Source organism: Dyadobacter frigoris, assembly GCF_005280585.1.
Lineage (GTDB): Bacteria > Bacteroidota > Bacteroidia > Cytophagales > Spirosomataceae > Dyadobacter > Dyadobacter frigoris.
In genome coordinates this window covers 1-115,343 of the sequence record NZ_SZVO01000018.1, presented here as the reverse complement: position 1 = coordinate 115,343, position 115,343 = coordinate 1, and the positions used below count along the sequence as shown (strand labels likewise).

The 115,343-nt window shown below is 43.2% G+C and carries 83 protein-coding genes and 6 pseudogenes; 35 read left to right on the top strand and 54 right to left on the bottom strand.

The genetic code is table 11. From position 1 onward, the window contains the following. The first annotated feature begins 635 nt into the window (after positions 1-635). Together FDK13_RS29015 and FDK13_RS29010 are read left to right on the top strand one after the other, a co-directional pair. Positions 636-1,028: a hypothetical protein gene (locus FDK13_RS29015; RefSeq protein ID WP_137343517.1), complete on the top strand. Its 393-nt coding sequence runs from the start codon at positions 636-638 to the stop codon at positions 1,026-1,028. 248 nt (positions 1,029-1,276) lie between these two features. Further along, the gene (locus FDK13_RS29010; RefSeq protein ID WP_137343516.1) at positions 1,277-1,711 is read left to right on the top strand and encodes a response regulator; all 435 of its coding nucleotides are present in this window, start codon (positions 1,277-1,279) and stop codon (positions 1,709-1,711) included. Between the two features lie 469 nt (positions 1,712-2,180). Here the strand turns inward: FDK13_RS29010 and FDK13_RS29005 are convergent, their stop codons facing one another. Genes FDK13_RS29005 through FDK13_RS28990 form a run of 4 tightly spaced genes read right to left on the bottom strand, consistent with a single transcriptional unit; the run spans position 2,181 to position 9,301 of the window. Further along, positions 2,181-3,725, bottom strand: a complete 1,545-nt coding sequence (locus tag FDK13_RS29005; protein ID WP_137343515.1) for an alkaline phosphatase family protein — start codon at positions 3,723-3,725, stop codon at positions 2,181-2,183. A 37-nt stretch (positions 3,726-3,762) separates the two neighbouring features. Continuing rightward, on the bottom strand, positions 3,763-4,626 hold the full coding sequence (locus FDK13_RS29000; RefSeq protein WP_170982944.1) for a glycerophosphodiester phosphodiesterase: 864 nt from the start codon (positions 4,624-4,626) through the stop codon (positions 3,763-3,765). 28 nt (positions 4,627-4,654) lie between these two features. Further along, positions 4,655-6,133, bottom strand: coding sequence for a SusD/RagB family nutrient-binding outer membrane lipoprotein (locus FDK13_RS28995; RefSeq protein ID WP_137343513.1), 1,479 nt, complete (start codon positions 6,131-6,133; stop codon positions 4,655-4,657). Positions 6,134-6,145: 12 nt separating this feature from the next. After that, positions 6,146-9,301, bottom strand: coding sequence for a SusC/RagA family TonB-linked outer membrane protein (locus FDK13_RS28990; protein WP_137343512.1), 3,156 nt, complete (start codon positions 9,299-9,301; stop codon positions 6,146-6,148). Between the two features lie 552 nt (positions 9,302-9,853). Between FDK13_RS28990 and FDK13_RS28985 the strand changes: the two genes are divergently transcribed. Beyond that, complete coding sequence (locus FDK13_RS28985; RefSeq protein ID WP_137343511.1) at positions 9,854-12,547, top strand: SdrD B-like domain-containing protein; 2,694 nt, start codon at positions 9,854-9,856, stop codon at positions 12,545-12,547. Positions 12,548-12,897: 350 nt separating this feature from the next. Here the strand turns inward: FDK13_RS28985 and FDK13_RS36515 are convergent, their stop codons facing one another. Both FDK13_RS36515 and FDK13_RS28975 read right to left on the bottom strand, forming a co-directional pair. After that, positions 12,898-13,737, bottom strand: a complete 840-nt coding sequence (locus FDK13_RS36515; RefSeq protein ID WP_137343510.1) for an exosporium glycoprotein BclB-related protein — start codon at positions 13,735-13,737, stop codon at positions 12,898-12,900. A 20-nt stretch (positions 13,738-13,757) separates the two neighbouring features. Beyond that, positions 13,758-14,735: a T9SS type A sorting domain-containing protein gene (locus FDK13_RS28975; RefSeq protein ID WP_137343509.1), complete on the bottom strand. Its 978-nt coding sequence runs from the start codon at positions 14,733-14,735 to the stop codon at positions 13,758-13,760. Positions 14,736-15,175: 440 nt separating this feature from the next. On the opposite strand from FDK13_RS28975, the gene FDK13_RS28970 reads away from it, so the two are divergent. The 9 genes and pseudogenes from FDK13_RS28970 (at position 15,176) to FDK13_RS36260 (ending at position 22,732) form a co-directional block, all read left to right on the top strand. After that, the gene (locus tag FDK13_RS28970) at positions 15,176-15,991 is read left to right on the top strand and encodes a helix-turn-helix domain-containing protein (RefSeq protein ID WP_137343508.1); all 816 of its coding nucleotides are present in this window, start codon (positions 15,176-15,178) and stop codon (positions 15,989-15,991) included. Between the two features lie 96 nt (positions 15,992-16,087). Beyond that, positions 16,088-18,547 carry a TonB-dependent receptor domain-containing protein gene (locus FDK13_RS28965; RefSeq protein WP_137343507.1) on the top strand — a complete coding sequence of 820 codons (2,460 nt, stop codon included), beginning with the start codon at positions 16,088-16,090 and terminating at the stop codon, positions 18,545-18,547. A 26-nt stretch (positions 18,548-18,573) separates the two neighbouring features. Further along, a pseudogene (locus tag FDK13_RS36770) lies at positions 18,574-18,654 on the top strand (hypothetical protein); the annotation flags it as partial. A gap of 32 nt (positions 18,655-18,686) precedes the next feature. After that, positions 18,687-18,851: a hypothetical protein gene (locus FDK13_RS35920; protein ID WP_220417453.1), complete on the top strand. Its 165-nt coding sequence runs from the start codon at positions 18,687-18,689 to the stop codon at positions 18,849-18,851. 30 nt (positions 18,852-18,881) lie between these two features. Beyond that, positions 18,882-19,319, top strand: coding sequence for a rhodanese-like domain-containing protein (locus FDK13_RS28955; protein ID WP_137343506.1), 438 nt, complete (start codon positions 18,882-18,884; stop codon positions 19,317-19,319). A gap of 36 nt (positions 19,320-19,355) precedes the next feature. After that, positions 19,356-19,991: a class I SAM-dependent methyltransferase gene (locus FDK13_RS28950; RefSeq protein ID WP_229216262.1), complete on the top strand. Its 636-nt coding sequence runs from the start codon at positions 19,356-19,358 to the stop codon at positions 19,989-19,991. A gap of 98 nt (positions 19,992-20,089) precedes the next feature. Continuing rightward, complete coding sequence (gene mnmH / locus FDK13_RS28945) at positions 20,090-21,127, top strand: tRNA 2-selenouridine(34) synthase MnmH (RefSeq protein WP_137343505.1); 1,038 nt, start codon at positions 20,090-20,092, stop codon at positions 21,125-21,127. Between the two features lie 2 nt (positions 21,128-21,129). Beyond that, positions 21,130-22,170 carry a selenide, water dikinase SelD gene (selD, locus tag FDK13_RS28940; RefSeq protein ID WP_137343504.1) on the top strand — a complete coding sequence of 347 codons (1,041 nt, stop codon included), beginning with the start codon at positions 21,130-21,132 and terminating at the stop codon, positions 22,168-22,170. 352 nt (positions 22,171-22,522) lie between these two features. Continuing rightward, positions 22,523-22,732, top strand: coding sequence for a GDCCVxC domain-containing (seleno)protein (locus tag FDK13_RS36260; protein WP_137343503.1), 210 nt, complete (start codon positions 22,523-22,525; stop codon positions 22,730-22,732). A 272-nt stretch (positions 22,733-23,004) separates the two neighbouring features. On the opposite strand, the gene FDK13_RS28930 is transcribed toward FDK13_RS36260, so the two are convergent. Then, positions 23,005-24,096 carry a sialidase/neuraminidase family protein gene (locus FDK13_RS28930; protein ID WP_137343502.1) on the bottom strand — a complete coding sequence of 364 codons (1,092 nt, stop codon included), beginning with the start codon at positions 24,094-24,096 and terminating at the stop codon, positions 23,005-23,007. A gap of 180 nt (positions 24,097-24,276) precedes the next feature. Between FDK13_RS28930 and FDK13_RS28925 the strand changes: the two genes are divergently transcribed. From FDK13_RS28925 to FDK13_RS28915, 3 genes are all read left to right on the top strand, one after another. Continuing rightward, on the top strand, positions 24,277-24,651 hold the full coding sequence (locus FDK13_RS28925; protein WP_137343501.1) for a hypothetical protein: 375 nt from the start codon (positions 24,277-24,279) through the stop codon (positions 24,649-24,651). A gap of 87 nt (positions 24,652-24,738) precedes the next feature. Next, on the top strand, positions 24,739-25,593 hold the full coding sequence (locus FDK13_RS28920; RefSeq protein ID WP_137343500.1) for a DUF3347 domain-containing protein: 855 nt from the start codon (positions 24,739-24,741) through the stop codon (positions 25,591-25,593). A 92-nt stretch (positions 25,594-25,685) separates the two neighbouring features. Continuing rightward, positions 25,686-27,986: a multicopper oxidase domain-containing protein gene (locus tag FDK13_RS28915; RefSeq protein WP_137343499.1), complete on the top strand. Its 2,301-nt coding sequence runs from the start codon at positions 25,686-25,688 to the stop codon at positions 27,984-27,986. A 741-nt stretch (positions 27,987-28,727) separates the two neighbouring features. Here FDK13_RS28915 and FDK13_RS28910 read toward each other — a convergent pair. The 11 genes from FDK13_RS28910 to FDK13_RS28860 form a co-directional block, all read right to left on the bottom strand. Continuing rightward, the gene (locus tag FDK13_RS28910) at positions 28,728-29,423 is read right to left on the bottom strand and encodes a hypothetical protein (protein ID WP_137343498.1); all 696 of its coding nucleotides are present in this window, start codon (positions 29,421-29,423) and stop codon (positions 28,728-28,730) included. Positions 29,424-29,824: 401 nt separating this feature from the next. Further along, positions 29,825-31,348, bottom strand: a complete 1,524-nt coding sequence (locus FDK13_RS28905; protein WP_137343497.1) for a glycoside hydrolase family 32 protein — start codon at positions 31,346-31,348, stop codon at positions 29,825-29,827. A gap of 70 nt (positions 31,349-31,418) precedes the next feature. Further along, on the bottom strand, positions 31,419-33,128 hold the full coding sequence (locus FDK13_RS28900; protein WP_137343496.1) for a RagB/SusD family nutrient uptake outer membrane protein: 1,710 nt from the start codon (positions 33,126-33,128) through the stop codon (positions 31,419-31,421). Between the two features lie 13 nt (positions 33,129-33,141). Next, positions 33,142-36,300, bottom strand: a complete 3,159-nt coding sequence (locus FDK13_RS28895; RefSeq protein ID WP_137343495.1) for a SusC/RagA family TonB-linked outer membrane protein — start codon at positions 36,298-36,300, stop codon at positions 33,142-33,144. 20 nt (positions 36,301-36,320) lie between these two features. Continuing rightward, on the bottom strand, positions 36,321-37,202 hold the full coding sequence (locus FDK13_RS28890; RefSeq protein WP_137343494.1) for a carbohydrate kinase family protein: 882 nt from the start codon (positions 37,200-37,202) through the stop codon (positions 36,321-36,323). Between the two features lie 14 nt (positions 37,203-37,216). After that, on the bottom strand, positions 37,217-38,539 hold the full coding sequence (locus tag FDK13_RS28885; RefSeq protein WP_137343493.1) for a sugar porter family MFS transporter: 1,323 nt from the start codon (positions 38,537-38,539) through the stop codon (positions 37,217-37,219). A 256-nt stretch (positions 38,540-38,795) separates the two neighbouring features. After that, complete coding sequence (locus tag FDK13_RS28880) at positions 38,796-41,540, bottom strand: substrate-binding domain-containing protein (RefSeq protein ID WP_137343492.1); 2,745 nt, start codon at positions 41,538-41,540, stop codon at positions 38,796-38,798. A 138-nt stretch (positions 41,541-41,678) separates the two neighbouring features. Further along, on the bottom strand, positions 41,679-41,885 hold the full coding sequence (locus FDK13_RS28875; protein WP_137343491.1) for a hypothetical protein: 207 nt from the start codon (positions 41,883-41,885) through the stop codon (positions 41,679-41,681). Between the two features lie 16 nt (positions 41,886-41,901). Further along, the gene (locus tag FDK13_RS28870; protein WP_220417452.1) at positions 41,902-43,002 is read right to left on the bottom strand and encodes a Gfo/Idh/MocA family protein; all 1,101 of its coding nucleotides are present in this window, start codon (positions 43,000-43,002) and stop codon (positions 41,902-41,904) included. A 37-nt stretch (positions 43,003-43,039) separates the two neighbouring features. Then, positions 43,040-43,498 carry a nuclear transport factor 2 family protein gene (locus FDK13_RS28865; protein ID WP_170982942.1) on the bottom strand — a complete coding sequence of 153 codons (459 nt, stop codon included), beginning with the start codon at positions 43,496-43,498 and terminating at the stop codon, positions 43,040-43,042. Between the two features lie 16 nt (positions 43,499-43,514). Then, positions 43,515-44,474, bottom strand: a complete 960-nt coding sequence (locus FDK13_RS28860) for an NADP-dependent oxidoreductase (protein WP_137343489.1) — start codon at positions 44,472-44,474, stop codon at positions 43,515-43,517. A 116-nt stretch (positions 44,475-44,590) separates the two neighbouring features. On the opposite strand from FDK13_RS28860, the gene FDK13_RS28855 reads away from it, so the two are divergent. From FDK13_RS28855 to FDK13_RS36250, 3 genes are all read left to right on the top strand, one after another. After that, the gene (locus FDK13_RS28855) at positions 44,591-44,956 is read left to right on the top strand and encodes a winged helix-turn-helix transcriptional regulator (protein WP_137343488.1); all 366 of its coding nucleotides are present in this window, start codon (positions 44,591-44,593) and stop codon (positions 44,954-44,956) included. Positions 44,957-45,300: 344 nt separating this feature from the next. After that, positions 45,301-45,756, top strand: a complete 456-nt coding sequence (locus FDK13_RS36255) for an SDR family NAD(P)-dependent oxidoreductase (protein WP_229216261.1) — start codon at positions 45,301-45,303, stop codon at positions 45,754-45,756. Continuing rightward, on the top strand, positions 45,753-45,920 hold the full coding sequence (locus FDK13_RS36250) for a hypothetical protein (protein WP_229216260.1): 168 nt from the start codon (positions 45,753-45,755) through the stop codon (positions 45,918-45,920). The genes FDK13_RS36255 and FDK13_RS36250 overlap by 4 nt, the downstream gene beginning before the upstream one ends. A gap of 370 nt (positions 45,921-46,290) precedes the next feature. Here FDK13_RS36250 and FDK13_RS28845 read toward each other — a convergent pair whose 3' ends face one another. From FDK13_RS28845 to FDK13_RS28820, 6 genes are all read right to left on the bottom strand, one after another. After that, positions 46,291-46,572 carry a serine hydrolase gene (locus FDK13_RS28845; protein ID WP_137343487.1) on the bottom strand — a complete coding sequence of 94 codons (282 nt, stop codon included), beginning with the start codon at positions 46,570-46,572 and terminating at the stop codon, positions 46,291-46,293. Then, on the bottom strand, positions 46,573-46,800 hold the full coding sequence (locus tag FDK13_RS28840; RefSeq protein WP_137343486.1) for a hypothetical protein: 228 nt from the start codon (positions 46,798-46,800) through the stop codon (positions 46,573-46,575). A 150-nt stretch (positions 46,801-46,950) separates the two neighbouring features. Continuing rightward, the gene (locus FDK13_RS28835) at positions 46,951-49,632 is read right to left on the bottom strand and encodes an FtsX-like permease family protein (protein ID WP_137343485.1); all 2,682 of its coding nucleotides are present in this window, start codon (positions 49,630-49,632) and stop codon (positions 46,951-46,953) included. Beyond that, positions 49,629-49,967, bottom strand: a complete 339-nt coding sequence (locus tag FDK13_RS28830; RefSeq protein WP_137343484.1) for a PadR family transcriptional regulator — start codon at positions 49,965-49,967, stop codon at positions 49,629-49,631. The genes FDK13_RS28835 and FDK13_RS28830 overlap by 4 nt, the downstream gene beginning before the upstream one ends. Before the next feature lie 788 nt (positions 49,968-50,755). After that, entirely contained in the window at positions 50,756-51,433 is a 678-nt protein-coding gene (locus tag FDK13_RS28825; protein WP_137343483.1) for a response regulator transcription factor, read from the bottom strand. 3 nt (positions 51,434-51,436) lie between these two features. Then, positions 51,437-52,912: a sensor histidine kinase gene (locus tag FDK13_RS28820; protein ID WP_137343482.1), complete on the bottom strand. Its 1,476-nt coding sequence runs from the start codon at positions 52,910-52,912 to the stop codon at positions 51,437-51,439. 136 nt (positions 52,913-53,048) lie between these two features. Here FDK13_RS28820 and FDK13_RS28815 point away from each other — a divergent pair, with 136 nt between their 5' ends. Together FDK13_RS28815 and FDK13_RS28810 are read left to right on the top strand one after the other, a co-directional pair. Further along, positions 53,049-53,834 (top strand): GLPGLI family protein, encoded by a 786-nt coding sequence (locus FDK13_RS28815; RefSeq protein WP_137343481.1) that lies wholly within the window; start codon positions 53,049-53,051, stop codon positions 53,832-53,834. Positions 53,835-53,885: 51 nt separating this feature from the next. Next, positions 53,886-56,651, top strand: coding sequence for a TonB-dependent receptor (locus FDK13_RS28810; RefSeq protein ID WP_137343480.1), 2,766 nt, complete (start codon positions 53,886-53,888; stop codon positions 56,649-56,651). A gap of 85 nt (positions 56,652-56,736) precedes the next feature. On the opposite strand, the gene FDK13_RS28805 is transcribed toward FDK13_RS28810, so the two are convergent. Further along, positions 56,737-56,961, bottom strand: a complete 225-nt coding sequence (locus tag FDK13_RS28805; protein ID WP_137343479.1) for a hypothetical protein — start codon at positions 56,959-56,961, stop codon at positions 56,737-56,739. A gap of 1,054 nt (positions 56,962-58,015) precedes the next feature. Between FDK13_RS28805 and FDK13_RS36905 the strand changes: the two are divergent. Both FDK13_RS36905 and FDK13_RS28800 read left to right on the top strand, forming a co-directional pair. Beyond that, a pseudogene (locus FDK13_RS36905) lies at positions 58,016-58,300 on the top strand (IS982 family transposase); the annotation flags it as partial. A 527-nt stretch (positions 58,301-58,827) separates the two neighbouring features. Further along, positions 58,828-60,303, top strand: a complete 1,476-nt coding sequence (locus FDK13_RS28800) for a Fic family protein (RefSeq protein WP_229216259.1) — start codon at positions 58,828-58,830, stop codon at positions 60,301-60,303. Positions 60,304-60,397: 94 nt separating this feature from the next. On the opposite strand, the gene FDK13_RS28795 is transcribed toward FDK13_RS28800, so the two are convergent. The 7 genes from FDK13_RS28795 to FDK13_RS28765 form a co-directional block, all read right to left on the bottom strand. Continuing rightward, on the bottom strand, positions 60,398-61,606 hold the full coding sequence (locus FDK13_RS28795; RefSeq protein WP_137343477.1) for an ROK family transcriptional regulator: 1,209 nt from the start codon (positions 61,604-61,606) through the stop codon (positions 60,398-60,400). Positions 61,607-61,772: 166 nt separating this feature from the next. Next, positions 61,773-63,485 (bottom strand): FAD-dependent oxidoreductase, encoded by a 1,713-nt coding sequence (locus FDK13_RS28790; protein WP_137343476.1) that lies wholly within the window; start codon positions 63,483-63,485, stop codon positions 61,773-61,775. A gap of 150 nt (positions 63,486-63,635) precedes the next feature. Further along, complete coding sequence (locus tag FDK13_RS28785; protein WP_137343475.1) at positions 63,636-65,330, bottom strand: RagB/SusD family nutrient uptake outer membrane protein; 1,695 nt, start codon at positions 65,328-65,330, stop codon at positions 63,636-63,638. Between the two features lie 4 nt (positions 65,331-65,334). Continuing rightward, positions 65,335-68,415: a SusC/RagA family TonB-linked outer membrane protein gene (locus tag FDK13_RS28780; protein ID WP_137343474.1), complete on the bottom strand. Its 3,081-nt coding sequence runs from the start codon at positions 68,413-68,415 to the stop codon at positions 65,335-65,337. 119 nt (positions 68,416-68,534) lie between these two features. Continuing rightward, the gene (locus FDK13_RS28775) at positions 68,535-70,139 is read right to left on the bottom strand and encodes a DUF4127 family protein (RefSeq protein ID WP_137343473.1); all 1,605 of its coding nucleotides are present in this window, start codon (positions 70,137-70,139) and stop codon (positions 68,535-68,537) included. Further along, a complete protein-coding gene (locus tag FDK13_RS28770; protein WP_137343472.1) occupies positions 70,136-71,386 on the bottom strand; it encodes a sugar MFS transporter in 1,251 nt (416 codons plus the stop codon). Before FDK13_RS28770 ends, FDK13_RS28775 begins: the two co-directional genes overlap by 4 nt. A 1-nt stretch (position 71,387) precedes the next feature. Further along, positions 71,388-72,578 (bottom strand): n-acyl-d-glucosamine 2-epimerase, encoded by a 1,191-nt coding sequence (locus FDK13_RS28765; protein ID WP_137343572.1) that lies wholly within the window; start codon positions 72,576-72,578, stop codon positions 71,388-71,390. 719 nt (positions 72,579-73,297) lie between these two features. Between FDK13_RS28765 and FDK13_RS28760 the strand changes: the two genes are divergently transcribed. Next, entirely contained in the window at positions 73,298-76,054 is a 2,757-nt protein-coding gene (locus FDK13_RS28760) for a PQQ-dependent sugar dehydrogenase (protein ID WP_229216258.1), read from the top strand. A 279-nt stretch (positions 76,055-76,333) separates the two neighbouring features. On the opposite strand, the pseudogene FDK13_RS36765 reads toward FDK13_RS28760, so the two are convergent. From FDK13_RS36765 to FDK13_RS28745, 5 genes and pseudogenes are all read right to left on the bottom strand, one after another. Beyond that, positions 76,334-76,459 (bottom strand): annotated as a pseudogene (locus FDK13_RS36765) (IS630 family transposase); the annotation flags it as partial. Positions 76,460-76,486: 27 nt separating this feature from the next. Next, positions 76,487-76,846, bottom strand: a complete 360-nt coding sequence (locus FDK13_RS36900; RefSeq protein ID WP_137343471.1) for a hypothetical protein — start codon at positions 76,844-76,846, stop codon at positions 76,487-76,489. Positions 76,847-76,853: 7 nt separating this feature from the next. Then, positions 76,854-76,994 (bottom strand): annotated as a pseudogene (locus FDK13_RS36755) (hypothetical protein); the annotation flags it as partial. 85 nt (positions 76,995-77,079) lie between these two features. Continuing rightward, positions 77,080-79,755 carry an FtsX-like permease family protein gene (locus tag FDK13_RS28750; RefSeq protein WP_137343470.1) on the bottom strand — a complete coding sequence of 892 codons (2,676 nt, stop codon included), beginning with the start codon at positions 79,753-79,755 and terminating at the stop codon, positions 77,080-77,082. A gap of 22 nt (positions 79,756-79,777) precedes the next feature. After that, positions 79,778-80,113 carry a PadR family transcriptional regulator gene (locus tag FDK13_RS28745; RefSeq protein ID WP_137343469.1) on the bottom strand — a complete coding sequence of 112 codons (336 nt, stop codon included), beginning with the start codon at positions 80,111-80,113 and terminating at the stop codon, positions 79,778-79,780. A gap of 903 nt (positions 80,114-81,016) precedes the next feature. On the opposite strand from FDK13_RS28745, the gene FDK13_RS28735 reads away from it, so the two are divergent. The 3 genes from FDK13_RS28735 to FDK13_RS28725 all read left to right on the top strand — a co-directional run bounded on the left by FDK13_RS28735 (position 81,017) and on the right by FDK13_RS28725 (position 83,539). Further along, positions 81,017-82,063 carry an NADP-dependent oxidoreductase gene (locus FDK13_RS28735; RefSeq protein WP_220417451.1) on the top strand — a complete coding sequence of 349 codons (1,047 nt, stop codon included), beginning with the start codon at positions 81,017-81,019 and terminating at the stop codon, positions 82,061-82,063. Between the two features lie 237 nt (positions 82,064-82,300). Next, positions 82,301-82,591: a nuclear transport factor 2 family protein gene (locus tag FDK13_RS35910; RefSeq protein WP_220417450.1), complete on the top strand. Its 291-nt coding sequence runs from the start codon at positions 82,301-82,303 to the stop codon at positions 82,589-82,591. Between the two features lie 33 nt (positions 82,592-82,624). After that, entirely contained in the window at positions 82,625-83,539 is a 915-nt protein-coding gene (locus FDK13_RS28725) for a helix-turn-helix domain-containing protein (protein WP_137343468.1), read from the top strand. A gap of 14 nt (positions 83,540-83,553) precedes the next feature. Here the strand turns inward: FDK13_RS28725 and FDK13_RS28720 are convergent, their stop codons facing one another. Continuing rightward, positions 83,554-83,937 carry a winged helix-turn-helix transcriptional regulator gene (locus FDK13_RS28720; RefSeq protein ID WP_137343467.1) on the bottom strand — a complete coding sequence of 128 codons (384 nt, stop codon included), beginning with the start codon at positions 83,935-83,937 and terminating at the stop codon, positions 83,554-83,556. Positions 83,938-84,153: 216 nt separating this feature from the next. Between FDK13_RS28720 and FDK13_RS28715 the strand changes: the two genes are divergently transcribed. After that, positions 84,154-84,756 carry an FMN-dependent NADH-azoreductase gene (locus tag FDK13_RS28715; RefSeq protein WP_137343466.1) on the top strand — a complete coding sequence of 201 codons (603 nt, stop codon included), beginning with the start codon at positions 84,154-84,156 and terminating at the stop codon, positions 84,754-84,756. Between the two features lie 500 nt (positions 84,757-85,256). Here FDK13_RS28715 and FDK13_RS36245 read toward each other — a convergent pair whose 3' ends face one another. The 10 genes and pseudogenes from FDK13_RS36245 to FDK13_RS28670 all read right to left on the bottom strand — a co-directional run bounded on the left by FDK13_RS36245 (position 85,257) and on the right by FDK13_RS28670 (position 100,708). Next, positions 85,257-85,418 carry a hypothetical protein gene (locus FDK13_RS36245; protein ID WP_229216257.1) on the bottom strand — a complete coding sequence of 54 codons (162 nt, stop codon included), beginning with the start codon at positions 85,416-85,418 and terminating at the stop codon, positions 85,257-85,259. 23 nt (positions 85,419-85,441) lie between these two features. Continuing rightward, positions 85,442-87,850 (bottom strand): ABC transporter permease, encoded by a 2,409-nt coding sequence (locus FDK13_RS28710; RefSeq protein ID WP_229216256.1) that lies wholly within the window; start codon positions 87,848-87,850, stop codon positions 85,442-85,444. After that, a complete protein-coding gene (locus FDK13_RS28705; protein WP_137343465.1) occupies positions 87,847-88,173 on the bottom strand; it encodes a PadR family transcriptional regulator in 327 nt (108 codons plus the stop codon). The genes FDK13_RS28710 and FDK13_RS28705 overlap by 4 nt, the downstream gene beginning before the upstream one ends. A gap of 474 nt (positions 88,174-88,647) precedes the next feature. Beyond that, positions 88,648-88,872 (bottom strand): annotated as a pseudogene (locus tag FDK13_RS36750) (transposase); the annotation flags it as partial. Between the two features lie 195 nt (positions 88,873-89,067). Beyond that, on the bottom strand, positions 89,068-90,453 hold the full coding sequence (locus tag FDK13_RS28695) for a serine hydrolase domain-containing protein (protein ID WP_137343464.1): 1,386 nt from the start codon (positions 90,451-90,453) through the stop codon (positions 89,068-89,070). An 814-nt stretch (positions 90,454-91,267) separates the two neighbouring features. Further along, positions 91,268-91,660, bottom strand: a complete 393-nt coding sequence (locus FDK13_RS28690) for an NUDIX hydrolase (protein WP_229216255.1) — start codon at positions 91,658-91,660, stop codon at positions 91,268-91,270. A gap of 744 nt (positions 91,661-92,404) precedes the next feature. Beyond that, on the bottom strand, positions 92,405-95,038 hold the full coding sequence (locus FDK13_RS28685; RefSeq protein WP_220417449.1) for an ABC transporter permease: 2,634 nt from the start codon (positions 95,036-95,038) through the stop codon (positions 92,405-92,407). 4 nt (positions 95,039-95,042) lie between these two features. Beyond that, positions 95,043-97,706: an ABC transporter permease gene (locus FDK13_RS28680; RefSeq protein ID WP_137343462.1), complete on the bottom strand. Its 2,664-nt coding sequence runs from the start codon at positions 97,704-97,706 to the stop codon at positions 95,043-95,045. A gap of 5 nt (positions 97,707-97,711) precedes the next feature. Beyond that, entirely contained in the window at positions 97,712-100,357 is a 2,646-nt protein-coding gene (locus tag FDK13_RS28675) for an ABC transporter permease (protein ID WP_170982940.1), read from the bottom strand. A gap of 15 nt (positions 100,358-100,372) precedes the next feature. Further along, positions 100,373-100,708 carry a PadR family transcriptional regulator gene (locus FDK13_RS28670; RefSeq protein ID WP_137343461.1) on the bottom strand — a complete coding sequence of 112 codons (336 nt, stop codon included), beginning with the start codon at positions 100,706-100,708 and terminating at the stop codon, positions 100,373-100,375. Positions 100,709-101,586: 878 nt separating this feature from the next. Between FDK13_RS28670 and FDK13_RS28665 the strand changes: the two genes are divergently transcribed. The 3 genes and pseudogenes from FDK13_RS28665 (at position 101,587) to FDK13_RS28655 (ending at position 104,158) form a co-directional block, all read left to right on the top strand. Further along, positions 101,587-102,099, top strand: coding sequence for a lipocalin-like domain-containing protein (locus FDK13_RS28665; RefSeq protein ID WP_137343460.1), 513 nt, complete (start codon positions 101,587-101,589; stop codon positions 102,097-102,099). Positions 102,100-102,155: 56 nt separating this feature from the next. Next, positions 102,156-103,351 (top strand): annotated as a pseudogene (locus FDK13_RS28660) (IS630 family transposase). Between the two features lie 195 nt (positions 103,352-103,546). Beyond that, positions 103,547-104,158 (top strand): YdeI/OmpD-associated family protein, encoded by a 612-nt coding sequence (locus tag FDK13_RS28655; protein WP_137343459.1) that lies wholly within the window; start codon positions 103,547-103,549, stop codon positions 104,156-104,158. Positions 104,159-104,368: 210 nt separating this feature from the next. On the opposite strand, the gene FDK13_RS36745 is transcribed toward FDK13_RS28655, so the two are convergent. From FDK13_RS36745 to FDK13_RS28625, 6 genes are all read right to left on the bottom strand, one after another. After that, on the bottom strand, positions 104,369-104,632 hold the full coding sequence (locus FDK13_RS36745; protein ID WP_374756118.1) for an ATP-binding cassette domain-containing protein: 264 nt from the start codon (positions 104,630-104,632) through the stop codon (positions 104,369-104,371). A gap of 574 nt (positions 104,633-105,206) precedes the next feature. Continuing rightward, complete coding sequence (locus tag FDK13_RS28645; RefSeq protein WP_137343458.1) at positions 105,207-107,624, bottom strand: ABC transporter permease; 2,418 nt, start codon at positions 107,622-107,624, stop codon at positions 105,207-105,209. 733 nt (positions 107,625-108,357) lie between these two features. Then, complete coding sequence (locus FDK13_RS28640; protein ID WP_137343457.1) at positions 108,358-108,588, bottom strand: hypothetical protein; 231 nt, start codon at positions 108,586-108,588, stop codon at positions 108,358-108,360. Positions 108,589-108,694: 106 nt separating this feature from the next. Continuing rightward, a complete protein-coding gene (locus tag FDK13_RS36740; RefSeq protein ID WP_137343456.1) occupies positions 108,695-108,862 on the bottom strand; it encodes an HAD-IA family hydrolase in 168 nt (55 codons plus the stop codon). 164 nt (positions 108,863-109,026) lie between these two features. Beyond that, entirely contained in the window at positions 109,027-109,719 is a 693-nt protein-coding gene (locus FDK13_RS28630; protein ID WP_229216254.1) for a prohibitin family protein, read from the bottom strand. Positions 109,720-110,030: 311 nt separating this feature from the next. Beyond that, positions 110,031-111,401 (bottom strand): transposase, encoded by a 1,371-nt coding sequence (locus FDK13_RS28625; RefSeq protein WP_137343455.1) that lies wholly within the window; start codon positions 111,399-111,401, stop codon positions 110,031-110,033. A gap of 730 nt (positions 111,402-112,131) precedes the next feature. On the opposite strand from FDK13_RS28625, the gene FDK13_RS28620 reads away from it, so the two are divergent. The 5 genes from FDK13_RS28620 to FDK13_RS28605 all read left to right on the top strand — a co-directional run. Then, positions 112,132-113,469: a sigma-54-dependent transcriptional regulator gene (locus FDK13_RS28620; RefSeq protein ID WP_220417448.1), complete on the top strand. Its 1,338-nt coding sequence runs from the start codon at positions 112,132-112,134 to the stop codon at positions 113,467-113,469. Positions 113,470-113,649: 180 nt separating this feature from the next. After that, complete coding sequence (locus tag FDK13_RS28615) at positions 113,650-113,928, top strand: DUF7674 family protein (RefSeq protein WP_137343453.1); 279 nt, start codon at positions 113,650-113,652, stop codon at positions 113,926-113,928. Positions 113,929-114,034: 106 nt separating this feature from the next. Beyond that, on the top strand, positions 114,035-114,112 hold the full coding sequence (locus FDK13_RS36735) for a potassium-transporting ATPase subunit F (protein ID WP_137340128.1): 78 nt from the start codon (positions 114,035-114,037) through the stop codon (positions 114,110-114,112). A gap of 10 nt (positions 114,113-114,122) precedes the next feature. Then, entirely contained in the window at positions 114,123-114,254 is a 132-nt protein-coding gene (locus FDK13_RS36455) for a hypothetical protein (protein WP_262711817.1), read from the top strand. 7 nt (positions 114,255-114,261) lie between these two features. Next, positions 114,262-115,343, top strand: a 1,082-nt coding sequence (locus FDK13_RS28605; protein WP_137343452.1) for a potassium-transporting ATPase subunit KdpA, incomplete at its 3' end; no start/stop codon positions are given.

The following is a 115,343-nucleotide window of genomic DNA, read 5'->3' as shown; positions in this document are numbered from 1 at the left end:
AATAGTATGCTTGTTTCAGCAGCTGTCGGCCACCTTTTTCTCTAATTTTAACTGTTTCTTTAATTCGTAAATTAGTTTGCTCAAAGTCTGCATATCCGTTAACGCTTCTTTGAGAGAACTACCCGGAGGTTAACCGAAGAAAATATTGTTATATAATCAATTTCCATTGAATATTTAAGCGTTTTTCGAAAGAGATATTTTGGTCCGTTTTATCTTTTGATATAATTTAATCGCGACATTTTCTGATTCGGACATTAGTTATTTCATGCGGCAACGCTGGCAAAAGATTTATTTTGCTGGCCGGCACCTTTGGCAAACGGTCGACTTTCCCTTCCATCTTTGAATGGGCTCGTTTTTTTTAATCCCGAAAAGCTCATCAGTGAACTGCCTGGCTGTACACTGTTTATTGATCAAATCCAGGCCGACAATGTAAGCGTTGCTGTGGGCGACGAGATCACTATAAAACCTAATTTCAGTGCTGTACATTATCATTATCAACGCCCAATTATGGCCCGTCTCAAAATATACATTTGCAATATTGTATTGTCAATAAAGATGTCATGCCAAAATGGGATCTTGTCGGGAACGATGGCATTATTCATTTCCAAAATTTGGGGTCCGGAGATTTCAAAATAATGATTAGAAAACAGAATGGTTTTGGAAGAAACAATTTCACGCATAGAGAGATCCGACTGAATGTTCTTTATGCTTTCTATGAAACCTGGTGGTTCAGACTGGTAGCAATACTGACGATTTGTGTGTCACTGTTTCTTATTGTTAAATACAGAATTAACAGCTTACAAAAACAAAACAGGTTGCAGGAAGTCGAAATTGCCCAACGTACGCAAACACTGCAAATAACGCTGGAAGTTTCGCAGGACAAACTCATGGGGCAAATGTTTATGCTTGAACGGCTGCTGGGAACCATAAGCCATGATATAAAAACACCCTTGCTTTTTTTGGCAAGATCAAATAAACGCCTGGTTAAAATAAATGTTAGAAGACTGACTTGCTGCGCTGTGTTTTGAGAGGCTGTTATCTAAAGGCTAATCCAGCCGTAAGCGTTATCGAACGTTTACGGCCAGTGGAGCGAAGATTATTCACCGGCATGTGGTGTACTACTCAGCACAATTAACGTATATTATATATAGTTAGCAATGAATAGTTATGAATTCTCATGCAGCATTTTAGTTTTTCGCAGCCTGATTCCCGGTTATGCTGAACCATTTTGTTTTGATAAAATCAGTTTAATTAATTTACCTTATTTTGAAAATACATGATCAACATTGTTGTAATTGATGAACATGCTGTCTTTCGACGCGGTATTCATGAGGTTTTAAAAAATAGCCTTCTAAGTTTTGATATGACAGGCTTTGCTAATCAAAAAGAGTTTATGGATGTTTTGGGAGGACCTATACCAAATCTTTTCATTGCCAATTTTAATGGCAGTCTTAATACCGCAGATATGGTGTTCTTAAAACAAATAAAAAAGGATTACAAAGCTAATTGTATTGTCATATTTAGTAATGAAACTCAATATTCCCGGATGAGCCTTTGTTCTAACGCCGGGTTTCATAGGTTTCTAACCAAAATGAGATCTCTTGAAAAGATAGCCGAATGTATTGGAGTAGTGATGGATAGAAAAAAAATTATATATGAGCAGGTATATGAATTTGTTATAAACAAACGGCTATCTGGTTATTCGTTCTAATCCCTAAGATTTGCTGTGAGCGCACTTTTTTTCTTTCTTTCCGGGAATCGCGGCATTACAGTAGTCTTTACTTTTTTTTGGCCTTTAATTTACTATGAATACTGGTATTCAACAGCAAACATCCAGGACTTAAAAGTACCATTTTCAGTATAACACTTTGTTAATACAGGTAAGGTGCTGATTCAAAAATTAGGAGCATAGCGCAGTGCAGCAGGCCTACCTTTTTGATTCCAGGCAGTCAGATCAGAAAAAGCATTAACATGCTAAGGCGCATTTTCCGTCAGCCAATGGATTACGGTTTGCTCCAATTTAAATTTTCCCCTTAGCGGCCTGGCTCATACTGCATCCCGTACTCCCTGGTCTGCTTGCCCGTCCAAAACTCAACATAATTAGCATAAACAAATACCCCCGTATATCCTTGAAATGCAAAAAGGGAAGCTGCCCCACTTTTAAAGCGTTATTTAAGGCTCTAGTTAAATATTCTCTCTGTTTTGCTATAATCAAAATAGCGGTATTTGTCCAGCACTGACATTTCCAAAGAAAGTTTGTAGACTCCCCAGGGATACTTAACCTGGGTCTCCAGCGTCTGCTTTTTAAATTTAGGGCTAGTCTTTTCTGTCTTTTTCAGGAATTCTTGCATTACCCTTCCATCCATTTGCACTGGCACCGGCAAGCCGTAAATACCAAGAACCGTTGGTGTGATATCGATATTGGAAGTCGGCAGCTCTCCCTGAAAACCCTTTTTAAAATCCGGCCCATCAGCCATCAAGGCGATATGTACCTCATACGGACTCGATCCTCCGTGACCGGCTACTCCGCCCGAAAAATCAGTACCGGCATACCCTTTATCATTTTTGTTATCATTCCAATTCGGAGCAATAAGAATATCTCCGGAGCGCTCATGGTTGTAATGCACTGCATCAAAAGAAAATGTTCCCTCAACCCAGCCATTGATCTCGCCCCTTTTTTTTGATCTGGTAAAAACAGCGCCAACCCACGGCTGTTTATGAAGTGCGGCTACAATTTTCTGCACCACATCAGCATTATGGTCTTTAACATAAATAGCGCCTTCGGCTATAACCATATCGTCAGATTCCTTATCTTTTTTAAAACCCTCCTGAATCAAAAAACCAACCAGGTTTTGCTGTCCGGTATGCGTGACAAAACCGTGGTCGGTTGAAATGATGATATTGTAGTGATCAGAAATTCCCTTTGTTTTCATCTCCTGCAATATTCTTCCAAACTGCGCATCCACATATTGAATCGCCGAAACTGCTTGCGTAGAGCCGATCCCGTATTTATGAGCAGCGCCATCCGGATCAGAAAACCAAATGGCGCTTACCAATGGTCCCTGCTTGTCAAAACCATATTTTAATAATGCATCGGTAATCCAGCGGTGACGGTCATTGCCTTCCGGGCCGCTAAGGGCAACCGTTCCGATTTCTGCCAGTACCTGAGATTTAGAAGATTCCGGCAAGATCAGATCCGGATTAATCACAGCACCCCTTCCCACTTTATGATTTTGCAAATAAGCCTGCCCTGTCGTACCTGAGCTAAATACCATCATGCGCTCACCGGCCGATTCCAATACTTCGCCCAAAGAAACCGCCGTAAGCAGCGGACCAGAGATGGCACCTTCAATTTTAGTCAGATCCTCATAGGTGGTACCCAGCGCCCTGGTTTTATTGGCCTGTGGAAAATAAACCGCGTTGCCCAGCAGACCATGCGTGCCCGGGTAAGAGCCCGTTGCATAGGAAGCAGAATTAACGCGGGTCACCGTTGGAAATACGCTGTGATGCGCTTTGCCATAAGATGCCTTTTCTTTAAAGCCGAACAGATTAGGCATCTGCTCCGGGGTAATATAATCAGGCCTTAACCCATCAAAAAACACAATCAGCGTTTTGTTTTTAGCAGGCTGGTCTTTGATCTGTGCGAATAAATCAGGGATTAAAAACACTGTAAAAACAATAACGGCAAGGCCTGTCAATTTTACTTTTGCCAAAATATTTTTCATTTTTCTTTAATTCAAAAATTTAATGGATTGTCTGAATTTAATTTTTCGGCTGCCAGGCGGCAATCCCAATTTTCTTTGCTTCATCAAGAAAACCGGAAAGATTATTAACCAGTACAAAGTCTACGCCCTGATCAAACAATCCGGCTAATTCGTCTGGTGATTTAGCATAAAAATAATTGATTTTCACATGATTATTTTTCAAATCACTCATTTGTACTGTTCTATCTTCTCCTGCTACCGGACGTAATAGCTGGATGAAACCGGCTTTCATTTTAATGGTTTGCTGCACATATTTAGGTGTGTCGCTGCGGTAAGTATTCTCACCGTTACAAATCAAAATACCCGGAACCTGCTGCCGGGCTGCTGCTGAAGCTTTTTCAGAACAGGTAAGAAATGCCTGATGCAGCCTTCCCGATTTCAAAAGCAAAGCCGCAGCTGCTTTTCCTACTTCTTGATCACCTTTCAAATGGCAGTTAAGCCAAACGTTTTGGGGCATCATTGCCAGGGTCTGTTCAAAAGTCGGAATAGGTGTATTTGTAAATTTTGGCGATTTTTTTATTCCGGCATCCAGTTTGAGGATTTGTGCAAAGCTCAGATCCGAAATTTTACCGCTTCCGTTGGTTGTACGGTCAACGGTATCATCATGCATGAGCACCATCACATTATCCTTGGTAAGCTGAATGTCAAACTCGATCATATGCGCACCCAGCCGGATGGCTTCCTCAAAAGCAGGCAAAGTATTTTCCGGATGCGTGTCCATGCAGCCTCTATGTGCGCAAAGTCCTCTTTGGGGCATGACAACTTTTCTATTTTGAGCATAAGCTGTAAAGGCAACTAATCCGGTCAGCAGCAATACATTTATAAACAAAATTCTCAACTTATTATTATCTAAAATTCTCATATTAAAACCATTAAATATTCGCATCTGATTATTTATCCCACCAAACCCTGATATCACTATTATCGCCGCCCATGGAAGCCACCGCACCTGCGAGTGCCTGCGGATTCAGCGATTGCAGATAAGTCGGATACGGCACACGGTAGGGGAATTTATTCTCAGCCGGAATACCCGCCCCGCGTGGCAACACCGGAAAACCGGTTCTGCGTTTTTCGAACCAGGACTGATAATCCACGAAAAAATAGGCGTAATATTTTTGTAAAATGATCTGTTCCAGCTGCTTGTCAGCAGCCGAATTTACATCAAAAACAACACCCGCCTGTTTTAAAAATCCGGCAGGCATTGTCACGCCCCACTGAATCATCGAGGCGGTTATGCCGGATTCATAATGTTTTTCCGAAGTTGAGCCGGTCGTATATCCTTTCAAAGCAAGTTCTGCTTTGATGAATTCAACCTCGGCAAGCGTCATCATCACCCCGAGCTGCGGCAATGTTTTTAAAGCATCTGCATAACTTGAATTGCTGCCTACGGCATATTCCAAAGTGGAGGCGTAACCGCTTTCGATTCCTTTGTAGATATTTTCCGTACCTGATTTTACCTGCGTTGCCCAAGCGGCCCTGCGCGGATCATTAATCAGATTCATTTTATCAATATAGAATTTGGTATAATAATTACCATCTCGCCAGTCTACTTGCCTGGCGTTATAAAAAGGATTATAGAAAGGAAAGGTGCCCGGATATCTGAAAATCGCTTCGTCGGTATTGGCGGTAAAAACAGGATTTTTCGCAGGATCGGCTAAAATAGCGGTGATCTGATCTTTCACGTTAATCTCGCCCTCTTTTTTGGAAAGTCTCAAAAGCAATCTCAATCTAAGGGAATTGCAGAATTTCTTCCATTTTAATATCCCCGGATTTTTGCCTGATGAGACAGCATTGGCATTATAGAGCATATCGCCTGCATAGGTTAACGCTTTTGTTTCATCAAATAAGTTGTTGGCCGTTTCCAGATCTTTTAAAATCTGGATATAGATATCCTTTTGCTTGTCAAAAGAAGGTTTAAAATTTCCTTCCAATGCCTTCGTAGCCTCAAAATAGGGTACATCACCGTATAAGTCTGTCAAAATCGAATAACTCCAGCTCTTGTAGACCAGTGCAATGGCTTTGTAATTATTCTCGCCGAGCTTTTCTGAAATGGTATAAATATCCTGTATGTCATTAAGATAAGTATAAAAATTACTCCACACACCAGCGCCCGGATTGACCAGATAACGGTGAAGTCCGCCACCGCCGGCACTGGCTCGCGGGGCATCCACCTGCATCAGCTCATGGGTAAAATTACGGCTGGCATTGATAGTGCTATTAACGATCTGGTATTGCAGCTGGCCCAGCATGACACCCGGCGTGATTTCTGTCGGGCGGTTAGGATCGGTATTTAGCTTTTCAAAACCATCCGTACAGGATAGCAAAAAAGCGAAAAATATCAAAAAAGGAATATATATTTTCTTAAACATAAGCTGTGTTTGTTAGAATTTCAAAGTAAGGTTCATGCCCATCGTGCGGGTAGAAGGGAACTGTGCCAGCTCGACGCCCGGTGTCAGTGTTCCGTTATTCAAGTTGCCGCCTTCGGGATCAAATCCGGGGAATTTGGTAAAATTGAAAAGATCCCTTCCATACACAGCAAGACTGCTGTGAGCTACACCGATTTTACCCAAAAGTGCTTTCGGAAGGTTAAATTCCACACGCATCTCTCTGATTTTAAGAAAAGAAGCATCAAAAATATTGGTTTCCGCATTGGTGATCTGGTAGTAATTGTCATAGTAAGAACTGGCAGGAACTTTAACCGTGTTCGGTGTAAATGTCCCGTCCGGCTGTTTGACAACACCCTGGCCCACAATACCATCTTCACGGCCTGGCAATGTAACCTTGGTTTTTCCCAGCGTGTTGTTTTTATGGTTGGTCTGAGAGAACATACTACCCCCTTTTTGGCCGTCCAGTAAAATACTAACCCGGACATTTTTGATGGTAAATTCATTGGATAAACTCCCTTTCCAGTCAGCAAATGCATTTCCCCATTTTTTGGTTGCAGGATCAAGCGCCGCAGGAAGTCCCACAGAAGAATAAATAATCTGTCCATCCGGTGAACGCTGGAAACCACGGCCGTACATGTCTCCCATTAATCCACCTACTCTGGCTTCAATTGTTACATTGGTATTATGGGCATAGATCACCTGGTTGGTAATGCCCGAGGCAAGCTCACGTACGAAGCTGCGATTCCGCGACCACAGCAATGTCGTATTCCAGCTGAAATTCTTTTTGGTAACGGGCTTTGCGCTTAGTTTCAATTCCATACCACGGCTATTGATCAGCCCGGCATTGATAACCGCATTGGCATAACCTGAAACCGGATCAAGCGGGATGGCAAGAATCTGGTTTCGGCTTTTATTATTATAATAAGCAAAATCAACACCGATCAGATTTTTGAATAAACGCACATCCAAGCCAAACTCGTAACTGGCTGTTATCTCCGGTTTTAAATCCGCATTGAAAAGCGTGGAAGAATTCGTAAAGCTGTTACCGTAAATCCTGTCGTAATAGCGGGCCGTCTGGTAAGGTCTTGTATCATTTCCAACCTGCGCCCACGAGGCCCGCACTTTTGCAAAAGAGACCGCTTTGGGAAGATTAAAAATCTCGTTTATCAAAAAGCTGGAACTTACAGACGGATAAAAAAACGAGTTGTTCCCATAAGGAAGCGTGCTGGACCAGTCATTGCGGCCGGTGACGTCTAAAAATATTTTCTCATCATAAGAAAACTGCGTGGCAGCATACATACTATTGATCGCCTTTTTGGTTTTAAGCGGATCCGCTACTGCCTGGTCCAGACTGTTGGAAATCTGATAAATTCCCGGCTGTGCAAGCTGATCTGCATAAATACCGGCAAAATCGTAAGACTGACGCATGGCGTTGGCGCCAACCGAAGCGGTAACGTCAATAATTCCGCTGATCTTGTCTTTATAATTTAACAGAAAATCCGTGTTAGACTCATAACTAAATACATTTTGCTCGCGGTACATACCCCTCGGGTAACGTGTCATACTGAAAGGGCGCTGCTGCGAACGAAACTCGTAAGCCATATCAAGACCAGTACGCACCTGAAAATCCAGTTTGTCCGAAAGCCGATAAGATGCAGAAATATTGCCGATCACGCCGTGTTTGTTCATTTTATTGAGCATCTCATACATGCCCAGATAAGGGTTATCCGGTGTAGGATTGAAAGGATTTCTTTGCTTTATATTTTCAAGTCCCGGCTCCCAGTAAGGCTTAAACCATTCGGGTTTTAAATTGGGCGTAGTTCCCAAAATCAGAAAATACATCAGCGACTGGTTGTTGTAGCCCGCCATCGGCAGGTTGTCACTTTTCTTGTTGGAATAATTAACCTTGCCGTTGATTTTCAGTCTATCGGATACTTTCTGGCTCACCGAAAGTGCGACGTTCAACCGCTCAAAACCTGTATTGGGAATGATCCATTTATTTTTAAGATGCGTAACCGACAAACGCGCTGAACTATTTTCCGTACCGCCTTCCAAAGAAACGCTGTTGGAAAATGTAGTTCCGCGCTGAAAGAAACCTGAGATATAATCTTTCTGCGCTACCCAGGGCGTCCGTTCTGTTGGCTTCCCATCGGGTGAGCCAGGGTTATATTGGAAATAAGACTGTCCGTTAAATTTTGGTCCCCAGGCCCGTCCGGCTGCCACTGTTGTACCGGTGTTGGGGCCGTCGGCACTATCCAGATACGAATAATAATTACTGGTTCTGCCCTCTCCGTATTCCAGCTGATAATCCGGGTAACGGTTGATCTGGTCTACGCTGAAATTGGAATTGACTGTAACACCGATGCCCCTATCCTTACGAACGCCGGATTTGGTGGTGATAATAATGGCTCCGCCCGCAGCGCGGCTACCATATAATGCCGTAGCACCGGGGCCTTTTAAAACGGTCACTTTTTCAATATCGTCCGGATTGATATCCGACAGACTTGAACCGTAATCTACCGGACTGTCCGCTGAAAGATGCGAGGAAAAACCTGTGCCCGTAATTCTGCTGCTTACCGGCACACCATCCACAACAATTAAAGCCTGGTTATTATCCAGATTCAGTGAAGACTCACCGCGCAGGGTTATACGTGCAGAACCCATCGGCCCCGCGCCAGCGCCCTGGATATTCAGCCCGGCAACCTTACCTGAAAGTGCATTGACCCAGTTGTTGGACTTGGCATCTTTAACCGCGTTTTCATTAATCGTCTGAGCGGCAAATCCCAGGGATTTTTCTTCCCTTTTAATACCCAAAGCGGTTACCACAACTTCATTCAGAATTTTGGTATCTTCCAATAATACCACGTCAATACGACTCTTTTTTCCGGCAGCTTGCTCCTGAGAAACAAATCCAATGGCAGAAAAAACCAGTGTTGAATTTAAAGAAGGAAGGCTAATGCTGTAAGCCCCTTTGGCATCGGTGGTAGTACCCAAGCTGCTGCCTTTAATCAGCACGCTTACGCCAGCGAGCAGATCGCCCGTTGCTGCGGTTACGTTACCGTTTATGATGATGTTTTGGGCGGTTAGCTTCAAGGAAAAGCACGCCGTAAAAAGCAAGGCAAAAGCTGCCGCCAGTAGTCGTTTTTTCATACCTTTTGTTAGTGAGTAGTAGCCGCAATAGCAACAGGCAAGCCTGCTGCTATTGTCATTTAAAGGCAAAGGTATTAAACTGATAAAAAGCGGGGATTAACCTTGCGTTACGGTTTTGTTATCTAATAAACAGCTACTTAATAAATGATTGCGTACCAAAGCAGGATCACCTGGCGGGTAGGATCAGAAAATTGGTTATTGAACCTTTTTGCGCCAATTAAACAATTAACATTATGTTTTTCATCAGGGAGAAATGCCTTTCAACCAATTTTTTAGCAAGGCTCAGCAAGTGCATTTCTATCAATATCTGGTAAAAACCTAGTAAATGCCCTGATTAAATCCAGTGATCATATAGAAGTTACTAAACCTGCCCGTCAAGTAACTTCTTCACACTTAACTGCAATATTTTAAGAGATTAATTCGATATTGCGTGAAAAATTTAACATTTTTCGACAAGACAGGTCCATATTAAAAAGCATCCGTCTGCAATGGAACGGCCAAGTTTACCGGATGGATCAAAATTAATTTAGTAACAAATTACCTACCTTTACCTTGAAGAATTTTTACCGTTTATCACTTCAAACACTCACCCTGCTGTTTGTCACGCAGCTTTGCTTCGCACAAATTTCCGGCCTAACCTGGCAGGATTATAATGCCAACAGTATTAAAGAATCGTCTGAAAAACCTCAGGCTCAGATTCGTGTCAAAGCCTTTGACCGGTCGGGCAACATGATCAGTTCGGCAGTAACCGACGCTTCAGGCAGCTATAAACTGGATATTGCGGGCAGCCAGCATGTCAGAGTGGAATTCAGTGACATTCCCGAAGGATATGTCACGGCACTGGCTAAGGCAACAACCCAGTTTGTTACCTCGCCCGCTGAAATTTCCTTAGGCATATACCATCCTGCCACTTTCAGCGGAGACCATCCATTTGCTGTTCAGACCGTTTTTGCCTCGGGAGATCTGTCGACAAAAACGCCGGAACCCATTTCTTCATTGGTGAAATATTCCGCTTTTCCATATAGCGGCATGATATATTCCGCAATAACGCATGTGAAAAATACCGGTTCCGTCTGGGGGTTAGCATACGATCGCCAAAGAAGAATTCTGTTCTCCTCGTCCCTTGCAAAGCGTCACAGCGCCTTGGGAAGCCAGGGACCAGGCGGTATATATGCGACTTTTTTAGATAATAACCAGACAAGACCTTTTGTGAATTTAGATGCACTGGGCTTCAAAACTGTTCCTTTCCCCCTTGACCGCCAGTTGAGTACTGAACTTGCTGGTGCAGATCATGACTCGCTGATGTTTTCTCAGGTTGGAAAAATAGGGCTGGGAGGAATTGACATCTCAGATGACAGCCGATATTTATTCACGGTTAATTTATATGACCGTCATTTATACCGAATAAAATTAAGTGTAGATGCCAGCCCACCCAAGGTGGATGATGTAATCCGCTTCCCACTTCCCCTTACCGGTTTTACCGGAGGTGAGCCCAGACCTTTTGCTGTGAAATATTATAATGGAAAAGTCTATGTGGGTATGGTTTGTGATGCGCAGATTTCACAAAAAGCAACGGACCTCATGGCTTACGTTTATGAAATTCAGGCCGATGAGATTGGTTCAGGAGCGGCAAATTTCAAAGAAGTAACCAGGTTTTCACTGGACTATCCGCGCGGCTATATTGATTATAATGTAAAGGGATGGTTTCCGTGGACAGACAATTACCAACAAACCGTGCCGCCATACCATACGACATGGATGATTTATCCGCAACCAATGCTTGCAGATATCGAGTTTGATTCGGATGGGTCTTTAATTATCAGTCTGATGGACCGGTTAGGACACCAAACAGGGAACGGATCACCTTATCGTAACAAAGAAGGTTATTTCTCTTCTGCCACCGGAATTTCCGGAGGTGATGTACTTCGTCTTAACAAGGATGTGGCCGGTTATCACATGGAGCAAAATGGTAAGTCGGGAGCTAACGTTTCTCTTGGTAAAGATAACGGGCAAGGGCCCGCAGGCGGAGAATTTTACTACCAGGACAACTTTGTTTCAGGTAACATCGAGTGGCACCAGGAAAGTGCAACCGGCGGACTTGCCATTTTACCTGCCAGTAAAAGTGTTATGGTTTCTATCCGTGAGCCTGATTCCTATACCACCGGTGGAGCAAGATGGTTCAATAATGAAACAGGTGCTTCTATGGATGCTTTTGCAGTTTTTCCCACAAGCATGCGTGCTAATTATTTTTGGAAGCCAAACAATGTAGGAGACATCGAGCTTATAACGCCGCTGCCGCCCATTGAAATTGGCGACCGTGTCTGGGCCGACAATAATGGAAATGGTCTTCAGGACGCAGATGAAGCAGCGTCGCCTGGAATTCTTTTACAATTATACCGTAACGGCCAATACCTGGGCAGTACCGTATCGGGCAATGATGGCCGCTATGCATTCAATGCCGGAAATGTAGGAGAGTCTATCAAATCAAGAACAAATTATCAGGTACGGATCCCCTTAAATCAGGCGGGCCGTACTTTGTCTCCTACCCAGGTATCAGCTGGTGATTCCCGCGAGCTTGACAGTGACGCAGCAATAACATCTGCTGATTACGCCTCCATTTCAGTATTGACTAAAAATCCGGGAGAGAACATTCTTGATCTTGATATTGGCTTTCAATGCATTGACAAACCTCAGGTTACTGCTAAATTTGACTGCCAAAATAACGTCGTAAAACTAAGCCTGTCTGGCTATAACCAAAACCAGCATTTTGATCTTACACCTGGTGCGACTTATCTTGGAACAGCGCTTTATACTTCTGCCAGTGCAATGCCAAATTCAGGCTTAATTTTAGAGCAAGCGTTACAGGTGGACAAACCTTTTATAGCAACTGCAAGAATATTTGCAGAGTCAGGCTGTTTTCAGGACCTATTTTTAACAACAGAAGGACGGTCTGGCTGTGCTTATATCCCCGAAAGTCTATTCACCTCAGAACCTTATACGTTGATTATTTATCCAAATCCTTCTTCAGGCCCGGTAAATATTGCTTACAAAGGGGCAACAACTAACGCAAAAGTAAGGATACAGCTAACTGATAATCGGGGGAATATATTAAAAAGCACGGAGGTTTCTTCACAGGACGGTTATTATCTTAATGGTTTCGACTTGTCAAACCTAACTGTCGGACTATACATAATAAGCGTTACAGATCAGAATAAAATGGTTACAAAAACATTTGCCAAGTTCTGAGACCCTTAGTTGAATAAAATTGTCCTGCAACGGCATATTTGGTTGGATTGACCACGTTGGGAGTAATTTTCAAGTTACTCCCAGTGGTTTAAAATAGATCAAATGGATAACAATGCAACGATTATTTTGACGATATAGAAACACTGGATCCCAGCGTTTCTATATAACTTCTCACCATCTAAAAAACTTATGTTTTTTAGTGTCTAATCGTTGCAGGTGAATGAAAACTCACCACTGGATGCTAACCCTTTCCTCGCTACCGGGCATAATTTTATCGCTACACCGGACAGTACAAGATTTAATAATGTGTGTTTTAAACGATGTGAACAGAGCTAATGGGTACTTGCCAACTATTTAATAGATAAACCAGCACTTGCATAGCCCGCCACCACGTTAATAAGTGAGAGTCCCGCCGAAGTTGCTGAGAAAACAAGTAACAGCCGGTCCTGAGCGTTTACGGGTATATTAAGCCCTGTCGTTAGCCCATTTGAAATAGATCCCAAAGATATAATTCCGGTTAATGCAGGTGCAAGCGTAACCGTAGCTCCTGGTATAGCCGTAAAAGTATTGTTTGGAACCGAAGATTTGTAAAGCTGAGCTGTAACCGTCACTGAGGAACCTACCAAAGCCAGAGCAGCCGTCGTACTGAAATAAGCAGCCAAAGAAGTAATCGTACCCGAGCGGGGCGCAGAGAAAGCCTGGTTTAGAAGAAGGCCGGCAGCACCCGTCAAATCAATGTTACCCCCTACAACACTTACGCCTGTGGCCGAAGAGCCGAACCCAACCAGTGAGGTGGTTCCGACTAATCCACCGGCTATTGTGGTCAATACGACCGGAAGGCCAGATGAGAATGGGATTATGGCAGAGCCGGCATCGGAAATAAACGGTATCCAGGCTGTGCCGTTATAGTAGTAAAAACCAGGGGTATTATCAGTCTGATATATTAATAAGCTCGTTGCCGGAGAAGCGATCAAATTCCTGTCCGACAGGCTCATGCGCGGCACCAGGACACCCTTGGAGGTCGATGTCACATCAAGCTGCGCGCTTCCGTCAGGTGTGATGGTCCCGATTCCGACCTGGGCCCTTGCTGTTATGGAAAACAGGATCATCAGGCAAAGTGAATAGAAAATTTCTCTGATAAAAGGCGCTCTAAGTGAGTGCTCTTTACCACTTTTGTATATGGTTTTCATAGATACAATGAATTAAAGTTTTATTGTTTGATCACTTTGATGACATGGGTAGTTCCGTCTGTTTTCTTTAATTGTACCAGATAAAGACCAGCAGGAAGGCGCTTCATATCGATTTCCCGGGAAAGAACTTTTCCCTTTGATTCAAAAAAAGAAATACCCTGACTGTTTAAAAGCTGTAAGCTCGAGATTTCGCTCCAGTTGTCAACCTGAATATTTATCTTCTCAACGACAGGATTCGGATAGAGTGCCATGTTCAAATCCCTGGTAAAAACAAGCTCCTGAACCCTGCTGTAAGCAAAGGATTGGTCCTTATCCACCATTTTTAACCGGTAGAAATTTGATCCGCCGCCAGGGTTGCTTTGTGTATATCCGTAACTTTTAAGGGTGCTGCTCTCAGAAGCAGCCGCAACCTTTGAGAGTAATGACCAGCTTTTGGCATCATTACTATGCTGTACTTCAAAATAATCACTGTTGGATTCAGCCGATGTAGACCAGTTTAAATTGGCCACCGCCCCCTCCTTTTTAGCGGTAAAACTAACCAGAGTGACCGGCAAAGCGCCTGGCTGGGCAGCCGTTGCTGTACTGAAGGTGATCGGCGAAGCCAGATCGTTATAGATATAATGCGTCGTTGTGTTCACAACACTGCCTGTGGTAATTATCGTGGCTACGTCCTTGTGCACAACTTGCAGTGAAGTCTCTGTGTTGCCATTTAACTCAGAAGCCAGATAAAAAAGTCCGAGTCTGCCCACAAAACCAAAGGGTGCATCAAAATTGAATACCCGTGTTATACTGGGAGGAGTTCCCGCCAAGGCTACCGACGAAATCGTCAAAGTCTTGTTGGTTATTGAAAACGCAGTCGTAGGCCTAAAGGTCAGGCCATAAATGTAGACATCCGTTCCCGGCGAGGTGAACAGCCCGTTACTACCGGTAGTAAACTGAGCGTGGGCATTAAAAGAGTACAGCAGCGCGAGCTGACAGAAGAGTAAATAACGTTTCATACTTCCAATGTTTGGTAAAATTATACTACAAAAATTATAGGAATAAAACTAAATTAATACTAGAAATAAATCTACATATTATTTTTAATAATTCAATATTTTATATAGTTATTTTTATTTAAAAATATATTTATATTGATTTAACCAGAATGTATTTCACTTTCACAAAGAATTCTGGTTAACACAATACAACTTTTTCATAGGATCATCCGGAAGGTTACCCAAATTAATTCTATAAATTTTATATCAAAATTAAATAGACGCTACCGGCCAGCGTAAAGCAGTTTAAAACAAATAATATCGCCAGAATGGAGAATTGGAATGTCTTCATATGGTTTTGCTGCAAAGAAAAACAGTGCAGTACTGCCCATGGTCAAGAAAAAAATATAGAAATTTACAACATCGATACAGATGGCGCCACGAACTTATTATTTCCCAAGATGCAAATTCCGATCAAAAACAAACTTGACCAAAACGAATTATTCAGAATCAAACGGATGAAGGAGCTCATTAAAAGCACCAATCCCCACGGACATAAAGAATATCTGGAAATTATTTACCTTCAAGAGGGTGCAGGAATACATCAGATTGATCATCACAGATATGAGGTAAACCCATTTAACCTCTATCTGATCGCACCTGGACAGATACATAGCTGGGACTTAACCCAAATTCCAAAAGGCTATGTAATGATGTTACAAAAGGACTTTCTTTTGGCTCATCCTCTTTACAAGCAGTTGTTTCAAACCTTTCCTGCCTCCTACGCAGGTAACTATGATTTAGCACAAATACACCAAACGGTTGCAGGCATTTTTAACAGTATTGAAACCGAATATATCCTTCGTCAGAGCAACTACCAAATAGTCATACTCACTTATCTTCAGCTGCTCTTTAATTTATTGGACCGGCAAAGCGGACAGACTCTGTCGACGCCTTACCCGGCAACGTTATCGAATTTCTTTTCGCTATTAGAAAGCCAGTTCAAGACAAATCGTGACGTGAGCAGCTACGCCGGGCAGCTAAATATTACTTCAAAAACACTGAATATATCTTGTCAGAAATACTTAAACAAAACAGCTGGCATCATCATTAACGAGAAGATCACGACCGAATCAAAAAAACTGCTGCTGTATTCAGATCTTAATTTAACAGAATTGGCTTACGAACTTGGTTTTTCAGATCCATCTCATTTTAACAAGTTTTTTAAAAGGCAAACCGGGGTTCTGCCAGGCATTTATCGAAAGGGAATTTCCTGAATATACCAGTTTTCGGAAACAATGTACAAAGTCTAGCGACCATATAGGATTATTTTTGCTTGTCTAAATTAACCGAACAAGCATTTTTATATCCAGATGAAATTATTTTGCTTTCTTGCGATAGCTCTTCTATCCATTTTCTCAGCTGTCGCACAAAATAAGATAACGATCACCGGCAGTGTGGCAGACAAAGAAACCAGGACAGGATTACCTTACTGTTCGGTTGCCATTTTTAAGAGCAGTGATTCGAGTCTTGTCAATGGTGTGCTGGCCAGCGAACAAGGAAATTTCAAATTTGATAATATCACCTTGGGTCAATATTATATTGAAGCTCAATATATCGGATACAGCAAGCTTTTTTATAATCTGTCAACGCTAAAATCTGATCAGTCTGTAATTAGCCTGCCAGCGATACTGCTTGAAGCTGATCCAAGAACCCTGAAAGAACTAAACGTAAAAGCTGAGCGGCAAACGGTCGAAAATAAAATAGACAGGCAGGTCTACCGCGCCGATAAATTTCTCAATAGCCTGGGAGGCACCGCCATTGATGTTCTGAAAAATACACCTTCAGTAACCGTAAACAGTGAAGGTGATATTACCATGCGGGGCTCCTCAGGTTTTTTGGTGCTCATCAACGGAAAGCCTGTGCAGACCGACCCGACCCTGGTCTTAAATCAAATCCCGGCCAATAGCATTGAAAATATTGAGGTAATAACCTCTCCCTCAGCGCGTTTTGACCCGGATGGAAAAGCGGGCATCATCAATATCACGACAAAAGCTACGCAGCCTGGCAGCAAATCCCTTTCTGTGAATTTGCAAGGTGGTCTTCCCGCCATTCACAAATATAATAATCTGCATAATCCCTTACGCTTTGGAAGTGATGCTACACTTAGTCTGCAAGCCAATAAATGGGATGCGAGCCTAAGCGCAAGTTATCTTCGAAGCGACATTACAGGCAGAAGGACGGGAAATGTAAATACTACAATTGATAACATCTTTACGCAGTTCCCATCAGACGGAGAGCGAAGCTTTATCAGAAAAAATTATACAGTCCGCTCCTCTGTTTCTTTCAAACCGGATCAATACAATACCTTTTCAGCAGGAATTTATAAAGGTTACCGCTCCCAGTCACGCCGCGCAGACATTGTCTATAATAATACCAAAACAAATCTTTCCAATGGTAACGTGATTGGCAGAATTACCTACTTTAATTCAAATGTAGCCAGTAAATCGACCGATATTACTCTGGGGAATTTAGATTACCTGCACAGCTTTACAAATAAGTCTTTTATATCGCTATCAGCATTAGTGGAAAAAGCAGATTTGGATGGATTAACCACCAACATCAATCTGGACCAACCCAATCGCCAGGTAGTTTTGCAGAGTACCAGAAACCCGAGCGCAAATCCGTTGAAAGCTTTTCGTTTGAAAGCTGACTATACGGTTACTATTGGCAAAGGAAAGCTCCAAACCGGTTATCAATATCGTAATCAGATCCAAAAGGGAAATTTCCAATACATGGATTTAGATCTTGCCAGCGGTTTGTTCATTATTGTCCCCGAATTTAGTAGTAATACCAAAGTAATAAACCGCATTCACTCGCTGTATAGTCAATTTTCAGCCAGTCAGGGCAAACTCGAATATGTAGCCGGGCTTCGTTATGAATATTCAACCCGAGCGTTTACAGCAGCAAACCAGCCGGTACGGAACCTGGATTTATCAAATTTTTTCCCCTCAGCGAATTTACAATACCGGGTAAGTAAGTCGCTGCTTGCAAAAGCAGGATACAGTAAAAGAATTCAACGTTCCACAAATAGTGAGCTCAACCCGTTTCCGGAGCGAGAACATTCCGAGACACTCGAATCAGGAGATGCTGACATATTACCGGAGTTTATCGACCTGACTGAACTTGGTGTTGTTAAAGATTTTCAGAGAGGGAGCGTTTTTGCAACACTTTATAATCAGCGCATTAAAAATGTTGTAAACCGGGTCAATAGCGTTTACAATGACACTATATTAAACCGTATCTATACCAATGCAGGCCTGGCAACTTCCTGGGGACTGGAAATTGGCACATCGCTGAATGTTACCAAACGGTGGCAGTGGTATGCCGGGGCCAACATGTATCAATACCAGATCAAAGGGGCCCTGTTTGACAAAAATGTAAATGTAAATACGTCCAGCCTGGTCTACTCCCTGAATGCAAACACCACATTTAAAATCTGGTCATCTTTCCAACTTCAATGGACATTGAACTATCTTTCAAAAAGAGTTACAGCTCAGGGTGAAGATTCGCGTTTCATTGTCCCGGCTATGTCGGCGAAAAAAACATTCTTAAAAGGGCGAATGGCAGCATCGCTCCAATGGCAAAATATGGATTTAGGACTTCTGGGGTCCAACCGTCAGCGGATCACCACTTTGGGTAAAGATTTTTTTACGACAACAAACTACATTCAGGAAACCGATGTCTTCTTACTGAATATCAGCTACAATCTCAACCAGCTTTCGCAAAAGGCCAAACTTCCGGCCAGTGAATTTGGGGAAAAGGAATTCTGAAAGCCATTGAATAATAATACATACATTTGGAACAGGCTACCAGAAATGCGGTTATATTGCCGGACATACGGCCCTTTGATGAGTATGAAATGGGCCATATCACCGGCGCAATCCCACATCTGCATCCGAAACTCAACGAATGGAGTCTCTTGGCAAAGAAAAACAGATCATTGTGTATTTCCGGGGGTGGTTTTGCGTTTATGCAGACGAAGTTGTGCAGCATTTAATTGGTATGGGCTTTTCGGCCGTCCGTCTTGAAGATGGATTTCCGGATTGGGTACTTCAACAAAATTCAGCAGCATAAAAAATTAAACGACGCTTTTACATTCTCATCATGAAAAACAGGAAAACAATTTTATTTAGCGCTGCGCTTTCAGCCGTGCTGTTTGTCAGTTTCATCATTTCCAGCCAGGAACCTTGGAATCCATTTCAGCTTATGGAACCCAGGAATTTGGCTGAAATACTATCAGACCCGGGTCAGCCACAGCCTTTGATCATCAGTATCGGCCCGTCAGGTTTGATTAAAGGTGCTGTTGCAGCCAATCCCGCCAAAGAAAAAGAAAACCTTGAAAAGCTACGCGCAATGCTTGTAAAAGAGCCCAAAGACAGGAACCTGGTAATCTACTGCGGCTGTTGCCCCTTTAAAGATTGTCCCAATATCCGTCCTGCATTTACCTTACTTAACCAGATGGGATTTAAGAATCATAAGTTATTGAACCTTTCTCAAAACCTGAAAGTAAACTGGATTGATAAAGGCTACCCCATGAACTGAGCCGAAAACAGGCTTGCAGACTAAAGGACTACCAAAATGATGGATTCACAAAAAAAAGATCACTGGGATCATGTCTATCAGACAAAACGAGCGGATCAGGTTAGCTGGACGCAGCAGAAACCACAATCCCTGATTGATTTTATCGCCGATTTCAAGCTCCCGATTTCCGCTAAAATCATTGACATCGGAGGGGGTGATAGCGGACTTACCGATTTTATGCTTGAAGCAGGATTCACCGATATAACTGTTTTGGATATATCACAGCGGGCACTTGATAAGGCAAAAAACAGGCTCGGCGATAAAGCGGAGAAAATAAAATGGATTGTTTCCGACATTACAGAATTCTCTCCTACCGAATCCTATGATCTATGGTATGATCGGGCTACCTTTCATTTTCTGACCCATGACGACCAAATCAATAAGTATAAAACTATTTGTAAAAACGCCGTTAAAGGTTTCATGCTGATGGGTACTTTCTCTCAAAACGGCCCATCACAATGCAGTGGCCTTGATATTAAACAATATAGTGACACCACATTACCGCAGCTGTTTGGCTCCGATTTTCAGCGGATTAAATGTATTAGTGAAAACCATCTGACTCCCTTTAATACCACGCAGGAATTCATCTTTTGCAGCTTTAAAAAGTTAAAGCAAACTACCACCAATTTCTAAATCCTGTCTTTGATCACCCATTATATAGTTACCTTACCAGCAAAACAGGTCTTTTCAGATTCTGATAAGCAAAAAGCGATTTGGCCTTCGGCACCAGCATGATTAAAAATATAACAATCCGTGATTTTTTCAAGTTAGCTATTGTACTTGCCGATGTAAGGACACCCGCTGAATTTGCGCACGGACACATACCAGGGGCATTTAATTTACCCCTTTTCAGTAATGAAGAAAGAGTCCTTGTCGGCACAACCTACAAACAAATTGGAAGGGAACAAGCCATCCTGCTGGGTTTTGATCTGACCGGGCCTAAGTGGTCGGGTTTTATTAAGGATGCCTTATTGATGGCTCCAGATAAAAAAATAGCCGTTCACTGCTGGCGCGGTGGAATGCGCAGCGGGGCCATGGCCTGGGCACTTGATCTATACGGGTTCGAAGTCTACCTGATAGAAGGTGGTTACAAACGTTACCGGAGATGGGTGCTCGATCAGTTTGAACAGTCCTATCAGCTGGTCATTTTAGGTGGTATGACCGGTTCAGGCAAAACAAGGATCTTACAGCAACTGCAAAATCTGGATCAACAGATGATCGATCTCGAAGAGCTTGCCCAGCATCAGGGATCCAGCTTTGGCACCATGAATAAAATGGTGCAGCCTACCCAGGAGCAGTTTGAAAATAATTTGGCCTATAAATTAAAAGACCTGGATATTTCAAGCAAAATATGGCTGGAAGATGAAAGTCATAACATCGGGAAGCTTTCCATCCCCAACCCTCTTTGGAAGCAAATGACCCAGGCCATTTTAATTGATCTGATTGTTGACCTGAATCAAAGGGTTGCAAATCTGGTAAAGGAATACGGGCAACTCGATAAGGAGTTTCTGATCAGCTGTACCGAAAGAATTCACAAGCGTCTCGGGCCCGTGCAAACCAAAAATGCGATCGCAGCCATCAAAGAAAACCGAATGGAAGAGTTCATCAGGTTTGTTTTGGTCTATTATGATAAAACATATCGTACCAGTCTTTCCAAAAGACAAACTGACCATGTTCTTTTATTGGATATTGCCAGGCTGGACCCGGCCGCTAATGCCAGTCAAATTCTGAATTTTTCAAACACGATACCTCCCACTCCAGTGCAATAATTATGGATACGAAAGATATAAAACTGACGCAATACTCACACGGAGCGGGTTGCGGCTGCAAAATAAGTCCCGCCATTCTGGACAAGATATTGCATAGCTCCGTGGCGCATCAGACTGACCCTAGACTTTTGGTCGGCAATGACAAGCGTGATGATGCCGCAGTACTTGACCTTGGAAATGGAACAGCGCTTATTTCAACGACGGATTTCTTCATGCCGATCGTTGATGATGCATACGATTTTGGAAGAATTGCCTCTGCCAACGCCATTAGTGATGTGTATGCAATGGGTGGAAAACCTGTACTGGCTATCGCCATTTTGGGCTGGCCCATTGATAAACTGTCTGCGGAAGTTGCACAAAAAGTGCTCGAAGGCTCGCGGGCAGTATGCGCGCAGGCAGGTATTACCCTGGCAGGCGGTCATAGCATCGATTGTCCCGAGCCCGTTTTTGGGCTGGCCGTTAGCGGAATGGTCAATATATCTGAGCTCAAACAGAATTCCACCGCCACAGCAGGTTGCCGGTTGTATCTGACAAAAGCCCTTGGCGTAGGTATCCTTTCCACCGCTCAGAAAAAAGGGCTGCTGTTACCCGATGACGCAGCCATTGCCCTTGAAAGTATGACTACGTTAAATAAACTGGGAGAAGTATTCGGACAGATGCAGGGCGTCAGGGCGATGACCGATGTAACTGGCTTCGGCCTACTTGGTCATCTTTGCGAAATGTGCGAAGGTAGCGGACTGCGTGCAGAAATAGAATTTGACAAAATACCCGTCATTGCCAGTTTGCCGTATTATTTGAACCAAAAATGCTTCCCAGGCGGAACCCAGCGTAACTGGAACAGTTATGGTCCTAAAATTTCAGTGTTGACCGATCAGCAGAAATATATTCTTGCCGATCCGCAGACCAGCGGTGGCCTGCTCGTTGCTGTCAGTGAAGATTTCACTTTAGAATTTGAGCAAAAACTCGCGGAACTAGGCTATAATCTGATTTCTTTTGGACAGTTAAAAATTCAGGAATCCGGGCCAGTAATTGAAGTAGTATAGTGTCTCTGAAATTTCAGGCATCGGGCGTGCTATCTGGTGCAATAAACAACGGCTTATAATTGTAAGTAGGCTAACCAGACAAGGAGAAATTGTAGCAACACAAGAAAAGCAGCTCAGACCATATATTATTCGATCGTACCTGACCAGACAGAAGTCATAAACAAACTGTTTGCAGATCTTTCCAGTCAAAAAAGTTTGGTACTATGAAAAATAATAAATTCCCCGCTAATGTCGGAATTAAAGTTATGACCTTTGAGGGTTGTGAACATCATGTTAAACAGGAAGTACAAAAGTTAAAAGGCATACATCAGATCGAAGTATCTTACAAAGTTGTTGAAACAAATTAATAATTATGAATGTGATACTGGACTCTGTTATTACCTGCCCTCATTGCAGTGCGAAACATGCAGAAAAAATGCCGGTTGATGCCTGCATGTACTTTTACGAATGCACCGATTGCAAGAAACTATTGAAACCGATCCCAGGAGACTGCTGCGTGTTTTGCAGTTATGGTTCTGAAAAATGCCCGCCCATTCAAATGAACAGGTCGTGTTGCACATGAATCCAGCGGTAAATCGATTAGCTTCTATATAACAAACTAGGCTTGATTGTTCCCTGTCACCACGACGGATTTGCAAAAGTAACACGCAACGAAATTGAAATCCACCTTCGGGTAGCATCGTCAAACAATATGACCAGAACCTTTTTGGCGTCACTTGAAGTACGAGACCGGCATTTTAAAAATCGTATCGATATATTAGTCAAAGCGTGGTGAGTTCTCAGACAAACTGCACCACTCTGTTTATTTGGATTCACAAAGTTCAAAAGCAAATCCTACAACGCGACCGATTTAACAATGATGTTACCCTCTCTTTCAAACACACAAACAGCCCGTTTCTCTTTTTTGATTAAGGCCAGTTTTGGATATTGACCATTACCCAATGAAGATAATTTCGCACCATCAGCACTGCGAAATTGAATTGTGCGATCCTGCTCCCAGGCAATGGCAACACCTTCTGATGTCTGAAGTGTCACGGGCGTGCGTCCGGCGCCCAATTTAAGTTCCGGACTTCCAGGCGTGGCAACATATACATCCATTTGCCGCCGCCATACGGTGGTCACCTTTCCAGCAGCATCCACCGTCAAATCACCGCCATCCATCGGACACGCATTGATCATATAATCCCCTGTCCCCAGCTTCTGCGCCTGCCCGAAATGTTCCCCTTTATCTTTTGAAGTGATCAAATACATGTTACGGGCGCCATTGAGCTTATTTCGGAACATGACGTTTATCTTCCCATTCTGATCAAAAAAAACCGACGGCTTACAGCAATCGCAAATACCTTGCTGCTCCCCTTTATAAATTAGCCGATTTTTGCCCCAGGTTAATCCGCCATCAGCAGAAAATGCTCCATACAAATTGTTGTTTCCAAGGCGGGTATCAAGCCAGGCTGTATAAACATCATGGTTTTTGCCCGCACCTAGTCCTGATAACGCCTCCTTGGCCGTGGTATCGGCATCGTTCACTTTGATTGGAGCCGACCATTGATTGGTAGCGTTTGAAAGATTTATGGCAAACAGATCCCCATGATGATCGCCAATTGTAACAACAGTGTAATCTTTTGAACCGGCAATTTGTGGCCCCCTGCCCATCCCTAAGCCCATTTGAGCAAAATTACCCAGCATAAACGGCTTGGAATAAGACTTTCCGCCATCGCTGGATGATACATAATATAAATCTCTTTCTTTCCCGTTTTTAACCCCGTAAACGATACGGATAATACCTTGGGGGTCAATGACAATTTCAGGCTGACTTCCCACGCCCAAATTTTGCTCTGTCTCAATAGCATCAACTGGTCTGAGATCTTTTTGAAAGATCAGCATTATTGAAATAACCATGATCATTCCTATTTTAGATAGCAGCATAATTCTCAAATTTCAATTTAAAAAAAGTAAAAGCCCGACTAAGCTAAAAAGCAACAATGTTAACTTTTTACCTTCCCGGGTTGGGTAATTCCATAATTATGCAAGAGATTACCACAATTGTGTAAAAATTAAGTCAAACGAACTGCGATATTTGTATCGTTAAAAACCGTATATTTCTGTATGAAAGGTTTTGTTTTTATGATGCTGTTGATTTCGTGCTTTCTGGTTCTGCCGGTAAGTTATGGTTACTCATGCAGTAGTAAGCATACAGCTTCCAAAAAGGAAATAAAGCAGATTTCTAAGAAAAAAGCCGTTTGCAGTGCATCTGATCATCAAAAATCCGGCAGTAAAAAGAAAATGTGCGGCCACAGTTGTGATGGATCCGGATGCAGCTGCGTGCATGGGTCTTGGATATTTGCACTAAAAACACAGCATACCACCCTGATCAACAAAACTGTTTTTGTTTTTACCCAGCCTAATTCCTGGTTCTTCAAAGAATCTACTCCCAAACCGGTATACCTGTCACTTTGGATGCCTCCAAACATAAGCTGTTAAGCTGCCCGACGCCATAAGTGCGTCTTTTCGAAAGCATCTTTTGCTTTTGAATGATCAATTTATTACCAACAGTTTAAGTTTAATCAGATGAAATCAATAAAAATATTGATGGCAGTCGTGTTATTGCTATCTGCCCTTCTGTCGAAAGCAGAAATTAAAAATGTATCTACCGAAAATGTAAAAATTTCAGGATCCTGTGCTCTTTGCAAAGAAGGCATCGAAACAGCCGCATTTGATAAAAACATATCAAAAGCCAGCTGGGACAGGGATACTAAAATGGCCCTGGTCACCTACGACAATAAGAAAACTTCGATTGATGCGGTTCTTAAAAAAGTTGCGTTGGCCGGTTATGACAATGATAGCTATCTGGCCCCTGATGATGCTTACGCAAAACTTGCGGATTGCTGTAAGTATGACAGGGCTGTCAAAAAAGAAGTTATGGCAGAGAAAAAAATGCCTGAGCATCAGCATGAAGCTATGGCAAGTGCTGAAAAAACTACACCGGCCGATGCCGATCCCTTAAAGCCCGTTTTGGATGCCTATTATGCGGTTAAAGATGCATTGGTTAGTTCTGACGGAAATACGGCCTCAGCAAAGGCAACCAGTCTTGTAAAAGCAATTAAGGCGGTTAAAATGGATCAACTTGCTTCTGAGCAGCACATGGTCTGGATGAAAGTAATGAAAGATCTTGATTTTGATGCAGACCATATCGCTGAAACCAAAGAAGTGAGCCACCAGAGAGACCATTTTTCTTCACTTTCAGATAATATGTACAAACTCATAAAATCTGCAAAGCCATCTGAGCCGGTTTATTACCAGCATTGCCCAATGGCCAAAGAGGGCAAGGGTGCAAACTGGCTAAGCCAGATACCGGCTATCAAGAACCCGTACTACGGGGCGCAGATGTTAAACTGTGGCAAAACCACCGAAACCATTAAATAACAAAAGCAGGCCTTTGATGCCATGCTTTGATTCTGCCCTTACAACTGATTGTCAGGACAGAATATTCTTTATTATTTAACGCAAAACACCTTATGGATTTCAGTAAAATTCCTGGCGTAAATGCTATTTCCACCATTATTATTTTCCTTTTGTTTTCTGATACCCTATATGCACAGAAAATAGTCCGCTATGACCTGTACGTAAAAGACACGACAGTAAATTTTACAGGCAAATTAAAAAGAGCGATCGCGGTAAATGGCCAAATCCCCATGCCCACACTGACATTCACCGAAGGTGATACTGCTGAGATTTATGTACATAATGAGCTCAATGAGGAAACTTCATTGCACTGGCATGGCCTGTTCCTGCCAAACAAATATGATGGGGTTCCTAATCTGACCCAAATGCCGATCAAGCCGCATACTACTCATTTGTACCGGTTTGCCATTATTCAAAACGGGACACACTGGTACCATAGCCATACCGGATTGCAGGAGCAGATCGGCATGTATGGGTCGATGATTCTCAACAAGAAAAAAGAACCGGTTATTCCGACAGTTCCCATCGTTTTGAGTGAATGGACGGATATAAATCCTAAAAACGTACACCGGATGCTGCACAATGCCAGTGATTGGTTTGCTATCAAAAAGGGCACCACTCAAAGCTACGCGGAAGCGATTAAACAAGGCTATTTTAAAACCAAAGTAGCCAACGAGTGGAAGCGGATGACGGCCATGGATGTGAGCGATGTATACTACAACAAATTTTTAATAAACGGAAAAAACGAAAGCCAGCTTTCACTGTTCAAGCCCGGTGAGAAAGTACGTTTGAGAATTTCAAACGCAGGCGCATCCACTTACTTCTGGCTTACTTACGCCGGAGGAAAAATGACTGTGGTGGCTAGTGACGGCAATGACATTGAGCCCATAAAAGTGGACAGACTTATTATTGCCGTTTCGGAAACCTATGATGTGATTCTTACAATCCCACAGGTAAAGCCGGGAGCCAAACCCACGGCATACGAGTTTTTGGTCACTTCGGAAGACCGTACCAGGTCTGCATCCCTGTATGTGGGTGAAGGAATCAAACAGCTTGCATCGCCACTGCCTAAACTCAAATATTTTGAGGGGATGAAAATGATGAATGGCATGATGAAAATGAACGGAGATCTGGATGATATGGGCATGAACATGAGCCTGAATCAAATGGATATGAACCTGGTCATGTATCCTGAAATCACAGGCCCGCTGAAAGGTAAGAAAATTAAAGAAATGGGTATACCCGCTGAGATGGACGGCATGAAAATGGACGATAAAAAGAAGCCGATGGAAAGCGGGCATACCGACCATAATATGTATAACAGCAACGTCTTGTCATCGATAACGACGCTGAATTATGCCATGCTCAAATCAGCTGTCAATACGTCGCTTCCCAAAGATGCACCTGTAAAAGAGCTGCGGTTTGTGCTGACGGGAAACATGAACCGCTACGTGTGGAGTATCGACAATAAGGTAGTTTCCGAAAGTGATAAGATCCTGATTAAAAGAGGAGAAAATGTCCGTATGGTCATTTACAACAATTCCATGATGCGCCATCCGATGCACCTGCATGGCCATGATTTCAGGGTTTTGAACGGGCAGGGTGAAAATGCACCCTTGAAAAACATTATCGATATCATGCCCATGGAAACCGATACGCTCGAATTTGCAGCGACCGAAAGCGGAGACTGGTTTTTTCATTGTCATATTCTTTATCACATGATGAGTGGAATGGGAAGGGTTTTCTCCTACGAGAATTCACCTGCAAACCCTGAAATACCCAATCCCAAACTGGCACAGCGTAAACTTTTTGCCGACGACAGAGCGTTTCATTTCATGGCTGAAAACGATATTGCCACAAACGGAAACGACGGAGAAGCTATGCTGCAAAATACACGGTGGAGCATTGGGACCGAATGGCGTCTGGGTTATAACGAGCATCATGGATACGAGGTAGAAACGCATATTGGGCGCTACATTGGTAAAATGCAGTGGCTTATGCCCTTTATCGGATTTGACTGGCGGTATAGAAAAATGGGTATGGATGAAGTGGAGACCAATCTCTTTGGCCAGCGCAATACAAAAGACAAACGGTCCATCCTGAGTGCTGGTGTAAATTATACGCTCCCTATGCTTGTTTCCGCCCAGGCCGAGATTTTCACGGATGGAATTGTCAGGTTTCAATTGGAAAGGATGGATATACCCGTTTCTAAAAGACTAAGAATGAACCTGATGATCAACACCGATAAAGAGTACATGGCAGCAATCAAATATATTTTCACAAGGAATGCGGGCGTTACCGCGCATTATGATAGTGATATGGGATTTGGCGTAGGATTAACTTTGAATTACTGATCAATAAAGGGCATACCCCTTTTCCACATAAACCAGTTAAAAATGAAAAATCACCAAGGTCATCATCCATAAATTTAAAAATAAAAATGGCTTTTTAGGATGCGATACCAATGCTTTACAGGTCTTTATTTGATAACGGCATTGATTATAGGCTTTCTGATCTATTTTTCAATATGGATTATTCCTAAGGAGCATAACAAGTTGACCGGTCTTACAAATGATCAAGTCGAAGATCTGATAAGGTATATGGATCCAACAGACTCTTTGGCAACCCAGATACTGAAAGCGCCGGTTGTCAGACAAAAGCACCGTTTCCTTTTTACAGCTGGACCAACCATTTTCAATTATCATTACTTTTATATAATGCGAAGAAACCATATAAAGACATTAAAAATCAGCTAGTTGACATTTATTTACTTCACATAATATTTTGTTTATCGAAACTAATATCACCTTCAGATCGGACTTTGTACGGGTAATATTAGCTTGACATTGTAAATGCAGACAATTTAACCAAAGAAAAAAAAGGAAGTATTTCCGAAACAAGAGCAGCAAAAAAAAACAGGTTTTAAATTTTAAGACATTAATCTTTGTTATTGCTGTTAATCTTTATGTTTGCTTTTTAGCCAGTATGATGAAATTTAAAATGCCGGAGTGTTGCCAAGGCAAGGCTCCGGCATACGTAGCTATTACGAAAAATAGAGAACTGAGTCTGGGGATAAGAAAAGTACCTTTTTCACTTTACTTTTGTTCAAAGTGATCTACGATGATATAATCTACTTTTTTATCTTTGAAATATATACGAACTTCCTCTGTGGCAGCTTGCGATTCTGTGCGATATATAAATGTCCATGGCAGACTAGCTTTTTCAGGATCATATAAAGCGTATGTATACCGGTCTAAGAGTACAATACGCTCGAATTTTTTTGAAAATTCTGTCTGTTTGCTCAATACCAAAAGTTTGTTATAAAGTACATCGGATTGATCTCCAATTTGAACTGCTTCCTTGCTATTTACTGTTTCCGGCCATTGGCTGAGTTCCTTACGGTTATTCAGTGTTATGCTTTTCACCTTTCCGGATTCAAGTTGAAGTTGTACGCCTGAGTCAGTGTCAAATTTTTCATCAAGAACAAGCCATTCGAAAAGATGTATCCGGTTTTCTATATCTGTAATATCAGAAAAAAAATTGTTAACACCTCCCAGATAGGTAATCATATTCTTCGCACGATAATCTTCCAGTATTGTGAAAGCATCGTCAGATGAACTATTGATTGAAATACCACGGTAGTTTCCTTCTGAAATACTATCTCGTCCTAAGAACTTGATGAAAGGAATAGGCTCTGGACCAGTAATTTCTGGACCAGGATTGTCTGTGCTACACCCAACTGCCAGTAGTGACAGAAGAATACATATTACAAAAATAAAGTCTTTTTTCATACCAGATTTAGGATTGATTCTTACTGATGATGTTATTAGCTTCAAATTGGTTGTAACCAGTGGTGTTTTTTTTAGAAATACTTATAAATCATTATACACATTATGAAATAGTGCAAATTTTATTTAGTCCATTTGCATTCGGTAATGTATAACAAAACCTGAAACCGGGTCTGAAATTTTCCATAACTACCATTCTATATTAACCAATCAAACACAGAACAAGGGGGCAGCTGCCGTTTTGTAAAAAGTTCTTCGGAAAGTATAAACACAGTCCACTTCTCCCATCTCGTTCCGGAGCAGCAGCTGCACTACCCATAGGGATCTTTCTTTTCCTTTGCTTCTAGCTTAGTGTTTGTTGAAAACAGTACTTTTAAGGACCTAATGGCACTATGTGATATTCATTATTTTTTCTTGACAACCGTCCGAATAATAAGTTTTTTGAAAACAACTGAACCACCCTCGGAAAACAGCTCAATTCCTCCCTCGTGTTTGGTTGGAAAAACAACATCAGTCATCACCTGCTCGCCACCGTTTGCAAAGATTTCGACAATCGATTTATCCACAAGCAATTGCAATGTAATTTTGCCATTTTGCGGTTTTACGACAACAGATTCCACACTTGGGAAGCGGTCACTGAAACTTATATTACCAGACTTTGTTCTGTCAAAACTCAGTCTCTTTTGGGCAGCGTCATATATGAGGACACTTTCTTCACCCTCGCTTTTCAATAATTTTATACCAAACGTTTTTGCGGCTCCAATCTCTATTTCTGCCTTTAATTCGTAGGATTCACCTTTATATTTCAGTGGTAGATTTTCTTTCACTTTAATATTCGTCAGGTCAATACCCTTTTCGTCTATAAAAGACAGCTCAATGGGTGCTTGTATAAGCCGGTAGCCCGCGTCTGTTTTTTTTAGTGATAGCTCGCGCGGCACCGACATGGCGCCTTTGAATTTCTCGGTCGGTATTTTATTAGCATACTCCCAATCATTAATCCAGCCGATCATCACCGGCTTTTTAGATTGAAGATTACCAAAAGGAATTCCGGCATAAAAATCTTTTCCTTCATCGATATACAACACTTCATCCTGTTTTTGAGGTATAAAGTTTTTTCCGTCAAAGTCGCCCACGAAATATTGCATGGCCAGATAATCCTTCTGACGATGACCGCTGGAAAGCATCAGCATCCATTTTTTCTGATTCTGACCTTGAACCGGAACCTGCAACAACGAACTGCATTCCCAGATTTTAGAAACATCACCCTGCCTGCCGAATTCGCTCAAAAGTTTCCAGTCTTTCAGATTGGGCGATTCATAAAATTGGACAGTATATTCGAGTGCTTTAACGACGGACATAATCCACTTTTTACCGGGTGCATACCAAAATACAAATGGATCCCGGAAATCAGTAAGACCAATGTCGAGCACCGGGTTTTTGTCATAATGTTTCCAGCTGCGGCCCTTATCTGAGCTGTACGCAAGATTTTGATACTGGGCCAAGCCTTTCAGATTGGCATGTTTGTGAGCAGTGTAAATAGCAACCATACCATCCTTTTTCCCTTTTTCAAAAAAGCCGGAAGTATTGGCGCTGTCCACAACGGCACCACCCGAAAATATCATGGTCTGAGTGGAATCGTCAGCATTTTTGTATTCTTCTAACGCAACAGGCAGGTGCTGCCAGTGCAGCAGATCTTTGCTCACCGCATGTCCCCAGCTCATATGTCCCCAAACATTTCCAAAAGGATTATGCTGGTAGAAAATATGATATTCCCCCTCCAGATAAACCAGTCCGTTGGGATCGTTTATCCAGTTCTGCGGAGCGGTGAAATGATAAGCCGGTCGATACTGTTCTTTCGGAGAAGTTTGAGCGTAAAGTGCGCACGATGTTACCAGTGCTATGGCGGCAATCCCTATGGATTTAATCATGAGTTAGGATTTAAGATTTGTAGGTCAGATTATGACAGGACTGCGCCTGGTTCAGGTGCAGTCCCGTTTTTTAAAATCCCGGATTCTGTTTGTAAAGACCCTTTGTAAAACTGATCTCACGTTGTGGAATCGGAAGATATTCGTCTCTGCCGGCAGTGAATTTCGCTGTGGACAAAAACTGTCTTCTGGTTTTTTCCTTATCGATGTAAGCATTCAGCGTTTTTTCGGCAATTCCCCAGCGGACTAGATCAAAGAACCGTGGGCTTTCTGTGGCAAATTCCAGTCTTCTTTCCCATTGCAATGCTTTTCTTGCAAAATCCTGTGTCCAGCCCGATGCATATTCTTTGATATTGTATTTTGATGGCAAGGTTCCGTCTGTTTTTTTCAACCGTCCGGTACTTGCCGCTGCCCGTCTTCTGATCTGGTTGATCAATGGAAGTGCAAGTGCCTGCTGCCCCAGTTCAATATAAGCTTCGGCCTGCATCAGGATTACATCGTCGTAGCGGATGATATCAATGTTTTTAGATGAGCCAATAAATGGGCCTTCTTTGTGATAAGAGGAGCTGGTCGCAAGCTGCTGCTCTTTCATCGTGTGGAAAAAACCATAAACGCCTGGATCACGGATCCAGCTGTTGCTGAATGGTTTAGTCGCATCATATTTGTATGGATGGCCATCGATACCAATGGTGTGATCCACACGCGGATCGACTGTTTCCGTATTGAAATCTACATTTTTATCATTGAATGTATCAAATAAGGGCAAGCCATTAGCATCGGTTTTATAAGCATTTGCCAGATTCTGACTGGGCTGGTGAAAACCGCAGCATCCGTATTGAGGCGCTCCATGCGGATAATTCAGCCCGGTCACGTAACTCAATCTGCCAGCCGCTGTGCCATCATTGATCGAATACTGGATAGCAAAAATCGATTCCGGGCCGTTTTCAGTTTCAGCAATAAAGTTTTCTGCAAAATCCGGCTGCAAACTGTACTGCCCCGAGGCAATTACCTGCTGTGTGAGCGTAACAACTTCCTGCAATCTGGTTTTATTGATGCCTGTTACTTTGTGGGTATAATCCTGCTCGTAAGCCTGGTATAGTCTTAGTTTTGCAAGATATGAAGCTGCCGATAGTTTATTAGCTCTGCCGACCTGACTTTGTTTCTGAGGCAGATTATCAACGGCAAACTGAAAATCTTCTCCGATTTTATTCCATAATTCGTCGTTTTTATATCTGACGTTCGACTCTTTCAAAATATCCTCAGTGCCCATTGTTTCGGTGATGTAAGGGATATTTTTGAACAACATTTTCAGCATAAAATGTGAATGTCCGCGCAAAAAACGCATTTCAGCCTCACGTGTATTTTTTAAAGGAAATTCAGCTTCGGTCACAGCATTTAAACTGGTCAGTGCCGCATTGGCTCTGGAAATGGCTTTGTAAAAATTTTCCCAGGTATATGGATGCATAAAGGTCATATCCGGCCTTGTCAGATTATAATGCTCGTAAAAGTCCACCTCTGCAACATCTGAAACACCACCACCACCTTTGTAAGCATCATCCGAACGGACACTGCCATATACCCACATGCTGGTCATCGGGCCGATCATTTCATCATTTCCAATGCCTGCATAAGCGGCCGTCACCAGCGATTCAGCGGCGGATGCAGACTTAACATTGTCAGAGGAAAGCAGTCCCTGCGGCTCATAGTCAAGATAATCCTTGCAGGATGAGGTGATCATCAAACTGGCTGCCAGTACTAAGGAATATATAAGTTTATTTTTCATTGTTCGAAAGAGGTTAGAATGAAACATTTAGCCCAACAGTAAGCGTGCGGGGAATCGGAATAGCGTTGATATCGGTGCGTTCAGGATCAGGTCCAAGGAAACTTTTTGATTTGACAAGGAACAGGTTTTCAGCCATCAGATAAACCCGGATGCGTTGCAGCTTGATTTTTTCTACAAAAGCTGAATTGATCGCGTATCCCAGCTGGATATTTCTCAGCTTGAAGTAGGATGTATTAACGTTGAAGTAATCCGATGTTCGTGTTTCATTGTTGGAATCAGACAGGGAAAGCGCCGGGATTTTTGAACCCGTATTGGTCGTTGACCACGCATCAAATACACCCGGCCCCACGTTGTCACGGCCTCTTATAAAATTGTTGTAAAAAGTATAGGAATCAAACCCTTTTCTGCCGGCGATACCTGAACCAAAAACAGACAGATCAAAGTTTTTATAAAACACTTCCACTTTCAGATTGTATTCGAATGCAGGCAAGGTAGTACCAAAGAAAACGCGGTCCAGATCATCAATTCTTCCATCTCCATTGGTATCCACGTAGCGGATACGGCCAGGGCCAGCACCCACCTGTGTTGGTGCAGCATCAACCTCCTGCTGATTTTGGAAAAGGCCACTCGTTTTATAGCCGAAAAGATCAAACTGCGAATGCCCAAGGATCGTGTTGGTTACATTTCCTGCATAGGCAGCTCTAACTTCTTCGGGCAGTTCGGTGATTTTGTCGCGGAAGCGGCTAATACCGGTCATGATATTGTAGGTGAAATCCCCTTTTGGTTTGGCATAATATCCCAGCGAAAACTCAAATCCCTGATTAGATTTTGCAGCGCCGTTAACCACTTTCAACTGTCCTTCCCCAACAGCCGATGCAATAGGAGGTGTGATCAGAATATCGCTGGTTTTGCGGGTGAAATAATCGAAAGAACCCTGGATACTTCCGTCAAGAAACCCGAAATCTACACCCAGGTTTGCCTCATTAGTACTTTCCCATTTCAAATTAGGATTCGCGCCCTGGATGGAAACAATACCCGATGGAAGGTTTCCTGTATTGGCGCCATTCAGATCATAAGCCGTTCCGATGTTGTAATACTGATCAAAAAAGCTGTTGTGACCATTTGAAAACTGCGATTGTCTTGTGCCGTAACGCGTGTCATACAAACCGAAACGGGCAAGGTCTCCGATCTCCTGATTTCCAACGCGGCCAACACCGGCTCTTACTTTCAGATTACTGATCTTCCTTACATTTTTAAAGAAATTCTCCTTGTCAATTCTCCATCCAACCGAAGCTGCCGGAAAAATACCGTACGCGTTTTCACTACCAAAGCGTGAGGAACCATCGCGTCGAACCGTCACTGCAGCCAGATAGCGGTCTGAAAAACCATAGTCAACCCGGGCGAATTGTGATAATAGCCGGCTTCCCGATCCTGTTCCGGTCACGTTCGTATTACCCGTTCCGGCATTAAGTACAAAGTAATCCTGTGTTTGCACGCCAAATCCCTCTTTTCGGGCAATCTGGTTATCGAGCGTATTTTTGATCGCCTCGGTACCGATCAGAAATTTCAGGTGATGATTTCCAAGATCCAGGTTATATCTTGCCGTGTTGGACCAGGTCAGACTTAAATAGCGGTTTTCATCCAGTGTCAAACTGTTGCTGGTACGACCGAAAGAGCCTTCTTCAAAAGCCTGTTCAATATTTTTAAAACGGTAATTGGCATTATCAGCACCTAAACTTGTTTTCAGAAAGAGGTTTTTAACCGGCTGGATTTCAACAAAAACATTACCGAAAAGCGTCATGCGGTTGGTGTTATCCCATTTGTTAATATCCTGCATGTGAAGCGGGTTATTTCTATCGGAATAACCCGAACCGATCGCTCCACCCCAAGAGCCGTCTTTTGCATAAACCGGAATTGTGGGTGCAAGTGTCACGGCCAGGCCGGGTGTAAGCGCGCCGCCAATATCTGTGGAAGCCAGTGTTTCATTGGAGGTAGCCAGCTGCACATTAGCGCCGATTTTTAGTTTTCCATCAAAAGCGCTGGTTAAAGCATTGATACGGCCACTGATTTTCTCATAATCTGTAAAACGCAGCATACCTGTATTTTTGAAGTACCCAAGATTAACTTGCAGCGAAGATGTCTTGTTTCCACCTGAAATCGTCAGCTCGTTGTTGGTAACAATTCCGGTTTTGTACATTTCTTTTTGCCAATCCGTATCACCGGCAGGCATGTTCTGGTTCCCACCCACGAAAGGCTGAACCTTAACGCTGTTCAAAACCGGATTTTTAAAATCCTTGTTCCAGTCAAATGCGTAAAGAGCGCCATAACCGTCTTCGGGATTCGCGCCGTCATTAACCGATGCTTTCCACAAGGCCCTGCCCCTGTCTACCGCGTTGAGCATTTTAAACCGCGCGTATTTTTCAGACTGTGCGGAAATACTGCTGTTAAAATCAATATTGATCTTGCCATTGGAATTTGCGCCATTTTTTGTTGTCACAATAATAACCCCGTTGGAAGCCCTTGAGCCATAAATCGAAGACGAAGAAGCATCTTTCAAAACCTGGATTGATTCGATCGAATTTGGGTTTAATCCCTGGAAAACTTCGGGTCTTTTTGTTGGTACACCGTCAATAATATAAAGCGGATCGGTATTTCCCAGCGTGTTTGCTCCCCGGATCAAAATCCTTGAATTCGTACCGTTTGGTGAGCCTGTTTTTTCAATATATAGTCCGGGAACACGTCCTTGCAAAGCCTGCATGGGGTTTCCTGAACTGATATTTTTCAGCGGCGCCATATCAACGACCGCAATCGCTCCGGTTAAATCTTCTTTTTTGGAAGATGTATAACCGACCACGACCACCTCTCCCAGGTTTTTGGAATCGTATTGCAGTGTGACATCCAGTTTGGAGCTGTTGCCAGCCGGAAGCTCCTGTGCGATCATGCCCACATAGGAAAATACCAGGGTTGCAGTCGCGGAAACAGCAATAGAATATTTTCCATCAACATCTGTGATCGCACCGTTGGTCGTTCCTTTTTCAAGAATGCTCACGCCTGGCAAGGTCAACCCGTCAGAAGCTTTGACAGTACCTGTAAGGGGGCCTTTGGTTTGTGCCCAGGCGATTTGCATTGAGCACAGGATGGACAGTACCACCAATCGTAGTTGTTTTTTCATAAATTATAGAATGTAATCGATTAGTTATTAAGGAATTTTTCAAGTTCAAGATCCGAGATCGAAGGCGTGGCACCCTGATAAGTAGCTACCAGTGCACCCACGGCACAGGCATTTTTCAGTGCCAGCGAAACAGGAGAGCCGGCCAGAATGTGTTTGAGCAGCATGGCCAGAAATGAATCTCCGCTGCCGATCGTATCCTGCACTTCCACTTGGTATCCGCCCTGCGTTGTGAAACCATTTTCGTCAAGTACTATCGCTCCATTAGCACCCAGCGTCAGACATATCATTTGGAGCTTGAATTTGTCAACCAGAAATTTCATCTGTGTCTGAGGATCCGGAAGGATTCCGTACCAACCGGCTACGATGGCCAGTTCGTGTTCATTGACTTTTACGATGTCCGCTTTCGATAGTAAATATTCTATCGTTGGACGGTCATAGTGCGGAGGACGTAGATTCACATCGAATACTTTCAGCGGTGCTTTGTCCAGCAAATGATACAAGGTGTCCTTGGTCTGCTGATTTCTAACGGCTAAACTACCGTATAAAAAAACATCTGATTTGGCAACCACTTCGTCTAGTCGTGGATCAGGCTGAACATAATCCCAGGCAACGGGCTGGACAATTTTGTAAGCAACTTCTGTTTTATCAGTAAGGTTTACTTTTACAATACCAGTCAAATGCGTTTCTCCGATCTGCACAAATTCTGTTGACAATCCTTTCCGGTTAAGATAATCGGTCAGTTCTACACCAAGATCGTCAGTTCCTACGCGGCTGATGAAGATCGGATTCAGGCCAAAGTTTTTTAAATGAATCGCTACATTCATGGGCGCTCCTCCGGGCTGTTTACCGGATGGAAGCATATCCCACAACATTTCTCCAAAAATTACAATAGAAGGTGTCATATTAACGGGTTGGATTAGTGTAAAACCATTGTTTTTTCGAGCCGCTCCAAAGAGGTTCCTTTTGTTTCCGGCATTACGCGCCAGACGAAAATCAGCTGTAAAACCATCATGATCGCAAAGAACGAGAAGGTGATACCGCCGCCTAGAAATTCTGATATGATTGGAAATGAGAAGGCGACCACTGCGGCCATAAACCAGTGCGTAAAACTTCCCAGCGCCTGGCCGTTTGCGCGTACTTCATTGGGGAAAATTTCCGAGATAAATACCCAGATCACAGCGCCTTGTGAAAAAGCGAAGAAGGCAATGTATACAAAAAGGAAAACAGGTACGCCAGAAAAGTCCTGAATAAAAAATGCTCTTGCAACAAGGCTTAGTGTCACAATGAGTCCGACAGAGCCGATCAGCATCAGGGTCCTTCTTCCGAACCGGTCTATAAAATTGATTGCCAATAGTGTAAATGCAAAGTTGACCAGACCGATGCCCGCAGAGGAAAGAAACGCGGATTTGGTTCCAAGTCCTGTCATTTCAAAAATGCGGGGACTGTAATAAATAATTGCATTAATGCCCGATACCTGGTTGAAGATTGCAAACATTACGGCCAGTCCGACCGGTGATTTGTATTTGGCTGAGAATAATTTCGCCTTGGGCTGGCTTTGCGTATCTGCTGTGCTTTTTAAAATGTCAGAAAGCGTTTCCCGGCTTGCTCCCGGATCGATCAATTCCAGTATCTGCCGCGCTTCGTCCAATTTGCCTTTTTTCATAACCAGCCAGCGCGGGCTTTCCGGTACGTAAAGGATGGCTAAAAGGAAAATCAGCGAAGGAATTGCCTGTATACCCAGCATCCACCGCCAGGCGTGTTCTCCTATATCCTGCATAAAATAATTTGAAAAGTAGGCGATCAGAATACCGAAAACTACATTGAACTGGAACAGGCCCACCATCTTTCCACGTGAACGGGCGGGTGAAATTTCAGATATGTACAAAGGTGCAGCCACCGAGGAAGCGCCAACGCCAAGACCTCCCATAAATCTGAACAGAAGAAACAAATACCAGTCATTGGACAAAGCTGAACCCAGAGATGATACCAGGTATAATACAGCGATCCAGAATAAAGTTTTTTTCCGGCCCAGCCTGTCCGCCGGAATGCCGCCGAGCATCGCCCCGACGACTGTGCCAATCAGGGCAATGGATACAGTGAAGCCATGCTCAACGGCTGTGAGCTTCCATAGGATCTGGATCGCTTTTTCTGCTCCTGAGATCACCGCCGTGTCGAATCCAAAGAGGAAACCTCCCAGTGCCACAACGATTGACCAAACCAATACTTTGCTATTTTTCATTCGTAGTTCTGATTTTTTTATCAAAACTACTTTATGAAGACGCTATGAATAACTAAATAATATCTCAAAAAAGTTAAACTTTGATACAGTGTAACCTTTTTTGGTATACGTATCAAAATCAGCATTTTATAATAAATTCAAGGAAAAATTGCAGCGCAGTTATTTCAATTTTGATACACCGGATTTCAAAAATGATACATGATGCGTTGTTTCATTTTTAAAAATGGTACAATGCATGGAAAGGATGAAACAAAACTTAAAGAGTTCGGGCATTTTTATATTCCAGAGGCGTCTGGTTATACTTGGCTTTGAAGGCCGTCGAGAAGTAAGTAGGCGAAGAGAACCCAACGCTGTATGCAATATCAGCTACGGTCAGATCATTTCGCCTGAGTAAAAAACGCGCTTTATTCAAACGTATCTGCTGGATATATTCATTCACACTGAAACCCAGAAGCGCCTTTACTTTTCTGTAAAGCTGAACACGTGACATGCCCATATCCTTGGCAATATCCTCCACATTCAGATCAGAGTTCCCGTAGTGCTCTTCAATGTAAGCGGTAAATTCTGTGACAAATTTCTTATCGAGTTTATTTGGATTGTTTGCTGATGTCGTCTCAATCGGCAGCTCACTGGTATAGTGTTCGCGGAGTATGGAGCGGTTGCGGAGAAGCGTTTTTATAGTTTCCTCAACAAATTTCAGATTGAATGGTTTTGTAATATAAGCATCGACACCGGTCTGAATTCCTTCAATTTGCTGCTCTGCTGTATTTTTGGCAGTGAGTAAAATAATTGGAATATGCGAGGTGCGGAAATCCGATTTTAGCACGGATGCCACATGCAATCCATCTTTTCCTGGTAACATAATATCACAAACAATCAGATCAGGGATCTGGTCAAAAGCAAATTCCAGTCCTTCTTCTCCATTACTTGATTTGATAATCAGATAATTGTCTTGCAGTTTTTGTTCAACCAGGCGGATCAGATCGTCGTTGTCTTCAATCAGCAGTATGGTCTGTTCATGATGTACAGCCGATTTTGTGTCTGGTGTTTCTGTCATTTTTTCCTCCGGTATTTCCATACTCCTGACAAGCGATATTTCATCGGTCGGCTCGTTCCATATCTCATTTTCTTCAAAATGCTCCTTTCCAAGCGGAAGTTCAATGGTGAATTTTGTCTCTTTCCCATGCTCACTTTCTACCGAAATTCTTCCATGATGCAGGTTTATGAGTTCTTTTGAAAGCGCTAATCCTAAACCGGTACCCAGCGTCTTATAACTTCCTTCACCCTGATAAAAGATTTCAAAAGCATGCTGGACCTCTGATTTGGTCATGCCATGACCATTATCTTCAATCGTAATTTTGACGCTGCATCCGCTAACCGACTTCACGTAAATGTATATACGTCCTTTATCCTGCGTAAATTTAAAGGCATTGGAGAGCAGGTTGAATATTACTTTATCCAGCATATTGACGTCAAACCAAACTGCAATCTGTGGCTCGGAAGTGATCAGACGAAAATCAATTTTTCTTTTGACGGCCATTTTTTCAAACGAGGCCATAATGTCTTTTAAAAACCCGACAAGATTTTGCTCACTGGCCCTGATCATCATTTTATGACCTTCGATTTTACGAAAATCCATAAGCTGGTTGACAAGACGAAGCAACCGGAAAGCGTTTTTCCTGATCAGGTTCAGTTCCTGTTTAACCAGGGAATCTTTGATTTTTCCATTGTCCAGTAAATCCTCAACAGGTGCTAAAATCAAGGTCAGGGGCGTGCGAAACTCGTGAGAAATGTTGGTGAAAAATTTCAGTTTGGCTTCATGTTCAACGGTAGCTTTTTCAGCCATTTGCGAGATCTGATCTTTTTGATCCGAAATTTCATGATTCTGTTTTTCAAGCCTTTTGTTGATTTTTCTATTTTCCCTCAGCGAGTAAAAGGATAATGCTCCAAAAAGCAACGCCAGTGCCAGCGTGATGGAAATCGCATAAATGATGATGGATTGATTCTCTGAAATAGCTCTTTGCTCCTCTATTTTACGCTGTCTTCTTTCAATATCTTCCTGCTGGGCCATCACTTTCTGGTTTTGAAGCTTCATGATCCTGACGTTTGAAGAATCGATAAGCGTACTTTGCAGACGATTTTCCCGCTTGAATGGTTGTTTTCCTAAAATATTAATAGCAGTACGAATAGATTCTTCTCCGCCTGTCGGGTAAATAATTGTCGCATTCAGAATATCTCTGTCAACCAGATCAATCCCTTCATTTTTACCGTTTAAACCATCAACGCCGATAATTTTGATACGTTTTTGCAGACCCAGTTTTTTGCAAATTTCAAAAGCACTGATTGCACGCCGATCGTTTTGACAGTAAATGAAATCAATCAGACGATCACTTTTTAATAGCGCCGTCAGATCATTTTCAAATGAATATTTATCCCAGTCGCCGTCAAGTTTAGCTACCAGGCGAATTCCGGGAAAGCGGCTGATAGCTTCAACAAATCCTTTATGACGGTCAATGTCGGCAGAAGATCCGGGCAGCTCGCTTATTTCTACAACATTACCTTTTCCTTTAAGTACCGTATTGGCATAAATCCCGGCTGTTCTGCCCACTTCAATATTCTCAGCACCCACATAAGCGGTATACTGATCCGACATGGTCCGCCGGTCAACGATGATCACAGGAATTCCTATTTGATACGCTTTTTCAACAATGGGCGTAATCCTTTGGGCTTCATTGGGTGAGACAATCAGCAGATCTACTTTTTGATCCATCAACTGCTGTATCTGATCAATTTGTTTCAGGCTTTGCCCGGCTGCATCTTTCATCACGAAGTCAATTTCAGGATGAAAAGACAATTCGCGGTGCATATTTTCCAACATTGTTTTGCGCCAGTTGTCTCCGCCCGTACATTGAGAAAACCCGATGGTGAACTGTTTTGGTTGTTCCCGGGAACAGCCAAATGATATAAGTAAAATAAATAGTATTAACGCAGCAGATTTCAATTTTTTATTGTATTTATTCTAAATGTTGCAAGGGCTAAAAGTATTACATTTTATCGATCGAATCAAATGAAGGCTTAACTATTAAAGTAACGACATTTTTTGAAAGAGACGGTTATCCGGTTGGGTGTAAAATCAGTTTTAATGTCGGGGTCCGCCAAATGATTGTAAAGATTCCCTTTGCTCATGCAGGTAAATCGACATCTCACGCGGAGTTGGATCTTGCGGGAATCCACGTAAGTCGAAAAGTCTGCCGCTGCTGATCAATGTCACCCTGAGTTTGGTGAATTGATTCCAGCGGTCAAGCCCTCCATAAGCCTCGACGATATTGTTAATTAAATTGCCCATCGTCGAGACAATTAATTTAAAAATTCTGGCGGTTCCCGCTTTCAGCTGCAAGTTCAATCGCGGCGATCATGCGATGCCTTAAAACCGCGTCATCGAAGGATGCACTTAACCGGGTTCCTACTGTCAGATCTTTATGTAACCATTGATATTGATAAGCCATATTCAATGCTGCAGGATAAAGCCCATCCGCCTCTACGGTCAGGTATTGCCCAGGCACTTCCAAAACTTCCAGCCCGGTTTGTTCACCGTTGCTACCTTTGATCGTAAGTGGAAATATAGCTGGGTGACCGCCATCAGCAGTAATGATCAGGTCGCCTTCGGTTCCGTTGATCTCCCATTGGAAATTAGTTCCCCGTAACATTCCTCCGCGATAATGAATGGATGCCACAGCTCCGCTTGTCAAGACGCCATTCACAGCAATCTGGTCATAGGCCGTCATCGGTATCTGTTCCCCGCTTTCAACCAGGGTGGTGGTCTTACGACGATTAATCGCAGTTGCGCCAATCGTTTTAAATTCGCCTAATGTGTCACATAACACGTCCACTGCGTGTCCGAATGTGGCATAGATCATGCCTGCCCCATTCTTAGCATCAACCGCATAAGCCATAGCCTGCTCAGTAAGAGCCCCATAAATTATACCTGAACCTGTCAGGGTGGTAGAAAGGACTTCACCAACATAACCACTCTTGATCAGGTCTTTAACATACCGGATCGCCGGAACCGCGCGGGATTGTAAGCCGATAACCGTAAGAATGCCATTTTTGTCAGCGAGATCGTTTAATTCCAGTGTTTCAGCAAATCCATTTCCTAACGGCCATTCGCAATAGATGTGTTTACCGGCATTAATGGCAGCCTCAACCAGTTCCCTGTGTTCAGGTACTTTCACGGTGACCAATACAAGATCTACATCCGGCGAATTGATCAGGTCGAGATTATTATGAAAGACCTGGGGGATATTATAAGCATCTGCCGCTGCCGTTGCCTTTTCAGGGTTGCGGTTACTGATGGCAACAATTTCAAAGTCGGGCAATGCCTTTAGTGCAGGGATATGAGCAATAGAGGCCCAGCCTCTTTCAGCACTTACGCCAATGATGCCGACGCGTATTTTTGAGTTCATTTTTTTAATATTTAAATGGTTAAGAATCTAATTATAATTAATTTGTGATGTCCAATTTAAGCCGGTCGAGAATAAAGGAACTGATCTGCCAACCCTTATCGCTTTTTTTTAGTGTCTGGTGATAAATTCCGAACCCGTGCATGGCACGGTAGGGTGCACCCGCTGTGCCTTCCGGAAAAATGATCTGGTCCTCCAATGCCCAGATCGCACTTGCCTCGGTTTCAGACAAAACCGTTATTTCTGGCTGGTTCACGTAGTGTATCGTTACGGCACTTTGCAACATCGGGGCGGTCAGGTCCAGCATTTCTTTCCGGCTGTAGAACTGAAATATGATATTTCCGGCAGTATCTTTAAAAGTCAGCTGAACATCTTCGGTCAGCAGTTCTCCAAATGCAGTCCATTGTTTGGTATCCAGAAAACGGCAATAACGTGCCAAGGGTTTTTTAATGTTTTCCGTCTCTTGAAGCGCTTTGATAGTGGTTTCCTGATCTGCCATAAGTTTTTGATATTGTTTAGTCAAAGGTGATAACGAGCTTACCCTGCACATGATCAGATTCCTGCTCCAGATGTGCGAGGCCAATATCCTCCAACGCAAATCGCTTGGCGATATGAGAACGGATCTGACCTTTTTCAAGCAGGGCAGCAATTTCTTTCATGTCTTCACCACTGGAAGTGACCGCGTTATAATAAGCCAGGATTCCCCGTTCGGCAGCTCTGGTTTCCCATGGTGTACCGGCAACACCAGACCAAAGACTGATCAGTTTACCCCCCGGTTTAACAACTTCGATGGTCCTTGCAATATGATCTTCCCGGAGTGCTTCTAATACAAAGTCTACCGGCTGTAAAACTTCTTCAAACTTTTGCGAACGATAATCTATAAATTCATCCGCACCAAGACTCAGAACAAAATCTTTTTTCGATTCCGAGGCCAGCACTATAACATAAGCACCGAAATATTTGGCGATCTGAATGGCAAAATGCCCGACACCGCCGCCTGCGGCAGTAATAAATATCCGGTCACCCGGTTTAATACCTGCTTTGCTTAATGGCTGCCAGGCGGTTAGGGCTGCCAGCGTTGCTGCCACTGCTTCGGCATGTGATATATTCAATGGCTTTAACGCGAGATCACCAGCAGGTGCCGCGACAAACTCCGCGTAGCCTTTTCCATGTCCGGCCCTGTCATGCCCCGGATACTTAATAGTACCAAATACGCCATCGCCTTCACTGATACCCGTTACTACAGTCCCTACAGAAACTACAATACCCGAGATATCCCAGCCCATGATCCTTGGCCTTTCGCCTGCAAATACATAATCAAGCGCATCAAGTTTGCGGATATAAGTATCTGCAGGATTTATGCTGATCGCTTTTACTCGGATAAGTACTTCATTTTCCGTAAATTCCGGCATTGGCAGGTCAGTTAAAACCAGGTTTTCAATGCCGCCATGTGCGATTAATTCTATTGCTTTCATGTGCTGTTTAAATAATTCTGTACAAACGTAAACCATTGCTATATTTGTGGCAAGTATGTACTTTTTAGTATGGTACCTACCAAAAAGTACGTTTAACTGTATATTAGTCTGTTATCATGAAAAAAAAAGACAATAATTCTGATGATTTTCAAGTATGTCCTATAGATTACGGATTTAAGCGAATCGGTGGCAAGTATAAAGCCCGCATTTTGTGGTACCTCAAGAAGGATACTGTATTGCGCTATGGCGAACTGAGCCGCGCGCTGCCTGACATTACAACCAAAATGCTTACCCAGACCCTGAAAGAGCTTGAAAATGATAAACTGGTACACAGGGAGATGTTTTACCAGGTGCCGCCTCGGGTGGATTATTCATTAACGTGTACGGGTGAAGAGTTGATCCCATTCATCGACCATGTGAGAGAATGGAGCTTACGCGAGATGGAGAAAGAAAAAGATCTACTGGCGGTCGGAAGTCGCTAAGGCGGTGGCTTGCTTTCAAAATAAATTTAAACAGTTACCTGATGGTCTTTAGCGACCAGTCCAACTTTTGCCGCTCATTTAAAAAGCTGAACGGTACAGCGCCTTATCAATATTGGACTTATAGGTATTGCTGCCGGGTTGCCGGGTGATGAGTAATCGGAAACTTCTTTTTAAAATACCTTCCGGATTCTTAATATGTGTTAATCATTCCGTGTTTTGTGCTAACCCTCCGGATGGTGCCCGGACACCATTGTTATTAAAATTTAACAAAGAAAATATAGCAAAAATATTCTTCATTACCGGCGCTTCACGCGGTTTCGGTAATAATCTGGGCTACAGCACTTTTGGAACGTGGCCACAAGGTAGCTGCAACAGCAAGAAAACCGGAAGATCTGGACGAACCGGTAGCAGCTTATGGTGACGCGGTATTACCTGTAAAGTTGGATATAGACAGTCGGGCGGATAGTTTCGCGGCGGTAAAAAAAGCATATGATCATTTCGGCCGGATCGATGTTCTGATCAATAATGCAGGTTTCGCCGTTTTCGGCGCAATTGAAGAAACAAGCGAAGAACTGGCACGTGCGCAGATAGAAACCAATTTCTTCGGCCTGCTATGGGTAACACAGGCTGTGCTCGCTATATTTCGTGCGCAAAAAAGCGGGTATATTATCCAGGTTTCCAGTACGCTGGGCTTAGCCAGCTTGCCGGTACTCGGATTGTACAACGCTTCCAGATATGCAGTTAACGGCCTGAGTGAAACACTGGCCACCGAAGTGAAACTATTTTGGGCATCAATGTGAGTATCTTTGAACCTAACGCATTCTCAACCGACTGGGCGGGTGCTTCTGCCTTCCACGCGGAACCGATTGAAGCTTATGAGCCGGTCAGAAAAGCATTTGTTGAGCCGCGCCCCCGGACATATTCGGTAAACCGGAGGCGACCATTGCAGCGATACTTCAGCTGATCGATAGCGAAAACCCACCTTTACATTTCTTATTGGGTAATATAGCTTATCCTTTTGTGCAACAGGCTCATACAGCTAAACAAGCGAAATTTGACCAATGGAAAGAAGTTTCTGCGGATGCCCAGGGGTTTTGATGATGATTAATGGTGTTGACTGATCAGAAGGCCACTCGCGAGAGTGGCTTTTCTGTTTTCAACTTCTTTGAATAAATACTTTTAAAATATATCGGTGCTCATGCATTTCGGTTTCGTTATTCTTCACCACGATTATAAAGGGCTAATAAAAAAAATGATCAGTTGAAATCTTATTTCACCTGATCATTGGATCATTTTACATTCAAAAAGCTACTTTTTTGTTGGTTCTACAAAGGCTATAATAGTACTAACTTTTCCATCTTTAAATACAAATAAGTATAGCCAGGTTTTTCGGCCAGGCCAGAAAGCCACATTCGTAGCCTGGAAACATGGGAGATCAAATGAAAAAGTTTAACGGGCTGTCCCTGGTATTCCAAGTTTGGATATTCACCGTCAAGATACTTGCGCACATCATCATCCAGCTTTACCTTGTTTTCTATGGCCGCTTTTGCTAATAGTAATACGGCAAATGTTTTACTAATTGAGCCTATGCCAAATATGGAATGCGTGTTAGGCAATTAATTTACATCTTTACAGACAGAGCCATCATTATAGGTATAAATGCGACCATCACGGTACAAGCCGACGAAAATGCCTACCGCTGTTTTAGATTGTATAAAGACCTTAGCTTCCTGCGCGATGCGCAGCGTTATGCTGTCTTTGGATGTTAGAGAATTTGCTGCGGTTTGCGCGTTTACCAATTGCATCGAAAAAATACAAATAATGAGCAATGTTATTTTTCTCATGTTAGTAATTATGAAATTTGGTGCGTTACAATAGTATATTAAGGTCAGTTCGTCATACTGCAAGCCTTAATCTCATTTGGCACCGCTGACCAATAGTTCAGGATATTGTCTGCGGATGAATTTCGTCCCGAGTTATGTCAATTGATTGACTTATTCATTTCTCAGGCTTTTGACCGGATCCAGCCAAGCAGCGCGGATTGCCTGATAGCTAACTGTCAGAAGTGTAACACATAAAGCACCCGCGCCCGACAAGACAAATATCCACGGGGAAATTTCAGTCCGGTAAGTATATTTTTGTAGCCATTCATCCATAAAATAATAGGTAAAAGGTGTAGCGATCAAGCAGGATACAATTACCATGATCACAAAATCCTTTGATAAAAGCCGCCACAGATTGGTAACCGAAGCACCCAAGACTTTCCGTATGCCAATTTCCTTAGTTCGCTGCTCGGCCACAAAAGCCGAAAGGCCAAACAGGCCAAGTGCACTGATAAAAATGGCCAGGGCCGAAAAGAAAACGGCCAGATTACCTACACGCTCTTCAGCAATGAATTTCGAAGCATACACATCATCCACAAATGAATAGTCAAAGGGAGCTGACGGGATCAGACTTTTGAATACACTTTCTATTTTTGGAAGGGCCGCGGCTATGCCAACCTGCGGGTCGATCCTGATGGAAATATAGCCTGGCCTGTCTGCCAGATAAAAAATGGTAGGTTTGACATTTTCAAAAGGAGAGTTCATCACCAGATCTCTGACTACACCCAGAATCCTAAAATCCTTATTGATATTTTCACCTGAATTATTCCATTTAACCGTTTCGCCGACAGGATTTTTCAGCCCCATGTATTTCGCAGCTGCTTCATTGATTATAAATCCCGAGGAATCCGACGCAAAAGACCGAAAAAAGTCCCTGCCCTCAGTGAACTGCAAACCAATCGTTTTGCCATATTCATAAGAAATACCTACCATGACAAAATCCTGGTTGTCAGACGGATTTTTACCCTTCCATTCAAAACCTGCGCTGTTGGACCAGGCTCCCGTAACAGCACCGGATGACTTGGCAACCTGTGATACTACTCCAGAATTCTTCAGTTCCGAAGCCAGTATTTCATAGCGCTCTTGAAAATCGGACGTTCCCATTCTGATCTGCATCAAACCTTGCCTGGTGTAACCAACAGGCCGTTTTTTCGCAAAACCGATCTGCTTGTATACGATAATCGTTCCAATAATCAGGGCCATGGAAGCTGTGAACTGAAATACAACCAGGACTTTTCTGGGAACGGCAGTCACAGATCCGATACGGAGTCTGAGAACTGATGCACTACCCTTCAATACTTTGATAGGATTGAATGACGACAGATATAGCGCCGGATAGCTGCCTGCCAGAATACCGGTGATCGCTGTGAATGCAAGGCACATAAGCAAGAACCAAATGTTTGTAAAAGGTATTGAGATCGTCTTGTCTGCAACACTGTTGAACCAAGGTAATATTCCAAGTACCAGCAAAATTCCAAGCAGGAAGGATACGCCGGCAGTGAGCAATGATTCACAAAAAAATTGGTTAATCAATTGGCTGCGTAACGAGCCAACAGCTTTTCTTATGCCCACTTCTTTGGCCCGTTTCTCCGACCGCGCCGTACTCAGGTTCATAAAATTGATGCATGCGATCAGCAGCACAAAAATACCAGTCAGGCCATAAAACCAAACAAATTTGAGCGATTCGCTTGTTACAATGACACGGTTTTCAAAGTTGGAATACAAATGCCACCTGTCCATCGGATGCACAAAAAGTTCAGGTCTGTAAAGCGCTTTTTCCTTACTGATGTACCGCCGTTCGAGATCCTTGATACGTAAAGAAATCTCAGAGAAGGAGGCCCTTGGGGTGTGGCCGTTTTCTGCAAGTTGAACAAATATATGAAATGAATTGTCGTTCCAGTTGCCCAGATCGCCTTTGACCCAATCCCTGGTAGAAACCATTAATTCCCAAGGCAACAAAAAAGTCAGATTCTTAAAAGTAGAGTTATTGGGCAAATCCTCGTAAACACCTGTAACCCGAACCTTCGATTTGTTGTCAATGGTCAGAATTTTATCGATGGGATCTGTATTACCGAACAATTTCTTTGCCAGAGTCGCTGCCAGTAAAATACTATTTTGATCAATAAGTCCGGCGCGTGTGCCGCCGCGCATGTTAAGGGTCAAAAGATCGGGAGCAGCTGCCTCCATATAACTGCCCGTTTGGGTAAATTTCTTATCATCGGAAGAAATGATGTGGTTTTCGCTTCCGCTTGATAAAACAACATATTTAAAATCATCCGGAAAAGAAGATTTCAACTCCCCGGCCAGCGGTATAGGAAGATAATCATAGGTTCCGTTTCGCTCCGAACCATTGTGTATCATTACCTGACCAATCTTTTTATAATTTTGATGGTATCTGTTAAATGAAATTTCATCAAAGACCCAAAGGCCTATCAATATGGCCACAGCCATTCCAATAGCCAATCCTCCAATGTTTATTGCAGAATATCCTTTGTTTCTGGAAAGGCTGCGGAAAGCGATTTTAAAATAGTTACGGATCATATCATGACTGAATAAAGAAGATGTTGAAAAATCTGAATGATTTCTTTTGATATATCTGGGTTTCAGAAATCCGAGCACTTCAAACCAATAAAGCCAGCGTGCTTTCCGTTCACCGGCGTATCTGGCCTGCCGGATAAACTCTTCATAAAGGTCCCCCTCGATGACTTCGACCAAATCTGGCGCACAAAACCATCTCAAAAAACGAACGCCCCATTCCGGAGGACTTATGGCCTTATGCCCTTGTTGCTTCATAAATTGATGCCCAGTTTGAAAGGGTTTGCCAATCTTTCCCAGAAACTAAGCCGTACCTGCTGAATTTCCTGTAATGATCTTTGTCCATGCGCAGTTACCAAAAAGAGGCGTTTTCGTTTTCCCCCACGTTCTGCCGTTGGCTCTCCCAGGGTTGATTTTACCATTCCTTTTTCTTCCAGGCGCTGTAAGGCAGAATGCACCTGGTTCAGCCGAAGCTCGCGTCCGGTCTGCTTAGCAATATCATGCATCAGACTGACACCGTAAGCCTGGCCTCCCAATACCGCAACAGCTAATAATACAATTTCTTCAAACTCTCCCAGATACGTTCGTTTCATGTTTTCAATTATATCTGTCTTTGCTGATAAAATAGCTTGCCAGGCAAATCTAAATACCACAAATCATTATAAATAAGCAATTTAAAACCATTAATCGTACAACAGGTGTCCGAAAACGGACACCTGTTGTACGATTAATGAACGAAAGTTATGTGTAAACCATATTAACTCGTTACCTCCGTAAGACATAGAAAACAACAAAACGCTTTCAAGACCTGTTAATAAGGGAGAATTCCTTTCGACAAAGTCGTCCGGCCGGAATGTCAGGAAAATGATGCAAAAGATTTGGCATTATTACAAATCTTCCACCAAGTTTCGGTCATCTACTCGTTACAAAACTACATTTGTTGAACAAACAAAAAATAATTTTAAATGGGAAGTTGAAATTGCACAAAAACCAGAATCAGTCCAAAGGATTTGTCCCTCAAAAGAATCGCTGGCAGCGGGGCCGCTCGGCGGTTGAAAGGTCATTTGGATGGCTCAATCGCCCGGCGACCCAGTTTAAAAGCCGGTTGTTCAGAGATGTTTCCATTAAGAGATTATTTTAATTGGCAAGCTTTCGGCCGACGGATGGCCTAAAATATATTTTCAGGTATTGCCAGGCTTTCCAATTAGCCACAATATCTGATATTATTCCATTAAATAACCAGATATTCACAATTTAGCAAAATTATCCCGCGTATTTTTTGGAGAGATAGCACGTCTTACTCCATGACGATTTTGAGCAAGTATTGCGCATCGTATTAGTGGATTAACGATCAGTCGCGACAAAGGAGAATCTGAGCGTTTTAAACAATCAGTTTATAACCTATTCCTCGGATATTGACAATCTGAATCGTAGAATCTCCACGCAGATAGCGGCGTAGTTTTGTGATAAATACATCCAGGCTTCGCCCATTGAAGAAAGAATCGTCGCCCCACAATTCCAACAAAACATCGTTTCGTCCCAACACCTGATTTCTTTGCTCATATAATCTCCGTAGCAGTTCAGCTTCGCGGTGTGATAAGAACATTTCCTGCTCATCGAGCACCAGTTTTTGTTTTGCCGGATCAAACAGATAACGCCCGATCGTCAATAATTTGCCGAGAGATGAATAAGCTGTTGCTTTCGGACGAAGCAGTGCCTGGATACGTACGATAAGCTCATCGAGGCTAAATGGTTTTTTGAGGTAATCGTTTCCGCCGAGTTCAAAACCATGAACGACATCGGCTGTTTGGGAACGCGCTGTCAGAAAAATAATCGGAACATAGGGCTGACTTTTGTGAATCTGTTCTGCCATGGTAAAACCATCCATTTCCGGCATCATAACATCCGTGACAACAATATCCGGTCGTTTTTCAAAAAATAAAGCAAGGCCTTCCACGCCGTCACATGCATAGATCACAGTGAACCCGCGCACAGTCAGACTATCCTTAACGATCATGCCCAAAGCAGGCTCGTCTTCAACCAGTAAAACAGTGGCCATAGGCTAAAACTTTAAAATAAATGTACTCCCTTTTTCTGGTTCGCTAAATACTGCAACGCTGCCTCCGTGGCCTTGCATAACTTGCCGGACATAAGCAAGCCCCAAACCGAAGCCCTTAACTTTATGCAAATTTCCGGTTGGCACCCGAAAAAACCGGTCAAAAATAGCAGAATGATAGCTTTTAGGAATACCGATACCATTATCAGACACGGTCAATTGCCATCCATCCGGCTCACTGCGGTATTCGATTGCAATGGTGACTTTATCGTATGAATAATTAATAGCATTCTCTATCAGATTGCTGAGTATATTGCCAAAATGAACTTTGTCCACACTCACCACAGTTTTCGCTGGTACACCTATTTTAAATTCAACCTGTTTTGTTGTATTGAGCTTATGATTGCTTAGCACTTCGCTGATCAATTCGGCGGGGTAAACTGGTTCTCGGTTCAGCTTCAATTCGTGATTTTCATGAACTGCCAGATTTAGTACTTTTTCGACCATATCTGATAACCTTTGCAAATTGGTCTCTGAAATCATCAGATAGGTCTGTGTTTTCTGAGCATCAGTTAAAACACCAAAATTCAAAAGCGCATCCACCGCCGCTGAAACAGTAGCGATCGGAGTTTTGAGTTCATGGGTCATGTTATTGATAAAATCGTTCTTTATTTCAGAGATCTTTTTCTGTTTCAGAATCGTATTAAGCATAAAAACAAAACATCCCGTCGTCAGAATTAAAAGAAAAACAGAGGCAGCAAGTAACCACGCCATCCTTTGCAGCACATAAAAAGACGGATTGAGAAATGTTGCCTGTACAAATACATTGTTTACTGGATTTACCGGAACCGGCAAAGTCTGTAATTTCCCATCAGCACCGGACTTCATATTTCTGTTATCAAAAACCAGAATATCATCTCCCGACTTTTCGGGTGTAATCCTCAAAGTATCAAGTGTAAAAGTAGCTTCCACGGATCTCCTTTTTAGTTCGAAACGATATGCAGTGTCAATTTTGGCAAGGTTGGTACTGCCATTTTCCGACCAATCCATAAGCAATAACTTCGAAATTCTGTTTGCCATTGTATCAGGCGGTTCGACTGTAATTTTTTCTGTGCGGGAGTCATCTCCAAAATTGTAGATGATCTTTTTGCCAATTGCCGTTTTTCTATCCCCGGACATCTTCACAGAATCACTACGTCTGTCAAAAATGATCCTGCTCCCCTCATTACCCGTAACGTGGTATTTTCTTATATAAATCCGGTTTTGATTGAGATTGCGCTTCCCCAATTCTCTGCTAACCACCCCTTTCGCATGAGCAATCTGCCGCCCTTCCAGAACCTGAAACAAGGCATCCTGGACCGTTTGCTCGAACCGCTGACGATTCAACAAATAGTTCGTCCAAAGCCAATAACCCTGAAAAGCATTAATGGCGACGATGCAGGCGGTCATCAACCAGAATATATATTTTATACGTCGGTTCATTTTACAAAACTACATTACCGAATTCCATTTCCCGCAGGTTTAACACTGTTTAACACTAAATAGCAGTACGTTACAAAACATCGCCTGACCTTTGAAGCGTCAATTAAAACAGTATCAAACAAAAAACGAATGTGTTATGAAATTACAAATTATCTTAGCTGCATCCCTGCAATTTGCAGCTGTTTGTGCAGCTTTCGGGCAACAATCCGGGCAAATAACGTATGAAATTGTACGTAAAATTGATCCGTCGGGTATGCGCATCATGGTCAATGGGGAACAGGTAAAACCTGGTGACCCCAATTTCCCCTCCGACGCACCCGACACGCGTACTTTCGGACAGAAGGTTTTGTTTACAGAAAAATTTGTAAAGGAAAATCGTGATGAACAAAATACAATGATCAGGACATTGGTCCAGGACCCCGGCATGGACAGAGCACCGCAAACACCAAACATGGGAAGACCGTTTGAAGAACAGATATTCGTTGACCTTACGGCTTCAAAACTTATTACGCTATTGACAGTCGGAAAAGAAGAACAGACAAAAATATACAAAAGCGAGTCCCCGTTGAAGCGAGCAGAAGGCTGGCAGCTGACAGATCAAACCCGTAAAATTGCCGGATATACATGCCGCAAGGCCACTTTATTTTTTAGAAAAGAAAGCTGTTCTGTTTGGTTTACCACTGAGCTGCCATTAAATTATTCGCCCATTCATGAGCTCACACCTGAAAAAGGCGTGGTATTACTGATCGAAAGCAGCAGAGAACAGGTTCGGGCCACAAAAGTAAACTTATCCGCAATCAAAGAAAAGGATGTAGAGCCGCCTACGCAAGCACAAACGACAACACCTCAACAACTTGCCGATATCAGAGAAAAGGCCATGGCCGACTTCCGTCAGCAATTAATGATCCAGGAGCGCAACTAACAGCCATTGCATCTCACTATTCGCCAAAACTGCATTCTTATTTCTGTAATAATGAAAACTCTATTTCTGTCACTTTTAATAATAATCAGCCTTTGCGTAAAAACATCCGCACAAAAATCCGGGCTTTCTGGTAAACTTGTGGATTCCACCAGCGGGAAACCGCTTCGGATGGCATCTGTTTCACTGCTTACCGGCGCTGATTCTTCCTATGTCCAATCAACCATTACCAACGGCGACGGGCAGTTTCTGTTGAAAAATATCCGGTCTGGAAGTTTCAGGGTTTTAATTACGTTTATAGGTTATCGGAATATTTCCCGACCGGTTGTTGTGGTTGAAAATGCGCAAGTGGATATCGGAACAATTCGTATGACCGAACAAACCAACACGCTTAATGAAGTGGTCATTAAGCAGGAAAGGGCTCCGATAACAGTAAAACAGGATACAGTGGAATTTAATGCGGGATCATTTAAAACACAACCTAATGCGCAAGTAGAAGAATTATTAAGTAAACTACCAGGCATGGAAGTAAGCAGGGACGGCAGTATCAAATCCAACGGGCAGCCGGTAGTGAAGGTACTGGTGGACGGGAAGCCTTTTTTTGGAAACGACCCCAAAATGGCCACAAGGAATCTGCCGGCCGATATCGTTGACAAGGTGCAGGTGTATGACCAGTCTTCCGACCAATCGCAGTTTTCAGGTATGGATGACGGCAACCGTGAACGAACAATAAATATTACCATCAAAAAAGACAAAGGAAAAGGGTATTTCGGGCAAAATGCCGCGGGAGCTGGCAGGAGCGCCGACGGCAGTGCCACCCGTTATCTGGGCAAATTGAATGTAAACCGGTTCAACAATAGAAACAACGGGCCGGGTCAGCAAATTTCTCTGATCGGTCAGGCCAATAACCTGAATCAGCAGAATTTCACCCTTGGCGATCTACCGACACCTGGCGGCGGGCCCGCTGGGGCCGTTACCTCTGGCAGCAGTAATAACTCCCCGACCAATATCATCGAAATAAAAGCGGCCGGCCTTAATTATCGCAATGAGGGATCGAGATTAAAATGGGGAAAACGTCCTGAAATGGCGGCAAGTTATTTTGTAAATCAAGCCGTCACCACTACCGATCAGCAAAGCAGACGGGAAAACATTCTGCCCAAAAATGCTTTTATTACGGATCAAAATAATTACTCAAAAAACAACCAAACGACCCACCGGTTCAACGGCCGTTTTGATATACCCCTTGATTCTATGACCAGCATTCGGTTTACACCCAACCTCTCCTGGCAAACTTCGGCCTATTCCGGTAAAATAAATAGCCGGTCTTATCGTATGACGGGAGATTCCATTAATTCGGGAAACACAAAAACCGGTTCAACGGCTAATAACTTAACCGGCTATAACAACATCCTGCTTATGAGAAAGTTTCAACGGGAAGGACGCTCCCTTTCACTAAATATAAATTCTCAGTTGTCAAACGGAGAAACCGATATTCTAAATCAATCAACCAATACGCTTTACGATTCATCAACTGTGAATCCGGCAAATGTTAACTGGCTGGATCAACTAAGCGACCAGGACAGTCATTCTTTTCAGAATACCGCCAAGCTTTCATTTACTGAACTTTTATCGCTTTCAAAAAAGTTGGGATTCACCTATACTCTTTCAAAAAATCGGAATCGGAGCAATCGGTTCGCATTTGATTTCAATGAACTTACCGGCTTATATGATCAGGAAAATCAGGCATTAAGCAATCGCTCATCAAGTTCTTTTAACACACATCAGCTGGGCACGGTGTTTCAAACAAACAGATTGCGGTATAGCTACACAATCGGTTTTGATGTGCAGCGGTCGGAACTGGATGTAAATAATCTGTCTGCGTCTTCAAAAGCCAATAAGTATTATACTCACCTGCTTCCCAACGCGCTTTTTAGCTTTACGTTTCCCGGCAGCAAAACGCTGAAACTACAATACAGATCACGACTGACAGCGCCATCCATCAGCCAGTTACAGCCGGTAGCGGACAATACTAACCCACTGAATATCCGTATTGGCAATACTTCCCTTAGGCCGGAATACTATAATTCGGTCAATTTAACTTTCAATGAATCTTCAGTATCAGGCAGTAAAAGCATCTTTTTTTATACCAATCTTAATCAAAGTGAAAACCGCATTAATTCGTCTGCCAGCATCAGTAGTGAAGGAATTCAGACAACAAAACCGGTCAATACAAAGGGATATCTGGCAGTAAGCAGTTTTTTATCCATCGGCCGTAAGATCCACCCACCGAACCTGACGCTAAATCTAATGACCAATGGAAGTTTTACAAAAAGTGCCAGTCTGGTTAATGACCGCAGCAATATTTCTAAAAACATAGTTCTCGGACAAGGAATCCGACTGCAATCAGCCTACAACGGCAGATTTGACTATGGTGCACAGGCGATAATCAGCTATCAAACAGCCACCTACACGCTTCTTTCTCAACAAAATACAGCGTTTTGGTCACAGTATGCAACAGCTGATTTGCATTGGCGCCTGCCGTTGAATTTTGTCTTGACCAGCGAGCTCACCTACAATGCAACATCGGGAAGGTCCGCAGGATACAATCAAAAATTCACATTATGGAATTCCGCTTTGTCATGGCAATTCCAAAAAACCAAGCAGGCCGAGATCCGTTTACAGGCTTTTGATTTATTCAACCAAAACCGAAGTCTTGTCCGCAATACGGGTGATTCTTACATTGAAGATGTTCACAGTCAGGTGCTGAAACGATACTTTTTGATAAGTTTTGTCTATAATCTGAGAAAGTTTGGTGTTTAATATTTCACTGTATTAAACAATTTCAGGCGTAACAACTTAATTGCCAAGAGCCTGAGTATGATGAATTCTTGTCGGATCTTCAGTCTCAAAACCTATCGCTCACTGGATGGTGGCCTGCCAAAGGCAGTCCTTCTTTGTTACAAAAAAGGTTTCTTTCGAATTGATGGTCAACAGTTTGAATAAAAAGCTCATCATTGATGCGGTAGAGTATTTTGTCAATGGTTTCGCAGGTATCGGTAACTGCCGGAATATTGTCGGAAGGGAATTCTCTGGAAGGTACCGGGTACTCATCGTTTCGTTTTTGGGACATCAGACGTCTTTCAGTGCGTTTTCGGAACTTAGTAACCGGATGTTGTCACAGTAAAATCCATAATGCGCATTTAAATCCCCCATAATAATAACGGCGTTTCCGGAAGAATGCTCCCTGGTATGTGAAGCTTTTGCAGCATTTGAAGCGGCACTTTATCACCAGCCAACGTCGCGAACTTATGTCGGGCAACGTGGCTCCCCCCCTGTATCTTGGCAATGTGGGTGATATATTCCTGTTGCATTTTGTTACAGCAATTGACTGCGTAAGCGATCTTCTTTTTAACCTCGAAGGTATTTTTTTAATCCAAGTATTTCTGGTTCGGTAAAAGCAAATCATCATGAGAGGTTTTCAAAGGATCATATTTCTCCAAAATACGAACCTTTGCGTTTAACTATAGTTCTGTATTTGAGCGATTCCAATCTCCCTGGTATCGGGATGGAAGCATAACCCACATGAATATGGCCTGACAATCATATCTATGCAAGCCTGGGTTAAAAGGTGGTAACCACAAGTTCGGTCCACAGCCCCTTCGAGCAAAGTTGAATATGATTACGAGAGAAACCTGCGTCCGAATCATCGTAATGAGGATGGAAAAATAGTGAAAGGGACTCATTACGCTATCACCAAAAGGTGCGTAGTATCAGACTATCTGAAAATATCAAAGTTCAGATTGATACCAGTCCATTCCCGGTGAACAGCAGGAATCTAAGTTCAACGCAAAACAGAATTATGGAACGGGGTAGCCGCATACCTGCTCTAAAAGATTAAACTTTGAGTAGGCAATCGGCCGCATACGATGGTATGGAAAGGGATTGATTCAGAAGCAAATGCCCTGGGCAATCCCAGGGATAAGCAGACAGAAACACGATTATTTGGAGGATGAGTTATAAGTAGTAGTAAATATCTTATGAACGAAACTGAAAAGTTAAGGTATGAACGCAAATGCTCTCCAATCGATTGAAATTCAATTGAAAGGACCGTTTTAAGAAAGCAAGGGCAAGTGTTATGCCAATAAAAATTGGAACTCCAAGTGAGTGGTCAACCAAAATAAAGCTCTCTAATCCTACTGATTTTGATTTGTTTTCATTTAGGAGCACACAAAACATTTAAACATTATTACCAACAAATAGTACAAGATCATTGGGCAGACTTATTTCCTAAAATTCTGTCTTACAATCGTTTTGTGGAAGTGCAAAGCCGTTATTTTGTTGTAATGGCCATGTTTTTGAAAAAGAAGGGTTTAGGTAAGTGTACAGGAATAAGTTTTATGGACAGTACTACCGCAGCGGCCGCCGCACTGAAAGTTTGGAAAAATCAGAGCATGATGAAACAGAAAATAGGCGAGTCTCATCTAGTCCTGCCGAATGCGTTGAAGAAAGCGGGTGGATGCCGGTGCCGGTCTGGCTATGTTTTTGAAAGTAATCCCCAATGATAGTACTTCTTTTGGTTTAAGTGCACTGTCTAAGCTAACCTATCCATTAGATTATCAGTAGTAAACAGGAAGATTAAAAATAATCAGGCGGGCAAGTGTTATCCCGCCATTTTGTGTCAAGTACATTTCAATGTCAAATGTAGCAATGTACTGATATGCATACGTAGCCATCTATCACAAAGAGCTTTATTTATAATTGTCTCGATTTAATAGAACTAACACAACATAATTTAATTAAAATAACACAGCAATATTTAATATATTTACAACAGCAGCATTTAATAATATTAGTACATCATCATTTAATAAATTCACCACTGCTGATTTAATAAATCTGATATGATATGGCAACACCACGTGAAAGATTTGTAGAAGCCCTCCAATTCCTGCACGATTTGCAGCAAAAAGGGGGTGTGGGCATTCATACAAATGACATGCCCAGCCGTAAATACCGGGAAATACTTTCCAAAAACGGATTTATCCGGGAAGTAACGAAAGGCTGGTACATCGCCACTAATCCGGAAGAAAAGGATGGCGAAACCACAGCATGGTACAGTTCCTACTGGGATTTTGTTGCCGTATTCCTGGAACACAGGTATGGTGAGAACTGGTCCCTATCTGCCGATCAGTCGCTACTGCTCCATGCAGGTAACCAAGTGGTTCCCCAACAGCTGCTTGTGCGATCTCCGCAGGGAAACAACAATCCTACACCACTACCGCATAAAACCTCGCTGTTCAACATGCGGGGCGAACTGCCGCAGGCGGATCAACTTTCGATGACAGCAAACGGCATCCGCATGTATAACCTGCAAGCAGCATTGGTCTATAGTTCTGCTACTATATATACCCGTAATGCTATTGACGCCCGTACAACGCTGTCGTTGATAAGAGATGCATCAGAGTTATTGCCAATACTTCTGGAAAACGGACACACCACATTAGCGGGACGTCTGGCGGGAGCTTTCAGGAATATTGGCAGGGATAGAACAGCTGACCAGATTGTTGATACCTTTAAGCAGGCCGATTATGATATCCGCGAAGAAGATCCATTTGAGAGCAAGCTCGACCTGAAATTGTCTGCACGTGAACGCTCGCCATACGCCAACCGAATACGCCTGATGTGGATGCAGATGCGCAAGGCTGTGATCGCAAACTTTCCTGCTTCGCCCGGAATTCCTGATGACCATGAGGCGTTTCTGAAAAACATAGACGACATCTACATAACGGACGCTTATCACTCGCTATCCATTGAACGCTACCGCGTAACACCCGAACTAATTGCCAAGGTAAGTTCAGGAGAGTGGGATGCCAACGAAAATGAAGAAGACCGTAAACAACGCGACGCAATGGCTGCCAGAGGATACTACCAGGCTTTCCAGTCTGTAAAGGAGAGTATCGAAGCTATACTGAAAGGTAAAAATGCAGGAACGCAGGTTGATATAGATCACTCAAAATGGTACAGGGAATTGTTTGATCCAAGTGTAACAGCAGGTATCTTAAAGGCAGCAGACCTTGCAGGATATAGAAACCATCAGGTATATATCGGCAATTCCAAACACGTTCCGCTCAATGTTGATGCCATGAGAGATGCTATGCCCATATTGTTCGATCTTCTGCAAGAAGAACCCGAAGCATCGGTAAGAGCGGTATTGGGACACTTCATATTTGTGTTCATTCATCCCTATATGGATGGCAATGGACGTATGGGGCGATTCCTGATGAACGCTATGCTGGCTTCAGGAGGATATCTATGGACGGTAATACCTGTAGAAAGTCGCGACGAATACATGCAGGCATTAGAAAGAGCCAGTGTAGAACAGAACATTGAACCTTTTGCTGCCTTTCTGGGCCATCTGGTCAATGAGGGAATGAAGGGAAAAGCTGTTGCGACATTGCCCGATGCTCGGTAAGGGATAACAAAAAGTAATGGTTGGCTAATTTTTCTTTTTGCAATGCTCCACTCCGGGTCTGAAGGTAGGTGGAGTATTGCAACTGTCCTTTTATTTACCCGATATCAAGCAGGCGGTCTCTTACCAGCAAACACGCACCCAGAATACCGGCCCGCTCGCCAAGTTTGGATATTTTAAGCTGTGAATCATTATTGACTAAACTTAAAGAGTACTTATTTAATGCTGTTTTTATTGGCAGATACAAATAGTCACCCGTTAAAACAAGACTTCCTCCTAAAACAACCAGCTCAGGATTGAGCACATTGATCAGCGCAGCAATACCTCTTCCCAGGTTCTCTCCTACCTTGGCAAGCAGTTCAATGGCCAGCACATCATCATTCAAAGCCGCTTCAATAATGTCGTCCATGGTGATGTCCTCGGGGCGGATTTTTTTTTTCGACGTCACAACAGAGGAAGATCCGCCGGCTAGTTTTTCACGGAACATTCGTATCAGCGCCCAGCCTGAGGCTTCGGTTTCAAGACATCCTTTTTTTCCGCAGTGACAGATGCGTTCGTTATCAAAAAAAGGCATGTGCCCTACCTCTCCTGCATACCCCGATTTCCCGTAATAGAGCTGTCCGTCGAAAAGAATTCCTACGCCAATGCCATAGTCCAGATTCAAAAAAAGCACATCTTTCTCCTGCTGTACCGCCCCTGCACAAAATTCACCATAAGCCATCGCCCTGGAATCATTTTCTAAAAAGACAGGAATTCCCACGCGGCCCTGAATAATCTCTGCCAGCGGGCTTTCGTCGAAATGAAAGAAGCTGTAACTGTGCCCGGTTGTATAATTGATTCTTCCCGACAGATTTATTCCAATACCCAAAACACGCCCGGCCGGCACGTCAAGTTCCGAGATAAAATCCTGAATATAGCTGCAAAGCGATTCAAGCGAATCAGGTGTATTATCCAGCTGGTAAACCAATTTCTCGGAAACTTTCACCAGATTTTTCTGAAGGTCTGACAAACCAATATTGATATGGCTTTGCTTGACATCAACGCCAATAAAAAAGGCAGAATCCGCCACAATGCCATACAGATTTGGCTTTCTGCCACCGGTCGACTCGATCTTGCCAAAATCCCTGATCAGCCCCTGCTGTATCAGCTCATTGACTAGTGAAGTTACTTTCGGAACGCTCACTTCCAGCTCCTTGCTAAGATCGGGAATGGTGGTATTTCCATGATTTGCAAAATAACCAAGAATTATTTTTTTAGGATCCCCTTTTTTACCTCCAACACCTGTTAATCGAATCGTGCGACTCATATATTTAAAACTGATACTTTCTTTCAAACTTACTTACTTTCGTTAATACTATTTGTATTATCGAGCAGGAATCAGTAAAATGAAAACACTTTTCTGACAATTATTTTAGTAAGTAGAAGGAAAGTATCGTTACTTAATCAATTTTAATATCTGCTGGATTATTTTTTTAGCTTTTTGGCCATTCAGTCTCAATGCCCTGCGTTCGGATAAACGCCTGAAATTCCTTTAATTCACTTTCCTTCTCACGTACGGCCTTTGGAATTATATTTTTGTCAAGGGCATATTTGATCAGCAGTCCGACCGATTCTCCAATGCTCCACTCCACCGGATGCAGCCGGTAGCAGCCGTTAGTGATATGGGTGGTCCCAATGTTTTTATTGGCAGCAAGAAGATTTTCCATTCTTACTGGCAGCATCGCCCCCAAAGGAATTTGAAAAGGAAGTGAACCAAAATCGATGTAATTGTTTCCGGCTGTGCTGGGATGCAGATCAATATGATAATAACCAACGCCAACACTGTCATAAAATTCAGCCGCTGTATTTTCCTTTTTACCCGTGATAAGCGCACGGTTCTCAGCGCCGACATGCTCTTCCTTTATTGTAAAAACAGCTTTGATACGGCGCGATTCACGGATGTAAGGATATTTGGCCAGACCATCACTGGTACCCATGATATCTTTTCTTAAACGAATCCCAGGCCAGCCTTTCCCTCCGTCCGGCCGCGGGGCTTCGGTTTGAAGCCAGTATAAAAGCGAAAGACTAAGCTGCTTTCCACCTTCGAAATATTTTTGAAAATCCTTCTGGCTGGCCCCAATCAGATTACCCAGAAAATAATCGTTCTGCGGCCAGTTCACGATGGTGATATCGCCGGTGTAAAATCCTTTTTTGAAATTTTCCTTGTTGATAATTCTTCTGTAATTCCAAAGGTTCAGCGTCTGGCCCATCATCACACCTTCGGGATGAAAACCAAGCGCTTTTGGCTGTAGTGTTTTCGGGTTCGAATACGACAGATCAAGCAGTTTTCCCGACCAGGGTTTACTCATTTTCGGAGCAAAATTCTTCCAGAAATCATACTGCTTCGGTTTTTCGATCACATGATTCTCTCCGGGCACATAATCAATAGCAAAGCAAACCGTAAAGGCCTGGTTATTACTTGGATCAGCCTTTTCAGGTGCATGCAGCTCATTGGTTTCACTTTTTGATTCTGCTCCTGTGACAAACTCGGTCCCTGTCATCGGAAGCAGATCGCCCATTTCGGTTGCATCCACAAAATAGGGTGCTGTTAAAATAAGCTCTTCCTCACTTTTCAAACTGACCGCACCAAGTGCTTTGACCTGACTACCTTCCACCGTGGCCGTGATGATCTTATGTTCAAGCAGAAGAGTCAGTCTGCCTGCGCTCACATAAGGCGCAAACAGCTCATGCAAAACAGCCACTGCAACACGCGGCTCATGGCAAAGCTTGGAAACCGAGCCGTCACCCGGATTCAGGTTTTTCCTTTCCTTTGCTGACTCGGTTAAGGGGTAATTACGGATATAATACTGGCGGATGGCCGTGCGAAAATCACGGTACAGCTGCGTGGCCCCGTGCGTTTCAATCCAGTCGTGTTCATCCGGCGGCACACCCTGCTGGCTTAATTGCCCGCCTATCCAGTCGGTTTCCTCAGTCACAATGACCGATAAGCCATTTCTTAGTGCTGCAAAGGCGCACGCGCAACCGCCCAGACCGCCACCTGCAATGACTACATCTGCATGAAGTTTTGTTTTTTGGTATATAACTTGCTTTGCAGCGGCCTGTGCGCTCTCAGGGATAAAAGCAGAAACAGCAGCCACTGCACTACCGGTTAAAGCAATATTTTCAATAAAATTTCTACGATTCATAATTCAAATGTAATGAAGGTTGCCCGGATTTAACAGGGCTATACAGAACCATGGAGGCAAAATGAAACGCGCAGAATCTTATAAATTTTCTTAACTGAAACGCTGCGCGTCTCATTTTACTTTCGCACACTGTGTGCAGCGATTACTATATCACCATTCCGGATTCTGGGTGAGCTTAGAATTGATGTCACGCTCTGACTGCGGTACGGGCAAAAGATTTAGTTTGGGATACCAGTAACGGATCTCGCGAAGCATCCGGGTACTTTCACTGGCCGTATAGGTTGGGATATTATTAAGATCGCTTAACGCACTGGATTTAAAATCCGGACTGGCCGCGCCAATTGCCGGATCCTTGGCAATCCCTACAATTTTTTGGGGCATAACCACCGGGGCAATATCCCAGCGGCGGATATCAAACCAGCGGAAACCCTCCATGGCCAGCTCCACAGTACGCTCCCTGCGAACAAGCTGCCTTAGTTTGTTCTGATCGGTTTGTATGGAGGCTTCAACCACCGGCTGAGCTGCCCGTTGCCTGATCAGATTAAGGGCATTAATTACTGATCCATCTATTTCATTAAGTTCAATTTTTGATTCAGCGTAGGTGATCAGAATTTCGGCATAACGCATCAGAATAAAATTCACCCTAGCCGCAAAAGCGTTCTCACCTGTCAAAGTGTACTTAGCATGCAAAAGCCCCACGCCGCTTTTGGAAGGCCCATAGGCATTGTCAAAATCAGCATTTGCCTTAACAGCCCAGGTTCCGTCTGCATTTTTCACCGAAGTGGTATTTTTGTAGATATCATAGACAAATGTAATCTGATTCATCGTTACGGTATCACCCGGAATCGCCACGGTATATTTCAGACGCATGTCCCGGTTCAAACGCGGGTTTTTAGGATCGTATACTTTCGACTCGTCAATGCGTTTTCCGTCTTTTGCTTCAAACATATCCACCAGACGCTGCTGCGGAAAACGCCCCGACTGCCCACCTGCCGTTCTTGAAATACTCCCCAAAGGAAGATAAGTAATCGAATTGGCATCGGCATCGGTGTAAAGAATTTCAAACATAATTTCTTTTCCCGCATTAGGCGCCTGCCCCGCCTTGGTGAAAAGATCCTGAAATTTCGGATTCAGCCCCAGCCCCGCCCCGTCGATAATCTGCTTGCTTACATCAGCAGCCGTTTTATAATCTTTGTTGTAAAAAGCCGTGCGCGCCTTCATGCCCAGAACAACCGCCTTTGAGATCCGGCCCCGGTCCAGCGGCGACCAGTCCAGAATCTGTGCCGCTGCGTCCAGGTCCTGATAAATGAATTTGATCACATCCGCTTTCGGTGCGCGCACCTGTGCATAAAACTCCGCCGGCAATAAAGGTTTTGTGATCAAAGGAACATCTCCATACATATTGACCAGAAAAAAATAGGCGAATGCCCGCAGCCCTTTGGCCTCAGCCTGCATCCGGTTGAAGGTTGCCACAGGCACATTTACCTTGCCAGCTTCCATACCCTCAATCAGCGTGTTGGCCCGTTGAATGGTTGTGTAGGCAAGTGTCCAGATCGATTTTACATTGGCATTGAAAACATCAAAGTTCCCCTCGCCCATGTCCGGTGCGCGCAGCAGTGCAATATCAGTCCAGCCGTCCATCATCGATTGGTAAGGCGTAGTGCCCGTGTTCCAGTAGGCCGATTTGTAAACCGCAGTCAAGGCCGCATTCATTTCGGTTTGGCTGTTGAAGAATTGCCCGGTTGCCGGCGCTGCCAGCGGAGCCTGCTCGAGGTAATCCTTACAGCCGGCAAATAGTTGCAGTGAAAGGCAAAGGCCAATACTATAGATCAATTTGTTTTTCATATTCTTAAAACTTGATGTTAATACCGACTGTATAGGTTTTCATGATCGGATAAAACTGTCCGCCTGTATCTCTTTGCTCAGGATCAAATCCGGGGAAAAATTTCGTCCAGGTAACCAAATTCTGCCCACTCAAATAAATACGCGCCGATTTGATTTTCACTTTCTGGGTCAGCAGCTTTGGAAGCGTATAACCCAGCACGATGTTTTTGACGCGCAGATAAGAAGCGGATCTAACCCAGTAAGACGAGGTTACATAATTGTTGGGGATGCTGTTGGCAGTCAGACGCGGATAGGCCGCACCTTTGTTTTCAGGTGTCCAGAAATCCTGCTGATACTTGAACATGGACCCCTGAAAATCAGAGGAATAAAAAGGCTGAGATCCGGTTCCGGAAAGATAATTATCCTTTTTACCAACACCCTGAAAGAAAGCGGTCAGATCAAAACCTTTGTATTGTGCCGCCAGATTGAAACTGTATTCATAACGGGGAAAGTAGTTCCCCAGAATTGTACGGTCATAACTGTCAATTTTGTTATCAGGCACGCCATTAGGTCCGCTGATATCTTTATAGCGAATATCGCCGGCAGCGGTGTTTCCATACTGGAAAGGGGCATTTTTAACTTCCTCTCCGGATTGAAATAAACCAATGGCCTGATAACCGTAGTAAGAATCCAGCGCATAACCTTCCTGCTGGATCGTAGCGCCGTTGATGATGGGTGTACCGCCGTTTTGAAGCACTTTGTTTTTCACGTCCGATACATTGACCTGTACCTGGTAATTAAAATCACTGATCTTGTCCTTCCAGCCAAGCGAAAGTTCCCAGCCCTTATTTCTCATGGACCCTACATTAACAAAAGGTGAGGCCAGCCCCACGTAGGCAGGAATCGGCACAAGCTGAAGCATATCGCTGATATCGCGCTGAAAATAGTCGGCCGTTACTGTTAGTTTATTTCTTAACAAACCAAAATCCGCTCCGATATCCAAAATCTTGGAAGATTCCCATTTGATATTCGGGTTAGCAGCAGCTGTCAGCGCATACCCTGCATTGACAACGTTGTTAAAATAGTAGTTATAGGCTGTTCCCGAATAAAAGGTGGAGTAGCTCGGATAGTAATCCTGCACGTCATTGCGGATCAAATTCTGGTTACCCAGCGTTCCATAGGATGCACGCAGCTTGGCATCATTGACGATATGGCTAAGGCCCGACCAAAAATTTTCCTGGGACATTCTCCATCCCCCGGAAACCGAAGGAAACAGTTTCCACCAGTTTTCCTGTCTGAAGCGAGAGGAGGCATCCATACGGCCATTAACTTCCAGCAGATATTTTTCATTGTAATTGTAATTCACACGGCCATATGCTGAAACCATCGAATACTTACTTGCGCTTCCGCTGATGGTCTGGCCAAGCGGATCTCCGCTGTCCAAATAAGGCCGGTCCGGGGAGAGCAGATTCTGACGGAACGTATTGACATTCGAAGTGCTGAAATCCTCTGTACTGAAACCGCCCAGCACAGTGAAATTATGTTTACCCAAAGTCTTGTTATACGTCGCCTGAGCCCGGAAAAGATTCTGGGCATTCTCCGAATTGTTGTCAGTCAGCGAGTTGAGCGCCGGCCACGGGCGGGCCAGCACCAAGGTTTTGCTGCTGGGATCCGCATTGTAAATCTTATATTGATCTGTAAAAGTCCTGCCATGCGCAGTGTAATAGTTGGAACTGTATGTCGTCAGAATCTCAAGACCTTCCAAAGGTTTATAGGTCAGCGTGCCTTTTATGATCCGCGAATTGGTAATACTTCTGGCAAAACCGCCGTCCTGAGCCTGCGCGGCCGGATTCGCATTCGACCAGCCTTCCCCCCACTCACCGCTGTCATAACGCCCCGGAGTTGTAGCGGGCAGACCCAGCATCTGACGGATAATTGCCTGCGGTGTGGATTGCCCCGGCCACAGCCTGTCGCTTCTGTTTAAGACCAGATCCATTGAAGCTGAAAGCTTTTTGGAAATGGCAATATCTGTATTAAACCGAAAATCGGCACGCTTGAAATTGGTGTTGGCCGTTAGACCATTCTGGTCCAGAAAGCTGCCGGAGCCAAAAACCTTGATGCGATCCGTGCCCCCGGCAATATTCAGGTTGTGATTCTGCATCATGCCGTTTCCAGTCAGTACCAGTTTTTTCCAATCCGTATTGAAAAGCGAAAAATTGTCCGGACCGTTTTTCTCATAAGCCGCGATCTGGCTGGTAAAAGCGGCCGGAAGACCGCTGTTGGTCTGGGCGATATCCCAGTATTTCATGTGCTGTAAAGCATTCACTTTTTCAGGCAGATCCGTCGGGCTCTGGTTGGAGACATAGGCATTATAACTAACATTGATCCCGTTCGCACCGCGCTTGCTGGTGATCAGAATGACCCCGTTCGCAGCGCGTGAGCCGTAGACAGCGGCAGCAGCGGCATCTTTCAAAACTGAAATGCTTTCAATATTATTTGGGTCAATCGCATCCAGGTTCATCTCGACATTGTCTATTAAAACAAGCGGATTCTGCCCTGCATTAATCGAACCGATACCCCGTATACGTATTGTCCCCGCATCACCCCCCGGTACTCCCGACTGCTGGGTGATCGTTACACCCGGCGCAGCTCCCTGCAAAGCCAGAGAAGTGGATGCCACCTGACGGCTGGTTAGTTTTTCACCGTCGATCACTGAAACAGCACCTGTCAGGTTTACTTTTTTCTGAGTGCCGTAACCTACCACAACCAGTTCATTGAGCGTTTTACTATCCGAAAGCAGCGACACATTTATCTCAGAAGGACCATTGAAAGCAACTTCCTGCGTTACCATTCCCATAAAAGAGAAAACAACGGTACCGGTATGCTGCGCTAAGGGGAGTTTATAATTCCCCTCCGCATCGGTTGTCGTTCCGCTTGATGTTCCTTTGATCAAAACTGTCACACCGGGCAGGGTTCCTCCGGTACTTTCAGTCACCTTACCTCGCAGATCCTGACTTTGCGCAGCACCATAATAATGCTGGCAAATCGTAAATAGCACACAGAGCCACCAGCTCATGCGTCGTTTTTTCCTGGTAAAATTTTGCATTGGTGAATTTTTGGGGTTTAATTGGACATCGTTTTTCTGGCCGGTAAAAAACCGGAAAGACACTCAGCATTACGTACTAAAATTTATTTGGGTTTAGGAATATTCAGTTTTACCAGGGTTCATTGACAACTCAGGCTGAAATCTATATCGGCCTCAAAAGTACGGTTCCAGGGTAGTTTGAAACTTAAATCCGTCGGCGGCTGGCATTTAACCTGCGTTTGGAGCTGCTCATTTTGTGTAAAGTAACTTTTAAAAAAAACATCCATATGGTTTTCAAGCAGGCCCAGACAATAGCTTTCTACTTTTTGATTGTCCGGACCGCTCATCAGCGTAGCGCTAGGTAATTTTTTGCCAGATAAAAACGTATTGGCTTTGGCCCTGACCAGATTATGATAGTAATAATCATCCATGACCCGGTTGATCATAAACCAGTTTTGCGCAATTTTTATACGGCTGGCTGCCGCCTTATTCTTTGATAATTTTGTTGCAGCCAGATCATAAACAATTCCGTGGGGCAGCGCTGTTCCGATGGTATTGCCTGCCGTGTTCCAGGAAGCGTAACCATAAAGCCCCGAGAAAACATGACGACTAAGCAGCGCCTGAGTAAAGAGTGAATCTTCACCCTGAATATTTCCCACAGGATCAATATCAGCCACGATAATTCTTTTTCCCGCCTTTATTTTCTGCTGGATTTCATCAGCAAATGTTTCGGCACCACCGCTTTCATAGCGCGAGGGATATACATAAAATAAAATATCGGCCTGGCTCTCATTTTCCACCTGCACAGAACCGGTCGCCTTGATATGATGACTGACTGTTTCTGACAATATCCTGTCTTCAAAAGGCATGACCGTATTTTTTAATTTTTCTGAGCAGTAGACGACTTTAATGCTTGGAAAGAAACGATATTGTTTATTTAGCGCCCTTGCCAACAGCAGCATCGAAACTTCATCAGCGCCCGATTGAATCGCAATCCGATCGGTTAATTTTAACAGATCACGTCTTTTAATCAGATTTTCCCTGTCAACCAGGTGAACGCCCTTGGGCGATGCATCATCCTGGGATAAGATCAGATAATCGATCAGGCCGGTTTTGACCATTTCGATGGCTTTTAAATTCGTGCTGTAATTACGTGCTCTGGCCTTTTTGTAGTCAGCCAGTACGGCAGCGGGAATATCCGCTTCAAGTTTTAAAACCTGTGCTTTCGTTTTCTCATCCTGATCCGGAGATATTTTAGCCCAGCTTGCCAGCTTTTCGCGGTAGGCCTCATTTTTACCATCCGCGCTTGGGGCCAGACGCATGATCACGCTTTGCCCGTAAATTTTCAGCTTCGGAGCCCTTTTCCTGATTTGTTCGATTACCTGAATTCGGCTCAGAGCCTCAGATGATTCGCACATAAACTTTCGTGAGGCGACCAGACCGCCATAGGCCACCATGTCCAAAACAATAATGGCCGCATCATAAGATTTGAGGTCCTGGGCTAGTATCCACGCATTGATTTTTTCACACTGACCCGGCTGCTGTAAATTTCCCAGCAGCGCCTCAGGCGGAGAAACTACCTGAGCATCCGCAATCAGCCCCATTTTTTCGGGCATTTTAAGACAGGGCGGACGGTTATCGAGCGGAATAAACAAAATCTTTGAACGCAGACTTGATCTATCTCGCGCAGACATATTGAGAGAAACACTGACCAGTATAAACGTTAAAACAATATACTTTTTCATAAGGTGCTAAATTTTGATTTATAGCCATGCAGCCCGTAAAACAGGATATATACATAACAGGCCAGCGGCAGCATAAAGGCGATTTTCCAGGTTGCATGGTCTATTAATAAACCCTGGCAAAAAGAGATCAAAGCTCCGCCGGCGATTGCCGTTGATAAAAGACCGGAAGCCTGCGTAGTATATTTCCCAAGTCCGTTCACGGCAAGCGAGAAAATAATCGCAAACATGATCGAGTTGCACAGGCCAACGGCCACCATGCTCCACACAGCCAGAAGGCCGCTCGTATTAACAGACAGTAAAATCAAAAAAACGGAACCTGCCGCACACACACTCAAAACATGCGAAGCTTTGAGTGATTTTAGTAAGGCCGATCCGATCAGCCGCCCCGCAAGCATTCCACCCCAGTAGAAAGCAACGTAGGTATTAGCCGCGCTTTCTGATATTTTCAAAAGATCCGCGGTATAATTGGTCAGAAAAGTCCCAATCGAAACCTCCGCTCCCACATAAACAAACAGGCCAATAATTCCGAAATTTAGATTCCGAAAAGAAAAGATACCTTTTGCGGACTCCTTGTCAACGTGCACCATTTGATCTGCTGATTTCAAGACCGGCAGTGACAACCTGCTAACGATCAGCGCTATCAAAATCAACGCCGCCGCAATCCCAAGATAAGGATACTTCACAGCATCACTGGAAGCAGCTGAATTTTGTAGCGGGGCCAAAATGTAATAGGCTCCAAAAAGAGGCGCTGTTGTCGTGCCCATCGAGCCGACACCCTGAATCAGCGTAAGGCGGGAAGATGCTGTTTTGGCAGGTCCAAGAATCGTGATGTAAGGATTGGCTGCCACCTGCAAAAGAACAATCCCGATGGCCACAATAAATAATGCAGCCAGAAACAAGGCATACTGATGCGCCACCGAAGCCGGAAAAAAGAGCAGGGCTCCAAAAGCGGCGATGGAAAAACCCAGCACCATTCCTTTTTTGTATCCCACTTTTTCAACTACTTTCCCTGCCGGAATTGAGGCGATTCCGTAGGTAAGAAAAAAGTAAAACTGCACCAGCGATGACTGCGAATAAGTGAGCGTGAAACCCTTTTTAAAAAATGGCACCAGCGTATCATTCAAACAGGTAATAAAGCCCATCATAAAATACAACACCGCCAGGGCAAGTAAAGCTGGTGTATAGTTTTGTTTCTTTTGCCCGAGCGGCTCGGCGATCGAAACCGTATTTACAGGAATTGCTGCCATCTTATAAATATTGAACTTCTGATTTTTTTTCTGCAATCGCTTCCAGCGTTTTCCAGCACTGATACAGTCCGCGCGGCACATGAAAACAACCTTTCCATTTACCGCCTTTCAAAGGTAATAATACTTCTCCCTGGCGGTTCAAATACCCGTACCATTCCGCATACTTCGGATCGGAAAAATGCTGCCAGGTGTAGGCGTGTACTTTTTCAAACCAGCTCCAGCATCTTTCATCTGAGGTGTGCAGGTATCCTTTCAAAAGACTTATTAAAGTCTCCATATGCACCCACCACAATTTCTGGTCCCATTCAAGCTGCTGCGGAGGCAGGCCTTTGACGTCCATAAAATAAAAAATTCCTCCATGTTTTTTGTCCCAACTGTATTCAAGCATGTTCAAGGTAATTTCCATGGCCTTCCGGGCCAGATCCTTATCATTTGACCGCTCAGCCAGATCCATTAAAAACCACATCGCCTCAATGCCATGCCCTGGGTTAACCAGCCTACCTTCGAAAGAATCTGAAAAGCCTCCATCGGGTGTCACATTTTCCAGGATAATGCCCAGATCGGGCCGGTAAAACTCACCCAGTATGGTGTCAATGCCATCCTGAATGGTTTTTTCTACCAGATCTGCATCTAGCAGATGCTCGATTTCCAAAACCAGATTGCAAAGTATCATCGGAAGCGCAAAACCTTTTAGTGGCCTGGTGCCGGGAAAACTTTTGTTATACATACCTTTTGAATTGTCTTTTTTTGCCAAAATCGAATAAAAGGTATCCACCGCGATTTTTGCGTGCCCGGGCTGATTTGTCGCTTTGTAAAGCTGTCCGAAGGCCATAGAGGCAAAACAATCCGAAAATATACTGTGAGGCTGTGTTAAAGGCGCCCCTTCCCTGTTCAAAGAGAAGTACCAGTTCCCGGAGCTATCCCTTCCATATTTTTCAAGAAATGCCGCCCCCTGCAACGCAAAGTCCAGCCACTGCTGTTTTTTTTCAACCTTATTATAGAGCATTGCAAAACACCAGACCTGACGGCATTGCAGCCAGACAAATTTATCGGTGTCAAAAACATCCCCAACCCGGTCCAGACAGGTAAAATAACCACCGAATTCCGTGTCAGCCGAATGTTCAAGCCAAAATGGTATGACATTATCCAGTAAGGTGTATTTGTATAAGGATGTGTATTTTTCAAGCTGCATTAGATCCACGCTCATTTAAATGAATAGAAAAAATCTTTACTCTAAGGATGAAAGGGTTAGCAACTATTTAGTGCGAACGCTCACCGGTCAAAACCCACAGGATCTGAAATCTTAGTCCGTCCCCTGCCCGAATACAACCAGCTCAAACATCCGGGTGACACCGTAAAATGTCAGCCAATTCGAATACTTAATTATTTATAATATTTTGTTTAAGTCAAAATAACAGTATAATTATTAAGTAAGCAAGAAAAACACGAAGAAAATATTTTATTATTTGTTTTGACCACACCCGCTTTCGCAATCAACAGGAAAACAGCCCATTTTTAATCACTGAAAAATGAGGTTAAATTTGTCTGACCTCAATACAATTCTCTTGGAACAGTCTGTAAAATAGCCAGTTTAGACCACTTTATTAAGTCAAAGACAAGACTTCCATTGCCCTGATCCGTGCCATTAAAATCCTAGAACAAACTGCCTTCCACAAAAACTAAATGAAAGGATGATATTAATTTTCTGCTTTGCCCGGTAATAACGTCGAATGATTATTCACCAAATCATTGCGATTGACGATTCGTACATATATTTAACATGTTGTTAGACAAGTACCGAAAGCCCGGATCTTAATATATTTAACACTTAATTATTTATCAAAAAGTAATATAAAATATTAAGTTTTCTTATTTTTGCCATATCCTAAATCCATAAACCATCCGAAACCATTGATTTCATTTAAATTGATCAGCAGCGCGCTGCTTACAAGCGCCTTGGCATGCATAGGAGCGTCCACGGTTTTCACAAACAGTACAGCAGAAAAAAATACGTTAAAAACAAGCTCCCACCTGTTGGCTGGCCACCATGCGCCTGCCAGCCGCCCTAAGAAGATGCAGGCCCTGCAAACATCAGCCCCGGACAGCAGCCGGTTTACCCACATGATGCTGGTGCAGGGACTTGACGAGCCCATGGAGATGGCACTGCTGCCTGATCTTAATGTAATGATCGTGGAGCGTAAAGGAGCGGTTAAACTATATTATGCAAAAGAAAAACAGATTAAAACGATCGCCAACCTGAATGTATTCAGTGGCATTGAAGACGGCTTACTTGGCGTTGCCGCTGATCCGGCTTTTGATAAAAATCACTGGATCTATTTTTATTACGGTGTAGGCGGTAATCAGAACGTAAGTCATCTGGAGCGCTACGAGCTCATCAAAGGCCAGCTTAATCTTGCCTCAAAAAAAATCCTGCTTAAAATTCCTACGCAGAGAACCTACTGCTGCCACTCGGCGGGCTACCTGACTTTCGGAGCTGACGGGCTGCTGTATCTCTCAACGGGAGATAATACCAATGCCGAAGAAATTGAAGGGCATAACCCGACAGACGAGCGCCCCGGCAGGCAACTATCGGACGATCAGGGAACCACAGCCAACAGCAGGGATTTACGTGGCAAGATTCTTCGCATCAGACCCGAGGCTGATGGCACCTACTCGATTCCGGAAGGCAATCTCTTTCCCAAAGACGGCTCACAGGGATATGCCGAAATCTATGTGATGGGCTGCCGGAACCCCTTCCGCATGTCTGTAGATCCTAAAAATAACTTTGTTTACTGGGGGGATGTCGGCCCGGACACCAACGTTCCGGCAGAAGAAAATTTTCTTAGCTATGATGAAATCAATCAGGCTCGAAAACCCGGCTTTTTCGGCTACCCTTATTTTCTTGGAAATAATGAAGGATTTCCCAAATACGATTTCGCTACAAAAAAGGAAGGGCCCGGCCAGGACGCGCTTCATCCGATCAACAATTCTCCCAACAATACCGGGATCAAACAGCTTCCAGCGGCGCAGCCTGCAATGATCTGGTATGGAAAAGGAGAATCCAAACACTGGCCGATGGTGGGCAAAGGCGGCGCAAGCGCGATGGCCGGGCCGGTTTATTACAGCGACCTATATACGAATGCTCCATATAAACTACCCGCCTATTACAATGGAAAACTGCTGATCTACGACTGGATCCGAAAATGGATGATGGCTGTAACACTGGACCCGGACGGTCATTATGTCTCTATGGAACCCTTTTTGCCTCACCTGAAAGTCATCGCGCCGATGGATATGAAGATAGCACCCGATGGCGCAGTCTATATGCTTGCTTACGGAACAAACTGGTTTGCCAAAAATACCGATGCGGGACTGATCCGAATAGAATATTCCGAAGGGAACCGCAATCCGATTGCTGATATTTCTATCAATAAAAAATACGGAGCCGCCCCGCTCACAGTGACGTTGTCTGCGGACAAATCAAGAGATTACGATATGGGGGACAAGCTAAGTTTTGAGTGGAAGATCGGATCAAAAATAATACCTGCCACGCAGGTAAAACACCAGTTTACAAAGCCTGGCATTTATGATATTTCTTTGACGGTAACCGATCAGCATGGCGGAAAAGGGATTGCCACAGTGCAGATAAAAGTAGGGAACACGCCACCGGATATTGCTATAAGCAGTCGTGCCAACCGCAGCTTTTACTGGGACAATACCGAGTTTGATTACGCGATCCACGTCAAAGACCGGGAAGATAAAGTAATAGAACCTTCCAAAATCAAGGCTTCTTTCACCTACATGCCCTTTGGAAAAGATCTGGCCTCAGCGCTCTCAGGAGCAAATCACGGGAATCTAAAATACGCTGCAACCGAAATGCTGTATGTGTCGCTGGATTGCAAAGCCTGCCATACGCCGCAGACCAAATCCATTGGCCCGCCCCTCAATGAAATCTCTAAAAGATATAAGGGCAAAGACGGCTATGAGCAGAAGCTTGCCGAAAAGATCATTAAGGGCGGAAGCGGAAACTGGGGAAGCTACCCCATGCCGCCTCATGCAGATCTTTCCCTGAAAGAGGCAAAAGAAATTGCCCGCTATATTCTCTCGTTCGGTGAGCAAAACCCGCAGCTTTCTTTGCAGGGAAAATTTCGGCTGACAGAGCACATCGGACAAGGCACGCAGGGCGCCTACGTTCTTCAGGCCGCTTATACTGACAAAGGTGCCCATGGCATTGAACCACTAGCAGCCAGCAGCCATATCGTTTTAAAAAATGCTTTGGTACAAATGGAAGACTATGAAGAAGGAAGTGCCAACGTGGTCATTGCCACGCTGAACACCGGTTACATTTCCTCCATCTGGGCCAGAAACGGCAGGTTTGTCAGTTTCAAAAAAATTGACATGAACCATATTTCAAAAATTAAAATGAGGGTTCAACAGGAAGGAGCAGGCGGACTGATCGAGCTGCGAAAAGATACGGATCGCGGTGAAATTATTGGAAGTCTCCGCATTGATCCGGGACAGGTGAAAGATCTCAAAACAGAATGGAAGGAATATGAGATTGAAATAAAGCCGACCTCTGCCATACATGATCTGTACATTACCTTTTCGAATCCCGACAAATCAAAAACGGGACTTTTCTTTTTAGACTGGCTTTACTTTGAAAAATAAAATCACAATAAATATTTCCAGTGCGTTTCGAGCAAGAACTAGAATATCCATATAGTTGTGGCTATAATTACAACTTATTTGTTTTTAACCGCAAATGTTATTTCAGTTTAATTACCAATCGACCCGGACAAGTTTGATAATTATGGAAGTTTTTTCGCTGGAGTGACGGGATCGATTTAGCCTTTGCTGAGTATATTACTTTTTTACACTAGTGTCTTATCACGTTTTAATCGACGGGTAGAATTTGATTAACTTCACCCTTGCAGCATCGCATGTAAATTACCATTTGATCTTAGCTTCCTTATTATTTCTGTGGTTTTGCCAAGCAAGAACTTCCTTTTCAATTGTTTCTATATTATCAATCCTACGATCTAGACATTGCCTCATTAGTACATTTAGCTGTATGGCTCCGGCCACCCGGTTCCGCCATATTTAGCCGCACCGGCGGCCCCGCAACTGCCATGCTCCGGTCACTTCTACGTATCTTTTACCAGTCAATGGCTCTGATACCAAGAAGATATTTGCTACTCCACAGCGAGCATATTCGAAATCTTGCTTTGTATCACTGGCAGGTTTCATTTCGATAGCAGCCCTGGTTTCCTTAATCATTTGCTTGGGTGATTCATCCATGCACAAAACAGGCAATGATTTCCACGTTTGTTTTTCACCGAGTATGTCCTTATTTAAAAGTATTACAGCAATGCGCTCATAGTTTTTATGGTATTTATTAAATGACAATTCAGCATAAATACAAAGGTTACGAAATGCGATTTTGAAATAATTACGGATCATATCCGGATTAAGAAAAAGGGGCGGACCGCCCCGCGGCTGACTGATATTCACTTTTTTGTCTTTTGATAAATGCGGGCCGCATGTAGACCAGTGCTTCAAGCCAATACCGCCTTCTGGCACTGGCTTCTCCTTGTACTTTCGAACGCCGTTCGTATCGTTCTTACAAGTCACCAAGTATCTGCTCGCGCCGCAGCGGCGCGAGCAGATACTTGGGCTGATTTTCTTCCATGATGTTATTCGCTGCGCAGGCTTTTGACAGGGTTCATCAGTGCAGCTTTGACGCTTTGGAAGCTGACCGTCAACATCGCGATTGCCGTCATTGAAAGGCCGGTCACCGCAAACATCCACCATTTGATTTCAATTTTGAATTCAAAGTTCTGTAACCATTGGCCAATTGCTAACCAGGCAATTGGCGAAGCGATGATGATGGCTATCAAAATGAGCTTAAAAAAATCTTTTGAGAGCAAAGCCATCAGACTGGCAACAGACGCACCCAAAACTTTCCGTACACCAATTTCCTTGGTCCGCTGTTCGGCAGTGAAAGTAGCTAAGCCGAATAGACCTAAACAGGCGATCAAAATAGCCAGAAAGGTTGACGTTTCAATTAATTTCGCAGTCCTTATTTCAGACTGATAAGCCCTAGCCAGTGTTTCGTCAAGAAAACTGTATTCAAAAACGTGTTCCGGAAATGTTGCTATCCATACCTTTTCAATTTGTGTCAAAGCGGCCTTTAAACTTTCTGCATCAGGCCGTTCGCTTTGCAGTTTAATTCCTGCCTGGTAAAAATTATTTGGCACAACCTGAATCAGGGCAGGGTCAATTTTCTGGTGTAACGAATTGACATGGAAGTTTTTAGTTACGCCTGCTATCGTCGCAAATTGCTGTCCGTCACCGTAATAGATTTTTACTCCAATGGCATCCTGAGGCCTGGTTATACCCATTCTTTTAATAAAAACCTCATTCGCCAAGACCCTGAAATTGCTCGTATCCGAATCCTTTAAAGCATTTCCGGCTAATAACTGAATGCCATAAGTACTCAGATAATGCGAGTCGCCCATTTTCATCTGGGTTTTAATTTGTGTAAACGATGGACCCTGGCGATATTCCATTCCCTGCATCCAGTTGCTTTCAGAAGAAGCGCTGTTAAACGAAAAACTCACATCCTGAATCTGCGCAGTACCGGTAAGCTGATTGCGAAGCGCCTGCAATTTCTCAGGTTTGTTATCCGGAAGGCCGACCGTAATAATGGCCGCTTTATCAAAACCAAGATCCGCATTTCTGAAAAATGCAAGTTGCCGATTGATCAAAAAAGCGCTGTTAATCAGGATCAGCGAAACGGTAAACTGAACAACAACCAAGCCCTGACGTATTGAAAACCATTGTTTTCCCTGTGTCAATCCATGATTTTTCAACGCCCAGGCCGGAGCCATTCCTGATAAGCGGAACGCCGGGTAAACACCCGCCAATAAAGTTGTTAAAATTGCCAGACCGGTCATAAAAAGCCCCGTTTGCCAGTTATATAAGTCGGTTAATGAGAGGGGAATTGCGAGTATATCAGCCAGAGACTGCATGCTGAGTTGTGAAACCAAAACCGCCAGTAACAGCGCCAAAAAAGTTACGAGCCCGGCTTCCACCAAAAACTGATAAATCAGTGACCGGCGATTGCTGCCAATTGCCTTGCGAATCCCAACTTCCTTGGCACGTTTAAAAGCCTGTGCCGTACTCAGGTTAATAAAATTGAAACAGGCGATAAGCAATACCAGTAAACCAATAAAAGACAAAGTTTTCAGCAAACTGACGTTTGCGGTCCGCCCGCTCAGGTTTGGGGAATAATGTATTTCTGACAATGGATTTAGTTTAATTTTTTTTTCAGGCAGTGCTTCTTTGCCCATGTATTTTGCTGCAATTGCTGTAAATCGCTTTGTCAACTGTGCCGGAAAAACGTCTTTTTTCAATAAAACAAATACCTGATAGTTGTCATTCCAGCCATTCCACCTGTTTAAATCAAGTCCCGGATCGATCACTTTCAGCGTAGAAAATGAAACCAGCATTTTAAATGGAAAACTCGTCGTAACAGGCAAATCTTCCAGAATACCGGTGATTACAAGATCCTGTTTATTATCGATGCGTATGGTTTTACCCATTACATCTGCCGTTCCAAAATATTTTATCGCGTAAGATTTCGTGAGAACCACCGAATTTGGCTGCCCCAATGCTTTACTCGCATTACCAGCAACCAATCGATAATTAACCAAGCCAAATATTGAATTGTCAGTAAATACCACAGATTCCCTAAAGCGCTTATCTGCGGAAGGAATAGAGAACGTGCTTCCATAAGTTTGAAGCAAAGGTGTAACAAGTTCAGCCTCTGGCAAATCGGTGCGCAGGGCCTGTGCCATTCCTGTATAAGTACCCGGGGAAGTATGTTTTTCTTTGATATTTTCGGTTTCAAGTCTGTAAATACGATTACCATTAGCAAGGTCTTTGTCATATCCCGTTTCATGCCTGACAACCATGAAAATCAGAACCGTGCAGGTCATGCCCGCAGCAAGTCCGGTAATGTTAATGAAAGAATAACCTCTGTTCTTTGAAAGGTTTCTGAAAGCGATTTTAAAATAATTAAGTATCATATCAGGGTTATAAAAAGGATCGGACCGCTGCGCGGTTGACGGATATTTACTTTGTTTTCTTTTGATAAATGCCGGACGCATATAGGCCAATGCTTCCAGCCAGTATCGCCTCTTAGCTCTTGTTTTCCCTTCTATCTTCACCCGGCGGGCATAACGCTCCTCTAAATCACCAAGTACTTCTTCCCGCAGATGTGGCGCGACCAGCCAGTTGATAAAGCGGGTAAGCTGGCCGGGAGGCTGGTGTGACCTCTTGTTTACTTCGTTCTTTTTTGATTTCATTGAAGTGGGTCTCGTTAGGTGATCAGCTCCATTCCAGGCGAATAGCCGGCAAAATCCGGTCCCAAAGCCTGTTACGTACAGCTCTGGACTCTTCCATAATTCGCCCGCCGAGAGCTGTCACCGTATACAGCCGTTTTCTGCGACCACCCCGTTCCGCCGTTGCTTCACCCCAGACAGACCGCAGATACCCTTTTTGTTCAAGGCGTTGCATGGCTGCGTGCACAGCACCGGACGTCACCATGTTACCAGTTTCCTGTTCAAGTTCCTCAGCAATGGCAACCGTATAGGCATTGGGTGACAAAGCCGCTACTGCCAGCAACACCACTTCTTCAAACTCTCCTAAATCGCTTCGTCTCATTGATAAAGGGATATTTAATAAATTAAGATTATATAATCTGTTTCTGTATAACAAATCATGTGCCGGATATTGAAAATAGTCACCTCGCTCCCGAAATGGCTATTGCATCCGGAATATTAAATAGCAATTGTTCAAAATCGGACAATTGACGTTCGTATTTGAACAAAAGTGGGCATGTAAATTCTATGTAAAAAAGTGGTTAAAGCAAACCTATTGAAGAGATTTTGGAGTTATTGGGCTCATCGTTAATTTTGATAAATCGAAAACAATTATAAATTAAAAAAAAGTAACTATTGACCTAATCCAATTAAAATAGGTGCTATTGTGTCCAAATACTCGGTGTATCTGACGTCCGTTTTCAGATAATGCATATTCCACTCTAGGAGTGGTTATTGTTGGCCAGTGGTGGTGAGATCACTGAACCTTGCAGGGTGCCCTTCTCCTGAATCATTCCATTCTCTTGAAGAACTCCCGATTTGAGCCATCGTTCAATATACATCAGTACCCAGACAACGATAGATTACTGTTCCCGGGCATTTATCCCAAGTTCCGAAATCGACTACGGTTCCAACAGCTTCTTGCCGAAGTTTAACGATACCTCTTCAATGGTTCAGTTACGTTCAGCTCCCTGTTTCTTATCTGACGAATCTTTCTTTGCCTTTTCTTACTTGTTCAGTACCGGGAATTCTGACTACACTTTTTACAGTTTAGGCTAATTTTTGATTAACATCTTTACGGACCTTTGTACTACACAAGAAGAAAGAGGTTCTTTTAGTAAAGAATGAATTCTGGGAGTTAATATATCGGGATATCCATGGCAAACCCGATGAAGTTCAATCTTTTTCTGTTATCCCAATGAAACCAATTCTTGAATAAAAATTTACGGGATAAAAGTGCGAAAAGATGAAACAATTTGAAAACAAAATAGAAATTATTGAAAATGCACCCGTGATGAGGGCTATCCGGCTGCACGAGTTTGGTGGCCCAGATGTACTGCGTTACGAGGAGGCACCAATTCCCGAGATCAAGTCGGGTGAAGTGCTCGTTCGCGTTCACGCGGTCGGAATCAATCCTCCCGACTGGTACCTGCGCGACGGTTATAAGATGCTTCCCCCTGAGTGGCAGCCACAGGTGCCCTTCCCCGTGATCCTGGGGACAGACATTTCGGGCGTCATCGAGGCAGTCGCCGATAATGTTATGGACTTCTCCGTCGGCGACCAAGTGTATTCGATGGTTCGCTTTCCCAGCTTCGGACCCAGCAAGGCCTATGCCCAGTACGTCAGCGTGCCAGCGTCGGAAGTTGCGCTCAAGCCGACCGGCATCGATCACGTTCACGCCGCAGGGGCACCGATGGCAGGTCTCACCGCGTGGCAGTTCCTGATCGAACCAGGGCACAATGAACAAAACCCGCTTCAGCCCGACAGGCATGAGCCGGTACCGCTTGAGGGCAAGACCGTTCTCGTGAACGGAGCAGCAGGCGGCGTGGGTCACTTCGCGGTGCAAATAGCCAAGTGGAGGGGCGCGCGAGTGATAGCAGTGGCATCTGGCAAGCACGAGGCGTTTTTGCGCGACCTCGGCGCCGACAAATTCATCGACTACACCAAGACCCCACCCGAGGATGTCGTCCGTGACATCGATCTCGTCATAGACTCGGTTGGCGGCCCGGCAACCGGTCGTTTCTTGCGTACACTCAAGCGTGGCGGCGCATTATTCCCTATATTCCCATTAGGCTTCTCCGGCGTCCAGGAGGCCGAGAAGTTGGGTGTCACAATCTCCGCTACCCAGGTGCGCTCAAACGGTGCGCAGCTTGCGGAACTCAGTCGCTTGCTCGATGCCGGAACGGTTCGAGTCGGTATCGACAGCACGTTTCCGCTTGCCGATGCTCGGAAGGCGCATGAACGAGCTGCCCATGGTCACATCCAAGGTAAGATCGTACTCACCGTTGTATAAGTAAACAGGAGGCTGTCTCTATGTCAGACAGCCTCCTGTTTTAACTATTTATCACAAAATATATTAAAAGCACAAATGATAAGTATTCAAGAATTAGCGGATAGGGCTTCGCTCAAAGAACTAGCTGATAACGTTTCCATCCTGGCGGATAAGAAAGATTTTCATAGTGAAGTGTAACTGTTTTCTTTAAACGCCATCTCAGAAACCTTTGCCGAAGGTAAGTCAATATTAAAACTGATGGGCCGAAAAGAAATAGAGCTGGCGTTTGAAGATTTTCTTAAAGATTTCGAAACTGTATACCATTTTAACGGACAGCAGAAGCTGACGATAAATGGCGATCATGCTACTGGGACATGCTACTGTCTGGTCACATTGATCGGCATGGAAAATGGCAAAAAAATAAAGACCATCATAGGCGCTACTTATCAGGATGAATATGTTCGAGAGAATTGCAGGTGGCTGATAGCGAAGAGAATCGGGAATTTCGACTGGCAGGAGAAAGCTGAAGTTAGTAGGTGGTTCAATTAATTTTACGAAATAAATCTTAAATTATCCTCAATCATGAAAGTTAAATCGCAGCCCAACGTTTTCGAAAGCATCTCAGCGTATATGCGGGATTTGGGTATGCCTAAACCGTTACACCCTTTGGTCGCTTTGGTGAAATATGATAGCGACAGAATAAGCCGTAAAAACGCCGGACGGAGTTTTCTGGTTGATTTCTATAAAGTTTCATTTAAGGAAGATTTCAACGGCAACGTGAAATATGGTCAGGATTATTATGACTTCGAGGAAGGCGGCCTCGCTTTTTTTGCGCCAAACCAGTTAATAACCATGTCGAATGAGGAAAGCTGCTATGAAGACGGCTATAACTTATATTTTCACGCCGACCTGATCCGCAATTACCAGCTGGGAAAGAACATTGACCAGTATGGTTTCTTCACTTACACAGTGAACGAAGCGTTGTTCGTCTCGGACAAAGAGAAAAAAGTACTCGTTGACTTGTTTGAAAACATTGCTTCCGAGTTGGAGAACAGTACTGATACCTTTAGCCATGATGTACTGGTTTCCCTGATCGAATTGTTGCTTAATTATAGTAATCGTTTTTACAACCGGCAATTCCTTACCCGCAAAGCAATTCATCATGACCTGATCAGTCAAATGGATACCTATTTGGCAAGTCGTTTCGCAGAGCAGTTGGGTGGTGTACCTACGGTTCTTGAGGTAGCGAAACATCTCAATGTCTCATCAAGGTACCTTACGGATATGCTCAAGTCACTGACCGGGCAAAGTGCACAACAGCATATCCATGACAGGCTAATTGAAAAGGCTAAAGTGATCTTAGGCACCACCCGGCTGACTATCGCCGAAATCGCTTACCAACTGGGTTTTGAACACCCGCAGTCTTTCAATAAATTATTTAAGCGCTACACCAATTTATCACCGAACGTCTTTAGAAAGTCTTTTAATCGAATATAGCAACTGCACCAATTTCACACTTGTGGTTGTTTCCGCATACTTTGCTTCACCTTTTCCCGGTGTTGTCCACCCCATGCACTGAGTTCCCTCATTACGTTTTGCAAAGTTCGACTGTAGTCAGTCGCTTCATACCTGATGGTTACTGGCGTGGTTGGATATACGTTGCGTGTGATAAAATCATTCAATTCCAAATGCTTTAGCTCTTTAGCTAATATTTTGGAGGAAATCCCACCAATCTCATTTTGAATTTCATTAAAACGCTTCGAAGACTGCACCAGGCTAAGGATCAAAGGCAGCTTCCATTTTCCGTTAAGCACGTACAGCGCATCAACTACATTTTTAAGCGAACCGGCACATTCTGCAATGCCCGGAAGCGTGTCATCTACTGTGATTTTCATAGTTACAAAGATAAGCACATTCCTAAAGGTAACCGCTTTCCTTTGGGTAACTACTAACTTTTGATCACTTCGTAACAATACTTTTGTCAATGATCATTCGAGCGTAGAAAGCTTGCATCGTAACAAAAAGAATAAGCCGGTGACTAAATACTCAATGTTACGCTGCCCGTCCATTACCTCGAAATTTAAAAGTTATAGTAATTAATATAATTTCTTATGAAACGCATCCTTCATTTAATCTCAAGCCTACAAGGTAATGAGTCTTACAGCATCAAGCTCGGCCACGCAATTATTGAAAAAATTCAGGATAAGTATCCGGACAGTAAAGTTGAAGAGTTAAATCTGGTTGATACGGAAATCCCGCATCTTAACCCAGCTGTCCTTCGTACATTCTTTATTCCCGGAGATCAGCTTACAGCCGAGGAAAAAGAATCCATTCGCTTTTCTGATGAGCTGGTTAAACAGTTATTGGCTGTAGACATCATCGTTATTGGTGCGCCGCTTATCAACTTTACCATCCATACAGCACTAAAAGCATGGATCGACCATGTTACAAGGGCCGGAATAACATTTGGGTATGGGAAAAATGGCCCTGTCGGCAAGGTTACCGGGAAGAAGGTTTATGTAGCAATGTCTTCCGGTGGTATTTTTTCGGAAGGCCCAGGTAAAGCTAATGACTTTGTTGCTCCTTATCTTAAGGCTTTCCTTGGCTTTTTGGGCATGACAGACCTTACGGTTTTCCGAGCTGAAGGTTTAAAAGTCCCGGACGTAAAAGAGCATGCGATGGAAAAAGCCATTGACAGTATAAAGATTGATTAAAATCTTCTTTGGATTGACGGATGAGCACATAAAAAATCATTAAATAAATCAATGATTTTATTAAACTATGTCAATCTTTAAAACAGGTCAATTCAGCTTCATCAAGCTGGATTGACCTGTTTTACATCGAAGTCGTCAACGTTTCTCAACCAAGCCAACTATGTTGTTGGGATAAGACGCTCCAATGTATTGGAATTTTGGCATGGCATAATAAAGTAAATTCTTTGTTGTAAGAGATAGTAGCACCATTATATTTTGTCAGTGATCGAGCCAGTTTTGGACGTGCGGCAAGGCAGCCTGCATTATCTCAGTGGAGCTGCTTATCGAAAATTTTCTCGGCAAGTTCCAACAGCCCGGCCAGCTGGTCAATGAATCTCTCGGTGTTGGTACACGCATATTTGGTAACAGGCGATATCTGGTACATTCACAAGGTGGATAAGTTTTGGACTACTGGAGTTGTCCAAGCCTTTTTCCACATCTGCAACGAAAAATAAGCCCTTTTACTCTGTTTTCAAACTTTGAATAGGATTCATTAACGCAGCCTTGATACTCTGAAAACTAATCGTTGCGAAAGCAATAGTTACGGAAAGGATAGCGGCAATTGCAAAAACCCACCATTGGATATCCGTCTGATAAGCAAATTTTTTAAGCCAGGTATTCATTCCATACCATGCCAAAGGCGACGCTATGATAAAAGCCTGACAATACTTCCCGTAGATGCACCCATCACTTTTCGAACACCGATTTCTTTGGTACGTTGCGTGGTTGTGTATGAAGCCAATCCAAGCAAACCCAGACAAGAAATGAAGATTGCGAGAATGGAAAAATCAAAAAAAAGCTTTTCAAATCGTTCGTCGCTGCCGTATTGCCGGTCAAAAAATTCATCCATAAAATAATAACTAAACGGACGATCCGGGTTTTGCAGCTTCCATTGGTTTTCAATGCTGGCAAGTGTGTTTTTAAAATTTCCGCCACTTATTTTAACCGAAACCTGATTGCCATTCCACCAGTCAAGAAAGCGGAATGTGAGCGGTGTGATATTTTCTTGTAAAGATTTGAAATGAAAGTCTTTAACCACGCCAATAATGACTCCCTCACGGCCCCATTGCTTATATTTTTTACCAACAGCTTCCTGGGGTGCCTGATAACCAAGCATTTTTGCAGCTGCTTCGTTAATGACCAATGCTTTTGAACTATCAGAACCAAAAGATTTCGAAAAGGTCCTTCCGGCTACGACTTTCAAACCGAATTGCTGAATGAAATTAAAATCCACGCTATACACTTCCAGATTACCGGTTTGCATCTCGCCTTTTACATTTTCCATCTCAGAATAAGCCTGATTGCTCTTTGATCCAGGCACACGGGTCGAAGCGGCTGTTGATTTCACACCACTCAAACTGAGCAAAGATTCCTGGAATGCGTTACGTTTCGCTCCTGTCTCGGCCGAAATAACCAACATCTGATCCTTGGAAAAGCCAAGATCACGACTGCGCATAAAATCGACCTGGGTATATACAACAATAGTAGCGATGATCAATGCTATCGAAATGGAAAACTGAGCGGTTACTAAGCCCTTTCGTAACATAATTCCCTTTGCACTTGTAGAAAACCGTCCTTTAAGAACAACAACAGGATCAAAAGATGACAGCACGAACGCCGGGTAAATTCCTGCAATGCACCCAATTAGTACGGCAACTATAAACAGCCCGCCCACAAATGGCATACTTTCAATAACTCCATTGCTTATAATTTTCCCTGAAAGTTCGTTGAAGAATGGTATGGAAATAGCCGATAACAATACGGCAAAAACAAAGGCAATCAAACATAACAGCACGGACTCAATGATAAACTGCCTGGTTAAAACTGATCGCGGTGCACCCACTGCTTTCCTGACCCCCACTTCCCTGGCTCTTTCAACCGAACGCGCCGTAGTGAGGTTAACAAAATTAATACACGCAATAAGCAGGATAAAAATGGCGACGACTGAAAATATGTACACATTACTGATGTTTCCGGATTCCTCTGCTTCACGTGCTGAATGCAGATAAACGTCCAGCAATGGTTCCATGATCAGTGAGATCTTCATTTGCTGTTCCCGCATCATTTTCCCGGCATGGTTTTCGAGAAAAGCCGGAAATTTAGTTGAAAATTTACCTGGATCAGCGCCTGGTTTGAGTAGCAAATACGTTATCGCACCAAAATCGCCCCAATTCTCATCTACCCCTTTGTTGAAACGTTGTGTATAAGAGCTCATCGAAACGAAGATATCGCCCTTGATTTGAGAATTTGCCGGAAGATCCTGCATCACACCGGTAACAATTGCGGGAATACCCTCGTCACCCAAAAGCAGGGTCTGCCCCATCGGATCAGCATCTGCAAAATATTTCTTGGCAGTCTTTTCAGTGAAAACTACGCTCATTTGACCCTTTAAAGCAGTTTGCGGATTTCCTTTTATCAATACAAAATCAAAAACCTCATAAAGAGAACTGTCTGCAAAGACGGTCTTTTCTTCTTTGAATTTAAGATCCCCTTTTCTTACAAGATAATTTCTGGTCGCAAGTCTTGTAAAGGCTTCAACTTCCGGGAATTCATTTTTCAGATTAGGAGCAAATGCCCAGGAACTGATGCTGTAATTGAGCGTTTCCGATGGCGTTTTCAAATCCGTTGCCAATCTGTAAATACGGTCGGCCTTTTTGTTAAATGCATCATAAGTCAGCTCAAAGTGAACGTACATGGCAATCAGAAAACATGCTGACATGCCTACGCTGAGTCCAGTCACATTAATAAATGAAAAGGTCCTGTGTTTCCAAAGGTTTCTAAATGCAATTTTGAAGTTATTTTTTAACATGGCTTGTTGAAATAAAGGTGGCTTTGGATACAGAGATTCTTTTTCTTTTATGGCAAATGGTCTTATCAAACTAAAAACATCTATTATATACCGAAAGCGGGCTTTTTGTTCGCCAGCGTACTGCACACGTTCTTCGAACAACTCGTGCAGGTCTCCTTCGATCTCTTCTACCAAATGTGAAGCACAGAATAAATGAAGAAGCTTGTTGGCCCATTTCGGAGGCTTGATACGCTGGTCATCTTTCATGCTCCGGCAGGTCTAGGAATATCATCCCACATTTGGTTACGGACTTGACGAATGTTTTTCAGTGCCTTGATTCCAGGGGCAGTAACCAGAAAAAAACGCTTACGTCTTCCCCCTCGTTCTTTGGTAGCGCCACCCATTTGCGATGCTACCAAACCCTTCTCTTCCAGGCGATGCAGGGCCGCATGGACTGCGCCCAGGTTTACGGTACGGCCCATTTGCTGTTCGATCTCATTAGTAATGGCCGCTCCATAAGCACCGCCTGCCAGTATCGCTACGGCAAGCAGTACAATTTCTTCGAATTCACCCAGGTATGTCCCTTTCATAAAACTTATGTATGCATTTAACCGGATTAATTAGCGCTTTTCCCGAATTATAAGCGATTTATAAACGCAAGTTTATTAGTTCTGTAAATGTATAACAAATAGTATGCCATGATCTAAATATTGCTTTGCAATGAAATTTAAGTGGATAAACAATATTCAAACGTTCGAAAATGGACGTTTTGGATTAAAATTCGGACAGTTTTTGCAGGTACCACTGAAATTTAAAGTAATATCATCCTTAGCATTGATGTAAAAAGCATTCAACAAACAGGTTGTGCCCAAATTGTTAACTATCACCCAATAAAATATATTTTTCTCCTGAACAGTCGTATCTATACTTGCCCTGTCTTCCTTTTCATCCTTACCGTTAATGCGAATGCTTTCCTTTAAAATCAATTCTATTCCTTCTGCTCCAATCCGGTTACGAAAACCAGCAAGGCCACTTGCCTCACAAGGTGGACCGGGAGTAAAAAACTAATCACCGTTAAAATATTGATAATAAGCTTTTTCAGCCCACTGCTCTACAATGTTTTCATCGCTCAGGTTCCGCACATGCTTTGAAATTAATAAGGATACCACCAACCGGATCGACAGAGTCGGCCGTCCAGAATCTTCTTTATAATGCTTTTTGACGTGCCCATCAAAAAAAGACCAGTCCACCTGATTTGCCAGGAAATACAGAGGATGTTTACTTGATAGTTGCTCTTTTAGACCAGGTAAAAGGAAACTCTACTACTGTGTTTGTTTCGGCCTTGCTAGCTTTATTCTGCAAGATTTTGATTCCAAAACCAACAAATTTTACAGAATAACAACAAAATATATAATTTAAATTACTTAAATATAGATAGTTACATACTTGTCAAGTGGTGATTAGTTAGTCCGGTGCAGCGCCGATCATTTCAATGCCTGTTCGAGAAATGACTGGACAATCTTGTTGTCCGGATCTTTTCGGGCCGCCTTTTGTGCATATAAAATAGCCAGATCACGGTTTCCTTGCTGGGAATAAGCTTCGGCAATGAACTGACAGGCTATGGCATAATCTTTATCCTGAAGATCGAGCAGCAGCCCGAGCTGAAACAGTTTGACGGCATCGTCCGGACGGTTTCGGCGCATGAGAAATTTACCCGTATTGACCAGGTCTCCGATCTCGAAAGAAAAATCATACTGATCTTTTTTCTGCTCCCTGACCAGACGGTAAAAGGCAATACCATTGTTAAAATCAGCCAGCACCTCTTCGCGTAATTCCAGATACAGTGACCGTTTTGGTACGGTATAAGGCTTCTGGTTCAGGACGGCTATGATGGCCTCAGTCAACGGCCTGACCTTAAAATTCTGGTTGTTGGTCATCAGAATAACATAAAGATCCTGCTTTAAATCATGTGTCATCAGGGCCTCGTAATTATAATTGGAACCGTGGTGCTGGTGCCAGGTAAGTTCGCCATTTTCAAACTTTGCATTCCCTAAACTGCTTTCACCTTCGCCGAAACTCTGCGCCAGCTGTTGCATAGATGATTTCGATATTAATTTGTAGCTGTCGGCTGCGGATAAAAAACGGTAGAGATCGTCAATGGTCAAGCGGGGCCAACCCGTGGGCGTCTGACGTGGCTTTTCGTTGACGAACTTGTTGTTAAAGGCTATGGCCATCGTTGTATCACTAATGGGCAGGTCCATTAGTGTATGCGTCATTCCGCAAGGCTTCAGGATATGTTTTTCGATGAAAGAATTATATTGCATCCCGGATACTTTCTCAATAATCCGCTGCTGCAGATAAACGTTACTGTAACTATAGACATAGGAACGGCCCGGCACATTTGTCAGATGCTTTAAAGCCATGAGCTCTTTTTTTATCCCTTCATCGGAATTGCCGGAACTCACAGGTAGTCCGCTGGTGTAATTGAGCAGGTGGGATATTTCTACGCTGTCGGCCCAGGCAGGTAGTTCGGGAAAATACTTTTGCAAACGGTCGGTTAATGACAATTTCCCCTGTTGTGCAAGCAGCATAATCGCTATACCGTTGAATTCTTTGGCAATCGAGCCTATGTCGAAACGTTTATCGGGTGTCAAGGGATAATTTTTACTTCCATCCGCATATCCGATTGCGGCTTTGTAGATAAGCTGGCCCTTTTTCACTACCAGTACATTACCATTGAATACGCCCGTTCGCTGGGCCGCCCGCATGAGCGAATCCAGACGCCCGGCCAGGACATCCCGTTGAGCGTAGAGTTTACCACTGGTAAAAAGGTACAACGCGAGGATTGCAGACAAGAAAATTTTCTTCATAAGGATAGTTTAGTTTGAGAATGCCACAAAGACGTGTTTAAAAAAAGAGAATTTCTAAAAACCGCAATTGATCCCGGGTACGTCACTGATCATTCAAATACTATGCTAGTTTTGTATGTTTCTCATTATAAGAAAGATGCAAGTATGGGACGCCGGTATGCGTGTTCAAAAGTGAACAAGAGTGTCCATTTTTGGCTAATTTATTCAGCAGAGTGCTCATTCAATTATTATATTTTTATTTTATTAACCAGTTGGGTTAAATAGAATTGTGATAACCCTAATTTGCATGTCAAAAACCCAACAGATGAAGCCAGTCTTTACGCCTTTTCCTGGCGGAGCTTCCATATTGTAAAATTCAATCATTTCAAGGGTGAATCATTATGAAACAATGTCTTGGGAGACTAGAATATTAGGGGATAGTCACAACTTTCCAAGAGGATTTACTTGATAATTTCCGATGAATACCATACCGAACATGCCAAACAAAAAGATAGCCTGATCGTACCATTTATCGGCTGCAATTAGCTGTTGTTTTGACAAACAAATAACAGTTGTGCGAGCATTACATTACAATGAGTATGGCGGAACAAACGTGCTGCAATAGAATGATATAACTATTATCGTTATTTTTTATGGAACTGAACATGATTCTTCCTTGATTGGTGAGAAATAAACATCTTGGTTCTGAACTTGAAAAAGAAAGTAAGGAATCCATTGCATATTAATGAACTCGCTTAGAGCGAAAAAAAATGCTGGCTTCATATCTCGGGGTTCACAGTGACACTTTGAGCAGTCAACAGCGGAATTTCTGTGTTCAATCCAGCAGTCCTTTCGCCTTAAGATAATCAAAAATGATTTTATCAACATCCGAGATTTTATCCTGGTCAGCAAAATTCAGCCACCTTATTTCCTCGATTTCCGAGGTTGCTTGCAGTGCTCCGGTATAGTCTGCAGTATAGCACGTCATTTTCACAATAATCCCCTCAGCATGTCCATGTGCCTGCGCTTCAAAAATACCTGCAAATTGCAGAGAATCGCTTTTTAAGTCAATATTAAGCTCTTCTTTTATCTCACGGATTATGGCTTGTGCGTCCGTTTCACCGGCTTCCCGTTTGCCTCCCGGAATATAAAATTTGTCTTTACCATAACTTCGTGTTGAGAGAATTGCTTTATCTCTTATCTCAATCCAGGCAAGTTTGTCAATCATTAACATTTTATCAATATTTTCGGTAACCCCAGAGCCATTCTTCTGTTTACAAAAATAAGCAAAGTCAAACGAGAAAAATGTATATTTATCTCAATTGGGCTGCTTTGAGAAAATTTCCTCAGCTAACTCCAATAGCTCGGCCAGATGTTCAAAGAATCTCCCATTCCCGGTTATCAAAACTATCTACCTTTCAGACGGTTCAAATGATCCGCCAAAGCTATTTTGTTCACAGAAAGCCGCCATGCAAAGCTTACCTGTAACAGAACCTGGATACCAATCTATTCCATCATAGGTCGGGTTTCGAAGTTATGGAAGGATTTGTCAGGACAGCTCATTCCAAGTCCAATGAAAGTCAGCCAGTATAGCAGTGTTGATCTGCGAATACATTCGTTCATTTTATCCGGTTGCAGAAAACGATTTAAAAATAGTTTCGTATCATATCATGGCAAAAAAATGGTTAAAGAATAGCTACTCCGCAAGCGTTTTGTCTTTTGATGTATCTCCATTTCTAAAATCCCAAAACTTCGGCAAATAAAACTTCAGGTTTCCCTTTCCCAAACCGTCCGAGCTGTGAGTTAAAGCAGTCACGCAAATTACACCTCAATGGCTTCGAGTAAACGCAGAACCCAAAACCAATAAAGGAGCGTCAAACCAGGAACGGTACAGAAACGGTTGCATCTGGTTTTATCATTTTATTTTGATTTCGGACCGGAAGATCTGAGGTATAATCTTCCGGTCAATTAGTCACTCGCTTTTAAGACTCTTCACCGGATTCAGTAGTGCTGCTCTGACACTTTGAAAACTCACCGTCAGAAATGCTACTGCGATAACCGAACCGCCTGTGACAGCAAAAATCCACCATGACAGTTGCTCCTTATATGTAAAGCCATTCAACCATTTATCCATTGCCCACCAAGCTGCGGGGCAGGCAATCAGAAGGGCTATAAAAACAAGTCTGAGAAAATCCTTTGGCAACAGCTTAACAATACCAATCACTGTTGCGCCAAGCACTTTGCGGATCCCGATTTCTTTTATCCGTTGCTGAGCCATAAATGAAGCAAGACCAAACAGTCCAAGGCAGGCTATAAAAATCGACAAAACCGCGAAATAGTTGCCCAATGTGCTAACAACTTGTTCGCTTTTATACATCTTCTCATACTCCTGATCTGCAAAGTTATAAGTAAAAACAAAGCTGGGATTGAGCTTTTTACAAACTGCTTCAAGACTGAGCAGAGCCTGCCGGGTTTGTCCTGGCTGCGTTCTCACAAGCAGGTTGCCATATTTGTTATTTTCTCCAAACCACATGATCAACGGTTTGACCGGTTCTCTGAGCGACTGAAAATGAAAGTCTTTCATTACCCCGAGAATCTTACCCGGCTTTCCCCATAATGTCAATGGTTGGCCAACCGGATTTTTATATCCGATCCTTCGGGCAGCCTGTTCATTAATAACAAATCCGGCTGAATCCGAGGCTAACGCCTCAGAAAAATAACGACCGTCTTGCAGCTTCATTTTTAAGACACTATCCATATCATAGCCAACAGAAACCTGTGCAAACTCAATACTTGCAGAAGGATCTTTCCCTGTCCAATCAACCTGCGTTGTGCCACTGCTTATACTACTGGGCTGATAATCCATCCTGGAAACCCCCTGAATGCCCTGCATATGTTGCAGTTCCTGTTTTAAGGTGCCATACCTTTCCAACAGTGCTCCTTCCATAGGAACATAGATCAGATTTTCGCGGTCAAATCCCAGATTTTTCTTATTGATAAAGCTCATCTGCCGGTGCACGACAAACGTTCCAATGATTAGCGCAATCGAAATAGTAAACTGAATCACAACCAAAGCCTCGCGTAGTACTGTGGCAGACCGTTTGGACTTTAGAATGCCTTTCAGAACACTGATAGGACGCAAAGACGATAAATACAGGGCCGGATAGCTACCTGCTAAAATGCCTGTTACCGCTACGATAATCAGCATACCCATCGCAAAATTAAAGTCTGTAAAGGGCATCACAATCGCTTTTCCGGTAAGCTGGTTAAAACCCGGTAACAGTAACATGATTAATCCCAGCGAAGCAAAAGCAGCCCCCAAAGTAAGCAAAAGGGCTTCTCCTATAAATTGAATAATAAGTCGCCACCGGTCGGCTCCCACCGCTTTTCGTACACCGACCTCCTTCGCTCTTTTAGCAGATTGTGCAGTTGACAGGTTCATAAAATTAATGCAGGCAATCAAGAGCACCACAACGCCAACAATGCTCAACAGCCTAATGTAATCAATCCTTCCACCTGAAATTTCTCCGTTGTCTGTCTCCGAATGCAGATAGATATCCTCATAGGGTTGAAGGAACAATTCTACATCAAACTGCTTGGCATTTTTGGAATTTATACCCAGGTATCCGCGTAGCGCATGTTTAATTTTAGCATCAAAAGCAGTTATGTCTGTATCTGTTCGCAGCTGTACTAATGTCCATGGACTTGGATTCCCCCATTCTTTTGCCCATGGCATTTGTCTCGTAAAATCATCCCACGGAAGCAAGAAGTCATATTTCTGTGAGGTGTTTTCAGGCAGGTTTTCAAAAACTGAGGTAACCTGAAATTCCTCCTTGTTTTCGATCCGGATGGATTTCCCTATAGCGCTTTGAACATTTCCGAAATACGTTTGTGCCAGTTTCCGAGAAATTGAGATACTATAAGGGGCCTTCAATGCCGTTTCCGTGGAACCGACCAGCAATCTTATGCTAAACATTTTAAACCACTCAGGTCCGGCCCAGTCGCCTGTTTCCTTGCCGACCTTATCTCCGACTTGAAATGTCATAGCCTTACTTCTGGCTGTAAAAACTGAAGCACGAACAATTTCCGGATATTTCTTTTTAAACTCTACGGAAGTAGGCCCGGGCGTTGACCCCATAGCCATCCGTTTGCCTTCTGATATCTGCCGCCACATCAGCCGATATATTTGATGCCCATTGGCATGGTAGCGGTCCACACTAATTTCGTCACTGATCCATAGAAAAATCAGTAAGCTTGAAGTCAGGCCCAATGTCAGCCCAAGAAAGTTGATTGCCGACATGGACTTATTGTGCCATAGACTTCTGAATGCGATTTTAAAATAATTCCGTATCATATCTGAGTTATAAAAAGGGTCGGACCGCCGCGCGGTTGACGGATATTCACTTTTTTGTCTTTTAATAAATGCGGGCCGTATGTAGGCCAATGCTTCAAGCCAGTAACGGCTCCTGGCGCTGGCGGCTCCTGGCGCCTTCGCGAGGCGGATATATCGCTCCTGCAAATCGCCGAGTATCTGCTCACGCAGATGCGGTGCAATAAGCCGGTTAATAAGGCAAGTTAGATACGCTGGTGGTTGGATTTCTTTCATGGCGCTATTCGCTACGCAAACTTTTCACAGGGTCGAGCAATGCAGCTTTCAGGCTCTGAAAGCTTACAGTCACCAGCGTAATCACTAACGCCCCTGCCCCGGTAGCAGCAAAAATCCACCAGGACAGCTCAGCCCGATAGTCGTATTTGGCCAGCCAGGTATTCAGGAAGTAACAGGCGAGCGGTGTGGCGACCGTAAAGCCGATGGTTGCCAGAAATAAAAAATCCCTGGAAAGCATGACCCATAAATTTACCAGTGAAGCACCTAGCACCTTCCTGATCCCGATCTCTTTCTTTCTTTGCTCAGCAACGAAAGACGCCAGCCCAAAAAGCCCAAGGCAACTTATAAAAATGGCAAGACTGGCAAAGAAACTTGTCAGTTTGCCAATCCGCTCTTCCGACCTGAATTTGGCATCATATTCCAAGTCTGCAAACTGATATTCAAATGGCCTGGACGGACTGAATCTTTTAAAAACAGCCGCAATTTTTGGCAAAGCAACGCTGGTGGCTACCTGTGGGCGTAATTTTATATTGATCCAGTTTGGGTTTCCAAAAAGCATAAAAGCAGTGGGTTTAACTTTTTCAAACGGCGAATCCATTATCATATCTTTTACGACTCCAAGGACCTTAAATTGCTTACGTATATCACCGGTCATCCATTTGCTTTTCCATCTGACGGGAAAGCCCACTGCTTCCGCCACCTGCTGACGGTTGAAACCCATCAGCCTGGCAGCTGTTTCGTTGATCACAAAACCAGTCGAATCAGAGGCATACTCTTTTGAAAAATTCCTTCCCGCTATAAATTCCAGCCCCACAGTTTTTGCGTATTCCGGCGATATGCTCAGGCTCGCAAATTCATCTGTACCCATCTCATTTCCCCGCCATGTAAACCCATTATTAGTACTCCAGGCGCCCGTCGTTGGGCTCTGCGAAAGCGCCACCTCGGAGACAACACCGGTATTTTTCAGTTCTGACTGAAGTACATCGGCTTTTTCAAAAAATTCTGTTTGCATGGAAACCATCATCAAACCGTCACGGGAATAGCCTACTGGACGGTTTTTCGCAAATTGGACCTGATTGTAAACAATAAGCGTACAGATTACAAGCGTTATTGATACGGTGAACTGCATCGAGACCAATATCTTACGGGGCAGCGAAGCAAACCGTCCCAAGTGAACCGTTGCGCCTTTCAGTACCCTTACGGGCTGGAAGGATGTCAGATACAGTGCAGGGTAAATTCCGGCTAAAACGCCTGTGATAGAGATAAAAACCAGATTGAACATCCAGAAATATAAGTTTGTCCAAGGAATGAGCATCTGCTTGGCAGCAAGGTCGTTGAACCAGCTCAGAGAAATATAAACCAACGTGAGGGCAATAAGAAATGAGATGATGACAACAATAAAGGATTCGCTAAAAAACTGTCCGATCAATTGCCCGCGTAAAGAGCCCACTGCTTTGCGTATCCCAACCTCCTTAGCACGCTTTGCCGACCTTGCAGTGCTCAGGTTCATAAAATTGATGCAGGCAAGAAGCAGTACAAAAAAACCGATCACCCCAACCAGCCATACGTACTGCACAGGGCCCTGATCGGCAACTCCATTTTTGAAATTGGAATACAAATGCCAGTTGCTCATGCGGTTAAGCCACATCTGTGGATTGTAACCTGCTTCTTCCTTCATGTTCTCGATATGCCGGATAACATTCAGCTCGGAGTTCCGGATGGCCGCTGTGGCTTTGTCAAAACTTGTTTCAGGCTTGATCTCAACGTAGATCCAAAGCGCATGGTTATCCCATTTTTTCTGCGCCATGTACGCGTTGGTCGCAAGGAAATATTGCCAGGTGGACAGGAACTGCAGATTATGGAATTCGGAATTTTGGGAAATATCCTTGTATACGCCCGTTACTTTGGCATTTTTATCCGTGTCCATCTGAACAATCTGATTCATGGGGTCCGAGTCTCCAAACAAAGCTTTTGCGGTGGACTCAGATAACAGGATCGACTGCTGCTGCTGTAAACCTGCCCAGGAGCCTGAAACCATTTCCAAAGAAAGCATTTCCGGTCCATCAGGCTCGACAAATTGCCCTGTCTTTGTGACTTGTTTTTCCCCTACTGTCAGCAGGCTGCCTCCGGTTTGTGTGGAGGCAACAATATGTTTAAAATTCTCTCCGTAATTGGCCTTCAGCTCGTTGATAAACGGGAATGGCAGTGATTTCCAGGTTTGTTTTTCACCAAGTATATCTTCATTTTGAAGTATTACAGCAATGCGGTCGTAGTTCTTATGGTATTTATTAAATGACAATTCATCATAAACCCAAAGACCAATGAGCATGGCCACGCCCATCCCCACTGCCAGGCCACCAATGTTGATAGCGGAATACCCTTTATTATTCGAAAGGTTGCGAAACGCGATTTTGAAATAATTATGTATCATATCAGGATTATAAAAAACAGTTGACGGATACTCACTTTTTTGTCTTTTGATAAATGCAGGGCGCATGTAGGCCAATGCTTCCAGCCAATAGCGCCTCCGGGCACTGGCTTCTCCTTGTACCTTCACACGGCGGATATATCGCTCCTGCAAATCACCTAGTATCTGCTCGCGCAGATGCGGCGCAAACAGCCAGTTGATGAAGCGGGTAAGCTGTCGGGGCGGTTGGGTTTCTTTCATGGCGCTTATTCGCTGCAAAGGCTCTTGACCGGGTTCGCCAGTGCGGCTTTTACGCTTTGGAAGCTTATGGTTATCAAAGAAATCATAATAACAATCATGGCCGCAGAGGCAAACAACCACCCGTTTAGTGCGATCCGGTATGGATAATTCTCCAGCCATTTATTTGCTGCCAACCAGGCAAGGGGCACTGCCAATAGTAAGGCTATCAGGACAAGTTTCAAAAAATCCTTTGACAAACTGGCCACAATCGCCGCTACTGATGCGCCCAATACTTTCCGGATACCGATTTCCTTCGTCCGGGTCTCGGCAGAAAGCACCGACAACCCCAGCAACCCAATACAGGAAATGAAAATGGTTAGAATAGCTCCGAACAACAATATTTGTTTCCATCTTGCTTCCGCTTCGTAACTTTTTAGATTTTCCTGGTCTTTGAAACCATAAGAATAAGAATCGAGCGGAAACATGTTTTTAAAAGTTTCTCCAATGTATTTTAAGCTATTTGTTTCACTGCCAGGTTTAATTTTGATATAGAGCATCCCATAGTCGCTCCCCGGATTCATTGTAAATAGCTGGGGTTCGATTTTCTCGGTAAGTGGTTTAAAATGATAGTCTTTCACCACGCCCACGACGGTGTATTTCTCGTTGATATCAAAAAAGGCAACTTCCTGCCCGACTGGCTCCTTCCAGCCGGCCTGTTTCACAAATGTTTCATTCACTAAAATCGAATGCACTGAATCGGAAGGGTAAATGGGAGAGAAATTTCGCCCTTTTATCACCGGAATTTTCAATAATGGGATAAACGAAGCGTCGATAGTTTCGTACGTGACATTTACCCGGTGCTCTCCATTTACCTTTACCGTGTTGCCCGAATAACCATTATTCTTAAATGCCACATCCACAATGTTTGGATTCTTAATTAATTCATCCTTAAACAAAGTTGCATCATGATGTTTTAAGCCCCATTTCTGCACGGTTATCAAATTGGTGTCTTCATAACCCAGCTTTTCGTTGGTCAGAAAATCAAATTGTGAAAAAATTACGAGCGTAGAAATGATTAGAAATGAGGCCAGCCCAAACTGTAAAACCACCAGAGATTTTTGAAGGTAATTTTTTCCGGTCAAAGTAAACCTGGCATTAAGCGCACTAACGGGATTATAGTCCGAGATAATCAACGCAGGATAAAATCCTGCAAGCAATACAGTACTGATAAAAAGAATACTATATCCGGCTATGAGTTTAAAATCAACAAGATAAGAAAGGGCCAGCGCCTTACCAGATAATTGGTTAAACACCGGGAGAACAACTTGCACCATCAAGATTGCAAGTACAAAAGCTGCCAGACACAACAGAAACGACTCGCCCAGAAATTGTATAATAAGCTGATTTCTGTTACCACCTATTGATTTTCGAATCCCAATTTCCTTGGCGCGCTTTATCGACCGCGCCACCATCAGGTTTACAAAATTGATGCAGGCTATGATCAGTATAAAAAGGGCAATACCAGAAAGGATGTAGGAATAAGCCGGATTACCGGCATCTGAAAGGCCTTCACTTGCCGAAACATTCTTACTAAGATGGATATCGGTAAGGGGCTGCAGAAAAAACGACATGCCCACATTTGCTATACCGTACTTTTCGCGGATCATCTTGATAGATTCTGCTGCATCTGCCTCAAACACCTTTTGCATCTTCGCCTCTACGGTCTGTAGGTTCGCACTCGGAGCAAGAACAACGAAAGTATTCAGGAAAAATCTGAACCAATTTTCGTTAAGGCCTTCCTCACTGGCTGAAACATTCAACGGCCGTAACATCTGGAATTTGATAGATGAATTCTGCGGACAATTTTTGGCTATCCCTGTCACGGTAACAGGATTGAACCCGGCGCCATTTTTTAAAAACATAGTTTCCCCCAAAACATCTGTTGTACCAAACTGCTTTTGAGCCATTTCCTCGGTAATGACCACCGAAGCCGGGTCGAGTAATGCGGTTTTGGCGTTACCACTTATCATCGGAAAAGAAAAGACTGATAGAAAATTGGAATCAACCAGGCTGACGGATTGAGTGTGAATGTCGTTACCTGTTTTCATTTCCATCTGAGCCTGTTGCAAACGAACAAAAGCCAAAATCTCAGGTACCCCTGCCGAAAATCGAGATCCTTGAAAATAACCTGTGTAACCACTGTTTGCGATGTTACCTTCCGATTTTATCATTTTTCTGTCCACACGGTAAATTTGACCGGCCCCTTCATGGAAGTGGTCGTAGCTGATTTCATCTTTAGTGTAAAGCATGATAAGCATTGCTGCCGCCAGCCCGATACTCAGCCCTCCTACATTGATGACTGAATACAATTTATTGTGAACAAAAGTCCTGTACGTGATTTTGACATAATTTTTAATCATGGCTGGATTCAGTAAAAAGGTTGACCGATATTCACTTTTTTGTCTTTTGATAAACGCCGGGCGCATGTAGGCCAGAGATTCCAGCCAGTATCTTCTCCTGGCTCGTGCTACTCCCTGCGTCTTTACCCTCCGCATATAGCGTTCATGTAAATCACCCAGTATTTCCTCACGCAGATGCGGCTTGACCAGCATTTTTATGAAATTGGTAAGATACCCGGGCGGCTGACCTGATGTCGACTGTTCTGATTTCATGGCTTTGAGAGATGATCAGCTCCATTCCAGGCGAATAGCAGGCATTATCCGGTCCCAAAACCGATTGCGAACCGCTCTTGATTCTTCCAGAATTCGTCCACCCAAGGCTGTTACCGTATACAGCCGTTTTCTGCGACCACCCCTTTCCGCCGTTGCTTCACCCCAGACAGACCGCAGATACCCTTTTTGTTCAAGGCGTTGCATGGCTGCGTGCACAGCACCGGAGGTAACTACGTTCCCAGTTTCTCGTTCAATTTCCTCAGCAATGGCAACCGTATAGGCATTGGGCGACAAAGCCGCTACTGCCAGCAACACCACTTCTTCAAACTCTCCTAAATCGCTTCGTCTCATTGATAAAGGGATATTTAATAAATTAAGATTATATAATCTGTTTCTGTATAACAAATCATGTGCCGGATATTGAAAATAGCCACCCCGCTCCCGAAATGGCTATTGTATCCGGAATATTAAATAGCAATTGTTCAAAATCGGACAATTGACGTTCGTATTTGAACAAAAGTGGGCATGGTAATTCCATGTAAAAAAGTGGTTAAAACAAACCTATTGAAGAGATTTTGGAGTCACTGCCTACCGTGGATGCAAAGCACAACATCCCAATCGATTTTAAGGTAAACAACCAAAACGACAGCAAGGCCATGGAAAACAAGGTAAGAAGGGCTAAAACAATCCTGCGGAATGCTAGTTGAGCGTAGCCGCCGGGAGACTACGGTCGAGAGTCATAGGTCTCCGATCAGTTAAGCATGTTCTCGAAACTGAAATCGATCTAAGACAGATGGTGCCAAAACGTAGTCCAAGGGCTACGTTTTGCAGCTGAACATCCTTTCGGAGTAATCAAGAACAATGGAATTTCTACTACATCAGTATCAGGAAAACAATAAAAAGAGCTTCTGTTGATGTGGGACTGATATTTATAGCATTCAATCTCCGCCGCATATCCAATATTATTGACCAAAATGTGCTTAAAAAGTATCTAAGCGCACTTGCTTTGCTGTTTTTGATGATATAAAGTTATTTTAAAGCCGTAGATATTCTTATTCTTCAACAAAACACCAGCGTAAGTTATCACAATTCAGCTCTTTTTAACCGCTTAAATGGCCTATATTTAAGCCAAAATCGGTTCGAATGAAAATTAATTTGGGTTTTTAAACGGACTGCCATTCTAGGCAAGACAAAAACATTATGACGCTCACAATAATAAACTTTGACACATGAAAAAGTTATATTTTTTGTTGGTATTCGCATTGTTGCAAACTTCCAATTCGTTTGGACAAAATACAATAAAATCAAGTAAGCCTAAAATTCCAACGACGCAACTGGAGAAGTTAATAGGCACCTGGAGATTAATCGAATTTGCAGATTTAGATTCTGTAACCTCAAAGTGGACATATCGATATGGAATAAATCCAAAAGGATATTTCACATATACCAAATCCGGTATTCTCAATCTTAACATTTCTGCTGAAACACCTTTGAAAATTTCAGAAGATTCAGCCAAAAACTACAATATTAATTTGCTGAATTGGGTGACCCATTTTTCATTAGGATATTTTGGAACATACACAGTTGATTTTAATAAATCTATCGTGACACATCACGTTAAAGGAGGTTCTTTACCTTGGTATATTGACACTGACCAACCACGTCAATTTATTTTAAAAGGTGACACCTTAATCATTGGAGATACCAAAACCTGGAAACGGATTCTTGTAAAAACAGACTAGTGTTAAGTTAATTATAATATGACGTAATAATTTCGTATCTAGTCAAAAAATCGACTATGATACGATATCACATTAAATTGACTAAGACAGAGGTTGAAGAGCTGATGCAAATTATCAACAAAGGCTCGCATACCACACAAACATTTAGAGCAGCATACGTTCTTATAAATAGCGATGAAGGCGAGTATTCTCAGAAGGTAACCAATGAACAAATTAGCAATGTGTTACGGATTGGGATGAGAACAATAGACAGAATCAAAAAGAAATTTGTCGAGGATGGTTTTGAAGCATCATTAGAGCGTCGAAAAACAACCCGGATGTACGAACCAAAAATAGATGGGGAAATGGAAGCGAAATTGGTGTCTCTTTGCAGCAGCAGTCCCCCGGCAGGATTTGACAAATGGTCTTTACGGCTTTTAGCAGATAAAATGGTGGAGTTAAAATATGTGGAAAGTATCTCACATGTAGCAGTAGGTAACGTTCTAAAAAAAATGAGCCGCCGGGCTGCCCCGTTAAGCCTTGAAAAGTAAAGGGATGGCCGGGCGGTGATAGCCGCCGAACGAAGTAGCGAATTTGCAGCACACATGGAACGGGTGCTTGATGTATATCAAAGGCCTTATAATGAATCATTTCCAGTAATATGTATGGACTAGTCGCCCAAGCAACTGATCCAAGACGCCCGAATCTCAGTTCCTATGAAACCTGGCCAAGAAACCAAAATTGATTACGAATATATCAGGCATGGAGTTGCTAATATTTTTATGGCCAGTGAGCCATTGCGAGGAAGGCGCCTTGTTGAAGTAACAGAATTCAAAACGAAAAAGGAATGGGCTAAATTCATAAAGCGTATATCCGATGAATTATGTCTCAATGCTCAAAAAATCACGTTGGTCATGGACAACTTTAAGACCCACGACCCATCCGCATTTTATGAGGCTTTCGAACCAGAGGAAGCAAAAAAACTATGCCGGGCGGCCGGTGCCGATAAATTTGAATTTATCTATACTCCAAAGCACGGCAGTTGCGGGGCCGCCCGTGCGGTTAAATATGGCAGAACCGGATGGCCGGGGCCATAGAACTGCATGTTCTAACTGGACAATGCCTGAATCGACATATTTCTACCAGAGAAAAAATTGAAACAGAAGTAAACGCCTGGCAAAATCATCAAAACAACAAAGAAGCTACCATAAACCGGCAGTTTAAAAAGGAAGACGCCAGAATAAAATCAAAAAGACTATATCCGTCAATTTAGTATTTACTTAACACTAGTATGGGACTGCTACACCAAAAGCGAATTACTTGACCAATGGTTTGCCAGTTGAAACCATCGTAACCTATAATTCTCTTGCAGATTTGGAAACCGTAATCCAAATGGGTTTAAAAGAAGGTTTAGCGTCTACACTTGACCGATTAGATACTCTACTATTGACGATTAACAAATAGAACCATGGCACAATTAGATAAAAACGTAACGGAATACATTAGTAATTCAGCAGAGTTTGCCCAGCCAATTTTAGAACATTGGCGACAACTCATTCATAAAAATTGCCCGGAAGTGGTTGAAGCAATCAAGTGGGGAATACCACATTTTGATTACAAAGCAGATTTTATGTGTGTAATGGCTTCTTATAAAAGTCATTGTTCCTTCACATTTATAAAGGCAGAAATAATGAATGACCCACGCCTGAAAGGAAGTAAAGTTTTAAAGCCAATTCAAAGATTTTTGGGTAAAATAACCCAGCTTTCTGATTTACCAGCCGACAACGACTTTGTTGCACTGCTTAGAGAGGCCATAATGCTGAATGAAAAAGGCATTAAAGTGCCAGCAAAAAAATCGGACAAACCACAGATTTTAGAAACACCCGATTATTTTCTCCAAAGATTATCATCCAATTCAAAAGCAAAAGAGATATTTGAAAGCAAGTCAAACTCTTTTCGCAAAGAATACATTTTATGGATTTCGGACGCCAAGACAGATGAGACAAGGCAAAAAAGATTAGACGAAGCTGTGGAATGGATAGCAGATGGAAAAAGCAGGTTTTGGAAATCCAAAAAATAAACCGAGTTGATCGACCGAAAAACTGCCACTAACCAGGTCAAATACTGTCACTTAACTATTCCAAAAAATTGTAATCATAGAAAATTTCGACCTGCTTGTCCTTCGTGTTAAATACTTGCTCGAAACTTCCGGTCTGCTGAAATTTACCATCCAAAAGCATTGCTATGCGATCTCCGGTATTTTTTGCACACGTAAAATCGTGTGTAATGATCACTGAACTCGTATTGTACTGCTGCTTTCCCTAATCAATGCCTTAATCTCGATGCTCGTGACCGGGTCTAGCCCCGAAGTTGGTTCATCGTATAACATGATCTTGGGTTTGAGAATCAATGCACGGGCAATACCAATTCGTTTACGCTGTCCCCCGGAAAGATCGGTTGGCAATCGGGTCATTTTTTCTTTTAGCCCTACGGCTTCCAAAGCCTCATCAACAGCAACATCAACCTGTTTTTTACCCGGTTTTCTGTTATTCATCGCTAAAACCTGAGTTCGATTAATAATTGGCAGAAAAACCAGGGTTTTGAATTGGTAAGATTCGACATTCTTTATATAGGGTGACCAAACGACCCGTAACGATTTAATTTCCCGTTTTTTGTGACAAAAATTAACCCCGAAAAACGGAAGCATATCATTGGATATATCTTTCAAATTGGGCCGCTGTCTCTTTTTTTACCGTCAATAGCGCCGATTGATGGTCTTAACACCGTGTTCCGTTTTGTAATTAGCCATCACCTGATAAAGCTGCTCATCCTTATCATTGTACTTGTTCACATACAATTCGTCATTCACCCAAAGGTAAAATGAGCAGTGTGCATGCTAAACCCGTCGATAACCCAACCAGGTTCAAAAGCGTAAATTGATGCTCTTTAAGCAGGTTGCGCCAGGCGATTTTCAGATAATTGATTAGAATGGTCGTTTTGAAATGGGTCAATGGGGAAAGGCTGTTGGCTAACAGGTAAAACGCTCAATCTATCCGGTGAGTTAGTTTAAGTATTTGAAAGCTTTATAGCGACATGCCCAGTCCAATGACCATTTCACATCTCCTCTCCTATTCGCTTCGCAAGGATTTCACCGGATCCAGCAACGCTGCCCGGATTGCCTGGTAACTCACGGTCAATAAAGTAATACACAATGCTCCGATTCCTGATGCGGCAAAAATCCACCAGGAAATTTCCGTTCGATAGTTGTATTTCCCCAACCATTCCTGCATGGCATACCAGGCAATTGGTGTTGAAATGATGGCGGAAATAATGACCAGAACCACGAAATCCTTTGAAAGCATTTGCCAAAGGTCCGCTATGGAAGCTCCCAACACTTTCCGGATACCAATTTCTTTGGTGCGTTGTTCAGCCACGAAAGATGCTAATCCGAAAAGCCCTAAACAGGAAATAAAAATGGCCAGGATAGTAAAAAACGTTGCCAGTTTGCCAATCCTTTCTTCCGTCCGAAACTTGGCATTGTATTCTTCATCAGCAAATTTGTAGTCGAAGGGAACCGTCGGAGTTAGTTTTTCAAATATTGCTTTGATCTTTGGTAATGCGGCAGTAGTACTGACATTCGGGTCAATCTTGATATTGATCCAGTTAGCACCGCCGGACAGAAAGAAAACAGTTGGTGCGATAGGCTCGAAAGGTGACTCCATGACCATATCTTTTACAATACCCAAAATGGTAAACCGTTTTTGGATATTGTTGGTCATCCATTGACTTTTCCACCACACCTGCTCTCCGATAGCTTGTTTGAATCCAAACAACTTTGCAGCTGTTTCATTGATCACAAAACCGGAAGAATCAGAAGCGAATTCTTTTGAAAAATTTCTTCCGGAAACAAATTGCCAACCCACTGTTTTGGCATATTCAGTAGAGACTGTCAGCGTACTGAAACTCGGCGGATTCTCGTTAGTCATTCCTTTCCAGCTAAAACCGCCATTAGAGGACCAGACATCGGTTACAGGACTTTGCGATAGTGCTACTTCCTTTACCACCCCTGTGTTTTTCAGTTCATTTCTTATCAAATCAGATTTCTTGTAAAAATCGTCCGACTTCATTGTAATCATCATCAAACCATCCCGGGAATATCCAACCGGCCGGTTCCTGGCAAACTGTACCTGGCTATAAATGATAATTGTGCAAATAACGAGGGTTATCGAAACGGTAAACTGCATGGCAACTAAAATCTTTCGTGGCAGCGAAGCGTAACGCCCCAGTTGCACTGTCGTGCCTTTTAACACCTTAACCGGCTTAAAGGAGGTTAAATAAAGAGCTGGGTAGCTCCCTGCCAGTAATCCTGTTATTAATATAAAACTCAGGTCAAAAAGCCAAAAGTATATATTGTTCCAAGGCACTGTCATCTGTTTGGCGGATAACTCGTTAAACCAGGCAAGAGAAAACTGGACTAAACCCAGTGCTATGCCAAAGGATATAAAAACAACCAAAAACGATTCGGTAAAAAATTGTCCGACCAACTGCCCACGCAACGAGCCAACTGCTTTACGGACACCCACTTCTTTCGCACGCTTTTCCGAACGGGCCGTACTTAAATTCATGAAATTGATGCAGGCAAGAAGCAGTACAAAAAAACCAATCAGACCAACCATCCACACGTATTGAACCGGTCCGTTGGCGGCAATGCCATTCTTGAATTCAGAATACAAATGCCAGTTTTTCATAGGATGAAGCCACATCTGCGGATTGGTTGCAGCTTCATTTTTCATATTATCAATGTTCCTGATCACTTTGAGTTCTGAATCCCTGATCGCAGCAGAAGCCTTTGCAAAGCTGGTTTCCGGTTTTATTTCCACATACATCAGCAGTGCATGATTATCCCATTGTTTTTTGGACATATATGGATTTTTAGCAACAAAGTAATCCCAGCAAGCAAGGAAATGAAGATCATGAAATTGCGAATTTTGCGGAACATCCTTATAAATACCGGTAACTTTCAGGTCGTTGTCGGTGTCCAGTTTGATCAGCTTATTCATTGGATCTGTTTTCCCAAACAAAGCATTGGCAGTAGATTCCGACAGTAAAATTGACTGCTGATCCTGCAATGCGGCCCAGGAGCCCCGGCGCATATTTAAGGAAAACATTTCAGGCGCATCCGAACCTACAAATTGTCCGTTTTTTGCCAACATAATTTCCCCGGCTGTAAGGACCGCCTCTGTTCTGAATGTAGACGGAACAATATGCCTGAAATTCTCACCATAATTGGTTTTGAGTTCATTGACAAAGGGAAATGGGACCGAGGCCGAAGAGTGAATTTCGTCTCCAAAAACCTGGTTCAGATTCACCAAGGCAATGCGATCATAGTTTTTGTGGTATTTATTAAATGACAATTCATCATAAATCCACAAACCAATTAGCACAGCCACGGCCATTCCCACAGCCAGTCCACCAATGTTAATAGCAGAATAACCTTTATTCCTGACCAGGTTACGGAAGGCAATTTTCAGGTAGTTTCGGATCATGGACTTTTGATGTTAAATATTGAAAAGAAAGCACGATGAGAAGGATCGATGCACATCACCTCTTGAATCCTCAGAACTGATAATATCAAACGGGCCAAAACGCAACTCATATTTAATGAATATGCAGATGACCAGCTTGTAATTCCCAATGCCAAACCTAACACATTAATATGCGGTAATCAAATAGTATGCCATGAAAGTAATTTTTTGCTAATCAATTTACTATAAAGTATTTACCTAAAATAATACCAATCAAAATGTTCAAAAACGGACGATAGTCGTTCGGTTTGGGACAGAGAGATTCATTTGAGAAATTTTATACAACAAAAACTATTTTTTACTAATAACTTTAAAGCAATTAACCCATAAGTAATCCAGTCAAGCCGGTCTATTCACACTGTACGCACTCGAAAATCCTTTTTTAATGGGGCTTACGGAATTCAATGAACCCGTCTTTCATTACCAACTCCACATCGAACAGTGTTCTGCTGAAACCTTTTTTTTCATATCACCATTAAATACAACGATATCGGCGAGCGCATTTCTTTGGTCAAGCCACTTCTTGTATTGCTATTTTACGTTTTCTGGATTTATGATTATTTGCACAAAAACCCTGGTTTATCGGAAAGCTAGTGGATGTCATTTACTGGATTGCTTTTTTAAAAAACCGACGTCATCTTAGATATTCCTGTGAAAGTATAGAGAGGAATATCCATTATCTGAGACGTAGTATTTATTCCCGGTCCCGTATTGAAGAAATAACAATCCACCTACCATTTATTTTATTCCCGTCACTTTCGTTTTTTTTGAAACGAATCCAGACAGATTTATTTTCTTTGTTGTAAGGTGCTGCAATCTCAGCCTGATACCCGGCTGAACCCACTTGAACAAACCAGCCACCACCCCCACCACACATTGTATAGTCCACATTACCAATTACAGCGGCCTTTTTTGTAGGCTGCACCTGGGGAACAGCCTACCAGGCTAATTATTAGCCATTGAAATTACAAAAGTCACTAAGCTGATCTTATTCATTGCATTCACTTGATGCAATGAGTAAGTAAGATATATCAGCTGACCAAAGATAAAATAGGTGTATGATTGGAATTAATCAGAAGGCTCCTGATACCGATGGAACGGGCACCTTCGATATCAGCCTTTAGATTGTCTCCGATATGAATTATCTCATTTAAGTCAATATTTTTAACTTTGGCATATTTATAAATTTTTTCAACCATAAGCTCAAAGAGTCTTCAATTCGGTTTAGACATCCCCGTTTCATCCGAATAAAGCTGAAAATCGAAGAATTCTTCCATGTGAAGACGCCTTATTATGACATGTTACGTAGGCTTTAAAACGTTATATTATTGCAATCCTATGAGGAATCGTTGAATGCAGGTATTTATTTGTCATTAAGGATCAGGGGCACGTTTCCTTTGGATCCCAGCACAATGATCTTGGCATTTGGCGATGCGGCGAGTTCCTTTTGGGCTTTAATACTTTCGTATTGCAGCTGACGGTCTGTGAGGCTTAGAGCGATAATGGTCTGATAATCCGAAATACCTCTGGCTTCTACCCTTTTACGTTCGGCTTCCTGTTTTTCTTTTTGCAGGACAAACTCCATCTTCTGGGCATCTTGTTCTGCATTGATTTTTGATTCAATCGTCTTTTTGACAGATTCCGGCAGGTTGATATTCCGTATCAGGAGCTGCTCCAAAATCAGGCCCCGGCTTTTAAAATCTTTGTCGATGGTTTGGTAAATACGGCTTTGAAATTCGTCCCTTCTTTTGGAATACAGTGCGACAGCATCGTAATACACCGCATTATCACGAATCCGCGTACGGGTGATGGGCCTTACAATTTTGTCTTTATAATCAATGCCAATTCCTTTGTAGATATCGGGTGCTTTGCCAGGCATAATCTTATACAAAACCGTCAGATCAATCACCACTTCAAGCCCATCAGCAGATAAAACCCGGATTGCATCATCACCTTTGACTTCGCCCTCATTGGTTTGGGCAGACATAGTGTAATTCTGGGTCTTTGTATCGAATATTGCAACCTCTGCGAGCGGATTCACAAAGTTGAGCCCCATTTTCAAGCACCTGTGGGCTGACTTCTCCAAACAGTGATTTGACCCCAATCGTACCAGCATCTATCTGACGCACTCCTGAGGAGAGCATACCCAGGATAACCATGCAGGCTCCGGCTATTTTAAACACCTGTGAAAAACGGGATACAGGGGACATGGATCTGGTCACTGTAAAACCGGCAATAATAACGAAAACTCCTAGGAGTGTGTCGCTCTTAGCTTTCTTTTGTGTGTGAGATTTTTCTTTTGGAATTTTAAAATTTCTTTTTTGCTATCATTTTTTTGCTGGGTGTTGTCCTAATTTAGCATCTTTTTTATGATGTCATTGACATCTTAAACATACGTTTTATGTTGTAAGCCAAGCATACCAAACTCCATTCGTTGTCTGTTTCAAATAGTCCTCTTAATGAAAATTGTCGGAAGCCTAAAACTGATTTAATAATCCCAAAAACAGGCTCTACTGTTTGCTTTCGCTTTTTATAAATAGCACTGTATCCCGGAATTTTTAGACGTCTGTTCATTTGCTCAATTACTGTCAAGTTTTCTTGGGGCTGTTGAATATCTTTATACCCAACCCTTTCTTCTTTTGGGTCTAAGATAATTTCAAGATAGCTGTTATGTGATTCTCTGGATGTAGCAATAACAGCTATAATGCCTTCCGGCAGAGTTGTCACATTGTTTTCACTAAAATAGCCCGCATCCGCCACAGCTACTTTTATTGCGCCTAATTCTGTTGGAACGGAAGTTATACAAGGCAGAAATTCAGATTTATCGTTTCCATGTTCATTACTATAGCCTCCGACGATAATCATATCTTCGTTAACAGCAGCCTGGGCATTATAGCATTGTTCAAATCCTGATGGAGTCTTCATAATTCGAGATTCCGGATCAGTGAAATTATATTGATCGGTCTGATTTGGTTTATTTTCTGGCTCTTTCGGGACTTTTCCTCTGGACTTTTTTCCAGTTTTTTCTTCTTTTTCGCAGCGTGCTTTTATCTTCTTGTCATATTCTTCTTTTTCTTGCTTGTAGCGCTCGGTAGCCCGGGCTTCGACTGCGGCCTTAGCCTGTTTGATTTTCTCTAAACGATCCTCACGCCGCTTCAGCTCAGCAGGAACGTCCATTTTTTCAGGTTTCTCGGTTTCATCCGTGCTGGATGCAATCGCAAGGAGTTTACTTATTTCAGATTCCAACTGCTCTTCCAGCCGTTTCATATATTCATAGCTCATTGCCTTATGTTTGCTGGCATTTGCTTGAATTTTCGTACCATCCAAATACACATTCCCTAGCTTTACTAAGCCTAACTCTTTGCCAATAAGCAATATATCCTTAAACCAACCCTTGATTTCGCTAAGAAAACGCTTACGAAAACCTGCAATCGTGTCGTGATCAGGGTGCTGATTGCCTGAAATAAAACGAAAGGCGATGGAATCATACGTGGCATATTCTATCTTCCTGGAACTAAAAACACCTGTGGAATAACCATAAAAGATCAAAGCCAGAAGTAATTTTGGGTCATATGCGGCAGTGCCAGTACCACGATATTGTGCATAGACCCTAGTAAAATCCAGTTTATCGACGATCTCAACGGTGAATCGGGCCAAATGGTCCTGTGGCAACCATTCTTCAAGATCATAAGGCATAAATGTCGTTTGCCCGCGGTTAGCTCCTACAAAATGTTTCATAATCTGAAGATACAAAACTATTTCTAAACGTTCAAGTCCGACAGGCTGCTAGGGTTATAATAAACATGACACGGGTATAATAATTGGTTTACTTAAAAAGTTACCTGCCACATTACCAAACGCATACCCAAAATAAGAACCTTTCGTGATGCATACATAACTGGTTAATTTACAATATATTGAAGAAAACAAATTCCCCTTACCAAAAGAGAAAGTCCATGCGACCACTATCATAATGAGAAGGATTATCATTATGATAGCGCTTAGATGACAGCACGGGAAATTGATAGCTATCAAAAAAAAGCTAAGAAACGGCCATAGGCTTCATGGATTAAACCCAAAAAAATGCTTTTTGGCGGGCATTTCAGCTTTTTGATCCGTTGATCAGCCAGAAAGCACTCAGTGTAGCTTAAATCTTTTAAAAGCAAACAGCGATCTAAGTCCTTACCCTACTTGTCATTGCGATTTTAGCTGATGCAGCCAGCTCCTTTGGAAGCTTTACAACGGCTAAGCCCTTTCACCGTAAGCCGTATTATCATTTTGATAGTATCCAGGATAGCATAAATCCAAATCCAATATACTATATACTTATAATCAGATACTTACAACCATTAAGCCAGCCTGCGGAATGATCTTTGCTATCGTTCTGATCGTGCTAAGGTGGCCCATAAAGCAAACAAAAAACCTACCCCGCATTTCTTTCACGCATCAACATTTTAAAATTCTCAGATTGAAAACGATATTAATCATTGATGATGAAGACAAACTTCGATCCCTGCTTACAAGGATCATCCGGGCAGAAGGATATGAAGTAATCGAGGCTACCGACAGTAAATCGGCACTGAAACTGATCGAAAACCCTGAAATCGATGCGGTTCTATGCGATGTGAAACTACCCGATGGCAACGGTATTGAAATGATCAGACTTTTAAAAGCCAAAAACCCGCTCGCTGAGATCATTCTTTTGACCGCCTATGGCAACATTGCAGACGGCGTACAAGCGATCAAAAACGGGGCGCTGGATTATATCGTCAAAGGGGATGACAATGACAAAATTATTCCCTTGCTTACACGTGCTGTTGAAAAATCCCAACTGCAAAAAAAAATCAGGAAGCTCGAAACGATCGTCGCAAAGCGGTTTTCGTTTGACTCGATCATCGGCAGATCTGGTCCCTTTTTACAAGCCATCGAAATGGCCCGAAAAGTAGCCCCGACTGATACAGCCGTTCTTTTAAGCGGGGAAACCGGAACCGGAAAAGAAGTATTCGCACAGGCGATTCATCATGAAAGCAGCCGGGGCGATAAAAGCTTTGTCGCTTTGAACTGCAGCACCTTTAGCCGGGAAATTCTTGAAAGCGAATTATTCGGCTATAAACAGGGCGCTTTCACGGGTGCTCATAAAGATAAAAAAGGGCTTATTGAAGAAGCCAATCAGGGGACCTTATTCCTGGATGAGATCGGTGAGCTGCCTTTGGAACTTCAGGCAAAACTGTTAAGGGTCCTTGAAACACACGAATTTATTAAACTCGGCGATACAAAGCCTGTCCGGTCGAACTTCAGGCTGATTGCCGCCTCGAACCGTGACTTAAAAGTCGAGTCCGAAGAAAAAAGGTTTCGCCCGGATCTTTACTTCCGGCTCAATGTCTTTCAGATCACACTTCCGCCGCTCCGTGAACGGGTTAAGGATATACCGGCCCTGGCAGATCATTTCATCTCCCATTTCGCGGAGCAGACCAATAAAAAGGACCTTCATTATTCCAGGGAATTTCTCAGACGTCTGGAAACCTACGCCTGGGTGGGCAATGTCCGTGAGCTTAAAAATGTGATTGAAAGAGCGGTGATCCTTAGTGACGGAGAACTTCAGACCGAGAGCCTTCCCTTTGACATACAGCAGACTATGCAGGCCAAAGGCAAAAACCTGTCCGCTTTCTCGATGGCCAGTATCGAAAAGCTGCATATCCAGAAAGTACTCAATTACAGCAAAGGAAACAAAGCCGAAACCGCGCGCCTGCTCGAAATTGGTATCGCAACGCTGTACCGAAAAATCGAAGAGTACGGCATCCGCTAACGCAAAGCGGCTGGGATATAAGGCCAATCATTTTGATAAACCTTATCATTTTGATAGTGTTAATTTCAACCTTGAAGCAGCGAAAATAATTATAAAAATTTGATTTCCAGCTATTTAATTAAAAAACAAAAATCAAGGAACATGTTTGGTATGCAGCCTTATAAATAGCCGAAAAAGATCATGAGAAACAAACTTCGAAATAGCGTTTACAAGCAAATGCAGCAATTCGCGGCCCTGACGGTCACCTTCGTACTGTCAGGCAATGCAGAAAGGACAAAAAGATGCCTGAACGCGGTTGAAAAACTATACCTGAATGGCAGCTACCAAACCAGAAACGCCATAACAAACGTGTATGTCTACAACCTTTCGATGATTCTGGAACTGCACCACATCGATGTACAGAAAATATTCCCTGCTGCACTTCGTGCCGAGTACATCAAACAAATCAATGCTTATTAACACCTTAATTTTAAAATAGTATGATCACAATCCTCTTATTATCTGCCGGAATTTTATGTTTCGCGCTTTTCTACAAAACAGTAAACTTCTTTGAAAATATCTAATCATGGCAGCGCTCTTTATAGTCTCAATATGTGTGTTTGGTTACATCTGTTATGTTTTGATCAAACCTGAAAAGTTCTAATCCCAAAGTCATGGAAACGCACGGTAAAGACAACAAAAGCAAATCAGGGCTGTGGGAGGTTCTCACCATTGTTTTTGTATGGCTGGTTGTTTTATCGATGGTTTACATCATTTTCTGGAAAGCGAAATCGAATTTAAATTAATAAAAAAATGAACACTGAATTATTTGGAATCATTGCCATGTTTGTCCTGACGATTGCCTTTGCAATACCGCTGGGCAAGTACATAGCAAAAGTTTACGCAGGCGAAAAAACCTCCTTCGATCCTGTTTTTAATCCTATCGAAAAGTTGTTTTTCAAAATCAGCGGTATTGACCCAAAGGCCGAAATGAACTGGAAACAACATATGTTTTCGCTGATCACCATCAACATGGTCTGGTTTGTGCTGGGCATGTTTGTATTAATGAACCAGGGCTGGCTGCCGCTAAATCCTGACGGAAACCCCGGACAAACGGCTGATCTGGCCTTTAATACCAGTATTTCCTTTGTCGTAAACTGTAACCTGCAGCATTACTCCGGCGAATCCGGGCTTAGTTATCTGTCTCAACTATTTCTGATGTTCCTTCACTTTGTAACAGCGGGAACAGGTATGGCCGCAGCAGCTGTTTTGTTTATGGCCTTGCGCGAACGCACAACGGACAAACTGGGTAAYTTCTACAATTTGATGGTTAAATCCTGTACAAGAATCCTGCTTCCACTTTCTATTCTTGTTGCTGCTATTCTGGCTTTCAACGGAACGCCGATGACGTTTGAAGGAAAAGATACGATCGTCAACATGCAGGGAGATACCGTTCAGGTTTCCACAGGCCCGGTTGCAGCATTTGTTGCGATTAAACATTTGGGTACCAACGGCGGCGGGTATTACGGGGCCAACTCTGCGCACCCGCTTGAAAACCCTAATTATCTGACTAACATCGTTGAAATGATCGCACAAATGATCATTCCAATGGCGATGGTTTTTGCTTTTGGCTTCTTTTTGAAAAGAAGAAAAATGAGCTGGATGATTTTTGGGGTCATGACAATCGGGTTTTTACTGCTTACTGTTCCTACAATCATTTGGGAAAACGGTGGAAATCACGCCATCACCGCCATGGGTATTGATAACGGTGCCGGTGCCATGGAAGGTAAGGAAGTCAGGTTTGGAAGTACAGCTTCTGCCTTTTGGAGTATAGCCACCACCGTCATCTCAACCGGCTCGGTCAATTCCATGCATGACAGCTTTACGCCGCTTTC

What these genes read in the sequence shown, in the direction of transcription:
- FDK13_RS29015 (WP_137343517.1), top strand. Translation starts at nt 636, where the DNA reads ATGATTAGAAAACAGAATGGTTTTGGAAGAAACAATTTCACGCATAGA.
- FDK13_RS29010 (WP_137343516.1), top strand. Translation starts at nt 1,277, where the DNA reads ATGATCAACATTGTTGTAATTGATGAACATGCTGTCTTTCGACGCGGT.
- FDK13_RS29005 (WP_137343515.1), bottom strand. Translation starts at nt 3,725, where the DNA reads ATGAAAAATATTTTGGCAAAAGTAAAATTGACAGGCCTTGCCGTTATT.
- FDK13_RS29000 (WP_170982944.1), bottom strand. Translation starts at nt 4,626, where the DNA reads ATGAGAATTTTAGATAATAATAAGTTGAGAATTTTGTTTATAAATGTA.
- FDK13_RS28995 (WP_137343513.1), bottom strand. Translation starts at nt 6,133, where the DNA reads ATGTTTAAGAAAATATATATTCCTTTTTTGATATTTTTCGCTTTTTTG.
- FDK13_RS28990 (WP_137343512.1), bottom strand. Translation starts at nt 9,301, where the DNA reads ATGAAAAAACGACTACTGGCGGCAGCTTTTGCCTTGCTTTTTACGGCG.
- FDK13_RS36515 (WP_137343510.1), bottom strand. Translation starts at nt 13,737, where the DNA reads ATGAAAACCATATACAAAAGTGGTAAAGAGCACTCACTTAGAGCGCCT.
- FDK13_RS28975 (WP_137343509.1), bottom strand. Translation starts at nt 14,735, where the DNA reads ATGAAACGTTATTTACTCTTCTGTCAGCTCGCGCTGCTGTACTCTTTT.
- FDK13_RS28970 (WP_137343508.1), top strand. Translation starts at nt 15,176, where the DNA reads ATGCAAATTCCGATCAAAAACAAACTTGACCAAAACGAATTATTCAGA.
- FDK13_RS28965 (WP_137343507.1), top strand. Translation starts at nt 16,088, where the DNA reads ATGAAATTATTTTGCTTTCTTGCGATAGCTCTTCTATCCATTTTCTCA.
- FDK13_RS35920 (WP_220417453.1), top strand. Translation starts at nt 18,687, where the DNA reads ATGGAGTCTCTTGGCAAAGAAAAACAGATCATTGTGTATTTCCGGGGG.
- FDK13_RS28955 (WP_137343506.1), top strand. Translation starts at nt 18,882, where the DNA reads ATGAAAAACAGGAAAACAATTTTATTTAGCGCTGCGCTTTCAGCCGTG.
- FDK13_RS28950 (WP_229216262.1), top strand. Translation starts at nt 19,356, where the DNA reads ATGATGGATTCACAAAAAAAAGATCACTGGGATCATGTCTATCAGACA.
- mnmH (WP_137343505.1), top strand. Translation starts at nt 20,090, where the DNA reads ATGATTAAAAATATAACAATCCGTGATTTTTTCAAGTTAGCTATTGTA.
- selD (WP_137343504.1), top strand. Translation starts at nt 21,130, where the DNA reads ATGGATACGAAAGATATAAAACTGACGCAATACTCACACGGAGCGGGT.
- FDK13_RS36260 (WP_137343503.1), top strand. Translation starts at nt 22,523, where the DNA reads ATGAATGTGATACTGGACTCTGTTATTACCTGCCCTCATTGCAGTGCG.
- FDK13_RS28930 (WP_137343502.1), bottom strand. Translation starts at nt 24,096, where the DNA reads ATGCTGCTATCTAAAATAGGAATGATCATGGTTATTTCAATAATGCTG.
- FDK13_RS28925 (WP_137343501.1), top strand. Translation starts at nt 24,277, where the DNA reads ATGAAAGGTTTTGTTTTTATGATGCTGTTGATTTCGTGCTTTCTGGTT.
- FDK13_RS28920 (WP_137343500.1), top strand. Translation starts at nt 24,739, where the DNA reads ATGAAATCAATAAAAATATTGATGGCAGTCGTGTTATTGCTATCTGCC.
- FDK13_RS28915 (WP_137343499.1), top strand. Translation starts at nt 25,686, where the DNA reads ATGGATTTCAGTAAAATTCCTGGCGTAAATGCTATTTCCACCATTATT.
- FDK13_RS28910 (WP_137343498.1), bottom strand. Translation starts at nt 29,423, where the DNA reads ATGAAAAAAGACTTTATTTTTGTAATATGTATTCTTCTGTCACTACTG.
- FDK13_RS28905 (WP_137343497.1), bottom strand. Translation starts at nt 31,348, where the DNA reads ATGATTAAATCCATAGGGATTGCCGCCATAGCACTGGTAACATCGTGC.
- FDK13_RS28900 (WP_137343496.1), bottom strand. Translation starts at nt 33,128, where the DNA reads ATGAAAAATAAACTTATATATTCCTTAGTACTGGCAGCCAGTTTGATG.
- FDK13_RS28895 (WP_137343495.1), bottom strand. Translation starts at nt 36,300, where the DNA reads ATGAAAAAACAACTACGATTGGTGGTACTGTCCATCCTGTGCTCAATG.
- FDK13_RS28890 (WP_137343494.1), bottom strand. Translation starts at nt 37,202, where the DNA reads ATGACACCTTCTATTGTAATTTTTGGAGAAATGTTGTGGGATATGCTT.
- FDK13_RS28885 (WP_137343493.1), bottom strand. Translation starts at nt 38,539, where the DNA reads ATGAAAAATAGCAAAGTATTGGTTTGGTCAATCGTTGTGGCACTGGGA.
- FDK13_RS28875 (WP_137343491.1), bottom strand. Translation starts at nt 41,885, where the DNA reads ATGGGCAATTTAATTAACAATATCGTCGAGGCTTATGGAGGGCTTGAC.
- FDK13_RS28870 (WP_220417452.1), bottom strand. Translation starts at nt 43,002, where the DNA reads ATGAACTCAAAAATACGCGTCGGCATCATTGGCGTAAGTGCTGAAAGA.
- FDK13_RS28865 (WP_170982942.1), bottom strand. Translation starts at nt 43,498, where the DNA reads ATGGCAGATCAGGAAACCACTATCAAAGCGCTTCAAGAGACGGAAAAC.
- FDK13_RS28860 (WP_137343489.1), bottom strand. Translation starts at nt 44,474, where the DNA reads ATGAAAGCAATAGAATTAATCGCACATGGCGGCATTGAAAACCTGGTT.
- FDK13_RS28855 (WP_137343488.1), top strand. Translation starts at nt 44,591, where the DNA reads ATGAAAAAAAAAGACAATAATTCTGATGATTTTCAAGTATGTCCTATA.
- FDK13_RS28840 (WP_137343486.1), bottom strand. Translation starts at nt 46,800, where the DNA reads ATGAGAAAAATAACATTGCTCATTATTTGTATTTTTTCGATGCAATTG.
- FDK13_RS28835 (WP_137343485.1), bottom strand. Translation starts at nt 49,632, where the DNA reads ATGAAGCAACAAGGGCATAAGGCCATAAGTCCTCCGGAATGGGGCGTT.
- FDK13_RS28830 (WP_137343484.1), bottom strand. Translation starts at nt 49,967, where the DNA reads ATGAAACGAACGTATCTGGGAGAGTTTGAAGAAATTGTATTATTAGCT.
- FDK13_RS28825 (WP_137343483.1), bottom strand. Translation starts at nt 51,433, where the DNA reads ATGGCCACTGTTTTACTGGTTGAAGACGAGCCTGCTTTGGGCATGATC.
- FDK13_RS28820 (WP_137343482.1), bottom strand. Translation starts at nt 52,912, where the DNA reads ATGAACCGACGTATAAAATATATATTCTGGTTGATGACCGCCTGCATC.
- FDK13_RS28815 (WP_137343481.1), top strand. Translation starts at nt 53,049, where the DNA reads ATGAAATTACAAATTATCTTAGCTGCATCCCTGCAATTTGCAGCTGTT.
- FDK13_RS28810 (WP_137343480.1), top strand. Translation starts at nt 53,886, where the DNA reads ATGAAAACTCTATTTCTGTCACTTTTAATAATAATCAGCCTTTGCGTA.
- FDK13_RS28805 (WP_137343479.1), bottom strand. Translation starts at nt 56,961, where the DNA reads ATGTCCCAAAAACGAAACGATGAGTACCCGGTACCTTCCAGAGAATTC.
- FDK13_RS28800 (WP_229216259.1), top strand. Translation starts at nt 58,828, where the DNA reads ATGCCCAGCCGTAAATACCGGGAAATACTTTCCAAAAACGGATTTATC.
- FDK13_RS28795 (WP_137343477.1), bottom strand. Translation starts at nt 61,606, where the DNA reads ATGAGTCGCACGATTCGATTAACAGGTGTTGGAGGTAAAAAAGGGGAT.
- FDK13_RS28790 (WP_137343476.1), bottom strand. Translation starts at nt 63,485, where the DNA reads ATGAATCGTAGAAATTTTATTGAAAATATTGCTTTAACCGGTAGTGCA.
- FDK13_RS28785 (WP_137343475.1), bottom strand. Translation starts at nt 65,330, where the DNA reads ATGAAAAACAAATTGATCTATAGTATTGGCCTTTGCCTTTCACTGCAA.
- FDK13_RS28780 (WP_137343474.1), bottom strand. Translation starts at nt 68,415, where the DNA reads ATGCAAAATTTTACCAGGAAAAAACGACGCATGAGCTGGTGGCTCTGT.
- FDK13_RS28775 (WP_137343473.1), bottom strand. Translation starts at nt 70,139, where the DNA reads ATGAAAAAGTATATTGTTTTAACGTTTATACTGGTCAGTGTTTCTCTC.
- FDK13_RS28770 (WP_137343472.1), bottom strand. Translation starts at nt 71,386, where the DNA reads ATGGCAGCAATTCCTGTAAATACGGTTTCGATCGCCGAGCCGCTCGGG.
- FDK13_RS28765 (WP_137343572.1), bottom strand. Translation starts at nt 72,578, where the DNA reads ATGCAGCTTGAAAAATACACATCCTTATACAAATACACCTTACTGGAT.
- FDK13_RS36900 (WP_137343471.1), bottom strand. Translation starts at nt 76,846, where the DNA reads ATGATCCGTAATTATTTCAAAATCGCATTTCGTAACCTTTGTATTTAT.
- FDK13_RS28750 (WP_137343470.1), bottom strand. Translation starts at nt 79,755, where the DNA reads ATGAAATCAAAAAAGAACGAAGTAAACAAGAGGTCACACCAGCCTCCC.
- FDK13_RS28745 (WP_137343469.1), bottom strand. Translation starts at nt 80,113, where the DNA reads ATGAGACGAAGCGATTTAGGAGAGTTTGAAGAAGTGGTGTTGCTGGCA.
- FDK13_RS28735 (WP_220417451.1), top strand. Translation starts at nt 81,017, where the DNA reads ATGAAACAATTTGAAAACAAAATAGAAATTATTGAAAATGCACCCGTG.
- FDK13_RS35910 (WP_220417450.1), top strand. Translation starts at nt 82,301, where the DNA reads ATGGGCCGAAAAGAAATAGAGCTGGCGTTTGAAGATTTTCTTAAAGAT.
- FDK13_RS28725 (WP_137343468.1), top strand. Translation starts at nt 82,625, where the DNA reads ATGAAAGTTAAATCGCAGCCCAACGTTTTCGAAAGCATCTCAGCGTAT.
- FDK13_RS28720 (WP_137343467.1), bottom strand. Translation starts at nt 83,937, where the DNA reads ATGAAAATCACAGTAGATGACACGCTTCCGGGCATTGCAGAATGTGCC.
- FDK13_RS28715 (WP_137343466.1), top strand. Translation starts at nt 84,154, where the DNA reads ATGAAACGCATCCTTCATTTAATCTCAAGCCTACAAGGTAATGAGTCT.
- FDK13_RS36245 (WP_229216257.1), bottom strand. Translation starts at nt 85,418, where the DNA reads ATGAATACCTGGCTTAAAAAATTTGCTTATCAGACGGATATCCAATGG.
- FDK13_RS28710 (WP_229216256.1), bottom strand. Translation starts at nt 87,850, where the DNA reads ATGAAAGATGACCAGCGTATCAAGCCTCCGAAATGGGCCAACAAGCTT.
- FDK13_RS28705 (WP_137343465.1), bottom strand. Translation starts at nt 88,173, where the DNA reads ATGAAAGGGACATACCTGGGTGAATTCGAAGAAATTGTACTGCTTGCC.
- FDK13_RS28695 (WP_137343464.1), bottom strand. Translation starts at nt 90,453, where the DNA reads ATGAAGAAAATTTTCTTGTCTGCAATCCTCGCGTTGTACCTTTTTACC.
- FDK13_RS28690 (WP_229216255.1), bottom strand. Translation starts at nt 91,660, where the DNA reads ATGATTGACAAACTTGCCTGGATTGAGATAAGAGATAAAGCAATTCTC.
- FDK13_RS28685 (WP_220417449.1), bottom strand. Translation starts at nt 95,038, where the DNA reads ATGAAAGAAATCCAACCACCAGCGTATCTAACTTGCCTTATTAACCGG.
- FDK13_RS28680 (WP_137343462.1), bottom strand. Translation starts at nt 97,706, where the DNA reads ATGAAAGAAACCCAACCGCCCCGACAGCTTACCCGCTTCATCAACTGG.
- FDK13_RS28675 (WP_170982940.1), bottom strand. Translation starts at nt 100,357, where the DNA reads ATGAAATCAGAACAGTCGACATCAGGTCAGCCGCCCGGGTATCTTACC.
- FDK13_RS28670 (WP_137343461.1), bottom strand. Translation starts at nt 100,708, where the DNA reads ATGAGACGAAGCGATTTAGGAGAGTTTGAAGAAGTGGTGTTGCTGGCA.
- FDK13_RS28665 (WP_137343460.1), top strand. Translation starts at nt 101,587, where the DNA reads ATGAAAAAGTTATATTTTTTGTTGGTATTCGCATTGTTGCAAACTTCC.
- FDK13_RS28655 (WP_137343459.1), top strand. Translation starts at nt 103,547, where the DNA reads ATGGCACAATTAGATAAAAACGTAACGGAATACATTAGTAATTCAGCA.
- FDK13_RS36745 (WP_374756118.1), bottom strand. Translation starts at nt 104,632, where the DNA reads ATGAATAACAGAAAACCGGGTAAAAAACAGGTTGATGTTGCTGTTGAT.
- FDK13_RS28645 (WP_137343458.1), bottom strand. Translation starts at nt 107,624, where the DNA reads ATGATCCGAAACTACCTGAAAATTGCCTTCCGTAACCTGGTCAGGAAT.
- FDK13_RS36740 (WP_137343456.1), bottom strand. Translation starts at nt 108,862, where the DNA reads ATGGTTGAAAAAATTTATAAATATGCCAAAGTTAAAAATATTGACTTA.
- FDK13_RS28630 (WP_229216254.1), bottom strand. Translation starts at nt 109,719, where the DNA reads ATGGGGCTCAACTTTGTGAATCCGCTCGCAGAGGTTGCAATATTCGAT.
- FDK13_RS28625 (WP_137343455.1), bottom strand. Translation starts at nt 111,401, where the DNA reads ATGAAACATTTTGTAGGAGCTAACCGCGGGCAAACGACATTTATGCCT.
- FDK13_RS28615 (WP_137343453.1), top strand. Translation starts at nt 113,650, where the DNA reads ATGAGAAACAAACTTCGAAATAGCGTTTACAAGCAAATGCAGCAATTC.
- FDK13_RS36735 (WP_137340128.1), top strand. Translation starts at nt 114,035, where the DNA reads ATGGCAGCGCTCTTTATAGTCTCAATATGTGTGTTTGGTTACATCTGT.
- FDK13_RS36455 (WP_262711817.1), top strand. Translation starts at nt 114,123, where the DNA reads ATGGAAACGCACGGTAAAGACAACAAAAGCAAATCAGGGCTGTGGGAG.